Annotated in this window: 97 protein-coding genes, 3 tRNA genes and 1 pseudogene (1 of these 101 only partly in view); 56 read left to right on the forward strand and 45 right to left on the reverse strand. The window is 72.0% G+C overall.

From position 1 onward, the window contains the following. The 4 genes from ACFVSL_RS07675 to ACFVSL_RS07690 form a co-directional block, all read right to left on the reverse strand. Nucleotides 1-183, reverse strand: partial view of a phosphate ABC transporter substrate-binding protein PstS gene (locus ACFVSL_RS07675; protein WP_386939892.1) — the beginning only. 912 nt of this gene lie to the left of the window's left edge; 183 of the gene's 1,095 nt are visible here — the first part of the coding sequence; it begins with the start codon at nt 181-183; the stop codon falls past the left edge of the window. A gap of 152 nt (nt 184-335) precedes the next feature. Continuing rightward, a complete protein-coding gene (locus ACFVSL_RS07680; RefSeq protein WP_386939894.1) occupies nt 336-1,271 on the reverse strand; it encodes an NUDIX domain-containing protein in 936 nt (311 codons plus the stop codon). Further along, nucleotides 1,268-3,475 (reverse strand): RNA degradosome polyphosphate kinase, encoded by a 2,208-nt coding sequence (locus tag ACFVSL_RS07685; protein WP_386939895.1) that lies wholly within the window; start codon nt 3,473-3,475, stop codon nt 1,268-1,270. The genes ACFVSL_RS07680 and ACFVSL_RS07685 overlap by 4 nt, the downstream gene beginning before the upstream one ends. Before the next feature lie 75 nt (nt 3,476-3,550). Next, nucleotides 3,551-4,246, reverse strand: coding sequence for a DNA-binding response regulator (locus tag ACFVSL_RS07690; protein WP_386939896.1), 696 nt, complete (start codon nt 4,244-4,246; stop codon nt 3,551-3,553). 76 nt (nt 4,247-4,322) lie between these two features. Here ACFVSL_RS07690 and ACFVSL_RS07695 point away from each other — a divergent pair, with 76 nt between their 5' ends. From ACFVSL_RS07695 to ACFVSL_RS07705, 3 genes are all read left to right on the forward strand, one after another. Then, nucleotides 4,323-4,637 (forward strand): hypothetical protein, encoded by a 315-nt coding sequence (locus ACFVSL_RS07695; RefSeq protein WP_386939898.1) that lies wholly within the window; start codon nt 4,323-4,325, stop codon nt 4,635-4,637. A 178-nt stretch (nt 4,638-4,815) separates the two neighbouring features. Next, nucleotides 4,816-5,424, forward strand: coding sequence for an FABP family protein (locus ACFVSL_RS07700; RefSeq protein WP_386939900.1), 609 nt, complete (start codon nt 4,816-4,818; stop codon nt 5,422-5,424). Continuing rightward, nucleotides 5,424-6,584 carry a YgfZ/GcvT domain-containing protein gene (locus ACFVSL_RS07705; RefSeq protein ID WP_386939901.1) on the forward strand — a complete coding sequence of 387 codons (1,161 nt, stop codon included), beginning with the start codon at nt 5,424-5,426 and terminating at the stop codon, nt 6,582-6,584. The genes ACFVSL_RS07700 and ACFVSL_RS07705 overlap by 1 nt, the downstream gene beginning before the upstream one ends. Before the next feature lie 186 nt (nt 6,585-6,770). Here the strand turns inward: ACFVSL_RS07705 and ACFVSL_RS07710 are convergent, their stop codons facing one another. Both ACFVSL_RS07710 and ACFVSL_RS07715 read right to left on the reverse strand, forming a co-directional pair. Then, the gene (locus tag ACFVSL_RS07710) at nt 6,771-12,866 is read right to left on the reverse strand and encodes a ThuA domain-containing protein (RefSeq protein WP_386939903.1); all 6,096 of its coding nucleotides are present in this window, start codon (nt 12,864-12,866) and stop codon (nt 6,771-6,773) included. A 228-nt stretch (nt 12,867-13,094) separates the two neighbouring features. Beyond that, nucleotides 13,095-13,952: a class I SAM-dependent methyltransferase gene (locus ACFVSL_RS07715; RefSeq protein ID WP_386939905.1), complete on the reverse strand. Its 858-nt coding sequence runs from the start codon at nt 13,950-13,952 to the stop codon at nt 13,095-13,097. 101 nt (nt 13,953-14,053) lie between these two features. Between ACFVSL_RS07715 and ACFVSL_RS07720 the strand changes: the two genes are divergently transcribed. Then, nucleotides 14,054-14,800: a phosphoglyceromutase gene (locus ACFVSL_RS07720; protein ID WP_386939907.1), complete on the forward strand. Its 747-nt coding sequence runs from the start codon at nt 14,054-14,056 to the stop codon at nt 14,798-14,800. Between the two features lie 94 nt (nt 14,801-14,894). Here the strand turns inward: ACFVSL_RS07720 and phoU are convergent, their stop codons facing one another. Further along, the gene (gene phoU, locus ACFVSL_RS07725) at nt 14,895-15,554 is read right to left on the reverse strand and encodes a phosphate signaling complex protein PhoU (RefSeq protein WP_386939909.1); all 660 of its coding nucleotides are present in this window, start codon (nt 15,552-15,554) and stop codon (nt 14,895-14,897) included. A gap of 184 nt (nt 15,555-15,738) precedes the next feature. On the opposite strand from phoU, the gene ACFVSL_RS07730 reads away from it, so the two are divergent. Together ACFVSL_RS07730 and ACFVSL_RS07735 are read left to right on the forward strand one after the other, a co-directional pair. Next, nucleotides 15,739-16,971, forward strand: a complete 1,233-nt coding sequence (locus tag ACFVSL_RS07730; protein ID WP_386939910.1) for a sensor histidine kinase — start codon at nt 15,739-15,741, stop codon at nt 16,969-16,971. Continuing rightward, nucleotides 16,968-17,648: a winged helix-turn-helix domain-containing protein gene (locus ACFVSL_RS07735; RefSeq protein WP_386939912.1), complete on the forward strand. Its 681-nt coding sequence runs from the start codon at nt 16,968-16,970 to the stop codon at nt 17,646-17,648. The genes ACFVSL_RS07730 and ACFVSL_RS07735 overlap by 4 nt, the downstream gene beginning before the upstream one ends. Before the next feature lie 81 nt (nt 17,649-17,729). Here the strand turns inward: ACFVSL_RS07735 and ACFVSL_RS07740 are convergent, their stop codons facing one another. Further along, complete coding sequence (locus ACFVSL_RS07740) at nt 17,730-18,206, reverse strand: hypothetical protein (protein WP_386939913.1); 477 nt, start codon at nt 18,204-18,206, stop codon at nt 17,730-17,732. A 155-nt stretch (nt 18,207-18,361) separates the two neighbouring features. Here ACFVSL_RS07740 and ACFVSL_RS07745 point away from each other — a divergent pair, with 155 nt between their 5' ends. From ACFVSL_RS07745 to rlmB, 4 genes are all read left to right on the forward strand, one after another. After that, entirely contained in the window at nt 18,362-18,844 is a 483-nt protein-coding gene (locus tag ACFVSL_RS07745) for a CarD family transcriptional regulator (protein WP_022889889.1), read from the forward strand. Between the two features lie 73 nt (nt 18,845-18,917). Then, nucleotides 18,918-20,183 (forward strand): 2-C-methyl-D-erythritol 4-phosphate cytidylyltransferase, encoded by a 1,266-nt coding sequence (gene ispD / locus ACFVSL_RS07750; RefSeq protein ID WP_386941126.1) that lies wholly within the window; start codon nt 18,918-18,920, stop codon nt 20,181-20,183. A gap of 80 nt (nt 20,184-20,263) precedes the next feature. Further along, entirely contained in the window at nt 20,264-21,688 is a 1,425-nt protein-coding gene (gene cysS, locus ACFVSL_RS07755) for a cysteine--tRNA ligase (protein ID WP_386939915.1), read from the forward strand. Continuing rightward, nucleotides 21,685-22,719, forward strand: a complete 1,035-nt coding sequence (gene rlmB / locus ACFVSL_RS07760; RefSeq protein ID WP_386939917.1) for a 23S rRNA (guanosine(2251)-2'-O)-methyltransferase RlmB — start codon at nt 21,685-21,687, stop codon at nt 22,717-22,719. The genes cysS and rlmB overlap by 4 nt, the downstream gene beginning before the upstream one ends. Before the next feature lie 54 nt (nt 22,720-22,773). On the opposite strand, the gene ACFVSL_RS07765 is transcribed toward rlmB, so the two are convergent. Continuing rightward, a complete protein-coding gene (locus tag ACFVSL_RS07765) occupies nt 22,774-24,093 on the reverse strand; it encodes a DUF4032 domain-containing protein (protein ID WP_386939918.1) in 1,320 nt (439 codons plus the stop codon). Between the two features lie 187 nt (nt 24,094-24,280). Then, entirely contained in the window at nt 24,281-25,381 is a 1,101-nt protein-coding gene (locus tag ACFVSL_RS07770) for an ABC transporter ATP-binding protein (RefSeq protein WP_386939919.1), read from the reverse strand. 283 nt (nt 25,382-25,664) lie between these two features. Between ACFVSL_RS07770 and ACFVSL_RS07775 the strand changes: the two genes are divergently transcribed. From ACFVSL_RS07775 to ACFVSL_RS07790, 4 genes are all read left to right on the forward strand, one after another. Then, nucleotides 25,665-26,597, forward strand: coding sequence for a DsbA family protein (locus ACFVSL_RS07775; protein WP_386939921.1), 933 nt, complete (start codon nt 25,665-25,667; stop codon nt 26,595-26,597). Nucleotides 26,598-26,688: 91 nt separating this feature from the next. Further along, nucleotides 26,689-26,761, forward strand: a tRNA-Thr gene (locus ACFVSL_RS07780). Between the two features lie 73 nt (nt 26,762-26,834). After that, complete coding sequence (locus ACFVSL_RS07785) at nt 26,835-27,158, forward strand: hypothetical protein (protein ID WP_386939923.1); 324 nt, start codon at nt 26,835-26,837, stop codon at nt 27,156-27,158. Between the two features lie 247 nt (nt 27,159-27,405). Beyond that, on the forward strand, nt 27,406-27,786 hold the full coding sequence (locus ACFVSL_RS07790) for a hypothetical protein (RefSeq protein WP_386939925.1): 381 nt from the start codon (nt 27,406-27,408) through the stop codon (nt 27,784-27,786). A 595-nt stretch (nt 27,787-28,381) separates the two neighbouring features. Here ACFVSL_RS07790 and ACFVSL_RS07795 read toward each other — a convergent pair. Next, the gene (locus ACFVSL_RS07795) at nt 28,382-28,510 is read right to left on the reverse strand and encodes a hypothetical protein (protein ID WP_386939927.1); all 129 of its coding nucleotides are present in this window, start codon (nt 28,508-28,510) and stop codon (nt 28,382-28,384) included. A gap of 1,320 nt (nt 28,511-29,830) precedes the next feature. Between ACFVSL_RS07795 and ACFVSL_RS07800 the strand changes: the two genes are divergently transcribed. Next, a complete protein-coding gene (locus tag ACFVSL_RS07800; protein ID WP_386939928.1) occupies nt 29,831-30,385 on the forward strand; it encodes an ABC transporter substrate-binding protein in 555 nt (184 codons plus the stop codon). 114 nt (nt 30,386-30,499) lie between these two features. Continuing rightward, a complete protein-coding gene (locus ACFVSL_RS07805; protein WP_386939929.1) occupies nt 30,500-30,658 on the forward strand; it encodes a hypothetical protein in 159 nt (52 codons plus the stop codon). Nucleotides 30,659-30,671: 13 nt separating this feature from the next. Here the strand turns inward: ACFVSL_RS07805 and ACFVSL_RS07810 are convergent, their stop codons facing one another. Beyond that, nucleotides 30,672-30,950: a hypothetical protein gene (locus ACFVSL_RS07810; protein WP_386939931.1), complete on the reverse strand. Its 279-nt coding sequence runs from the start codon at nt 30,948-30,950 to the stop codon at nt 30,672-30,674. A gap of 301 nt (nt 30,951-31,251) precedes the next feature. Between ACFVSL_RS07810 and ACFVSL_RS07815 the strand changes: the two genes are divergently transcribed. Then, complete coding sequence (locus ACFVSL_RS07815; RefSeq protein ID WP_386939932.1) at nt 31,252-32,328, forward strand: DMT family transporter; 1,077 nt, start codon at nt 31,252-31,254, stop codon at nt 32,326-32,328. On the opposite strand, the gene ACFVSL_RS07820 is transcribed toward ACFVSL_RS07815, so the two are convergent. Beyond that, nucleotides 32,312-32,860 (reverse strand): nitroreductase family protein, encoded by a 549-nt coding sequence (locus ACFVSL_RS07820; protein ID WP_386939934.1) that lies wholly within the window; start codon nt 32,858-32,860, stop codon nt 32,312-32,314. The genes ACFVSL_RS07815 and ACFVSL_RS07820 overlap by 17 nt on opposite strands. Before the next feature lies 1 nt (nt 32,861). Then, nucleotides 32,862-33,263, reverse strand: a complete 402-nt coding sequence (msrB, locus tag ACFVSL_RS07825; protein ID WP_386939936.1) for a peptide-methionine (R)-S-oxide reductase MsrB — start codon at nt 33,261-33,263, stop codon at nt 32,862-32,864. 202 nt (nt 33,264-33,465) lie between these two features. Between msrB and ACFVSL_RS07830 the strand changes: the two genes are divergently transcribed. The 5 genes from ACFVSL_RS07830 to groL all read left to right on the forward strand — a co-directional run bounded on the left by ACFVSL_RS07830 (nt 33,466) and on the right by groL (nt 37,674). Continuing rightward, a complete protein-coding gene (locus ACFVSL_RS07830) occupies nt 33,466-33,762 on the forward strand; it encodes a DUF3263 domain-containing protein (RefSeq protein ID WP_386939938.1) in 297 nt (98 codons plus the stop codon). A gap of 27 nt (nt 33,763-33,789) precedes the next feature. Continuing rightward, on the forward strand, nt 33,790-34,335 hold the full coding sequence (locus tag ACFVSL_RS07835) for a LytR C-terminal domain-containing protein (protein WP_386939940.1): 546 nt from the start codon (nt 33,790-33,792) through the stop codon (nt 34,333-34,335). 204 nt (nt 34,336-34,539) lie between these two features. Further along, on the forward strand, nt 34,540-34,743 hold the full coding sequence (locus ACFVSL_RS07840) for a cold-shock protein (protein WP_022889901.1): 204 nt from the start codon (nt 34,540-34,542) through the stop codon (nt 34,741-34,743). A 103-nt stretch (nt 34,744-34,846) separates the two neighbouring features. Continuing rightward, nucleotides 34,847-35,902, forward strand: a complete 1,056-nt coding sequence (locus ACFVSL_RS07845; RefSeq protein WP_386939941.1) for a DUF3048 domain-containing protein — start codon at nt 34,847-34,849, stop codon at nt 35,900-35,902. 152 nt (nt 35,903-36,054) lie between these two features. Beyond that, nucleotides 36,055-37,674 carry a chaperonin GroEL gene (gene groL, locus ACFVSL_RS07850; RefSeq protein ID WP_376944517.1) on the forward strand — a complete coding sequence of 540 codons (1,620 nt, stop codon included), beginning with the start codon at nt 36,055-36,057 and terminating at the stop codon, nt 37,672-37,674. A gap of 77 nt (nt 37,675-37,751) precedes the next feature. Here the strand turns inward: groL and ACFVSL_RS07855 are convergent, their stop codons facing one another. From ACFVSL_RS07855 to ACFVSL_RS07870, 4 genes are all read right to left on the reverse strand, one after another. Beyond that, nucleotides 37,752-38,042, reverse strand: coding sequence for a WXG100 family type VII secretion target (locus ACFVSL_RS07855; RefSeq protein ID WP_386939942.1), 291 nt, complete (start codon nt 38,040-38,042; stop codon nt 37,752-37,754). Between the two features lie 137 nt (nt 38,043-38,179). Next, the gene (locus ACFVSL_RS07860) at nt 38,180-40,036 is read right to left on the reverse strand and encodes an ATP-binding protein (protein WP_386939944.1); all 1,857 of its coding nucleotides are present in this window, start codon (nt 40,034-40,036) and stop codon (nt 38,180-38,182) included. A 31-nt stretch (nt 40,037-40,067) separates the two neighbouring features. Continuing rightward, nucleotides 40,068-40,763: a response regulator transcription factor gene (locus tag ACFVSL_RS07865; protein WP_022889907.1), complete on the reverse strand. Its 696-nt coding sequence runs from the start codon at nt 40,761-40,763 to the stop codon at nt 40,068-40,070. Between the two features lie 56 nt (nt 40,764-40,819). Next, the gene (locus ACFVSL_RS07870) at nt 40,820-41,494 is read right to left on the reverse strand and encodes a helix-turn-helix transcriptional regulator (protein ID WP_386939946.1); all 675 of its coding nucleotides are present in this window, start codon (nt 41,492-41,494) and stop codon (nt 40,820-40,822) included. Nucleotides 41,495-41,584: 90 nt separating this feature from the next. Between ACFVSL_RS07870 and folE the strand changes: the two genes are divergently transcribed. The 4 genes from folE to ACFVSL_RS07890 are packed head-to-tail and all read left to right on the forward strand — an operon-like array spanning nt 41,585 to nt 45,144. Then, nucleotides 41,585-42,220: a GTP cyclohydrolase I FolE gene (gene folE / locus ACFVSL_RS07875; RefSeq protein WP_386939948.1), complete on the forward strand. Its 636-nt coding sequence runs from the start codon at nt 41,585-41,587 to the stop codon at nt 42,218-42,220. A 1-nt stretch (nt 42,221) separates the two neighbouring features. After that, entirely contained in the window at nt 42,222-43,466 is a 1,245-nt protein-coding gene (locus ACFVSL_RS07880) for an NAD(P)/FAD-dependent oxidoreductase (protein ID WP_386939950.1), read from the forward strand. Beyond that, nucleotides 43,463-44,389 (forward strand): dihydropteroate synthase, encoded by a 927-nt coding sequence (folP, locus tag ACFVSL_RS07885; RefSeq protein WP_386939952.1) that lies wholly within the window; start codon nt 43,463-43,465, stop codon nt 44,387-44,389. Before ACFVSL_RS07880 ends, folP begins: the two co-directional genes overlap by 4 nt. Then, entirely contained in the window at nt 44,386-45,144 is a 759-nt protein-coding gene (locus ACFVSL_RS07890) for a pyrimidine reductase family protein (protein WP_386939954.1), read from the forward strand. The genes folP and ACFVSL_RS07890 overlap by 4 nt, the downstream gene beginning before the upstream one ends. A gap of 24 nt (nt 45,145-45,168) precedes the next feature. On the opposite strand, the gene ACFVSL_RS07895 is transcribed toward ACFVSL_RS07890, so the two are convergent. The 3 genes from ACFVSL_RS07895 to ACFVSL_RS07905 form a co-directional block, all read right to left on the reverse strand. Continuing rightward, the gene (locus ACFVSL_RS07895; protein ID WP_386939956.1) at nt 45,169-46,815 is read right to left on the reverse strand and encodes a DNA repair helicase XPB; all 1,647 of its coding nucleotides are present in this window, start codon (nt 46,813-46,815) and stop codon (nt 45,169-45,171) included. A 263-nt stretch (nt 46,816-47,078) separates the two neighbouring features. Continuing rightward, nucleotides 47,079-48,944, reverse strand: a complete 1,866-nt coding sequence (locus ACFVSL_RS07900) for a helicase-associated domain-containing protein (RefSeq protein ID WP_386939958.1) — start codon at nt 48,942-48,944, stop codon at nt 47,079-47,081. A gap of 8 nt (nt 48,945-48,952) precedes the next feature. After that, nucleotides 48,953-49,225, reverse strand: a complete 273-nt coding sequence (locus tag ACFVSL_RS07905) for a multidrug ABC transporter ATPase (RefSeq protein ID WP_386939960.1) — start codon at nt 49,223-49,225, stop codon at nt 48,953-48,955. 112 nt (nt 49,226-49,337) lie between these two features. Here ACFVSL_RS07905 and ACFVSL_RS07910 point away from each other — a divergent pair, with 112 nt between their 5' ends. Both ACFVSL_RS07910 and ACFVSL_RS07915 read left to right on the forward strand, forming a co-directional pair. Then, entirely contained in the window at nt 49,338-49,718 is a 381-nt protein-coding gene (locus ACFVSL_RS07910; RefSeq protein WP_386939962.1) for a cold-shock protein, read from the forward strand. Further along, nucleotides 49,711-50,574 carry a DUF3027 domain-containing protein gene (locus tag ACFVSL_RS07915; RefSeq protein ID WP_386939964.1) on the forward strand — a complete coding sequence of 288 codons (864 nt, stop codon included), beginning with the start codon at nt 49,711-49,713 and terminating at the stop codon, nt 50,572-50,574. Before ACFVSL_RS07910 ends, ACFVSL_RS07915 begins: the two co-directional genes overlap by 8 nt. A gap of 7 nt (nt 50,575-50,581) precedes the next feature. On the opposite strand, the gene ACFVSL_RS07920 is transcribed toward ACFVSL_RS07915, so the two are convergent. Together ACFVSL_RS07920 and serC are read right to left on the reverse strand one after the other, a co-directional pair. Then, the gene (locus tag ACFVSL_RS07920; protein ID WP_386939966.1) at nt 50,582-50,857 is read right to left on the reverse strand and encodes a DUF2530 domain-containing protein; all 276 of its coding nucleotides are present in this window, start codon (nt 50,855-50,857) and stop codon (nt 50,582-50,584) included. Nucleotides 50,858-50,861: 4 nt separating this feature from the next. Then, the gene (gene serC / locus ACFVSL_RS07925) at nt 50,862-51,977 is read right to left on the reverse strand and encodes a phosphoserine transaminase (protein WP_386939968.1); all 1,116 of its coding nucleotides are present in this window, start codon (nt 51,975-51,977) and stop codon (nt 50,862-50,864) included. 72 nt (nt 51,978-52,049) lie between these two features. Here serC and ACFVSL_RS07930 point away from each other — a divergent pair, with 72 nt between their 5' ends. The 4 genes from ACFVSL_RS07930 (at nt 52,050) to ACFVSL_RS07945 (ending at nt 55,621) form a co-directional block, all read left to right on the forward strand. Continuing rightward, entirely contained in the window at nt 52,050-52,742 is a 693-nt protein-coding gene (locus ACFVSL_RS07930) for an iron dependent repressor, metal binding and dimerization domain protein (RefSeq protein ID WP_386939970.1), read from the forward strand. Between the two features lie 231 nt (nt 52,743-52,973). Beyond that, nucleotides 52,974-53,837 carry a C40 family peptidase gene (locus ACFVSL_RS07935; protein WP_386939972.1) on the forward strand — a complete coding sequence of 288 codons (864 nt, stop codon included), beginning with the start codon at nt 52,974-52,976 and terminating at the stop codon, nt 53,835-53,837. A gap of 364 nt (nt 53,838-54,201) precedes the next feature. After that, complete coding sequence (locus ACFVSL_RS07940; RefSeq protein ID WP_386939974.1) at nt 54,202-54,699, forward strand: HNH endonuclease; 498 nt, start codon at nt 54,202-54,204, stop codon at nt 54,697-54,699. 205 nt (nt 54,700-54,904) lie between these two features. Beyond that, complete coding sequence (locus ACFVSL_RS07945) at nt 54,905-55,621, forward strand: CHAP domain-containing protein (RefSeq protein WP_386939976.1); 717 nt, start codon at nt 54,905-54,907, stop codon at nt 55,619-55,621. A 112-nt stretch (nt 55,622-55,733) separates the two neighbouring features. Here the strand turns inward: ACFVSL_RS07945 and ACFVSL_RS07950 are convergent, their stop codons facing one another. Next, nucleotides 55,734-56,774 carry a lactonase family protein gene (locus tag ACFVSL_RS07950; protein WP_386939978.1) on the reverse strand — a complete coding sequence of 347 codons (1,041 nt, stop codon included), beginning with the start codon at nt 56,772-56,774 and terminating at the stop codon, nt 55,734-55,736. Between the two features lie 91 nt (nt 56,775-56,865). Here ACFVSL_RS07950 and ACFVSL_RS07955 point away from each other — a divergent pair. Then, a tRNA-Arg gene (locus tag ACFVSL_RS07955) sits at nt 56,866-56,937 on the forward strand. Between the two features lie 352 nt (nt 56,938-57,289). Here the strand turns inward: ACFVSL_RS07955 and ACFVSL_RS07960 are convergent. From ACFVSL_RS07960 to ACFVSL_RS07970, 3 genes are all read right to left on the reverse strand, one after another. Further along, nucleotides 57,290-60,718: an SNF2-related protein gene (locus ACFVSL_RS07960; RefSeq protein ID WP_386939980.1), complete on the reverse strand. Its 3,429-nt coding sequence runs from the start codon at nt 60,716-60,718 to the stop codon at nt 57,290-57,292. A gap of 90 nt (nt 60,719-60,808) precedes the next feature. Continuing rightward, the gene (locus tag ACFVSL_RS07965; RefSeq protein WP_386939982.1) at nt 60,809-61,072 is read right to left on the reverse strand and encodes a hypothetical protein; all 264 of its coding nucleotides are present in this window, start codon (nt 61,070-61,072) and stop codon (nt 60,809-60,811) included. After that, the gene (locus ACFVSL_RS07970) at nt 61,069-61,233 is read right to left on the reverse strand and encodes a hypothetical protein (RefSeq protein ID WP_386939984.1); all 165 of its coding nucleotides are present in this window, start codon (nt 61,231-61,233) and stop codon (nt 61,069-61,071) included. The genes ACFVSL_RS07965 and ACFVSL_RS07970 overlap by 4 nt, the downstream gene beginning before the upstream one ends. A gap of 140 nt (nt 61,234-61,373) precedes the next feature. On the opposite strand from ACFVSL_RS07970, the gene ACFVSL_RS07975 reads away from it, so the two are divergent. Further along, nucleotides 61,374-62,441 carry an ATP-dependent DNA ligase gene (locus ACFVSL_RS07975; RefSeq protein ID WP_386939986.1) on the forward strand — a complete coding sequence of 356 codons (1,068 nt, stop codon included), beginning with the start codon at nt 61,374-61,376 and terminating at the stop codon, nt 62,439-62,441. A gap of 11 nt (nt 62,442-62,452) precedes the next feature. Here ACFVSL_RS07975 and ACFVSL_RS07980 read toward each other — a convergent pair whose 3' ends face one another. Beyond that, nucleotides 62,453-62,968: an Lrp/AsnC family transcriptional regulator gene (locus tag ACFVSL_RS07980; protein WP_386939987.1), complete on the reverse strand. Its 516-nt coding sequence runs from the start codon at nt 62,966-62,968 to the stop codon at nt 62,453-62,455. 161 nt (nt 62,969-63,129) lie between these two features. Between ACFVSL_RS07980 and ald the strand changes: the two genes are divergently transcribed. Beyond that, complete coding sequence (ald, locus tag ACFVSL_RS07985) at nt 63,130-64,227, forward strand: alanine dehydrogenase (RefSeq protein ID WP_386939989.1); 1,098 nt, start codon at nt 63,130-63,132, stop codon at nt 64,225-64,227. Between the two features lie 246 nt (nt 64,228-64,473). Here ald and ACFVSL_RS07990 read toward each other — a convergent pair whose 3' ends face one another. The 3 genes from ACFVSL_RS07990 to ACFVSL_RS08000 form a co-directional block, all read right to left on the reverse strand. Next, nucleotides 64,474-64,833, reverse strand: a complete 360-nt coding sequence (locus ACFVSL_RS07990) for a metal-sensitive transcriptional regulator (RefSeq protein WP_386939991.1) — start codon at nt 64,831-64,833, stop codon at nt 64,474-64,476. After that, nucleotides 64,830-65,138: a rhodanese-like domain-containing protein gene (locus ACFVSL_RS07995; RefSeq protein WP_386939993.1), complete on the reverse strand. Its 309-nt coding sequence runs from the start codon at nt 65,136-65,138 to the stop codon at nt 64,830-64,832. Before ACFVSL_RS07995 ends, ACFVSL_RS07990 begins: the two co-directional genes overlap by 4 nt. Before the next feature lie 74 nt (nt 65,139-65,212). Continuing rightward, entirely contained in the window at nt 65,213-66,919 is a 1,707-nt protein-coding gene (locus ACFVSL_RS08000; RefSeq protein ID WP_386939995.1) for an FAD-dependent oxidoreductase, read from the reverse strand. A gap of 95 nt (nt 66,920-67,014) precedes the next feature. On the opposite strand from ACFVSL_RS08000, the gene ACFVSL_RS08005 reads away from it, so the two are divergent. Together ACFVSL_RS08005 and ACFVSL_RS08010 are read left to right on the forward strand one after the other, a co-directional pair. After that, nucleotides 67,015-70,785 (forward strand): AAA family ATPase, encoded by a 3,771-nt coding sequence (locus ACFVSL_RS08005; RefSeq protein ID WP_386939996.1) that lies wholly within the window; start codon nt 67,015-67,017, stop codon nt 70,783-70,785. Continuing rightward, nucleotides 70,782-71,027: a hypothetical protein gene (locus tag ACFVSL_RS08010; RefSeq protein WP_386939998.1), complete on the forward strand. Its 246-nt coding sequence runs from the start codon at nt 70,782-70,784 to the stop codon at nt 71,025-71,027. The genes ACFVSL_RS08005 and ACFVSL_RS08010 overlap by 4 nt, the downstream gene beginning before the upstream one ends. A gap of 96 nt (nt 71,028-71,123) precedes the next feature. Here ACFVSL_RS08010 and mscL read toward each other — a convergent pair whose 3' ends face one another. The 3 genes from mscL to ACFVSL_RS08025 form a co-directional block, all read right to left on the reverse strand. Beyond that, on the reverse strand, nt 71,124-71,534 hold the full coding sequence (mscL, locus tag ACFVSL_RS08015; protein ID WP_386939999.1) for a large conductance mechanosensitive channel protein MscL: 411 nt from the start codon (nt 71,532-71,534) through the stop codon (nt 71,124-71,126). Nucleotides 71,535-71,612: 78 nt separating this feature from the next. Next, a complete protein-coding gene (locus ACFVSL_RS08020) occupies nt 71,613-71,939 on the reverse strand; it encodes an FmdB family zinc ribbon protein (RefSeq protein WP_386940001.1) in 327 nt (108 codons plus the stop codon). Between the two features lie 34 nt (nt 71,940-71,973). Then, nucleotides 71,974-72,552: a 5-formyltetrahydrofolate cyclo-ligase gene (locus ACFVSL_RS08025; RefSeq protein WP_386940003.1), complete on the reverse strand. Its 579-nt coding sequence runs from the start codon at nt 72,550-72,552 to the stop codon at nt 71,974-71,976. A gap of 82 nt (nt 72,553-72,634) precedes the next feature. On the opposite strand from ACFVSL_RS08025, the gene galU reads away from it, so the two are divergent. The 10 genes from galU to ACFVSL_RS08075 all read left to right on the forward strand — a co-directional run bounded on the left by galU (nt 72,635) and on the right by ACFVSL_RS08075 (nt 81,112). After that, nucleotides 72,635-73,534, forward strand: coding sequence for a UTP--glucose-1-phosphate uridylyltransferase GalU (gene galU / locus ACFVSL_RS08030; protein ID WP_386940005.1), 900 nt, complete (start codon nt 72,635-72,637; stop codon nt 73,532-73,534). Between the two features lie 2 nt (nt 73,535-73,536). After that, nucleotides 73,537-74,199, forward strand: a complete 663-nt coding sequence (locus tag ACFVSL_RS08035; protein WP_386940007.1) for a GNAT family N-acetyltransferase — start codon at nt 73,537-73,539, stop codon at nt 74,197-74,199. Nucleotides 74,200-74,252: 53 nt separating this feature from the next. Beyond that, the gene (locus ACFVSL_RS08040) at nt 74,253-75,257 is read left to right on the forward strand and encodes a hypothetical protein (RefSeq protein ID WP_386940009.1); all 1,005 of its coding nucleotides are present in this window, start codon (nt 74,253-74,255) and stop codon (nt 75,255-75,257) included. Nucleotides 75,258-75,309: 52 nt separating this feature from the next. Beyond that, a tRNA-Ala gene (locus ACFVSL_RS08045) sits at nt 75,310-75,382 on the forward strand. 165 nt (nt 75,383-75,547) lie between these two features. Continuing rightward, nucleotides 75,548-75,877 (forward strand): hypothetical protein, encoded by a 330-nt coding sequence (locus tag ACFVSL_RS08050; protein ID WP_386940011.1) that lies wholly within the window; start codon nt 75,548-75,550, stop codon nt 75,875-75,877. Nucleotides 75,878-75,879: 2 nt separating this feature from the next. Continuing rightward, entirely contained in the window at nt 75,880-77,232 is a 1,353-nt protein-coding gene (locus ACFVSL_RS08055) for a hypothetical protein (RefSeq protein ID WP_386940013.1), read from the forward strand. A 29-nt stretch (nt 77,233-77,261) separates the two neighbouring features. Continuing rightward, on the forward strand, nt 77,262-77,828 hold the full coding sequence (locus ACFVSL_RS08060) for a hypothetical protein (protein ID WP_386940015.1): 567 nt from the start codon (nt 77,262-77,264) through the stop codon (nt 77,826-77,828). Continuing rightward, nucleotides 77,825-78,427, forward strand: a complete 603-nt coding sequence (locus ACFVSL_RS08065; protein ID WP_386940017.1) for a hypothetical protein — start codon at nt 77,825-77,827, stop codon at nt 78,425-78,427. Before ACFVSL_RS08060 ends, ACFVSL_RS08065 begins: the two co-directional genes overlap by 4 nt. Beyond that, on the forward strand, nt 78,400-79,584 hold the full coding sequence (locus tag ACFVSL_RS08070) for a hypothetical protein (RefSeq protein ID WP_386940019.1): 1,185 nt from the start codon (nt 78,400-78,402) through the stop codon (nt 79,582-79,584). The genes ACFVSL_RS08065 and ACFVSL_RS08070 overlap by 28 nt, the downstream gene beginning before the upstream one ends. A gap of 28 nt (nt 79,585-79,612) precedes the next feature. Continuing rightward, nucleotides 79,613-81,112: an MFS transporter gene (locus ACFVSL_RS08075; RefSeq protein ID WP_386940021.1), complete on the forward strand. Its 1,500-nt coding sequence runs from the start codon at nt 79,613-79,615 to the stop codon at nt 81,110-81,112. A 32-nt stretch (nt 81,113-81,144) separates the two neighbouring features. Here ACFVSL_RS08075 and ACFVSL_RS08080 read toward each other — a convergent pair whose 3' ends face one another. Together ACFVSL_RS08080 and ACFVSL_RS08085 are read right to left on the reverse strand one after the other, a co-directional pair. Then, entirely contained in the window at nt 81,145-81,822 is a 678-nt protein-coding gene (locus tag ACFVSL_RS08080) for a DNA alkylation repair protein (RefSeq protein WP_386940023.1), read from the reverse strand. Between the two features lie 62 nt (nt 81,823-81,884). Then, nucleotides 81,885-82,538 carry an NADPH-dependent F420 reductase gene (locus ACFVSL_RS08085; protein WP_386940025.1) on the reverse strand — a complete coding sequence of 218 codons (654 nt, stop codon included), beginning with the start codon at nt 82,536-82,538 and terminating at the stop codon, nt 81,885-81,887. Between the two features lie 189 nt (nt 82,539-82,727). Here ACFVSL_RS08085 and ACFVSL_RS08090 point away from each other — a divergent pair, with 189 nt between their 5' ends. After that, entirely contained in the window at nt 82,728-83,855 is a 1,128-nt protein-coding gene (locus tag ACFVSL_RS08090; RefSeq protein WP_386940027.1) for an LLM class flavin-dependent oxidoreductase, read from the forward strand. Between the two features lie 15 nt (nt 83,856-83,870). Here ACFVSL_RS08090 and ACFVSL_RS08095 read toward each other — a convergent pair whose 3' ends face one another. From ACFVSL_RS08095 to ACFVSL_RS08130, 8 genes are all read right to left on the reverse strand, one after another. Then, nucleotides 83,871-85,058, reverse strand: a complete 1,188-nt coding sequence (locus ACFVSL_RS08095; protein WP_386940029.1) for a cation:proton antiporter — start codon at nt 85,056-85,058, stop codon at nt 83,871-83,873. Nucleotides 85,059-85,071: 13 nt separating this feature from the next. Further along, nucleotides 85,072-85,566 carry a cation:proton antiporter regulatory subunit gene (locus ACFVSL_RS08100; RefSeq protein ID WP_386940031.1) on the reverse strand — a complete coding sequence of 165 codons (495 nt, stop codon included), beginning with the start codon at nt 85,564-85,566 and terminating at the stop codon, nt 85,072-85,074. 77 nt (nt 85,567-85,643) lie between these two features. Next, entirely contained in the window at nt 85,644-86,522 is an 879-nt protein-coding gene (locus ACFVSL_RS08105; RefSeq protein WP_386940032.1) for a metal-dependent hydrolase, read from the reverse strand. A gap of 11 nt (nt 86,523-86,533) precedes the next feature. Continuing rightward, the gene (locus ACFVSL_RS08110) at nt 86,534-86,707 is read right to left on the reverse strand and encodes a hypothetical protein (protein ID WP_386940034.1); all 174 of its coding nucleotides are present in this window, start codon (nt 86,705-86,707) and stop codon (nt 86,534-86,536) included. 92 nt (nt 86,708-86,799) lie between these two features. Continuing rightward, nucleotides 86,800-88,005 (reverse strand): acyl-CoA dehydrogenase family protein, encoded by a 1,206-nt coding sequence (locus ACFVSL_RS08115; protein ID WP_386940036.1) that lies wholly within the window; start codon nt 88,003-88,005, stop codon nt 86,800-86,802. A 9-nt stretch (nt 88,006-88,014) separates the two neighbouring features. Next, nucleotides 88,015-88,995 (reverse strand): DUF4349 domain-containing protein, encoded by a 981-nt coding sequence (locus ACFVSL_RS08120; RefSeq protein WP_386940038.1) that lies wholly within the window; start codon nt 88,993-88,995, stop codon nt 88,015-88,017. Nucleotides 88,996-89,133: 138 nt separating this feature from the next. Continuing rightward, nucleotides 89,134-89,967 carry an aldo/keto reductase gene (locus ACFVSL_RS08125; RefSeq protein ID WP_386940039.1) on the reverse strand — a complete coding sequence of 278 codons (834 nt, stop codon included), beginning with the start codon at nt 89,965-89,967 and terminating at the stop codon, nt 89,134-89,136. 10 nt (nt 89,968-89,977) lie between these two features. Further along, the gene (locus tag ACFVSL_RS08130) at nt 89,978-91,186 is read right to left on the reverse strand and encodes an MFS transporter (RefSeq protein ID WP_386940041.1); all 1,209 of its coding nucleotides are present in this window, start codon (nt 91,184-91,186) and stop codon (nt 89,978-89,980) included. Between the two features lie 254 nt (nt 91,187-91,440). Here ACFVSL_RS08130 and ACFVSL_RS08135 point away from each other — a divergent pair, with 254 nt between their 5' ends. From ACFVSL_RS08135 to pnuC, 5 genes are all read left to right on the forward strand, one after another. Continuing rightward, nucleotides 91,441-92,343, forward strand: a complete 903-nt coding sequence (locus ACFVSL_RS08135) for an ABC transporter substrate-binding protein (RefSeq protein ID WP_386940042.1) — start codon at nt 91,441-91,443, stop codon at nt 92,341-92,343. A 29-nt stretch (nt 92,344-92,372) separates the two neighbouring features. Further along, nucleotides 92,373-93,374: an amino acid ABC transporter permease gene (locus tag ACFVSL_RS08140; RefSeq protein ID WP_386941127.1), complete on the forward strand. Its 1,002-nt coding sequence runs from the start codon at nt 92,373-92,375 to the stop codon at nt 93,372-93,374. Continuing rightward, entirely contained in the window at nt 93,371-94,147 is a 777-nt protein-coding gene (locus ACFVSL_RS08145) for an amino acid ABC transporter ATP-binding protein (protein WP_386940043.1), read from the forward strand. Before ACFVSL_RS08140 ends, ACFVSL_RS08145 begins: the two co-directional genes overlap by 4 nt. A gap of 73 nt (nt 94,148-94,220) precedes the next feature. Next, a complete protein-coding gene (locus ACFVSL_RS08150) occupies nt 94,221-94,685 on the forward strand; it encodes a DUF3054 domain-containing protein (RefSeq protein WP_386940045.1) in 465 nt (154 codons plus the stop codon). After that, nucleotides 94,682-95,353, forward strand: coding sequence for a nicotinamide riboside transporter PnuC (gene pnuC, locus ACFVSL_RS08155; RefSeq protein WP_386940046.1), 672 nt, complete (start codon nt 94,682-94,684; stop codon nt 95,351-95,353). The genes ACFVSL_RS08150 and pnuC overlap by 4 nt, the downstream gene beginning before the upstream one ends. A gap of 25 nt (nt 95,354-95,378) precedes the next feature. Here the strand turns inward: pnuC and ACFVSL_RS08160 are convergent, their stop codons facing one another. Beyond that, nucleotides 95,379-95,717: a hypothetical protein gene (locus ACFVSL_RS08160; protein WP_386940047.1), complete on the reverse strand. Its 339-nt coding sequence runs from the start codon at nt 95,715-95,717 to the stop codon at nt 95,379-95,381. 191 nt (nt 95,718-95,908) lie between these two features. Between ACFVSL_RS08160 and ACFVSL_RS08165 the strand changes: the two genes are divergently transcribed. The 3 genes and pseudogenes from ACFVSL_RS08165 to ACFVSL_RS08175 all read left to right on the forward strand — a co-directional run. Next, complete coding sequence (locus tag ACFVSL_RS08165; RefSeq protein WP_386940049.1) at nt 95,909-96,553, forward strand: RBBP9/YdeN family alpha/beta hydrolase; 645 nt, start codon at nt 95,909-95,911, stop codon at nt 96,551-96,553. Nucleotides 96,554-96,591: 38 nt separating this feature from the next. Next, the gene (locus ACFVSL_RS08170) at nt 96,592-98,169 is read left to right on the forward strand and encodes a methyltransferase (RefSeq protein WP_386940051.1); all 1,578 of its coding nucleotides are present in this window, start codon (nt 96,592-96,594) and stop codon (nt 98,167-98,169) included. Nucleotides 98,170-98,291: 122 nt separating this feature from the next. Then, a pseudogene (locus ACFVSL_RS08175) lies at nt 98,292-99,656 on the forward strand (hypothetical protein); the annotation flags it as partial.

Raw genomic sequence — 99,656 nt, forward strand, 5'->3', positions numbered from 1 at the left:
GGCGATCCAGGACTGCTGTGCCGCGTCCTGCGACGAGGCGCCTGCGCCGACGAGGTTGCCGGCGAGGGTCGAGGTCGACTCCTCGGGAGCGGCGGCGCCGCCCTCGTTCGAGGCGCAGGAGCTGAGCGCGAGCGCCGCGGTGACGGCGATGACTGCGGGCACGCCGAAACGCTTGAGGTTCACGTGATTTCCCTTCCGGGGATCGTTTGCAGGAGTTGTGGGCCGGTGCCGGCCCGCCTGCGACGCTAACGAGCGCGCCTTACGAGCATCCGCCACCTCGGTAAACGGGAGGTGAACGGATCTTGGCGCGCAGAAACCGCCGGAAGAGCGCGCTTTCAGGCGCGCGGAGCGTGCGTCTCGATCGAGATGATGCCCGAGCCCTGGTTGGTCGCGGAGAGATGCACGACGCTGAACGCACCCGGCTCGAGCTCGGCTGCGTCGCCGACGTAGGAGCCGATCGGCGTCCCGGTCGCGAGCGCGAGCTCCCTGAAGATGTCGGGCAGCACGGGGCCGTGGCTGCAGATCACGGCCGACCGCCCAGCGCGCACGCGCTTGCCGACGACCCGGCGCACCTCCGCCTCGCCCTCGTGCCAGGCGTCCTCGCTGATGCCGGCGTCGCGCCGGACCTCCATCCCGGTGGCGGCGGCGAGCGGCGTGACCGTCGTGACGCAGCGCACCGCGGGGCTCGACACGATGCGCCTCGGCGCCCACGCGGTGAGCGTGTCGACGAGCGCCGCCGCCTGCTCGACGCCGCGTTCGGACAGCGGGCGCGAGGCATCCGGCCCCTCGAAGCCCTTGCGGCCGACCGCCTTGCCGTGACGGAGCACGGTGAGGCTGAAGGTGCGGGTCACGCCCTGTTCGACGAGCGCCATGAAGTTGTCGAGGATCTCGACGTCGGGCTGGTAGCTGAGATACCCGCGGGCGCGCTTCGGCGTCACCCACTCGAGCGCCGCGACCTCGGCGTTGGGCTTGAACGTCGAGCGCTGCACCGCCTTGTCGCTCACCTCCGCGGCCCAGTAGTGCACGATCTTCTCGCGACCGCTCGGCAGCGGGTAGCGCGAGACGCCGAGCGGCACGCCGAGGGCGACCTCGAGCCCGGTCTCCTCGGCGATCTCGCGCACCGCCGTCTGCGGCAGCGACTCGCCGGGGTCGACCTTGCCCTTCGGGATGGTGACGTCGCCGTAGACCGTGCGGTGGATCACGAGCACGTGCAGCTTGCCGTCGATGTGGCGCCAGCAGACGGCGCCCGCCGCGTAGACGGCCGTCGTCACCGGCGCTGCCCCGATCGCGGGCGCTGGGCGGATCTGGTGCGGCGGGCGACCTCGGCCATGAGCACGTTCTGGAGGTCGGCGAGCGGCTGCCCCGACTCGTCGGTCGAGTGGCGGGTCCAGACGCCCTCGCCGTCGAGGTGCCACGAGCTCGTCGACTCGTCCATCGCGCGGTCGAAGAGCCCCTGCACCTCGGCGAGGTGCTGCGGGTCGGCGAGGCGCACGAGGGCCTCGACCCGGCGGTCGAGGTTGCGGTGCATCATGTCGGCCGAGCCGATGTAGATCTGCGGGTCGCCGTCGTTCTCGAAGCAGAACAGCCGCGAGTGCTCGAGGTAGCGGCCGAGGATCGAGCGCACCCGGATGTTCTCGCTGAGCCCGGGCAGGCCGGGTCGCAGGCTGCAGATGCCGCGCACCCACACCTCGACCGGGACGCCGGCGTTCGAGGCGCGGTAGAGGGCGTCGATGATGGCCTCGTCGACCATCGAGTTGACCTTGATGCGGATGCCGCTGGGTCGCCCGGCCTCCGCGTTGCGGATCTCGGTCGCGATGAGCTTCAGGAGCCCCTTGCGGAGGTGGAGGGGAGCGACGAGGAGCCGCTTGAACTTCTTCTCGATCGCGTAGCCCGAGAGCTCGTTGAACAGCCGGGTCAGGTCCTTGCCGACCTGGTCGTCGGCCGTGAGCAGGCCGAGGTCCTCGTAGATGCGGCTCGTCTTCGGGTTGTAGTTGCCCGTGCCGATGTGGCTGTAGTGCCGCAGCACGCCCTTCTCCTGGCGGATCACGAGCGCGAGCTTGCAGTGGGTCTTCAGCCCCACCAGGCCGTACACGACGTGCACGCCGGCCTTCTCGAGCTTGCGCGCCCAGGTGATGTTCGCCTGCTCGTCGAAGCGGGCCTTGATCTCGACGAGGGCGAGCACCTGCTTGCCCGACTCGGCGGCGTCGATGAGCGCCTCGACGATCGGGCTGTCGCCCGAGGTGCGGTAGAGGGTCTGCTTGATGGCCAGCACGTCGGGGTCGGCCGCCGCCTGCTCGAGGAACGCCTGCACGCTCGTCGCGAACGACTCGTAGGGGTGGTGCAGCAGCACGTCCTGGCGGGAGACCGCCTTGAACACGTCGGCGCGGAGGTTCGACTCGGTCGGCTGCAACTGCACGGCCGTCGTCGGCACATGGATCGGGTAGTGCAGCTCGGGCCGGTCGAGTCGCGACAGGTCGAAGAGTCCGCCGAGGTCGAGCGGCGCCGGCAGGCGGTACACCTCCTGCTCGGTGACATCCAGCTCGCGGACGAGGAGGCCGAGCGTCACCTCGTCCATGTCGTCGGTGACCTCGAGGCGGATCGGCGGGCCGAAGCGACGCCGCAGCAGCTCTTTCTCGAGGGCCTTGATGAGGTTCTCGGTCTCGTCCTCCTCGATCTCGACGTCCTCGTTGCGGGTGACGCGGAACACGTGGTGCTCGACGATCTCCATGCCGGGGAAGAGGTCGCCGAGGTGATTGGCGATGAGCTCCTCGAGGGTGAGGTACCTGGCGTCCTCGATCGACTCGTCGGGGTCGACCCGCACGAAGCGCGGCAGCATCTGCGGCACCTTCACGCGGGCGAACTCCTGCCGGCCGGTGCGGCTGTTGCGCACGCGCACCGACAGGTTCAGCGAGAGCCCCGAGATGTAGGGGAACGGGTGCGCCGGGTCGACCGCGAGCGGCATGAGCACCGGGAAGATCTGCTTGGAGAACACGTCGTGCAGGTGCTCGCGCTCGTCGTCGCCGAGCTCGGCCCACGAGGCGATGCGGATGCCGGCCTCGGCGAGGGCCGGCTTCACGAGGGTCTGGTACGCGGCGGCGTGGCGCTCCTGCAGCTCGTGCGCCTTCTTCGAGATGTCGCTCAGCACGTCGGCCGGGGCGCGGCCGATGTTGGTGGGCACCGCGAGCCCCGTGACGATGCGGCGCTTGAGGCCCGCGACCCTGACCATGAAGAACTCGTCGAGGTTCGACGCGAAGATCGCGAGGAAGTTGGCGCGCTCGAGCACCGGGAGGGTCTCGTCCTCGGCGAGCTCGAGCACCCGCTGGTTGAATGCGAGCCAGCTGAGCTCGCGGTCGAGGTAGCGCTCGGACGGCAGCTCGGGGGCGCCCTCGGTGTCGAAGGGTTCGAAGTCGTCGTCGAAGTCGCTCGCAGTCCGGTCGGAGGTGCGGTCGTCCTCGAGGATGCTGTCGGGGCACATCCACACATCATGGCACGCGCCCCGAAACGCGCCGATGAGAGCCGGGTTAACGGGCGGTGACGTGGAGTGCGTCCGTCAACGGGCGGTGACGGGGGCCGCACCAGCGCCCTCGTCGTCCTCGTGGACGTTGAAGCGGTAGCCGACGTTGCGCACGGTGCCGATGAGCGACTCGAGGTCGCCGAGCTTCGCGCGCAGCCGCCGCACGTGCACGTCGACCGTGCGGGTGCCGCCGAAGTAGTCGTAGCCCCACACCTCGCTGAGCAGCTGCTCGCGGGTGAACACCCGTGACGGGTGCGCCGCGAGGAAGCGCAGCAGCTCGAACTCCTTGTACGTGAGGTCGAGCGGCTTGCCGTGCACCTTCGCCGAGTAGCTCGCCTCGTCGATGACGACCCCCGAGGTCTGGATGCGCTCGCTCGGCTGCGAGGTCTGCGCCCGCCCGATCGCGAGCCTGACGCGGGCGTCGATCTCGGCCGGACCGGCGGCCTCGAGCACGACGTCGTCGACGCCCCAGTCGGGGGTGACCGCGGCGAGGCCGCCCTCGGTGACGACGAGCACGAGCGGCGCCGAGAGCCCCGTGGTCTTCAGGATCTGGGCGAGCGCCTTGGCGCCGGCCAGGTTGGTGCGCGCGTCGAGCAGCACGAGGTCGGCGTCGGGCGCCCGGACCAGTTGCTCGGGCGACGCCGGGATCACCCTGACCCGATGGGTCAGCAGTGCGAGCGCCGGGAGAACGTCGTCGTTGGCCGTCGGCGTCAAGATCAGCAGCTGCGCCACGCCACACCCTCCAGTAGTAAGGTGCGGTCAATACTACGGGACGGCCGCCGCCGTCCCGCGACACGAACGGGGAGACATGGTCGAGCAGTCCGGGACGCGCTTCGGGTGGGCGAGCGTGATGCTCATCTGGGCGGTCGCGATCGCGGGGTGCGCGATCGTCGGCGGCCTCGCGCTCGCGGGGCAGAGCGACTGGTTCGGGGATGACTCGTGGCTCGGCCTCTACGGGGCGCTCGGCGTCGTGCTCGCCGCCGCCGTGATCGGCACCCTCGTCGTGCAGCTGGCCACCAGGCGCCCCGAGGGCTTCGTCGGGCGCGTCTCGGCGTCGATCGGCGGCGCCGTCGTCGTGGTCGCGCTCGCCGCGCTGCTGCTCGCCCCGTTCGCGGCGGCCTGACGCGGGGCCCGAGCCGCGCGGGCAGCGGATAGACTCGCAGTATGTCTGAGCTGCTCGCCCTCGAACTCCTCTTCATCGGCCTGCTCGGCCTCGCGAGCCTCGCGATCGCGTGGGTCAGCGGGGTCGTGGTCTACAAGCTCTTCAAGGGTCAGCGCTAGGCGCTGGTGAAGACGTGGCGATGATCGAGCTGCCCGTCGACCTCCCGGCCGAGCTCGTCCCGCTCTCCTGGCTCCTCGGCGTCTGGGAGGGCTCGGGGGTGATCGACTACGCGGTCGGCGACGAATCGGTCACGCGCGAGTTCGGGCAGCGGCTGAGCTTCAGCCACGACGGGCTGCCCCACCTGAACTACACGTCGTACACCTGGCTGTTCCCCGCCGAGGAGGGCGGCGACCCCACTCCGCTCGCGACCGAGACCGGCTACTGGCGCCTCGCCCGCGAGCAGGGCGACGGCGACCCGGGTCCCGCGCTGCTGCCCGCGGTCGGCGAACCGCGATTCCCCGACGCCGAGGCGGTCGAGGCGCTGCGCAACGACGACGGCGGCTTCGACCTCGAGGTGTCGATCGTGCACCCCGGCGGGGTGAGCGAGCTCTACCTCGGCCAGGTGAAGGGGCCGCGCATCGACCTCGCGACCGACGCCGTCATGCGCGCGGCCGGCGCGAAGCCGTACTCGGCGGCCACCCGGCTCTACGGGCTCGTCGAAGGCCACCTGCTCTGGGCCTGGGACATCGCCGCCCTCGGACAGGACCTCCGCACCCACGCCTCGGCGCGCCTCGGCAAGGTCGACTGATGACCGGATCGCCGTTCCTGGTGCTCGACGGCGCGGTGCCGTCGGAGTCGTCGCCGTCGGTGGCCGGCCACTACGGCAACCCGATGGTCGAGCAGCGCCTGCTCGAGCGCGGCGAGGCGATCGTCGACCTCTCCGACCGCGGCGTCGTCACCGTGACCGGGCCCGACCGGCTGAGCTGGCTGCACTCCATGGCGAGCCAGTCGTTCGACCGCCTCGCGCCCGGTGAGGGCATCGAGGCGCTGCTCCTCGACGCGGCCGGGCACATCGAGCACGCCGTGCACGCGGTCGACGACGGCGAGACCGTCTGGCTCGTCGTCGAGGGCGACGAGGCCGCGCCGCTCGCGGCCTGGCTCGACCGCATGCGGTTCATGCTGCGGGTCGAGGTCGCCGACCGCACGGCCGAGTCGGCCGTCCTCGCGGCGATGTCGACGGCGGCGCTCGACGCGGCCGTCGCCGCGTACGCGCCCGCCGGGGTCGCGCTCGACTGGGTCGACCCGTGGGCGACCGGGCCCCGGCCCGGCGGACACCAGTACGCCGACGCGGCCGGCCACCCGGCATCCGCCTGGCGTCTCGTCGAGCGCATCGTGCCGCGACCGGCCCTCGCCGACGCCGCCGGGGCGGTCTCCGCCGGCCGCGTCGCCGTCGCCGGAGCGCTCGCGCTCGACGCACTGCGCATCGCCGCCTGGCGCCCGCGCCTCGCGAGCGAGGTCGACGAGAAGACGATCCCGCACGAGCTCGACTGGCTGCGCAGCGCCGTCGACCTCGGCAAGGGCTGCTACAAGGGCCAGGAGACGGTCGCGAAGGTGCTGAACCTCGGACGGCCGCCGCGCCGGCTCGTGCTGCTGCACCTCGACGGCAGCGACACCGTGCTTCCCGCTCCCGGCGACGAGGTCGTCGGCGAGAAGGTGCGCCCCGAACCCGCCGACGGCGAGGCGCCCGAGCGCAGGGTCGTGGGGCGCGTGACGTCGAGCGCGATGCACCACGAGCTCGGGCCGATCGCGCTCGCCGTGGTGAAGCGCGCCGTACCGGCCGAGCTGCCGCTGATCGTGCTGAGCCACGGCATCGACATCGCCGCAGCGCAGGTCGAGATCGTGCCGGCGGGGGCCGGCGCCGCCGTCGAGGTGCCGCGCCTGCCGCGTCTCGGCGTTCGCAAGCCCTAGCCCGGCCGCGCGAGCCCGGGCGGCCGAGGACGGGCCAGCCCGTCGCCGCCGTCCGCTCCCGGTCCGTCGCGCCCGCGTGCGGGGCCTCGGCGCGGCCGGCGCAGGCCGCGGAGCATCCCCGCCGTACCTGCCCCGAGCGCGACGAAGCCCCGGAGCCGAGGGCCCCGGGGCATCGTCTGCCGACCGCTACTTGCAGTTCAGCTTCGCGAAGTTGACCTTGATCTCCTTCACGTGCTCGCGCTCGCCGTCGTGGTGGCGGACCGCGACCGTGATGCTGCCCTTCTTGAGCTTGGCCGTACCCGTGTCGAACAGGTGGTACACGGCCGAGCCCGAGGCCACATCGGCGATCTCGTGCGCGCCCCACGGGGTCGTGATGACGACCTCGGAGGCCACGTTGCCGGTGTTCGCGGCGTACACCGCGAGGTGAGCCGAGCCGGCGACGCACTGGGGCGCCGCGCTCGCCGTGACTCCGAGCTCGACGGGCAGCGGCTCGTCGATCGTGATCTCGGCGGTCTGGGCCTCCTCGGCGTTGCCCGCGACGTCGGTCGAGCGGTACTCGACCGTGTGCGCGCCCGCGCCCGTCACCGTGACCGGCTCGGCGTAGGCGACCCAGTCGCCGCCGTCGACCCGGACCTCGGTGCCGGCGACGCCCGAGGTGTCGTCGACCCCGGCGAGGGTGAACACCGCGCCGCGGACGATCTCCTCGACCGTGGCGGTCGTGACCGGCGCGACGGTGTCGAGCCGGACGCTCGCCGAGCGCTCCTCCTCGACGTTGCCCGCCTCGTCGGTCGAGCGGTAGCGCACCGTGGTCTCGCCCTCGTCGGTCACCTCGACCGGCTCGGTGTACGCGGCCCACGCGCCGTCGCCGATGGCGTACTCGGTCGACGCCACGCCGGTGCCGTCGCCGTCGCCCGCCTCGAGCGAGAAGCTCGGAGCGGTCGTGTACCAGCCCTCGGCGCCGTCGGGCTCGGCCGGGCTCCAGGCGAGCTCGGTCGTCGGCGCCGTGACGTCGACCTGCGGCACCTCGAGGTCGAACGAGTCGAACTCGACGACGACCGGTTCCTCCTGCTGCGGGCCGATGGCCATGAGGCCGATGCCCCGCAGCGGGCGGTCGAAGGCGATCGCCGCGCCGATCGACGTCCAGTTGACGCCGCCGTCGCTCACCTCGGCCGTGTAGCTCGACCCCGACTTCGTCACGCGCAGGTACCAGTACCCGCTCTCGGACGAGTTCGCGATGTCGAGGTTGCGGTTGCCGATCCCCGTCGCATCCTTCTCGCCTGCGAGCTCGGCCCTGAGGTCGAGCGCGCTGCCCGGGTTGTTGTAGGCGACGACGTCGGCCTTGACGTAGTTGTCGTCGTCGGCCCACATCAGCAGGCCGGCGAGCTGCCAGCGGTGCTTCAGGGGGGCCTTGAACTTCGTCGACGCCACCCAGTCGCCCTCGGGCGCCTTCGTGAGGATGAAGTTCCGCGGCGAGATCGGGTTGCTGCCGTTGATGTCGCCCGGCTGCGTCTCGATCTTCAGGTGGCCGTCGGCGACCTCGAGGTGGTTCGAGTCGTAGCGCACGCTCTGCGCCCAGCGGCAGCCGTCGAGCGACGTGCCGTCGAACGCATCGCTCGGCGCCACCGCCGCGCTCGCGCCGGAGTCGGGGCTGACGCGCAGCCAGTCGACCTTCGCGACCGTCGGGGTGCTGCCCAGGTCGCCCGCCGCCATCACGCCGAGGCGCGAGTTCGGCTTCTGCGAGAGCTGGCCGGCCAGTGCCGTCCAGTTCGTGCCGTCGGCCGAGTAGGCGCCCTTCAGCACGCTCCCGTCGCTCGTGAGCTTCAGGTGGATCGTGCTCGGGAAGTCGGCGGGAAGCGCCGGTGCCGCGGCGGTCGTGCGGGAGCCCGCCGTCTCGCTCTGGAACTCGATGAAGCGCCCGCCGCTCTGGTTGCGCACGAAGGCGAGCTTGTTGTACTCGTCGTCGCTGCCGTGGAGCACGAGGCCCGCCCACTGCCAGTGCGAGGTGTGCGCCAGGTCGATCTTCGTCGTCGCCTCCCACGCCCCGGCGGGGGTGGGCTTGCCGATGAAGCTGACCGGACCGGTCGACGCCTCGTTGATGTCGCCCGCCGTCACCGGGAGCGTCACCGCACCACCCGACTGCGTGACCGGCACCGCGCCGGAGCGGACCGTCCACGACGGTGCGAGCGCCGGGGCGTCGAACTCGTCGGAGAACGGTGCGCCGGTGCACATGAGCGGCTCGAGCGGCTTCTCGGGCTCGGGGCCCTTCGGGTCCGTGTCGATCGCGAACTCCGAGAAGTCGACGGCGCCCGCCGTGCCCGAGTGCGCGACCATGAACATGCCGACGTCCTGCGTGCCGGCGGCGTCCGCGAGGGTCACCGCACCGCCCACCTGCGTCCAGCTCGTGCCGTTCTTCGAGAAGTAGGCCGTGTACTCGGTACCCGAGCGCTTGAGCTTCACCCAGGTGGGGTAGCTCGTGGTGCCGCCGGCGACCGAGGTGTTGAGCTGGCCGTTGCCGTCGGGGTCCGCGAGGAACTCGACGCCGTTGCTCGGACGGATGCCGACCATCGCGTAGCCGGGCGAGCTGCCGGGCTGCGTGAGGTCGTTGCGCACGATGATGCCTGCCTTGGCCGACCCGTTCGTGTTCTGCTGGGCGTCGACCTTGACGACGGCCTCCCAGTCCTCGTCGCCGCCCGCCGGAGCGTACAGCGTCGAGTACTCGTCGGTGCCCTGCCAGGTGTTGTCGCCCGCACCGGTGATGCGGAACTTGCCCGAGCCGATGCGCTCGAAGAGCCCGTCGGCGTTCGTGAAGGGCACGAGGTCGCCGAACAGCTCGCCGACCTGCGAGAGCACGATGCGCGAGGTCTTCGACTTGCCCGCCGCGTTCGTCGCGACCGCGGTGAGCTCGTAGAGCCCCTCCTCGGGCGACGCCCACTCGGCCGTGTACGGCGCGTCGGTGTCGGTGCCGATCGACTCGCCGTCGACGAAGAACTCGACCGACTCGACCGAGCCGTCGGCGTTCAGCTCGTCGTTCGCCGCCGCTTCGACCGTGACGTCCTGCCCGGATTCGAGCTGCACGCCCTGCTCGGGCGAGGTGATCGCGACCTCGGGAGCCGCGGTCGGGGACGAGCCCCGGCCGATCGCCTCGAGGAAGTTCAGCTTCACCTCCCCGCCGCGGAACACGAGCACGAGGTTCATCGAGTCGCCCGAGAACGCGCTCACGTCCAGCGTGACATCCGCGAACCGGGTCGAACCGGTGGCCGGGACCGCTGCGGTCGCGAGCAGCTCGCCGTCGGCGGCGCCCTTGCGCAGCTCGATGCTCGAGCCCTCGGCGACCGCGGAGACCCGCAGCGCGAGACGGTCGATGCGGTGGAAGCTCACCGGGTCGTAGTTCACCCAGTCGCCGTCGCGTGCGACGACCATGCGGTCGCCCTCGGCGCCGCCGACGTCGCGGCTCGCGACGACCGAGACGCCGGGCGAGGAGGTGTCGAAGAACTCGGCCTGCTTCACCTTCGGGAACACGAGCGTCGTCGCCGAGCCCGTGAGGGGGTTCGCGCCGCCCTCGCCGCCGTGGTCGGTGTACCTGGCGTCGATCGCGAAGAAGATGTCCTCGTCGGGGGCGTGGCCGCCGAGGCTCGTCGGCGTGGTGCCGGTGAGCCCGCTGAGCGGCGTGAGCGGGTGCGCGTGGTCGTCGTGGCCGAGCGCCGGCTGGATGATGACCTCCGAGCCGTCGACCGTGCCGTCCTCGGGGTCGCTCACCTGGGAGGCCCAGTTGAGGTCGTCGCCGAAGTCGAAGAACGCGCCGTCCGGCGGCAGCGAGATGCCGACGCTCGGGCGGGTGTTGCCGACGGTGATCGGCGCGGTGGTCGTGCCGGTCTTGCCGTCGGGGTCGGTGACCGTCAGGCGGGCGTCGTAGACGCCGTCGGCCGCGTAGCTGTGGGTCGCCTGCGGGGTCGTCGCGTCCGTCGTGCCGTCGCCGTCGAAGTCCCACGCGTACTGGAGCGCGGCGTTCTCGGGGTCGGACGAACCCGAGCCGTCGAAGGCCACCGCGAGCGGAGCCTGGCCCGAGTCGCGGTCGATCGAGATCTTCGCGATCGGCGAGCGGGAGCCCTGGATGTAGTCGATCCGGTGCAGGCCCGAGTTCGGGTTGTCACGCCCGAAGCCGCCGCCCCAGTCGAGCACGTAGAGCGAGCCGTCGGGGCCGAAGCGCGAGTCGATCGGGGCGAGGAACTGCTCCTGCGGGAGGAACGCGTTCACCTTCTCGATCTGGTCGCCGGGGGCCGCGTCGCCGTCCGCGAGCTGGATGGAGTACATCTTGTTGCGCGCCCACTCGTAGAAGAAGGGCTTGCCGTCGTACGACGCCGGGAACTTCGTGTCGCTCACGAGCTCGGGGTCGTAGTCGTACACCGGGCCGCCCATCGGCGCGAGGCCGCCGCCCTGGGGGATGATGCCGGGCACCGAGGAGCGCTTGTAGCCGTAGGCCAGGTCGGCGCCGCGGGCTGCGGGGAGCTCGGTCAGGCCGGTGTTGCGGGGCGAGTCGTTGATCGGCGCGTCGCAGTCGAAGAAGTCGCCGACCGTGACGGGGCTCGTCGTGTAGTCGACGTCGCGGAACGGCTCGTTCTGGCCCATGCAGAGCGGCCAGCCGTAGTTGCCGGGGCTCGTGATGTAGTTCCACTCCGCGATGCCGGCGGGGCCGCGCGTCGTCGGGGCGTCCGTGCCGTTGTCGGGGGAGTAGTCGGCGAGGCTGATCGCACCGGTCGACTGGTCGACCGAGAAGCGGAAGGGGTTCCGGAAGCCCATGGCGTAGATCTCGGGCAGCGTCTTGTCATCCGCGTCGTCGGCCTCGGGGAACAGGTTCCCCTCGGGGATCGTGTAGCCGGGGCCGTCGGCCTTCGGCGTGATGCGCAGCAGCTTGCCGCGGAGGTCGTTCGTGTTCGCCGACGTCTCGCGGGCGTCGTGGAACGTGCCGGGCCGCGTCGAGAGCGGGGCGTAGCCGCCGGAGGGCTCGGAGTGCGGGTTCACGTCGTCGCCGACGCCGAGGTACAGGTTGCCCTGCGCGTCGAAGTCGAGTCCGCCGCCGGTGTGGCCGGGCTCGTCGGGCAGGCGCCGCGCGGGCACCTCGATGATGAGCTCCTCGGTCGCCGGGTCGATGACGCCGTTCTCCATGGTGAAGCGGGAGACGCGGCTGAAGAAGCTCGACGGGTCGGAGTTGTCGGGTGCGTCGGGGGAGCGGTACAGGTAGACCTGCCCGTTCTCGGTGAAGTCGGGGTCGAGGGCGATGCCGAGCAGGCCGTCCTCGCCGCCCGAGTACACGTCGAGCTCCAGGGCGGTCGTGACGGCGTTCGTCGCCGGATCCCAGACCCGCACCTGGCCGCGCACGAGCTCGGTGTAGAACACGCGGCCGTCCTCGGCGATGTCCATCGCGAAGGGCGCGGAGGTGTTCTCGTCGAGGGCGACCTTCTCGAAGTTGCTCCAGACGGTGCCGCCGCAGTCGCCGGCCTCGACGCCCGCGGCGTACTTCACGCCGCCGACGATGTGCTCCATGAGGTCGGGCTCCTCGAAGTGGGAGCCGAAGTGGCCCATCGCCGTCACCCAGGCGCGCCCGCCGTCGTACGGCTTGCACCACGAGATCGGGTGGTCGTAGCCCATGGCGTTGCTGCCCGGGGTGTAGGTCGACTCGTCCATCGAGGCGAGCACGTGCGCGGTGCCGCGGACGTTGTTCGAGAAGTTGTACCACTCGTCGGAGCGGTTCCAGCGGTCGGCCTCGAAGTGCTCGGTCGAGGGGTGCGTGTGGTCCTCGATGCGCACCGTGCCGGGCTGGCCCGGGTCGGTGCCCGTGGCGGCGTGGCCCGGCATGAGCGAGCCGACGAGCTCGTCCCACCAGGCGTAGTTGCCGCGCATGTCGGTGGCGTTGTGGATCGCGACGATGCCGCCGCCCGCCTGCTGGTAGCGCTCGAGCGCGGCCTTCTGGTCGGCGTTCCACGGGTCGCCCGAGGTCTGGAACATGATGACGGCGTCGTACTCGGCGAGCGCCTGGTCGTTGAAGACCGTGGAGTCCTCGGTGTGGGTGACCACCATGTCCTCGGCTTCGAGGGCCGCCGTGATCAGGGGCGTGCCCTTGTCGATCGCGTCGGTGTGCCGATACTGCGTGGTCTTGGTGAAGATCAGCACATGGGCGCCGTCATGCGCCTGCGCTGGTGTCGCGGTCGCGACGATGGCGCCGGCCGCGAGGATCGATGCCACCGCACCGGCGAGCAGCCGGGAGATGGCGGGGGGCAACTTCAACAGCATGAGACCTCCATTGGTTTCCAATGCTGGACACGTCTGAGATCACGACCGTGTGCGCGTCCGGTCCCGAACCTAGGGGAGACTTTTGCCGTTGGTCAAGCAAAAGATGTGACAACATCGACTTCTTAATGATCAGGACTGTTGAGTAATGTCTCCGCCTGCGCAGAATTCGGTGCTGCGGCCAAGGGCGGGCCGAGCGCGTCGGCCGGGCCGAGCGCCGGGCGATCAGGGAAGCGGAGCGACGGCCGACCAGGGCAGCGTGAGCTCCCCGAGGCGCGCGCGCCGAGGGCCCCCGATGATCGGCCAGCCCTCGTGACGCAGCGTCGCGACCGTCGCGATCCACCGCTGCGACGGCCCGTAGACGGCCATCGCCGCGTGCGTGCGCCAGGCCAGGTCGAGGTCGGCGAGCAGCCGGTGGATCCGTTCGCCGGGCACGTTGCGGTGGATGAGCGCCTTCGGCAGGCGCTCGGCGACGATCGAGGGCAGCTCGAGGCCCGAGCGGCGCAGGCTCACGGTGAAGGTCCGAGGCCCGGATGCCCCGAGCCCGACCCAGCTCGACACCCGGCCGAGTTCGTCGCAGGTGCCCTCGACGAGCAGCCCTCCGGGTGCGAGCCGGGAGCGCATGAGGGCCCACGCGTCGCCGACCTCGGCCTCGTCGTACTGGCGCAGCACGTTGAACGCCCGGATCACCGCCGGGCGGCGACCGGCGCCGACCGGCACCTCGAAGCCGCCGATCGCGAAGTCGACCCCGAGCGCTGCGCCGAAGTGGGTCTCACCGGCCCGCACCGCGGCCAGCTGCTCGCGCGCGACGCGCACGCGCTCGGGCTCGATCTCGAGGCCGAGTACCTCGACGTCGGGGCGCACCTGGGAGAGCCGCGAGGCGAGCTCGAGCGTCGTCACCCCGCTCGCGCCGTAGCCGAGGTCGACCACGAACGGGTCGTGCGCGTGCAGCAGCGCGGGGTGCGCGGCGATCCACCGGTCGACGCGACGCAGCCGGTTCGTGTTCGTGGTGCCGCGGGTGACGTTGCCCACGCGCTGTCCGGGCCGGAGGCGCCGGGGGTGGGGCGAGGCGTCCGGGGGCATGTCCCAAGTCTGGCAGCCCGGCGGTCGCGTTCGCGGCAGGCCGGGGGTCATCGGGCTTCACGCGGGCGGGGCCGAGGATGCCTCGCCGCTAGGCTGGTGGCATGCCTCACACCCTCGTGCTGCTCCGTCACGGCAACAGCGAATGGAACCAGAAGAACCTGTTCACCGGCTGGGTCGACGTCCGGCTCTCCGAGCTCGGCCGTACCGAGGCCGCCCGCGCGGGCGAGCTGCTCGCCGAGTCGGGGCTCCTGCCCGACGTGCTGCACACCTCGGTGCTGACCCGTGCGATCCAGACGGCGAACATCGCCCTCGAGGTCGCCGACCGCGCGTGGATCGACGTGCGTCGCAGCTGGCGCCTCAACGAGCGTCACTACGGCGCGCTGCAGGGGCTCGACAAGGCCGAGACGCTCGAGAAGTACGGCCCCGAGCAGTTCCAGCTGTGGCGCCGCTCGTTCGACGTGCCCCCGCCCGTGCTCGCCGACGACGCCGAGTGGTCGCAGGTCGGCGACCCGCGCTACGCCGGTCTCGCCGATGACGAGCTGCCCCGCACCGAGTGCCTGAAGGACGTCATCGCCCGCATGCTGCCGTACTGGCAGTCCGACATCGTCCCCGACCTCGCCGCGGGCAAGACGGTCCTCGTGACCGCGCACGGCAACTCGCTCCGGGCGCTCGTGAAGCACCTCGACGGCATCGGCGACGACGACATCGCCGAGCTCAACATCCCGACCGGCATCCCGCTCGTGTACGAGCTCGACGACGAGTTCCGCCCCGTCAAGCCGGGCGAGTACCTCGACCCCGAGGCGGCGGCGGCCGGCGCGGCGGCGGTGGCGGCGCAGGGCAAGAAGTAGCGCACGCACGACGCAGCGCACGCACGAAGAAGGGCGGATGCCGGTCGGCATCCGCCCTTCGTCGTACCCGTCGCGGCTCGCGACGGTGAGGCGCTCAGAGCGCGGACTTCTCGGGGTCCCAGTCGCCGGTCGCCAGGTACTGCACCTTCTTCGCGATCGAGACCGCGTGGTCGGCGAAGCGCTCGTGGTAGCGGCTCGCGAGGGTCGCGTCGACGGTGTCGACCGCCTCGCCCTTCCACTTCTCGCCGAGCACCTTGTCGAACACCGAGAGGTGCAGGGCGTCGACCTTGTCGTCCTCGTTGCGGATCTCCTCGGCGAGGTGCACGTCCTCGGTGCGGAGGAGCTCGACGAGCTTGCGGGCGATCTCGACGTCGAGCCGGCCCATCTCCGAGAAGGTCGGGCGCAGCGACTTCGGCACGACCTTGTCGGGGAAGCGGTAGCGGGCCAGCTGCGAGATGTGGGTCGACATGTCGCCCATGCGCTCGAGCGAGGCGCTGATGCGCAGCGCGCTGACCACGATGCGGAGGTCGCGGGCGACGGGCTGCTGCTTGGCGAGGATCGTGATCGCGAGCTCGTCGAGCTCGACGGCGGCCTGGTCGATCTTGTCGTCGTCGGCGATCACCTCCTCGGCGAGGCTCACGTCGGAATCGTTGAACGCCCGGGTCGCCTTGTCGATCGAAACGGCGACGAGGTCGGCGATCTCGACGAGTCGCTCCTGCACCTCGGCCAGCTCCTGCTGGAACACCTCACGCATGCTCGAATTTCCTTTGGCTCTCATCGTCCGCGCACAGCACGAACCCTCCGGGACGACCCGGCTCCGGGCCATCCTCCCGGCTGGAGGTGAACAACAGGTGCCGGGACGCTGAACACTCCCTAACGTAGCGCCGCACAGCGGGAAGACGGCGTTCGGGCGGTTGCCGCGTCGTTAGTCTGGTGCCATGGACTCCACCTGGGCAGTGCTCACCGCGCTCGCCTTCGGCGTCTTCCTCGGCGCCGCATTCATGGTCGTGCTGCACGTCGCGGAGCGGCGCGGCTCGAGCGCGGCGCGGGTCGTCGCGCCGACGATCCCCGACGGGGTCGACCAGGTGCTCGAGGTGCTCGAGTCCGCGGGCGTCGTGCTCGATCCGTCGAACAACGTGCTGCGCGCCTCGCCCGGCGCGCTCTCGATGGGGCTCGTGCGCCAGCAGGCGCTCGTGCACCCCGAGCTGCTCGAGCTCGTCGCCTCGGTGCGGCGCACGGGCGACCCCGTCGCCGACGAGCTGACGGTCGCCCGCTCGCCGCACGGCGACTCGCCGCTGCGCCTGCGGGTGCGCGTCGCGCGGCTGGGCACCCGCTTCGTGCTCCTCCTCGCGGAGGACCGCACCGAGTCGCACCGCCTCGACGAGGTGCGGCGCGACTTCGTCGCGAACATCAGCCACGAGCTGAAGACGCCGATCGCGAGCGTCAGCCTCCTCGCCGAGGCCCTCGACCAGGCGGCCGACGAGCCCGACCAGGTGCGCCGCTTCGCCGGCCGGCTCTCGGTCGAGGCGAGCCGGCTGGCGCACATCACGAGCGAGGTCATCGAGCTGTCGCGGCTGCAGGCGCGCGACGCGCTGCGGCCCGACGTGCTCGTCGACGTCGACGAGATCGTCGCAGCGGCCGTCGACCAGAACCGGGTGGTCGCCGGCGGCAAGCGCGTCGACATCGCCGTCAAGGCGGGCACGGGGGCGCAGGTCTACGGCGACCGTGCGCTCATGGTCGTCGCGGTGCACAACCTCGTGGCGAACGCCATCGCGTACTCGAACGAGGGCGGCCGGGTCGGCGTCGGCGTGAGGGTCGAGGGCGACGAGGTCGAGATCGCGGTCACCGACCAGGGCATCGGCATCGAGAGCGACGACCTCGATCGCGTCTTCGAGCGCTTCTACCGGGTCGACCAGGCCCGCTCGCGCAACACCGGCGGCTCGGGGCTCGGGCTCAGCATCGTGAAGCACACGGTGCAGAACCACGGCGGCGACGTACGCGTCTGGTCGCAGCCGGGCCGCGGCTCGACCTTCATGATCAAGCTCCCGCTCGCCGAGACGCCCATCGTCGCGGACTTGGCTGCCGACGACGCCGACGGGGCCGCTGCGGCCCGGCCCGGCGCACGACCCGCTGCGAAGCTCGCAGCATCCCAGCAAGGAGACCGTACGTGACCCGCATCCTGCTCGTCGAAGACGAGATCGCCCTCTCCGACCCGCTGAGCTTCCTGCTCGAACGCGAGGGCTACGAGATCGAGGTCGCCGCCGACGGCCCGTCGGCGATCGCCGCGTTCGATGGCGACGGCGCCGACCTGGTGCTGCTCGACCTCATGCTGCCGGGGCTCCCGGGCACGGAGGTCTGCCGTGAGATCCGCACGCGCTCGACGGTGCCGATCATCATGCTCACGGCGAAGGACTCCGAGATCGACATCGTCGTGGGGCTCGAGCTCGGGGCCGACGACTACGTCACGAAGCCGTACAAGACGCGCGAGCTGCTCGCCCGAATCCGGGCGGTGCTGCGCCGTCGCACCGAGATCGAGGACTTCGACGAGGCCGTGCTCGAGGGCGGGCGCGTCAAGATGGACGTCGACCGGCACACGGTCGAGGTCGACGGCGCCCCCGTGCCCATGCCGCTGAAGGAATTCGAGCTGCTCGAGCTGCTCATGCGCAACCCGGGACGCGTGCTCACCCGCGGTCAGCTGATCGACCGGGTGTGGGGCTCCGACTACTTCGGCGACACCAAGACGCTCGACGTGCACATCAAGCGCATCCGCTCGAAGATCGAGGTCGCGCCGTCCGAGCCGGTCCAGCTCGTCACGGTGCGCGGCCTCGGCTACCGCTTCGAGGCCTGAGGCCGGCGCCCGCGGGGCGAAGACAAGCGAAGAGCGGATGCCGCGTGGCATCCGCTCTTCGTCGTGTTCAGGGGTTCGCGCTCAGGGAACGAGCGACTCGTACTCGGGCAGGCGCCCGTCGAGCACGGGGACCTGCTTCTCGACGCCCTCGGAGGAGCCGACGTGGAAGTAGATCGGCAGGAGCGATCCGGGCTCGGTGTCGATGCCCTCGAGGACGATCGGCTCGACCTCGTCGATGCCCTCGACCGCGTCGGTGCCGAAGGCGACGGTCGCGCCGGCGTCGACCGGGATGCTCACGGTGTCGCCGCCGTCGACCTGCACGTCGAGGTCGACGTCGTCTTCGCCCGTGTTCACGATCGTCAGGACGAGCGTGCCGTCGACGCCGTCGTCGCTCACGACCAGGATGTTGCGGAGGTCGAGGTCGCCGACGTTCGCGGAGACGCCGTCGCTCGCGTCGTAGTGCTCGGTCGTCGCCTGGTAGGTGAGCATCGAGCACCCGCTCGCACCGAGTGCGACGCCGAGGGCCAGAGCAGCGGATGCGGCGAGACGCGCCTTCACAGAACCTCCAAGTGCGAAACTGCGCGCACGAACCAGGCGGCACGTGCGATCGAATCCGAGCATATCCTACGCGGAGCGGCCCGCGAGAAGGGGAGGCGAACCTTAGCATGATCGGGAATGTGATATCCTGAAAGTTGCCGAAAGGACTATCATTCATGCTTTTTGAGGTTGGCGAAACCGTCGTTTACCCCCACCACGGTGCCGCAACGATCACCGAGGTCAAGAAACGCATCATCAAGGGTGAAGAGAAGCTCTACCTCAAGCTGAACGTCACGCAGGGAGACCTCGTCATCGAGGTGCCCGCCGAGAACGTCGACCTCGTCGGCGTCCGCGACGTCATCGGCAAAGAGGGCCTCGACAAGGTCTTCGAGGTGCTGCGCGCCCCCTTCACCGAGGAGCCGACCAACTGGTCGCGCCGATACAAGGCGAACCTCGAGAAGCTCGCCTCGGGTGATGTCATCAAGGTCTCGGAGGTCGTGCGCGACCTCTGGCGCCGCGACCAGGACCGCGGCCTCTCGGCCGGCGAGAAGCGCATGCTCGCGAAGGCACGTCAGATCCTGATCTCCGAGCTCGCCCTGGCCGAGAAGACCGACGAAGAGGCGGCCTCGACCGTGCTCGACGAGGTGCTCGCCTCCTAGCGGGTCCGCTCGATCCTTCGACGAACGGCGGGTGCGTGCGCACCCGCCGTTCGCCGTCTCCGGCGTCGCGATCGTGCGGCGACGCCTCGGTCGCGACGCCCGGGACTACGCTCGAAGCGTGAGTTCTGCGATCGCCGTCATCGTCGTCGCCGCGGGAAGCGGCACCCGTCTCGGTCACGCCGAGCCGAAGGCCTTCGTGCCGCTCGGCGGCGGCACGGTGCTCGCCGAGGCGGTCTCGGGCGTGCTCGCGATGCGTCAGGCGCCGCACCTCGTGCTCGTCGTGCCGGGCGACCGCGTCGAGACCGCACGCGAGCGGTTCGCCGCGGAGGCGGCGTCGGCAGGCGCCTCCCTCGACGTCGTCGCCGGGGGAGCGACCCGGCAGGAGTCCGTCGCCGCGGGCCTCGCGGTGCTCCCGGCATCCGTCCAGACGGTGCTCGTGCACGACGCCGCGCGTGCGCTCACGCCCGCCCTGCTCTTCGACGAGGTCGCGGCCGCCGTGCAGGCGCGGCGGCACGGCATCGTCCCCGCGCTCGACGTCGTCGACACCGTGAAGCGCGTCGCCGACGACGGGCGCGTGATCGAGACCGTCGACCGCTCGAGCCTGCGCGCCGTGCAGACCCCGCAGGGCTTCCCGCGCGCATCGCTCGACCACGCCTACGCCACCGCGCGAGGCGAGTTCACCGACGACGCGGCGCTCGTGGCCGCCGCGGGACTCGTCGTCGAGACGGTGCCGGGCGACGTCCGCGCGTTCAAGATCACCGTTCCCGCCGACCTCCGCCGCGCCGAGCAGCTCGTCGCCGAGCGGCGCGACGCCGCGGCGGGCGCCGGCCCGGCCGACGGCAGGGCCGCCGAGGCGGCGCGCCCGGCACTGCCCAGGATCGGCACGGGCACCGACGTGCACGCCTTCGCCGACGACGACTCGCCCCTGTGGCTCGCGGGCCTCCACTGGCCCGGCGAGCGCGGGCTCTCCGGGCACTCCGACGGCGATGCGGCAGCGCACGCCGTGTGCGACGCGCTGCTCGCCGCGGCCGGGCTCGGCGACGTGGGCTCGATCTTCGGCACCGCCGACGCGCGGTTCGCCGGAGCCCACGGCGAGGTGTTCCTGGCCGAGACGCGGCGTCTCGTCGAGGCATCCGGCTACGTCATCGGCAACGTCACCGTGCAGATCGTCGGCAACCGGCCGAAGCTCGCCCCTCGACGGGGCGAGGCGGAGGCACTGCTCTCGCGCGTCCTCGGCGCCCCGGTCAGCGTCGCCGCGACGACGAGCGACGCGCTCGGCTTCACCGGTCGCGGGGAGGGCGTCGCGGCCGTCGCCACCGCGTTCATCGTCCCGGCCTGAGGCGCGGGGGCGACTCCCGCCGTTGCGGCGCGGGGCGCCGCGACGCGGGCACCGAGGGGCCGCGCCGGTAAGCTTTGCAGGTGACCGTGCGACTCTACGACTCGAAGGCCCAGGCGCTGCGCGACTTCGTGCCCCTCCGGGAGGGGCGCGTCGGCATGTACGTCTGCGGGCCGACGGTGCAGTCGAGCCCGCACATCGGGCACCTCCGAAGCGCGCTCGTCTACGACATCATGCGGCGCTGGTTCGCCTACCGCGGCAACGACGTCGTCTTCGTGCGCAACGTCACCGACATCGACGACAAGATCCTGCAGGTCGCCGTCGACGAGGGCGCGAGTGACACGTGGTGGGCGCTCGCCTACCGGGTGGAGCTCGAGTTCACCGCCGCGTACAACTCGCTCGGCATCCTCGCGCCGAGCTACGAGCCCCGCGCGACGGCCAGCGTGCAGCAGATGCAGGAGCTCATCGCGCGCCTCATCGAGCGCGGCCACGCCTACCCGGCGCCCGACGACTCCGGCGATGTCTACTTCGACACCGCGAGCTGGCCCGCCTACGGCGAGCTCACCCGCCAGTCGCGCGACAAGATGGAGGCCGCGGCCGACGCCGACCCCCGCGGCAAGCGCGACCCCCGCGACTTCGCCCTGTGGAAGGGGCGCAAGCCGAGCGAGCCCGAGTCGGCGACCTGGCGCTCGCCGTGGGGCGACGGCCGGCCCGGCTGGCACATCGAGTGCTCGGCCATGGCCGCCCGCTACCTCGGCGCCGAGTTCGACCTGCACGGCGGCGGGCTCGACCTCCGCTTCCCGCACCACGAGAACGAGCTGGCCCAGTCGACCGCGGCCGGCGACGGCTTCGCGCGCTACTGGGTGCACAACGGCCTCGTGAACATCGGCGGCCAGAAGATGTCGAAGTCGCTCGGCAACTCGGTCTTCGCCGCCGAGCTCTTCGCCCTCGCGAGCCCGCTCGCGGTGCGATACCTGCTCGGCCAGGCGCACTACCGCTCGACCCTCGACTACGCGCCGGCCTCGCTGCTCGAGGCCGAGGCGGCCGTCGATCGCATCCGCGTCTTCCTCGAGCGCGTCGAGCGGCGACTCGCGGGCACCCGCTTCGCGGGCGTCGGCGCCCCCGTCGTGCCCGAGGCGTTCGAGGCCGCGATGGACGACGACCTCGGCGTGCCGCAGGCGCTCGCGGTGCTGCACGACACCGTGCGCGCGGGCAACCAGGCCCTCGACGCCGAAGAGCTGCACGAGGCGGCGACCGCGCACGGGCAGGTCGTCGCGATGGTGCAGGTGCTCGGCATCGACCCCCGCGACCCCCACTGGTCGGCGGCCGAGCAGGGTCCCGCCGCCGCGGCGCTCGACGTGCTCGTCCGTCGCCTCATCGACGACCGGCAGGCCGCGCGCGAGTCGAAGGACTACGCCGCTGCCGACCGCATCCGCGCCGAGCTCACGGCCGCGGGAATCACCATCGAAGACAGTCAGACCGGCACGCATTGGAGTTTGGGATCATGAAGGGCAGCAGCGGCAAGTCGCGCGCCGGAGCCGTGCGGAAGGCGAAGAACAAGCAGGTCGGCTCGGGCGGCCAGGGCCGCCAGGCCCTCGAGGGCAAGGGGCCGACCCCCAAGGCTGAGGACCGCGCCTGGCACCCCGCAGGCAAGCGCAAGGCGGCGCAGGAGCGCTACGCCGCGGCCGGTGGCAAGGGCCGGCCCGGCGGCAAGGTGGCCGGCGGCGGCCGTGGCTCGAGCGCGCCCCGCGGCGCCTCGGGGGCGGCACGACGCTCGAAGTCGGGCGACGAGTCCGAGATCGTGACGGGCCGCAACTCGGTCGTCGAGGCGCTGCGCACGCGCATCCCCGCGACGACGCTGTACATCGCGGCCCGCATCGAGATGGACGACCGCGTCAAGGAGGCGGTGAAGATCGCCACCAACCGCGGCATCCCCATCCTCGAGGTCATGAAGCCCGAGCTCGACCGCCTCGCCGGCGAGGGCGGGGTGCACCAGGGACTGGCGCTCAAGGTGCCGCCCTACGAGTATGCGCACCCGATGGAGCTCCTCGACGAGGTCGTCGCCCGCGACGAGACGCCGCTCCTCGTCGCCCTCGACGGCATCACCGACCCCCGCAACCTCGGCGCGATCCTGCGTTCGACGGGCGCGTTCGGCGGGCAGGGCGTCATCGTGCCCCAGCGTCGTTCCGTCGGCGTGAACTCGGCCGCGTGGAAGACCTCGGCCGGCGCCGCCGCGCGCGTGCCGGTCGCGATGGCCGCGAACCTCACCCAGACGCTCAAGGGCCTGAAGGAGCGGGGCGTGTTCGTGCTCGGCCTCGACGGCGAGGGCGACGTGTCGCTGCCGGGCCTGAGCTGGGCCGACCGCCCGATCGTGATCGTCGTGGGCAGCGAGGGCAAGGGCCTCTCGCGGCTCGTCGCCGAGACCTGCGACGCCATCGTGTCGATCCCGATCAGCGCGACGACCGAGTCGCTCAACGCGGGCATCGCCGCCTCGGTCACGCTCTACGAGATCTCGAAGCTCCGCGCCGCAGGGGAGTAGCCGCGGCGGGCCGCGTCAGCGCGAGGCATCCGGGCGGATGCCTCGCGACCGCGCTCAGACCTTGAGGCGCCAGTCGTCCTCGTCGTCGGGGTCGATCGCGCGCATCGCCGCCGTCTCGGTCGGAACGACCTCGATCGCGGCGGTGAGCGACCCCGTCGGCGGGTCGATCATGGTCGCCTCGTCGCGCCGGTGGCGCAGCACGGTGTTGATGTACGAGGTCACCGCCTCGGCGAGCGGGATGTCGTGCCCGGCCTGCTGCGCCATGAACCAGCGGTGCTCGAGCAGCTGGTGGAACACCTCGGCCGGCTCGAGCTTGCCCCGCAGCTCGCGTGGGATGGCACGCACAACGGGTTCGAACACGCGCATGAGCCACTCGTGCGCCACCATCTCCTCGTCGAGGTCGCCCTTGCCGTAGGCGGCCCGGTACGAGTCGAGGTCGTTGAGGAGGCGCCGGGCCTGGTTCTCGCCGGCGTCGAGGCCGGTGAGCCGCAGCAGCCGGCGCTGGTGGTGCCCCGCGTCGACGACCTTGGGCTGGATCCGCACGGTCGTGCCCGAGGCATCCGTCTTGATGGCGAGCTCCTCGATGTCGAAGCCGAGTTCGTTGAGCCGGTTGACGCGCTCGTTGATGCGCCAGCGCTCGGCGGAGGAGAACGACTCGGATCCCGTGAGCTCGGTCCAGAGGCTGCGGTACGCCTCGACGATGCCGTTCGAGATGCGCACGGGGTCGAGCTCGTCGGCCACCTTGCCGCCGGCCTCGAGGTCGAGGAGCTCGCCCGCGATGTTCACCCGGGCGATCTCGAGGTCGTTCTCGCGCTGCCCGTTCGAGAGGCCGCCCTCGTAGAGCTTGCCCGTCTCGGCGTCGACGAGGTACGCGGCGAACGCGCCCGCGTCGCGGCGGAAGAGCGTGTTCGAGAGCGACACGTCGCCCCAGAAGAAGCCGACGATGTGGAGGCGGACGAGCAGCACCGCGAGCGCGTCGACCAGGCGGGTCGCCGTGTCGGGGCGCAGCGTCTGGGAGAAGAGGGCGCGATACGGCAGCGAGAAGCGCAGGTGCCGGGTGACGAGCACCGGCTTCAGCTCCTCGCCCTCGTCGTCGCTGCGGTTCGTGATGACCGCGACGGGCTCGACGCACGGGATCTCGAGGCGCTGCAGGGTGCGCAGCATCTCGTACTCGCCCTTCGCCATCTCGGCGGTCGTCTCCTTGATCGCCACGACGTGGCCGCCGAGGTGGGCGAAGCGCACGAGGTGGCGGGAGATGCCCTTCGGGAGGGCGGCGATCGCGTCGCTCGGCCACGACTCGAGCGGGAGGTTCCACGGAAGGTCGAGGAGGGCCGGGTCCGCCATGGCGGAGGTGATCGAGAGGGAACCGCTCATGGGTCGATCCTTCCAGTGAGTCGCCGTTTCAGGAATTCGCCCGCACCTCAGGACGGAATCGCGGGGATCGTCCTGACGGGCGGCTCATCTCCTGAAACGAACGGGATGCCGCGGGTCCGGCCCCGGGAGACGACGATGCCGGCCGGGCGAACCGCCCGACCGGCATCGATCGTCATGAGGCGCGAGGTCAGCTGACGACGGCCTTGTTGCCGAGGCGGTCGCCCGACTCGGCGTCGAAGAGGTGCACGTGGTTCGGCGTCGCGGTGAGGTACACCTTGTCGCCGGCGTTCGGGTGCGCGCGGCCGTCGACGCGGGCGACGATGTCGGTGCGCTTGCCCTCGACGACCGAGTGGCCGTAGAGGTAGCCGTCGGCGCCGAGCTCCTCGACGAGGTCGACGTCGACCTCGAGGCCCTCGCCCGGGGTCGACGACACGACGATGTCCTCGGGGCGGACGCCGATGGTGGCGACCGTGCCCGTGGCCTCGGCGAGGACGTCGCGGTCGACCGGCACGACGGCCGAGCCGAACTTGACGCCCGACTCGACGAGGTCGGCGTGGAACAGGTTCATCGCGGGCGAGCCGATGAAACCGGCGACGAAGACGTTCTGCGGCTTCTCGTAGAGGTCGCGCGGGGTGCCGACCTGCTGGAGCAGGCCGTCCTTCAGCACGGCGATGCGGTCGCCCATGGTGAGCGCCTCGGTCTGGTCGTGCGTGACGTAGACGGTCGTGACGCCGAGGCGGCGCTGGAGCGACGCGATCTGGGTGCGGGTCTGCACGCGGAGCTTCGCGTCGAGGTTCGAGAGCGGCTCGTCCATGAGGAAGACCTGGGGCTGGCGCACGATGGCACGGCCCATGGCGACGCGCTGGCGCTGACCGCCCGAGAGCGCCTTCGGCTTGCGCGACAGGTAGGGCTCGAGGTCGAGGAGCTTGGCGGCCTCGAGGACGCGCGCGGCGCGCTCCTCCTTGCCGACACCGGCGATCTTGAGCGCGAAGCCCATGTTCTCGGCGACCGTCATGTGCGGGTACAGCGCGTAGTTCTGGAAGACCATCGCGATGTCGCGGTCCTTCGGGGGCACGTCGGTGACGTTGCGGTCGCCGATGAAGATGTTGCCGTCGTTGACCTCTTCGAGGCCCGCGAGCATGCGGAGCGACGTGGACTTGCCGCAACCCGACGGGCCGACGAGCACGAGGAACTCGCCGTCGGCGATCTCGAGGTCGAGCTGGTCGACCGCGGGGCGGGTGCCGCCCGGGTACAGGCGGGTGGCCTTGTCGAACGTGACTGACGCCATGGTTCTTTCTCTCCTTCACCGGCAGGTACGTGCCGGACGATCCGTAGTGAATGGAAGCGCGTCGACATCGACGCCTCCTCAGTATCGCACGCGCGACGGGCGCGCCCGACCACGGGGGCGGATGCCCCGGCGCCCGCCCCGAGGCATCCTCGCAGCTGCGACCCGGCGCGCGCGGAGAGCGCGTTCAGTGCCCGTTTGGGTGATTCACAGCCATCCTCCCTACTATCGTCATTGCGTGCGCCTGCACTCGCGCGCGCCCACACAGCGACCGGAGTGACCATCGATGAGCAACGGCGGATCGAACCAGCCACGCCCCACCCGTAACGAGCAGCGCGAAGCCGCGCGCGAGAAGGCCAGGGAGCTGCGCGAAGCGCAGAAGAAGCGGGAGCGCCGCAACAAGTTCCTGCTCATCGGCGGCGTGACCGTCGCCGTCGTGCTCGTGATCGGGCTGGTCATCGGCGTCGTCGTGCAGAACATGAAGCCCGCGGGCCCCGGCCCGGCCAACATGGCGAGCAACGGCATCCTCCTCACCGGGGTCGACGGCGTCATGACGCCCGTCGAGACGAAGTCGCTGCCCGCCGACGCCGACCCGATCCCGACCGAGCAGGACGACAGCGGCACGGTCGCGAACATCGTCGTCTACGTCGACTACCTGTGCCCCTTCTGCGGCCAGTTCGAGACGACGAACGGCGAGGCGATCCGCACGATGGTCGAGCAGGGCGCGGCGACGCTCGAGACGCACCCCCTCGCGATCCTCACGAACAAGTCGGCGGGCACGCAGTACTCGCTGCGTGCGGCGAACGCCGCGGCGTGCGTGGCCGACACCTCGCCCGAGGCCTTCTTCGACTTCAACGCGCTGCTCTTCGCGAACCAGCCCGAGGAGGGCACGACCGGCCTCACGAACGACGAGCTCAAGGGCTTCGTGAAGGAGTCCGGCGCCTCCTCGGTCGGCACGATCGAGAGCTGCATCGACTCCAAGGAGTTCCACGGCTGGGTCAACAACGCCACCGAGCGCGCGCTCACCCAGCCCGTGCCGAACTCCGACCTCGAGTCGATCAAGGGCACCCCGACCGTGCTCGTGAACGGCAAGCAGTACGTGGGCTCGCTCACCGACCCGGCCGAGTTCCAGTCGTTCGTGCTGCAGGCCACCGGCGAGGCGTTCTCGGAGTCGACCTCCACCCCGTCGCCGACCCCGACCCCGTCGCCCGCGTCGTAGCGGAACGATCCCGACGAGGGCCCGGCGTTCGCGCCGGGCCCTCGTCGTCGGTGCAGCGCGGGTAGGATGACCCAGCGAGGCATCCCTCACTGCCGGCTTGGCGCAATTGGTAGCGCACCGCTCTTGTAAAGCGGTGGTTACGGGTTCGAGTCCCGTAGCCGGCTCGACTCAGAGGCGAGTGATATCGGCGCTTCTGGGGTCTCGTCATGACCAGAGCGGGCCCTTATGCTCGCCCGCATGGACGACGACAAACAGAACCCATGGGGCCTCGCGCTCGGCATCTTCCGCTCTACCGGCCTAGTTCTAGCTTTCATCTTCTTTGCGCTGTCGCAGACCATGGAATCGTTGGTCACACCAGGCCAGTCGGCAAGCCAGCTCGACATCGCCAGCTGGTTCGCGATGTCCGGCGTGACTGCGCTTGTGGGATTCATGATTGTGGGTGCAGTCGAGTGGAGGGCACAGCAGCAGACAAGGCCGGAGGGAGACGCAGAGTCCGACGGGCCCGGGCATCGTTCGATCCACGAAAACCCGGGCCCAGTCCCTGAGCAGGCTGGCCGTTAGCCCCTCTGGGAGATCCAAGCCGTGGAGCTGTGGACCGGGGCCTTCGGCCAGCCTGCAGTCGGTGCCGCCCCCGCCGCCCGACAAGACAATCCTCTCCGCACAGGCGCACGTTCCGCACCCCCTTGACTTCTCAGGCACTTCCGGTGCGCCCGAGGTGGGGGTTTCAAGCACAGTTGCGCCCCCTCGGGGTGCTCCGATTGTCCTGCCGCTCCCGCACGAGGAGCGTTCCGGGCGTATGGTCTGAGCTATGGGCACGCTCTATTACGGCGATTCCCAGACGCCGATCGGCATCGAGGACCGGACGCTCTCGCATCTCAAGGTCGCGCTCATCACGAAGCTGCGTCGCGGGGAGAGCTTCACGCTCTCGTGGCAGCATCCCGATGATCAGCCGCGCGGTCGCTCGACGATCTGGCTGCACCCCGCGATTCCGCTCCGGTTCGTGTTCGACGAGCCCGAACGTCCCGAGCTGAACACGAAATGGATCAACGACCTGATGCGTTCAGCCAACTCGACGGGCGGGGTGCAGCTCACCCCCGAGGAGCTCGACACCTCGCCGATTGCGACGTCGCCCGATCAGCCCGTCGCCGTCGGCGCCGACGTGCAGGAAATCGCCAAGCCATCCCCGTAGCTGGGAGCGGGCTGACCCGCCCGATGGCGGGAAGTTCGCCGCCTATGGGGTCGCGGTCGAACCGGGCCAGCCCGCAGCCGGGAACCTGAGACCACCCCGGCTGCGACGAGTTCACTTTGCCGCCGCCGAACGCGCTGGTACGGCCGAGGAGAGCAGTGGGCCAAGTGCGTTGCTCGCTCGTCTGGGGTACGCAACCGATTCCGGGTAGCGTGCGGGTATGCCTGCACCTCGGACGATCCACGCTGAATGGTTCAAGGACCAGGAGACCGGCGCGCGGATCGCCGTCTCGTGTGACTGCCCGAAGGGCAAGGACCACGCCTACAGTGGTCCGATCCCCGGTTACCGCCCGAGTGAGAAGCAACGCTAGAGCGCGCCGGCATCCTCAACGAACACAGCCCGGAACGTGTGCCGACGATCGCCGGCCTTCCTCGGGACGGGTCCAGGCGCTGCGTTCATGTACCGCGCGCCCAGACCCTTTCCCCAAGATCCCGGATGGGTGTCTCACTTCCATCCAGGGTGTCGTCCCTGTGACACATCTCTATCTCACACGTCAGACGCCGGCGTCGCCAGGCGTTGACAGTTCACGTGCGTAGGGCTAGAGGAGCAACGACGGCAGGCCGACGATGATCAGGACCGCGCACGCGAATGCGATGACCAATAGCGATGCCTGGTCGTCGGTGATGTACTCCTGCTGTTCTCGCTCGAGCTCTTCGTTCACCTTCATCGGGTTTCAACTCCTTCGCCGGGACAATCGCCCGGTGGGGTTCCACCGTCTCGTGTGCGCAGCCACGGCGTCGAGCCCTTGACAAGGACAGGCTGGCCCGCCCTGCCAGGAAACAGTGGCCATCGATCCGATCGATGACTACCCGAGGCCAGCCTGTCTGCCGAGCTCACAGGATGGGTCACTCGACGCGGCAATCTCACACCACAGCCGCCGCGGCGTCAAGGCGAGTACAGAGAAGCGAGCTGGCCCGCCCGGGTAAGCCGGTCGCCGCGAAGGTTGGGACGGCAGCCGGCGACGGGTCAGCCCGCAGCCTCAGAAAGAGCAGTATGGACAGACTGGCCGCCGAACCCGCCCTGGGAGGCACCGCAGCCGTAACCGCTACGGTCAGGTCGCGTACCAGCCTGCCGCCGGGATGCCCCCGCTACCCGACAAACCAAGCAAACCGCATCACCATCCGTTCCGCATCCCCTTGACAACCGGGGTCAGTGGTGGGCTTCTCGAATCAGACAGCGGCGCACACCCTCTTCGTTCCCTCGAGTGGAGCACCGGCCCGTTGCGCAACGGTCCCCGAACCTCAGTTGATCGCCCGAGGCGAATGGGTACAGTTCGACGGCGAACGCCGCATCGCGATCATCCGCGAGATCAGAGCAGACACCCTGCCGCAGCCGCTGCTCCGCGCCGACACCTGGGCGCCTGTCGAGGCCGATCGGGATTTCCTCGGCCATTTCCCGGCCGACGGCTGCGCCTCGCCGCAAAGATGGTCTGGGAGATGTTCCAGGCTGCACTCGCAGCCTGGAAAGCGGAGCCTGACGTGCCGCCGGGTGAAGAACCGAGGTGGCATCCGATCATGGCCGCGATCGAGGGATCGGCCGGCGTCTGGCGGGTGATCGACTCGCTCCAGCAGGAATACGGGCGCATCCGTCTCGTGCGCTTCGACAGTGAACCTCGATACCGGGCTGAGTTCCGCGGCGGGCTTCTCGGTTACGGCGCGAGGCTCCGGAGCTCGTGTGAGCGCTGCTGCAGGCCCACATACCTTTCGCCGCACAGGGTGGGCGGATCGGTTCGGAACTCGAGGCCGACTCGAACCGACGTGTGCCGGGCGGGAGAACGGCCTCGTCGCGAGCCCTGAAGCGAAACCGGAGAGATGCCTTCGAGATCAGCGACCGCGGGAAGCGTCAAGCCTGTTCCGGCGACCGCTGCGTCGACCTAACCTGTGCGGACCCGAGAGATCCATGACACGCCGGGACGCGGCGCCACGAGCGCCACCTCCCACTCGGAGCGCCGCACCCGAGCGACGCCGAACCGAAAGGAATGCGCATCATGATGAAGAAGCTCCTTGCAGGGCTGGGCGGAATGTCCTTGGCCCTTGCCATGGCGGTTGGCACCATTGGACCCGCCCAAGCGGCACCTCCGCCCACCGCGAACGCACGACAGCTCGCCACCGTGCAGCCCGCGGCGATCACACAGGATGTGACCGACGCTGCTGGCAACGTTCTCGGCACGTTCACCGGTACGTTCACGCCGACCGACTTCACCTCGCAGCGTGGCACTCTGACAGTTGAAGGTCTCATCAATGGAACGCTCACTGACGCCGCCGGTACCGTTCTGGCGACCGTCACCAATCAGCTCACGAGCACGGAGGTACTCGGCGCCGCGGCCGCACAGGCCTGCGACATCCTGAACCTCGACCTCGGACCGCTGCACCTCGACATCCTCGGACTCGTGGTCGACCTCAGCGACGTCCAGCTCGACATCACCGCTCAAGAAGGCCCGGGCAACTTGCTCGGCAACCTGCTTTGCGCTGTCGCCGGCCTGCTGGATCGCGGCGGTAGCGGCGGACTCGGCAACCTGCTGAACCGACTGCTCGGCCTCTGAGGCCACCTTCGGACCGCGGGCGGGTGATCGTTCGGGATCGCCCGCCCGCACCATGCTCTCGCCCACCCCGGCAAGCCCCTGCCTCGTCTGCCTCGACGTGAGTAACGTCAAAGAATGAAGATCGCGGTCATCGCAACGAACCTCATGACCGGGGTCGCGATCGTCATCGACGTCGAGGCCGACGACGAAACCGCTGCCCTCATAGCAGGTCACGCGCAACTCCCCGCCGGCTGGCGGGTACTCAACGTCTGCGCGGGTCGCGACGCTGCGTGAGTCGCGACGCTGCTCAGCCAGAGTTCGGGCTCTGTCCGTGAAGACGAACGAGCGGTGCGGTCCTGGGCTCATCGCCACCGTTGTCCGCGCTCTCCACGAACACTTCATACGGTCGGGCGTGTGCGTTGTCTTCCGCCCAATCCAGAACCTCCTCGACGGAACGGCACCCCGTCAGATACCAGGCGTCCAGATTCCAACCCAAGCCGGTGGGCTGCACCCAGTAGTTCACCCGGTAGACCGGATCGGCGACCTCCTCCGCATGCTCACTACGAGTAGTGCTGTGAACTTCCATCCACCTATCCTGCGCGCCTGAAGTCGGCATCACGAGGGGGTTGCACGTACCTCCGTGAGCAGTACGGCGCGGCGCCGAGGTAGCGGGGGCGGTGAGGGCCGGATGCACACGCGATCCTCGATACCCTGATGGGGCGGTAGTCACCGCTCACTCTCCGCTCTGCGCGGGAATCCGAAGGGATTCGCGGAACGCGCGTGGCGGCAAACAGCTTGGAAATGCCAGATCGAGGGCGGTATTGGGAACATCAGGGAACGCGCATCCGACAAGCGGTGGTGACGGGTTCGAGTCCCGCAGCCGGTTCTTGACCGAAGACATCTCCGACGCATCGTCGAACGTCGAATCGCCGAGCCACCTCCACCGCCACGCGCACGCCCATCCCCACGTCGAGCGCACCCGGATGCCGCTCTGGATCGCCGTCGTCCTCGCGATCGTGTTCGGGGCGGGCACGGCGCTCCAGTCGCGCATCAACGGCCAGCTCGCCGCCGAGCTCGACGACCCGTACACGGCGGCGGCGATCTCCTTCGGCACGGGCCTCGTCATCCTCGCGGTGGCGCTCGCGGTGTGGCGGCCCGGCCGCGAAGGCGTCGGGCGGGTCCTCGCCGGCCTCCGCGCCGGGCGCCTCGCGTGGTGGATGGTGCTCGGCGGGCTCGCCGGCGCCTGGTTCGTCGTCACCCAGGGCCTCTCGGCGGGCGTGCTCGGCGTCGCCATGTTCACGGTCGCGATCGTCGCGGGCCAGACCATCGGCGGCATCGTCTTCGACCTCATCGGCCTCGGCCCGGGCGGCCGGCGCCCGCTGACCCCGATGCGGGTGCTCGGCGCACTGCTTGCGCTCGTCGCGATCGGCTGGGCGGTGTCGGCGCAGCTCGCGCACGACGTGCCGCTCCTCGTGATGCTGTTCCCGTTCGTCGCGGGCCTCGGCGTCGGCTGGCAGCAGGCCGTCAACGGGCGGGTGAAGGCCGAGGCCGGCAGCGCGCTCACGGCCGCGTTCGGCAACTTCCTCGTCGGCACCGTCGCACTCGTGGTCGTCATGCTGGGTCACGCCGCCATCGCCGGATGGCCCGAGCGCCTGCCGACGGAGCCATGGCTCTACCTCGGCGGCGCGATCGGCTGCATCTTCATCGCCGGGCAGGCGCTCGTCGTCCGCGTCATCGGCGTGCTGCTGCTCGCCCTGTGCGGCGTCGCCGGCCAGCTCGCGGGCGCGCTCGCGCTCGACCTGCTGCTGCCGACCGGCCGCCCGGTCGACGGCGCGACGATCGGCGGCACCGTGCTCGCGGTCGTCGCGGTCGCCGTCGCGTCCATCCGGTGGTCGCGCCACCGGCACCGCGCGGCCGAGCCCGACGCCGACGGCGGCGACGCCGCGGTCACCCGATCGAGCTGAACCGCGGCGCCGGCCGGTCCGACGAGCGGCCGGGGCGCCCGCCCTCGGGCCGGCCGCCGACGTAGAGCCAGCCGAGCAGCTGCTCGCCCGGTGCGAGCCCGTGCATCTCGGCGACGAGCGGATGCCGGGTGAACGGGCCGGTGCGCCACATGACGCCCCAGCCCGCCTCGTCGAGGAGCAGGCTCAGCAGGTGCCCGACGCCCGCCGCGGCGACCAGCTGCTCCCACTCGGGCGCCTTCGGGTGGAACCGCGGCGAGAGCACGAGCGCGAGCACCAGCGGCGCGCGCAGCGGCTTCGCCGCGAGCTTCTCGGCCGCGGCGCCGTCGAAGCCCGACGCGGCCGCGAGGGCCGCGCCGAGCCGCTCGCGGGCGGCGCCCCGAAGGGCGATCGTGCGCCAGGGGCGGAGCGCCGCGTGGTCGGCGACCCGCTCGGCGACGCCGAGGAGCTCGAGCAGCTCGGCGTCGTCCGGCGAGTCATCCGTCACCTTGGGCGCCGAACGCCGGGCGAGCGCCGCCTCGCGAACCGAACCCACTTCAGGACTCGGGCGTGAAGCCGAGGGCGAGCGAGTTCATGCAGTACCGGTCGCCCGTGGGCGTGCCGAAGCCGTCGGGGAAGACGTGGCCGAGGTGCGAACCGCAGTTCGCGCAGCGGACCTCGGTGCGCACCATGCCGAGGGTGCGGTCCTCGATGAGCTCGACCGCCTCGGGCCGCACCGACTCGTAGAAGCTCGGCCATCCGCAGCCCGAGTCGAACTTCGTGCCGCTCTTGAACAGCTCGGCCTTGCACGCCGCGCAGTTGTAGACGCCGGCGCGCTCCTCGTCGAGCAGCTCGCCCGTCCAGGGGCGCTCGGTCGCGGCCTCGCGGAGCACCGAGTACTGCTCGTCGCCCAGCTCGGCTCGCCACTCGGCATCGCTCTTGTTCACGGGGTAGGACATGGGGTGCTCCTCTCGGGGGTCGACGGGTTCAATCGTCGCAGCTCGGCCGCGGGCATTCGCACGGCCGCAACGGATGCAACGCCGCACGGCGGCCGTCTGTTCCGGCCGACGGTACACGCCGGGACCACTCGGCGCACTCTCGGCGGGCGTTCCCTAGGATGTGCTGCAAGGCGGTGCGTCGACCGCCCGACGGGAGGAACGGATGAGCGCAGAGCCTCTGCCGGACCGGCCCGACTCGGTCGGCCTCGACGACCGTCAGCGTCGCGTGCTCGCCTTCGAGGCCCGTGCCTGGCAGCAGCCGGCCCGCAAGGCCGAGGCGATCCGCGACGAGTTCGGCATCTCCGCCGCCCGCTACTATCGGATTCTCGGCGAGCTCATCGATTCGCCGGCGGCGCTCCGCCACGATCCGATGCTCGTCAAGCGACTGCAGCGGATGCGATCGGCGCGCCGGGCGGCGCGCTCCAGCCGTTCGATTCCCCTCGGCCGACCGCTCGACTGAGCCCGGCCCCGACCCGATCTGGATCCCATGGCGCAGAAGTTCCCTCGCGATCGATTCGACACGATCCCGCACGGCATCGACCGCGTCGGCGCCCACCGTGCGCCCGCCCGGCGCGGTGCGCGATGGATCCGGTTCGGCTGGGCCGCGCTCGCGACCGTCGTGCTCGCCGGCGTCGGCATCGCGGGGGTCATGGTCTTCAACGACCGGCTGAACGCCGCGAGCGGACCGGATCCGGCCGCGACGCCGACGCCCACGGCGACCGCGGAGCCCACGATCTCGCCCGAGGTGAAGGTGACGGTGCTCAACGGGACCGGCACAGCCGGGCTCGCGGCGAAGGCCGCGGAGACGCTCAAGGCGGGCGGGGTCCCCGTGGATGCGACGGCCAACGCGAGCGAGAACGACCTCACCGAGACGGTCGTCTACTTCGCCACGCCCGACCTCGAGGGCGCCGCGCGCGGCGTCGCGACGCTGCTGCCCGAGGCCGACGTGCGCCTCTCGGAGACCTTCGCGGCGACGGGCACCCCGCTCGTGCTCGTGCTCGGTTCCGACTACGCGGAGGCCACGGCCGGCTGAGCCGGCCGAATCGTTGCCATTCTGCGACCATTCGTGACGTGCACCCCCTTGCGTCCGAGCGGCGCGATGTGACTATCTGGAGTTGGTCGCCCGGGCCCGCGTGCACGTCCGGTACCTCAGGTGCCTCGTTCGCCCGCGTCGAGGGCGACCCGGTACAGGCGACAGGCACGTGCTGATCCACACACCGCAACATGGGAGCAACGCATGGCGAACGGAACCGTCAAGTGGTTCAACGCTGAAAAGGGATACGGGTTCATCACCGTGGACGGCGACGGGCAGGACGTCTTCGTCCACTACTCCGCCATCGACATGGCCGGGTACAAGGTGCTCGAAGAGGGCCAGCAGGTCGTGTTCGAGGTCGGCACGGGATCGAAGGGGCCGCAGGCCGAAGCCGTTCGTCCCGCCTGAGCGCACGCGTATTCCGAACGCGCCGTCGTCCCTCCGACGGCGCGTTCGGCGTGTCGGCGCAGTTCGCGGTCGGTCGATTCCCGAGCGTCACTAGCATGTGGCTATGGTCACGGGGGGCCGAGGGGCCTTGCGACGGCGGGGGACGCCCCTCGTCGTCGTCGCGGTGGCGGCGCTGCTCCTCGTCGGCTGCCAGCAGGGCCCTCCCGAGCCGGTCCCGACGCCCGAGCCGACCGCCGAGCCGCGCCCGGTCGGCAGTTCGCAGCCGATCGCCGTGGCGTTCTCCCCGCTGCGGGGCACGCCGACCGACCCGGCGGCGCCGAGGCATCCTTCGCTCGCCGCCAAGATCGACAATCACGACGACGCGCGGCCGCAGATCGCGCTGAACCGCACGGACCTCGTCTACGAGGAGCTCGTGGAGGGCGGGCTCACCCGCTACCTCGCGGTCTGGCACTCCGACCTCCCGCCGACGATCGGGCCGGTGCGATCCATCCGGCCGATGGACCCCGACATCGCCTCGCCGCTCGGCGGCGTGATCGCCTACTCGGGCGGGCAGGACCAGTTCGTCGCGATGATGATGGCGACGCCGCTCGTCAACGTCGTCTTCGATCTCGACGAGACGGGCCTGTACTCGCGCGCCGACGAGCGTCCCGGTCCGCACGACGTGATCCTCGACGCCGCCGAGACCATGGCGCGCAACTCTGCGCTCGCGCCGCCGCCCGTGCAGTTCGACTACGGCACCGCCGATCCGCTCGCCGCCCCCGAGCTCGCCGCCGCGCCGACCTCCCGCATCGCGCTGGTCTTCTCGGAGGCGCGCGCACCGACGTGGGACTGGGACGCGGGCTCCTCGTCGTGGCTGCGCTCGCAGGAGGGGGTCGCGGACGTCGAGGAGGGCGGAGCGCGGGTGCGGGCGACGAACGTCGTGACGCTCGAGGTCGGCATCGACTGGCGCTACGGCGAGGTGCCGAAGACCGTGCTCATCGGCTCGGGCGAGGCCTGGGTGTCGGTCGCCGGACGCACCGCGCACGGCACGTGGACGAAGGACGCGGCGGGCTCGCCCATCACCCTCGCGGCCGACGACGGCTCGCCGCTGCGGCTGGCGCCGGGCAACACCTGGATCGAGCTCGTGCCCGCGGGCGGCACCGCCTCGTTCACCCCCTGACGACGGCCGCGCTGTTCGCGCTGGGCGTCGCCGAGGGCGCCGGGCTCGCTTGCACTCGTGGCGGTCGAGTGCCAGAATCGTCTTAGCACTCACGTGATTTGAGTGCTAATCACGAATCTTTGAAGACGTCCGAGAAGGGGCGAGAAACACACATGGCAAAGATCATTGCTTTCGATGAGGAGGCCCGCCGCGGCCTCGAGCGTGGCCTGAACACGCTCGCCGACGCCGTCAAGGTGACCCTCGGCCCGCGCGGTCGCAACGTCGTGCTCGAGAAGAAGTGGGGCGCCCCCACGATCACGAACGACGGCGTCTCGATCGCCAAGGAGATCGAGCTCGACGACCCGTACGAGAAGATCGGCGCCGAGCTCGTCAAGGAGGTCGCCAAGAAGACCGACGACGTCGCCGGCGACGGCACCACGACCTCGGTCGTCCTCGCCCAGGCGCTCGTCCGCGAGGGCCTCCGCAACGTCGCCGCAGGCGCCGACCCCATCTCGCTCAAGCGCGGCATCGAGAAGGCCGTGCAGGCCGTCGAGGCCGAGCTCCTCGCGAACGCGAAGGACGTCGAGACGAAGGAAGAGATCGCCGCCACGGCGTCGATCTCGGCCGCCGACGAGCAGATCGGTGCGCTCATCGCCGAGGCGATCGACAAGGTCGGCAAGGAGGGCGTCGTCACCGTCGAGGAGTCGAACACCTTCGGCACCGAGCTCGAGCTGACCGAGGGCATGCGCTTCGACAAGGGCTACCTGTCGGCGTACTTCGTCACCGACCCCGAGCGCCAGGAGGCGGTCTTCGAGGACCCCTACATCCTGATCGTCAACAGCAAGGTCTCGAACATCAAGGACCTGCTGCCCATCGTCGACAAGGTGATCCAGACCGGCAAGCAGCTGCTCATCATCGCCGAGGACGTCGACGGCGAGGCGCTCGCGACCCTGATCGTCAACAAGATCCGCGGCATCTTCAAGTCGGTCGCCGTCAAGGCCCCCGGCTTCGGCGACCGTCGCAAGGCGCAGCTCCAGGACATCGCGATCCTCACCGGCGGCCAGGTCATCTCCGAGGAGGTCGGCCTCAAGCTCGAGAACGTCACCCTCGACCTGCTCGGCCAGGCCCGCAAGGTCATCATCACCAAGGACGAGACGACCATCGTCGAGGGTGCCGGTGACGAGGAGGCCATCGCCGGCCGCGTCGCGCAGATCCGCAAGGAGATCGACAACACCGACTCCGACTACGACCGCGAGAAGCTCCAGGAGCGCCTCGCCAAGCTCGCCGGCGGCGTCGCCGTCATCAAGGCGGGCGCGGCCACCGAGGTCGAGCTCAAGGAGCGCAAGCACCGCATCGAGGACGCCGTGCGCAACGCGAAGGCCGCCGTCGAGGAGGGCATCGTCGCCGGTGGTGGCGTCGCGCTCATCCAGGCCGGCAAGACCGCCTTCGAGAAGCTCGAGGTCTCGGGCGACGAGGCGACCGGTGCGAACATCGTCCGCGTCGCAATCGACGCGCCGCTGAAGCAGATCGCCCTCAACGCCGGCCTCGAGCCGGGCGTCGTGGTCGACCGCGTGCGCAACCTCCCGGTCGGCCAGGGCCTCAACGCCGCGACCGGCGAGTACGTCGACATGCTCGCTGCCGGCATCAACGACCCGGTGAAGGTCACCCGCTCGGCGCTGCTCAACGCGGCATCGATCGCCGGTCTCTTCCTCACCACCGAGGCCGTCGTCGCCGACAAGCCCGAGAAGAACCCGGTCCCGGCCGGCGACCCCACGGGTGGCATGGACTTCTAAGCAGTCCGCGACACACGAATCGCGCGAAGGGCGCCTCCTCAGGGAGGCGCCCTTCGTCGTGCCGGGGCGCAGGCGACTCAGCGCAGGAACAGCCGTGCGTTCGCCTGCTCGGCGTCGGCGTACTGCGTCGCGGCGATGCCGAGCGCGCGGCTCAGGCCGACGAGGCTCTGCTCGACCTGGAGCTGCGTCGCGCGCCAGTCGGAGACCGCGCCCTGGAAGGCGCTCGAGGCCTGGCCTGACCAGGACGACTGCAGGCCCGTGAGCTGCGACAGGAGCGCCTGCACGTCGGCCTGGATGCGGCTGATCGTGCCCTGCGCGGTCTGGGTGGCTGCGGCGACCTGTTCGGCGTCGACGTGGTAGCTGGTCATGGGCGTCCCTTCGTTCGGTGTGCCCACACGCTATTCGGCGGCGGCCGCCCCGAGACGGGAGGCCGAGGTCGGGCGTGCGACCGCTCCGCCCGCGGTGCTTGGGGAGGAGGAGAGCGACGGGAGGGGCGCGGCCAGTCTCAGCTCTCGGCGATGGGCTGCGGCGCCGCCGACGACCCCGCGAGCGGCAGCATGACCCGGAACGTGGCCCCGCCGCCGGGCGTCTCGACCACGTCGACCGCGCCGTTGTGGGCCGCCACGATCGAGGAGACGATCGCGAGCCCGAGCCCAGAGCCGCCCGTCTCGCGCGTGCGCGACGTGTCGGCCCGCCAGAAGCGCTGGAAGATCTTCTCGCGGATCTGCGGCGGGATGCCCTCGCCGTGGTCGACGACCTCGACCACCGCGCGCTCGGCGACGTCGTCGACCGACACCCGGATCTCGAGCGGGCTGCCGTCGTTCGTGAAGCGGATCGCGTTGCCCATCAGGTTCGTGATGACCTGGCGGATCTTGTTCTCCTCGGCGAGCACCACGGCGCGGCGCACCGGCTTCGGCGACGTCTCGGCGGCGTGGACGGCCGCGGCCTGCGCGGCCGCGTCGGCCGCGGTGCGCTCCGCGGCCTTCGCCGCGGCGTCGGCGCGCGCGGACTGCGCCGCGTTCTGCCGGCTCGCGCGCCGTGCCGCCTGCGCCGCCGCCGTCGCCGCACGGCGTGCGGCCTGCGCCTCCTTGCGGGCGAGTGCGGCGGGGGAGGGCTCGCTTCGGGGCTGCCGGCCGCGCAGGCGGGCCAGCGTCGCCCCGGCGAACGAGATGGGGCCGGTCGCCGCGCGGGCGGCGGGGTCGAGCTCGACCTCGAGCTCGGGAGCGTCGGCCGCGGCATCGGGGTCGCCGAGCTCCTCGGGCGCGATCACCGTGACCGTGCGGTCGGGGTGGGCCGCCATCGTGTCGAGCGCCGCGTCGCGGGCGAGCGGCACGAGGTCGACCTCGCCGAGCTCGAGCGGCTTGGCCTCGTCGAGCCGGGCCAGGGCGAGGAGGTCCTCGACGAGGCCGCCCATGCGGATGGCCTCCTTCTCGATCCGGTCCATCGCCTGCGCGACCTCGTCGGGCGACTGGAGGGCGCCCATGCGGTAGAGCTCGGCGTACCCGCGCACCGAGACGAGCGGGGTGCGCAGCTCGTGCGAGGCGTCGCCGACGAATCGGCGCATCTGGTCGATCGTGCGCGCGCGGTCGCGGAAGGCGCGGTCGATCCGGTTGAGCATCGTGTTGAGCGAGCGGTTGAGCCGGCCCACCTCGGTGTTCGGGGTCGCGCCGCCGAGGCGCTGGCTGAAGTCGCCGTCGGCGATCGCGGCGGCCGTGCGCTCGACCTCGCGGAGCGGCCCGAAGGTGCTCGTCACGAGCATGCGTGTGAGGAGGGCGCCCACGAGCACCACGCCGAGGCCGAAGCCGAGGAAGATCGTGAGGTAGACGGCGAGCAGGCGCTCGGTCTCCTTCGAGGAGATCGCGATCACGATCGGCACCAGGGTGCCGTGCGAGTCGGCGGTCATCAACGCCGAGACGGCGCGGAAGGTGGGTTCGCCGTCGGCGTCGTCGAGCGGGAAGGCGGCGTAGTGCCCGCTGTTGCGGGCGGTCACCTGCGCCTGCGTGAGCGTCTTCGGGATGTCGGGCCACTCCGCGGCGGGCTTGTCCTCCCAGTTGCTGCGCTTGTACTCGCCGCTCGAGGTGTAGATCGCGACGAAGACGTCGTCCTCGGGGGTGAAGTCGAGCTGGTTGAGGTTCGTCTGGGCCCGCGGCTTGTCGCTGTCGATGTCGAAGTACCGCTCCATGCTGCCCGAGGCGATCGCCTCGAGCTTCGACTCCAGCTGGTCCTCGACGTACGAGCGCAGCATCGCGGCCGTGCCGATGCCGGAGACGAGCAGCCCGAGCGTCAGCATCAGCACCGTCACCCCGGTGATCTTGGTGCGGAGCGAGATGCGGTTCCACCGCTCGAACAACGTCTGATTCATGGCGGGCCGAGTCTAGGCGGCGGAACCTGAGTCAGGGCTTGGAGGAGGACTTGAGCATGTACCCGAACCCTCGCTTGGTCTGGATGAGGGGTTCGGCCGAGTGCTGGTCGAGCTTGCGACGCAGGTACGAGATGTAGCTCTCGACGATGCCGGCGTCGCCGTTGAAGTCGTACTCCCACACGTGGTCGAGGATCTGCGCCTTCGACAGCACGCGGTTCGGGTTCAGCATGAGGTAGCGCAGGAGCTTGAACTCGGTCGGGGAGAGCTCGACGGGCACGTCGCCGACGAGCACCTCGTGGGTGTCCTGATCCATCGTGAGCTCGCCGGTGCGGATGACCGCGTCCTCCTCGGCGTGCATGGTGCGGCGCAGGATCGCCTTGATGCGTGCGACGATCTCGTCGAGCGAGAACGGCTTGGTGACGTAGTCGTCGCCGCCGACCGTGAGGCCGGTGATCTTGTCCTCCGTGTCGTCCTTCGCGGTGAGGAAGAGGATCGGCGCCGTGTAGCCCGCCGAACGCAGGCGCTTGGTGACGCCGAAGCCGTTCATGTCGGGCAGCATCACGTCGAGGATGATGAGGTCGGGCTCCTCCTCGAGCACGGCCGAGATGGTCTGCGCGCCGTTGCCGACGGCGCGCACCGCGAAGCCGGCGAAGCGCAGGCTGGTGGTGAGGAGGTCGCGGATGTTGGGCTCGTCGTCGACGATGAGAATGCGAGGTCCGTCGCTCATGTCTCGATTCTCTTGACGTTCGCTGAATCTTGGCTGTGAGTCGTGTGGATGGCGGGTCACCGCGGGGTGGGGACGACCCGGATGCAGCACCCCCCGGCGCCGGGATCGAGGAGCACCCGGGCGGGGTCGGTGCCGGTCGAGCGGGCCATGCCGCAGACGAGCGCGTGGTTCAGATCGCAGACGACGGCCGCGTTCTCGAGGGCGAGCCGGTGGAACGGGCAGGTGCCGAGCGTCACCCCCGCGTCGCCGTCGTCGTGCGGTTCGAAGCCCGCGTCGGCGAGCGCGGTGCCGAGGTCGGCGGATGCCCCGGCGAGGCCCCGCCCGGCCCGTTCAGCGGCCTCGTGCAGCGCGTCGCGCACCGGCACGCCGTCGTCGACGGCGCGCCCGATGGCCTCGGCCATGACCCGCCCGCCGAGCTCGTAGAGCCGCGACGGCAGGCTCAGGGCGACCTCGCCGTCGGCGCGGCGGTAGAGCTTCGCCGGCCGCCCCGCGCCGGGGCCGGTGCGGCCGGTGAGCCGGCGGGATTCGGTCGTGAGCAGTCCGGCGTCGACCAGGCGATCGAGGTGGAAGGCCGCCGTGCTGCGCGGCAGGTCGAGCGCCTCGGCGACGTGGTCGCGCCCGACGGCCTCGCGGCTGCGGGCGACCACCCGGTAGACCCGGCGTCGTGCCGGGTCGGCGAGGGCGCCGACCGCGAGGATCGCGTCGGGGTCGCCGTTCGCTGCGGTGCCCATGATCGGATCATATCTCTAAATGCAGCGAACATTGACAAAAGAATTTCGCGGGCCTAGCCTCGGCAGCAGAGGGCCAGCCCGGAGGGAAGCATGACGTCGAGCGAATACGCAGCCGCGGCCGAGGTGCCGAGACTCCACGCCGTGACCGCCGCCGAGGCGGAGCACGCCGTCGACCGCGAGGCGGCCGCCGACGCGGTGCGGGCGCTGCTCGTCGCGCTCGGCCGCGACGTCGAGAGCGAGCATCTCGCCGAGACCCCGCGGCGCGTCGCCGACGCCTACATCGAGATGCTGACGCCCCGCCCGTTCACGCCGACGACCTTCCCGGGCGAAGGCTACGGCGAGCTCGTCGTCGTCCGCGACATCCCGTTCGACTCGCTCTGCGAGCACCACCTGCTGCCCTTCCGCGGCGTCGCCCACGTCGGCTACGTGCCCGGCGGCCGCATCATCGGGCTCTCGAAGCTCGCCCGCGTCGTCGAGCAGTACGCCCGCGACCTGCAGGTGCAGGAGCGGCTGACCGTGCAGATCGCCGACCGCCTCGTCGAGGTGCTCGATCCCGAGGGCGCGGGCGTGGTGATCGAGGCCGAGCACCTCTGCATGTCGCTGCGCGGCGTGCAGGTGCCCGGCACCCGCACCATCACGAGCTCGCTCGCGGGCGTCGTGCGCGACGACGACCGCGTCCGCCGCGAGTTCCTGGACCGCTGCGGCATCGGCAGGACGGAGCAGTGAGATGAACGAGGAACGACTGGTGATCGTCGGCGGCGGGCTCGCCGGAGCCCGGGCCGCGGAGGGCGCGAGGCAGGCGGGGCACGTCGGCCCCGTCACGATCGTCGCCGGCGAGGACGCGATGCCGTACATCAGGCCGCCCCTCTCGAAGGAGTTCCTGACGGGGGCCGCCGAGCGCGACGTCGTCGACGTGCACCCGGTCGAGTGGTACGCCGACGAGCACGTCGAGGTGCTGCGCGGGGTGCGCGCGACCGAGCTCGACCCGGCGGCGCACCGGCTCGGTCTCGCCGACGGCCGCACGCTCGACTACGCGCGCCTGCTCCTCGCGACCGGGGCGAGCGCGCGGCACTGGCGCGCGCCCGGGGGCGAGCTCGAGGGGGTGCACGTGCTGCGCTCCTTCGCCGACTCCGTCGCCCTCCGCGACGCGCTCTCGGCCGGCGGGCGGCGCATGGTCGCCATCGGCGCGGGCTGGATCGGGCTCGAGGCCGCCGCCGCCGCGCGCGGGTACGGCGACGAGGTCACCGTCGTGGCACCCGAGGCGGTACCGCTCGCCGCGGCCGTGGGCACGGCCGTCGGGGGCGTGTTCGCCGAGCTGCATCGGGCGCACGGCGTCGATCTCCGCATGTCGACCGGGGTCGCGGGCATCCGCGGCGCGGAGGGCCGCGCGACGGGCGTCGAGCTCGACACGGGCGAGACCGTGCCGGCCGCCCTCGTGCTCGTCGGCATCGGCGCCGTCCCCGAGACGGGCCTCGCCGACGCGGCCGGGCTCGAGGTGCGCAACGGCATCGTCGTGGATGCCTCGTTCCGCACCAGCGCCGACGACGTCTACGCCGTCGGCGACGTCGCGAGCGTCTACCACCCCGTCCTCGAGACCCACCTGCGCACCGAGCACTGGGCCAACGCCGAGAACGCGGGGCGGGCCGCCGGCCGCGCACTCGCGGGGGAGACGCTCGAGTACGCCGAGATCCCGTACTTCTACACCGACCAGTACGATCTCGGCATGGAGTACTCGGGCTACGGCACCCTGGCCGACGGGGTCGATCCCGTGTTCCGCGGAGACCGCGAGGGTCGCGAGTTCATCGCCTTCTGGCAGCGCGAGGGGCGCGTCGTCGCCGGCATGAACGTCAACGTGTGGGACGTGAACGACGCGGTGCAGTCGCTCATCCGCTCGGGCGCGAGGCTCGACCCCGCACGTCTCGCCGACCCGGCGGTGCCCCTCGACGCGCTCGTCGCCGAGGCATCCGCGTGACCGCAGCGCCGCCCGTCGCGTGGGCCGACCCGAACCTCGCCGAGCCGGTGCGCCGCATCGCGGGGCGGGAGGTCGACTTCCGCACCTCGATCGCGATCATGGCGGTCGTGAACCGCACGCCCGACTCCTTCTACGACCGGGGCGCGACCTTCGGGCTCGACGCGGCCGTCGACGCCGCGCGCCGCGCGATCGACGACGGCGCGGCGTGGATCGACATCGGGGGCGCGAAGTTCGGCCCGGGGCCCGCGATCCCGGTCGCCGAGGAGATCGACCGGGTCGTGCCCGTCGTCGCCGCGCTCGCCGGGTCGGGCGCCGCCCTCTCGGTCGACACCTTCCACGCCGACGTCGCCGCCGCCGCGATCGCCGCCGGAGCGCACGTCATCAACGACACGACCGGCGTGCACGACCCCGCGCTCGCCGAGGTCGTCGCCGACTCCGAGGCGACGCTCGTCATCACGCACAGCCGGGCGGAGCCCCGGCAGTGGTACCCGAAGCCGCAGTACGACGACGTCGTCGGCGACATCTCGGCGTTCCTCGAGCAGCGCACCGCGCTCGCGGTCTCGCGCGGCGTGCCCGAGTCGCGCATCGTGCTCGACCCCGGCCACGACCTCAACAAGAACACCATGCAGACGCTCGAGCTGACCCGGCGGTTCGCCGAGTTCACGAGGCTCGGCTTCCCCCTCGTCGCCGCCGTCTCGAATAAGGACTTCATCGGCGAGAGCCTCGACCGTGCCCGCGGCGAACGACTCGCGGGCTCGATCGCGGCGGCCGTCTTCTGCGCGGCGCAGGGTGCGCGCATCCTGCGCATGCACAACGTCGCAGAATCGGTCGACGCCGCGCGCATGGTCGAGGCGATCATGGGATGGCGCGAGCCCGCGTACCTCAAGCACAACATGGTCGACGGCCCGAACGAGGAGCCGTGACCACGGCCGGGGGCGGGGCATCCCCCGACGCCGGCGAACCGGCCGGCGAGGTCGACCGCGCACGCCTGCTCGCCGCCTACGCACTGCCCGACCGGGCGACCCCGCGCGTCCGCATGAACTTCGTGATGAGCGCCGACGGCGCGGTCACGCTCGGCGGCCGCAGCGGCGGGCTCGGCGACGACGCCGACCGGCTCGCGATGGAGGTGCTGCGCACCCTCGCCGACGTCGTGCTGGTCGGAGCCGGCACGGTTCGCGCCGAGGGCTACGGCGGCCTGGGCCTCGGCGAGGCCGGCGTCGCGTGGCGGCGCGAGCACGGGCTGGCCGACCAGCCCCGCGTCGCCGTCGTCTCCTCCGCGCTCGACCTCGACCCCGGGCACCCGTTCTTCGCCGACGCGGTCCTGCGCCCGATCGTCGTCACCCACGCGGCATCCGACCCGGGGCACCGTGCCGCGCTCGCCGAGGTCGCCGACGTCCTCGTCTGCGGCGCGACCGCCGTCGACGTGCTCGCGATGCGCGACGCGCTCGCGGCGGCGGGCCTCCCGCAGGTCCTCTGCGAGGGCGGCCCCCACCTGTTCGCCTCGCTCGTCGAGGCCGACGCCGTCGACGAGCTGTGCCTCAGCCTCAGCCCGCTGCTCGTCTCGGGCGACGCCGGCCGGATCACCGCGGGCGGGCACGAGCACGCGCGTCGCATGCGGCTCGTGCACGCGATCCAGGCCGGCGACCTGCTGCTCCTCCGCTACGCGCGCGAGCGCTGAGCGGGCCGCGCGCCCGAGGCCGGCTCAGGCCGCCGGGTCGAGGGTGTGCGCGTCGAGAATCGTGTACGAGTAGCCCTGCTCGGCGAGGAACCGCTGCCGGTTCTGCGCGAAGTCCTGGTCGACGGTGTCGCGCGAGACGAGCGTGTAGAAGTTGGCGCTGAGCCCCGACTCCTTGGGCCGCAGCAGCCGGCCGAGTCGCTGCGCCTCCTCCTGCCGCGAGCCGAACGAGCCCGAGACCTGGATCGCCACGGTCGCCTCGGGCAGGTCGACCGAGAAGTTCGCGACCTTCGACACCACCAGCACCGGTGTCGTGCCGTCGCGGAACTCCTGGAAGAGCCGCTCCCGTTCGTCGACCGGCGTCGAGCCGGTGAGCTGCGGGGCGCCGAGCTCCTCCGCGAGCTCGTCGATCTGGTCGAGGTACTGGCCGATCACGAGGATGCGCTCACCCGCGTGGCGGGCGACCAGCTCCTTCACGACGCCGAGCTTCGCCGGCGCCGTCGCCGCGAGCCGGTAGCGCTCGTCGTCGGCGGATGCCGCGTACGCGAGCCGCTCGGACTGCGGCAGGTCGATGCGCACCTCGAAGCAGGCGGCGGGGGAGATGAAGCCCTGCGCCTCGATCTCCTTCCACGGGGCGTCGAATCGCTTGGGGCCGATGAGCGAGAACACGTCGCCCTCGCGGCCGTCCTCGCGCACGAGGGTCGCGGTGAGGCCGAGGCGCCGGCGCGCCTGCAGCTCGGCGGTGAGCTTGAACACGGGCGCGGGCAGCAGGTGCACCTCGTCGTAGACCACGAGGCCCCAGTCGAGGGCGTCGAGCAGGGCGAGGTGGGCGTACTCGCCCTTCCGCTTCGCGGTGAGGATCTGGTACGTCGCGATCGTGACGGGCTTGACCTCCTTCACCTGCCCCGAGTACTCGCCGATCTCGTCGGGGGTGAGGCTCGTGCGCTTCAGCAGCTCGTCGCGCCACTGCCTGGCGCTCACGGTGTTGGTGACGAGGATGAGGGTCGTCGTCTTCGCGGTCGCCATCGCGCCCGCGCCGACGAGGGTCTTGCCCGCGCCGCAGGGCAGCACGACGACGCCCGATCCGCCCTCGAAGAAGTTGTCGACCGCCTTCTGCTGGTAGTCGCGCAGGTGCCAGCCCGATTCGTCGAGCTCGATCTCGTGCGGCGTGCCGGGCGTGTAGCCCGCGAGGTCCTCGGCGGGCCAGCCGAGCTTCACGAGCTCCTGCTTGAGCTGCCCCCTGGCCCACGGCTCGACGAGGAAGCTCGTGTCCCCCACGCGCTCGCCGATGAGCGGAGCGATCTTGCGGGCGCCCACGACCTCGGTGAGCACGGCCACGTCGTCGCCGTGCAGCCGGAGCTCGCCTCCGTCGGTGCGGTCGATCACGAGCCGGCCGTAGCGGCCGACCGTCTCGCGCATGTCGACGGCGACCGTCTGCGGCACCGGGAACTTCGCGTAGCGCTCGAGTGTGCCGAGCATGTCCTCGGCGTCGTGGCCCGCCGCGCGGGCGTTCCAGAGGCCGAGCCGGGTGATCCGGTACGTGTGCACGTGTTCGGGGGCGCGCTCGAGCTCGGCGAACACCGCGAGGTCGTGCCTGGCGTCTTCGGCGAGCGGGTGCGCGACCTCGAGCAGCACGGTGCGGTCGCTCTGCACGATGAGGGGGCCGTCTGACATAACCGTCGAGTCTACGCCCGCTCGGTGGGAGGGCCGCCGGGCGGGGCGCCCCGGGCGCGTCGGCGGGAGGGACATCGGGGGAGCGGCGCCGCCCCAGGGGCCTCGTCGACGAGACGGTGGGCCGGGGCCGGGGCCGGGGCCGAGGCCGGGGCAGGCGCGGGGCCGGGGCCGGAGCCGGGGCCGGGGCCGAGGCCGGGGCAGGCGCGGGGCCGGAGCCGGAGCCGGGGCCGGGCGACGGGCCGCCGGCCCTCGACGGGCTCCGCTCAGACGTCGGCGGGCGCTGGGGCGACCGCCGCGATCGCCGACAGCGGCAGGGTGCGCTCGATGTCGGCCTTGCGGTCTCGCGCGCGGAGCCGGCCGTTCGCGACGCTCGCCGGCGCGAGCAGGTAGTCGGCGGTGTCGCCGCCCGGCATCCGCACGGTCACCGTCAGCGTCTCCTTCGAGCGGGCGGCGGCTTCGAGCTGACGGGCGAGCCAGGCCCGCTCGGCGTCGTCGCCGGTCTGCTCCTCCGCCATGCGCTCGAGCATCGCCGCGATCGGGTCGGTCGCCGGTGCCGCGACCGGGGCGGGCGCGAGACGGTGCCGTTGCAGGCGGACGATCTCGCCTGCCGCGTCCTCGGCGGCGACCGGGTACTTGGCGTCGGAGAGCGCCCAGAAGACGACGTCGGGTGCGAACCGCGAGAGCAGCCGGTGCGTGCCGGTCTGGCGCAGGGCGAGCGAGGAGAGCGACTGGTCGACCGCGAGCGTGCGGATGAGCTGCTCGTCGTCGGAGCGGATCGACGCCCGCGCCGGCGCATCGGACTCGGCCGCGCTCGACACGCGCACGGCGCCGAAGCGCTCGGCGGCCTCGGCGACGAGATAGGCGAGCGGCTGCGGGATGCCGGTGAGCGAGATCCCGCCGAGGAACTCGAGGATGGAGTCGGCGGTCTCGCCCGCGGCGAGGCCGCGATTCACGGATGCCGCGCTCACGCGGTAGGTCGAGGCGAGGTCGCGGCCCTCGACGTCGGCGACGCCGCGGAGCCGCCCGTCGAGTGCGGGCTCGAGCGGGCCGGGCGCGACGATCGAGAGATCGTGCTGGAGGTAGACGCGGTCGACCTGGGCCGGGAAGTGGGCGGCGACGAGGTCGGCCGCGCGCTCGAGCTCGCCGCCGAGCACGAGCCGCCCCGCCTCGACCGGCTCGCCCGACACCGCGAGGCCGAGGGCCTCGGCCTCGCCGAAGAGCCGCTCGAGGCCGTCGTCGAGCCAGGCGCCGCCCGCCGGGTACAGCCACCGTACGTCGTCGCGCAGCGCGGTCGCCGTCAACGGATCGTTGCGACGGGCGACGAGGCGACGGAGCGTCTCGGGGATGCGGTCGCGCCAGCACTCGGCGAGCCGCAGCCACCGGCCGCGCGCGGACTCGAGCGACCACGCCGCACCCAGGTCGGACTCGAGCCAGAAGGCGCCGTCGCGCACGACCAGCCCGGCCTCGTCGGCGCGGTGGAAGAGGCGGGGGAGCGCGTCGAGCTCGGTGCCGCTCGCCTCGGCGAGCCGCTTCGAGTCGGGCAGTGCGAGGCCGCCCTTCGCGAGCTCGCGGGCCGGCTGCGCCCCCAGCGCGGCGAGCAGCTCGGCCGTCGCCGTCACGGTCGCGTACGCGCCCTCCGACGAACGCCGCTCGAGCAGGCTCCGGTCGACGGAGTCGCTCGGCACGAGCACCGGGGGAGCCGGGGCGGCGAGGTCGCCGGCGGTCGGCAGGTCGACGCCGAGCCGCGGTACCAGCCGGGCGGCGACGGCGCCGGGCACGTGGACCCGCGAGTCGCCGGCGACCACGAGGAGGGAGCGGGAGAGGTCGTCGATCAGCTCCCCGGTCGCATCGACCCGGGTGCTCGTCGCGCCCAGCCCCGTGAGCTCGCCCCGCACCGCCTCGACCGTGCTGCCGCCGGTGCCGTCGGCGAGCGCGGCCGCGACGGCGAGCACCGCGAGGTGCCGGCGGTCGAGGCGGCCGATCGCCTGGTCGAGCGAGTCGGGCGCGAGGAGCGCCTCGGCGAGGTCGAAGAGGTCGTGCACGCCGGTGGTCTCGAACTCGCGCGTCCGCAGTGCTGCGGCGAGATCGTCTCGCGTCAGCTCGCGGAGTCGTGCGGCGAGTTCGAGCATCGTCTCCGCTAGCTCGATCCGGCTCGGGACTCGCGGGATCGGCGCACGCTGTTGATGATGAGCAGCACGATGAGGAGCACGAACGCGATCGGCAGGCCGAACAGCGGGAGGATCGTGACGACGGGCCAGATGCCCGAGCCCATCTCCTGACGGGAGACTCCCGAGAAGGTGCCGATCATGACGGCGAAGAAGCAGACGATCGAGAGCCCGACGATCGACGCGAACATCACCGCGAGGATGCGCTCAGCGCGATGCTCGGAGATAGGGCCGGAATCGCTCACCCGTCAAGAATAGGGCACGGAGGCCTCGCTACGGGGGACGTGACTCTAGACTGGAGGCAGAACGGCGCGTTGATTTCGGCGCGCCGTGAGACGTATAAGCGAGGTTTCCACGATGCCCACCGGCAAGGTCAAGTTCTACGACGAGGACAAGGGTTTCGGCTTCATCAGCGGCGATGACGGCCAGGAGGTCTTCCTCCATGCATCAGCCCTCCCCGCCGGCGCGACCGTGCGTGCGGGCAGCAGGCTCGAGTTCGGCGTCGCCGAGGGCAAGCGCGGCGCGCAGGCGCTCTCGGTGCGCGTCATCGACACGCCGGTGAGCCTCACCAAGATCCATCGCAAGCCGGCCGACGACATGGCGATCATCGTCGAGGACGTCGTGAAGGTGCTCGACGGCATCGGCGCAGACCTGCGTCGTGGCCGCTACCCCGAGAAGTCGAAGGCGCGCACCGTCGCCGCGGTGCTGCGGAAGGTGGCTGACGATCTGGATGCCTGAGACGCCCGACATCCAGCACCCGGTCGCCGCCGAGTCGGCGACCGGGGCCGACGCCGCCCGAGCGGCGGGAACGGTCGAACCCTCGCTCGAGCAGGACGGGGCCGACGACACGGCGGACGCGGTCGTCGAGACGGACGCGGTCGTCGAGACGGCGCCTCCCGTCGCCGACGAGGTGCTGCTCGCGTCGGTCGACCTCGCCCGGCGAGCGCTGCTCGAGGTGACGGCGCCCGAGACGGTCGGCTCGGTCATCGGTCACACGGTCGAGGGCGAGCACGTGCTCAGCCTGCTCTTCGCCTCGGACCTCGCGGGCTACCCCGGCTGGCGGTGGAGCGTGACGATCGCGCGCGTCGACGACGCGGAGCCGACCGTGCTCGAGACCGAGCTGATGCCCGGCGAGCAGGCCCTGCTCGCGCCCGAGTGGGTGCCGTGGTCGGAGCGGCTCGCCGAGTACCGCGCGGCCCAGCAGGCGGCCGCCGAGCTCGCCGCCGCCTCGGCCGAGGGCGACGAGTTCGAGGACGAGCACGACGACTCCGGCGAGGAGGACTCCGACGAGGACGAGTCCGACGAGGACGAGTCGGACGACGACGGGATCTCGCACGACGACGTCTTCGACGGGATCGACATCGACGCGCTCGACGTGGATGAGACGCAGGTCGAGGACGACTCGGACGACGACGACGACTCGGACGACGAAGACGACTCGGACGACGACGACGAGGACGACGACGACTCGGACGTCGACGAGGACGACGACGAAGACGACTCGGACGACGAGGACGACGAGGACGACTCGGACGACGACGAGGACGACTCGGACGACGACGAGGACGACGACGAGGCGACGCCCACGGCGTGACCCGGGCTCAGGCCGAGAGGCCGGATCCGTCGTCGCGCGGCCGACTGGCGCGACGACGGATCACCTGCACCACGACGATCCCGACGATCCCGAGTGCCACCCCGACGATCGCGGCCACGAGGAACCAGCCGAGGCCCGCGGCCTCGAGCGGTGCGCGGAACAGCAGGCAGACGGCGGCCACCACGAGCCATCCGATCGTGCCGGCGACGAGCGCCTTGCGCGCGTCGGCCCGCGCGGGCGCCGGATCGGGGCGGCGCTCCTCCTCGCTGAGCCAGAGGCGCACCCGGTCAGCCGATCCGCTCGAGGACGTGGTCGATCGAGGCGATGAGCTTGCGGACGTCGTCGGGCTCGATGGCCGTGAAGGTCGCGATGCGCAGCTGGTTGCGGCCGAGCTTGCGGTACGGCTCGGTGTCGACGACGCCGTTCTCGCGCAGCACCTTCGAGATCGCCGAGGCGTCGACCGACTCGTCGAAGTCGATCGTCACGACGACCTGCGAGCGGTCGGCGGGATCGGCGACGAACGGGGTCGCGACGCTCGAGGCCTCGGCCCAGTCGTACAGCAGCCCGGAGGACTCGCGGGTGCGCGCATCGGCCCACGCGAGGCCGCCCGAGGCGTTGATCCAGTCGATCTGGTTCTCCATGAGGAGCAGGGTCGCGAGCGCCGGCGTGTTGAGCGTCTGGTCGAGGCGCGAGTTGTCGACGGCGTTCTTCAGCGAGAGGAACTCGGGGATGTACCGGTCCGATGCGGCGACGCGCTCGACGCGCTCGATCGCGGCGGGCGACATGAGGGCGAACCACAGGCCGCCGTCGGCCGCGAAGTTCTTCTGCGGTGCGAAGTAGTAGACGTCGAACTCGCCGGCGTCGACGGCGGCGCCGCCCGCGGCGCTCGTCGCATCGATCACGGTGAGTGCGCCGGGGTCGCCCGCGACGCGCTCGACGGGCGCCTGCACGCCGGTCGAGGTCTCGTTCTGCGGCCAGGCGTAGACGTCGAAGCCGGCTGCGGCCTCGACGCGCGCGCTCGTGCCGGGTGCTGCCGTGCGCACCTCGGGGGACTCGAGCCAGGGGGCGCCGGCCGCCTTGGCGAACTTCGCACCGAACTCGCCGAACGAGGCGAGCTGCGCGCGTCGCTCGATGAGCGAGACGGCGGCCGAGTCCCAGAAGGCGGTCGAGCCGCCGTTGCCGAGCACGACCTCGTAGCCGTCGGGGAGCGAGAACAGCTCGGCCAGCCCGGTGCGGACCCGGCCGACGAGGTTCTTCACGGGCGCCTGGCGGTGCGAGGTGCCGAGGAGGGCCGGGCCGACCTCCGCCAGGTGGGCGAGCTGCTCGGGGCGGACCTTCGAGGGCCCGCATCCGAAGCGTCCGTCGGCGGGCAGCAGGTCAGCGGGGATCACGAGGCTCGGCATGCGACGAGTCTAGCGAGACGGTGGTGGCCGCTAGGCTTGATGACGGGCTGCGACGAAACGGGAGGATACCGCGTGACCGATCTGATCGATACGACCGAGATGTACCTGCGCACGATCCTCGACCTCGAAGAGGAGAACATCGTGCCGCTGCGCGCGCGCATCTCCGAGCGTCTCGGTCACTCCGGCCCGACCGTCTCGCAGACCGTCGCCCGCATGGAGCGCGACGGCCTCGTCGTCGTCTCGGGCGACCGCCACCTCGAACTCACGCCCGAGGGCCGCAGCAAGGCCGTGCACGTCATGCGCAAGCACCGCCTCGCCGAGCGCCTGCTCGCCGACGTCATCGGCCTCGAGTGGGAGTACGTCCACGACGAGGCCTGCCGCTGGGAGCACGTCATGAGCGAGCAGGTCGAGCGCCGACTCATCGAGATCCTGGGCGGCCCGAAGGAGTCGCCGTACGGCAACCCCATCCCGGGCCTCGAAGAGCTCGGGCTGCCGCCCGCCGACCCCTTCATGGCCGGCGTGGTGAACGTCGTCGACGCGGTCGCCGACCGCGAGGAGCCCGTGCGCGGCACCGTGCGCCGGCTCGGCGAGCCCGTGCAGTTCGACCCCGAGCTCCTCGGCCAGCTCAAGCAGGCCGGCGTGATGCCCGGCGCGCTCGCGAGCTTCAGCCGTGCGGGCGGTTACGTGCTCGTCGAGGTCGACGGGGCCGAAGGCGGCATCGAGCTGCCGACCGAAGTCGCGGGGCACCTGTTCATCAGCGTCTGAATCGGCCGTCGCCGCCGCGCGATTCCGCCGATCTCCGCCGCGCCGTGATCGAAATGTGACATTCGGGCCCTCCTCGCGTACCCTCGTACGAGTCCACCGGCACGAAGCCAGCCGGAGGGCCCGGGGTCGAGACGCTCCCAGCGCTCACCGCTCGACCCGGTACCCGTGAGGCGCCCTGCGCGCATCAGGTGAGACGACATGCAGATGGCGTGGGGCGACGGAGGTTACATCTTGGCTCGACTCTCCCGGCGCCGTCCCACCAGGACCCGCGCTCGCGGGGCCGCGACGAAGGCGATCATCGCCTCGAAGGCCCCCGGTTCCCCCACCACCCCCCAATCCCAGGATCTCGCGAAGGCCGTCGCCGCGACGCCGCTGCCGTCGACGAGGCGCCTCCGCCGAGGCGGACTGGCCAACATCCTCGTGATGACCGCTGCAGCCGGCATCGTCGGCACGCTCGCGATCCCGGCGTACGCCATCGCCCCGGGCAGCGTCGGTCCCCAGTTCGGCGAGACCGACGCGACCCGGCTGTCGAAGGCGCAGGCGCAGACCGTCGAGGTCACCGACGACGTGATCGCGGCGCCCGTGGCCGACGACGGCTACGCGGCCGTCTCCGGCGAGGAGATCCGTGCTGCGGCCGAAGCCGCCGCAGCCGCCGAGGCGGCCCGCATCGCCGCGGAGAACGCGATGACCTCGTACGCGGCGTCCTACGACGGCCCGTCGGTCGGCGACTTCCTCGCGAACCCGCCGTACCCGAGCTTCGATCTCGCGAGCGTGTACAGCGTCGCCACCCAGTACATCGGCACGCCCTACGTCTACGGCGGCGCGACGCCGGCCGGCTTCGACTGCTCGGGCTTCGTCATGTACGTCTACGCGCAGTTCGGCGTCAGCATGCCCCACTCCTCCGCCGGGCAGGGCGCCATGGGCACCGTCATCTCCGAGGCCGACGCGCAGCCGGGCGACCTCGTCATCATGGACGGCCACGACGGCTTCTACGCCGGCGACGGCATGATCCTGCACGCTCCCTACGAGGGGGCGTCGGTGCGCGTCCAGCCCATCTGGACGAGCGACTACTCGATCGTGCGCATCGGCATCTGAACGTGAACACCGCGTGTCCTGCACGCGACGAACGGCGCGCCGGGAGTTCCCGGGGCGCCGTTCGTGCTCTAGCCTGAAACCCTGACGATCCGAGATACCGGGCAGGTGAAGCCGATGGTGAAGGCGCACAGCATCCATTCCACGGGTGCGCGCGCGCAATTCCACCAACGGCGCAGCAGTCAGCCGAGTACCATCCGCGCGAACGCGCCGACGGGCACTGTCTTCACGACGGTGCCCGTTTTTCGTTCTCCGGGTGCTTCCGGCGCCGCCTCCTCCCGCAGTTCGGCCCCCGCCCGGGGCGCCGTCGGGCCGTCGGATCCTGCACGCGGCTGGAAGCCATCCAGCCCCGATCGGAAGGCCCCCCATGCGCACACTCGTGCTCAACGCCGGATATGAACCGCTCGCCGTCGTCTCCTTCAAACGGGCGCTCCTGCTCGTGATGAACCAGAAGGCGACCGTCATCCTCCGCGAGGAGGGCAATCCGGTGTGCGCGGCGAGCGGCAGCTGGGACAGGCCCAGCGTCATCCTCCTGACCCGGTACGTGCGAGCGCCCCGATCGCACCAGGTGCCGGTGAGCCGTCGGGGCGTGCTGCGCCGCGACGACCACCGCTGCGCGTACTGCGGGCGATCCGCCGCCACGATCGACCACGTGCTGCCGCGCTCCCGCGGCGGGCGCGACACGTGGGAGAACCTCGTCGCGTGCTGCCTCAGGTGCAACAACACGAAGAGCGACCGGACGCCGGCCGAGATGGGCTGGGAGCTGCGCTTCACGCCGAAGATGCCGAACGGCCGCAGCTGGGCCGTCCGCGGCGTCGAGCGGCCGCTGCCGCAGTGGAGTGAGTACCTCGCGACCGCCGCCTGAGTGCCGCTCCGGGCCCGTTCCGCCGCTCGTCGACGCCGACCCGCGCCGACCGCGCCGGTGCCCGGGAGCGTCGTCGTGACAAACGAGGCGGGCGTGCCCTAGGGTAGGTCGGGTGCGGACCGCCCCCCGAGATCCTGAGCATGGTCGTCGTCGACGCCCAGAGCCGGTAGCTTCGACCTCGCGCGCACCGCGACGCAACGGCCCGATGCGAGTGCTTTCGACCGTCCTCGTCGTCCCCGCGATCGTCGGCACCGTCGCCCTCCCGGCCTACGCCATCATCCCGGGCGGCAGCGAGTTCGGGGCATCCGGCGACTTCAGCCTGAGCGTCGCCGAGGCGCAGGACGTCTCGGTGGGCGCGCTCGCGAGCGGCGCGCCGATCGTCTCCGACGGGTACGCGGTGACGACCAAGGCCTCGATCGAAGAGGCGCGACTCGCGGCCGAAGAGGCCGAGCGGGCGCAGTGGGCCTCCGAGCTCGCCTCTCGCGGCGGCGGCAGCTACGCCCTCTACACCGTCCGCGCCGAGGGCGACGACTACCCCTGGTGGGACCAGCTGCCCGACGACTACGGCGGCGGGCTCTCGCCGCTCCGCTACTACTACCGCGAGTGCGTCGACTTCGTCGCCTGGCGGCTCAACCGCGACGCCGGCGTGACCAGCGCCCCGTGGAAGTGGGACTGGTCGAACCTCGCGTCGGGCAGTGCCTACGCGTGGGCCGACGAGTGGGTGAACCACGGCTGGCCGACCTCGAGCACCCCGGTCGTCGGTGCGGTGGCGTGGTTCCCGTACAACCACGTGGCCTACGTGCAGTCGATCAACAGCGACGGCTCCGTGAACATCGAAGAGTACAACCAGAACTCCGACCACTCGTACCACCAGCGCACGATCCCCGCGGGCGACGCGCTGTACCTGTACCCGCCGGCCTGATCCGACGCGTCGAGCGCCGGCGCCCGAGCGGCTCCGGAGAGCCTCCGGGATCCGACGGACGCCGGGATCCGGTGGACGCCTGGCTCCGGCGAGCCGCGGGGTTCCGCGATCCCTAGGGCACCCGGGCGAGACACGCCGGCGCAGGCGTCTCGACCGTGTCGACGACCTCCAGCGGCACGCCCGTCTCGTCGAGCGCGATGATCGCGATCGAGTCGGAGGCCTGGTCGGCGACGAGGGCGAAGCGCTCGTCGTGGCTCAGCTCGAGGTCGCGCGGGTGCCGCCCGCCCGTCGGCACGGTGCCGACGAGCTCGAGCGTGCGCGCCTCGACGTCGAGGCGCAGGCCGCGCAGCGCGTCGGCATCGCGGTCGCCGATGAGCACGATGCCGCCGCGGGTGAGCCGGATGGCCGAGCAGCCGAGTCCGCGCGGCTCGGTGTCGGGTCCGATCGGGAACCAGGCGAGTTCGCGGCCCTCGACGAGGTCGATCAGGCTCGCCGTCCGGTCGAGCTCGTTCGCCGTGACCGCGAGGTCGCCCGAGACGACGAGGTGGCGCGGGCCGGCACCCGGGTGGATCACGATGTCGGCGCCGTCGTCGGTCTCGAGCGACTCGGGCAGGCGGCCGAGGCCGATGACGCGCACGCGGTCGGCGCCGAGGTCGGGAACGAGCAGCCGATCGCGATCGTGGTCGAGCACCGCCTGGTGCGGGTGAGACCCTGCCTGCCGCTCGACGTTCGGGCCGGAGCCCGAGAACTCGGCCTCGAGCACGACGTCGGCCGAGGCGTCGGGCGCGAGCGGGTGCACGGTGACCCGATGCCCCGAGTAGTTCGCGGCGAAGGCGATCTCGCCCGACTCGGTGAACGCCAGGTGGCACGGGTCGCCGCTCGTGACGCCGACGCGGCTGAACGGGGCGAGCCCGTCGCCCTCGAAGGTCCAGCTCGAGATGCGGCCGTCGGCGAGCTCGTGCACGACGCCGAGCACGCCGGCCGCCGCCGAGACCGCGAGGAACATGGGGTTCGGCCCGACGTCGATCGGCTCGCCGAGCCTCGCGAGGCCGTCGGCGTCGAGATCGAGCGAGCGGATGCCGCGGGCGGGCGAGCCCAGCGCGCCGAGCGTCGACGCACCGACCCAGAATCTCGTCGTGCCCGTCTCGATCATGCCGACTCCGTCCTCGCGGCCGGGCCGCGCGTCCATGCGCACCGTGCGCCGCCGATCACGCTACCCGAGAGCCGATAGACTCGTACGACCGGCCTCTGTAGCTCAATGGAAGAGCGACTCCGTCCTAAGGAGCAGGTTGGGGGTTCGAGTCCCTCCAGGGGCACCGTCGAGGTGCACGCCTCGCGTCGTCCGGTTCCGACCGATTCGGGACGTTCGGCGCGTGTCTCCCCCCGAACGGGGGGATCCGCGGTGCTAGTCTCGAAGGACTTCGCAGCGACGGCGGCGACGATGTTTCGGGTACATCGCCTCCTTCCTACCGTTGCAGCGGAGAGCGACGGGGAAGGGATCCGGGGGGCAACAACCCCTTCCTCGCCTTGCGACGCGTGTGCCATCGGGCGTGCGCCATCGTCGGGTTCGCGACCTACCCGCGTGGTCCGGTGATGGCCGGGCCGGCGATTCCCCCTCGCCGGCCCGGCGGTCCCGATCGTCTCCGGGGCGTTCGCGCGCCGGCGCGGCTACCCGCCGATCAGTCCGCGCAGGTCGTCTGCCGTGAGCGATTCGCTGAACAGCTCGTCGTCGTCCATGAGCGACGACACGAGCGCCGCCTTCCTGGCCTTGAGCGCCATCACCTTCTCCTCGATCGTGCCCTCCGCGACCATGCGGTAGACCATGACGGTCTTCGACTGGCCGATGCGGTGCGCGCGGTCGACGGCCTGCGCCTCGCTCGCGGGGTTCCACCACGGGTCGAGGAGGAAGACGTAGTCGGCCTCGGTGAGGTTGAGGCCGAACCCGCCCGCCTTGAGGCTGATCAGGAACACGGGTGCGTCACCGGTGCGGAAGCGGTCGATGACCTCGCTGCGGCGCCGGGTCGCCCCGTCGAGGTAGGCGTACGGCACCCCGGCCGCGTCGAGCCGCGCGGCCGCCAGCTCGAGGAACGAGGTGAACTGGCTGAACACGAGCGCGCGGTGCCCTTCGGCGATCACCTCGTCGAGCTGGTCGAACAGCGCGTCGAGCTTGGCCGAGGGCACGTCCGCGTACTGCTCCGAGTCGATGAGCGCCGCGTGCAGGCTCAGCATCCGGAGGAGCGTGAGCGAGCGGAACACCGTGAAGCGGTTGCGGTCGAGGTCGTCGATGAGCCCGAGGAGCTTCTGGCGTTCGCGCTGCAGGAAGGTGTCGTAGATGCGGCGGTGCGCAGGGTCGAGCGCGACCTGGAGCACCTGCTCCTGCTTCTCGGGCAGCTCGGGAGCCACGAGCTCCTTCGTGCGACGGAGCACCAGCGGGCGGATGCGACGTCGGAGCGCCGCGAGGCGGTCGCCGTTGTGGTCGATCTCGATGGGTCGGCGGTAGCGTTCGGCGAAGGCGCGGCCCGACGGGAAGAGGCCGGGCGCGACGATGCGGAGCAGCGCCCACAGCTCCATGAGGTTGTTCTCGACGGGGGTGCCGGTCACGGCGAGCCGGAACGGCGCGCGGATGTCGCGGGCGGCCTGGTTCGCCTTCGAGTTGCCGTTCTTCACGAACTGGGCCTCGTCGAGCACGAGCCCCGCCCAGTCGAGCTCGGCGAAGGCCTCGGCGTCGAGGCGCAGGATCGCGTAGCTCGTGACGACGAGGTCGGCCCCGGCGATCGCGTCCTCGAGGCGTCGGCGGCTCGCCGCCTGCGTCGTCGTCACGGTCGCGACGCGGAGGCCGGGTGCGAACCGCGCCGCCTCGCGCTCCCAGTTCGACACCACCGAGGTCGGTGCGACGACGAGGAACGGCGGGGCCGAGGCATCCGGCCGGCCCTTCGCGTGGGTGATCAGCGCGAGCGTCTGGGCCGTCTTGCCGAGCCCCATGTCGTCGGCGAGGATGCCGCCGAGGCCGTGCCGGTGGAGGAACGCGAGCCAGCGGAAGCCCTCCAGCTGGTAGGGCCGCAGCTCGACCGCGAAGCCCTCGGGCTGCGGGATCGGCTCGATGCCGTCGGGGGCGTTGAGTCCCGCGACGGTCTCCCGCCAGGAGACGGCGGCCTCCGACTCGTCGGCGAGGTCCTCGAACTCGGCCCAGAGGCTCGTCTGCGTGCGGTGGATCGGCAGTTCGCCGCCCTCCCACTCGTCGAGCGTGCCCGCCTCCTCGAGGAGCTCGCGGAGCGGCGCGAACACCGGCTGGTCGAGCGAGAGGTAGCTGCCGTCGATGAGGAGGAGCTTCTTCCGCCCGTGCGACAGCGCGCTGAACAGCGGGCCGAACGGCACCTTCTTGCCCTCGACGGTGACGACCACGCCGAGGTCGAACCAGTCGGTGCGCTCGCTCTCGACGGTCGTGACCGTGAGCTTCGGGGCCTCGGTGAGCTCGCGGTACTCGGGCGCCTCGCCGACGACGTCGACCCGCACCCGTTCGAGCTCCTCGAGGCGCGGCTGCACCCGGGTCGAGAACTCGGCGGCGTCGACGCCGCGCAGCACGACGACGGGCCTGAGGCTCGCGGATGCCTCGGCGCCCCGCTCGCGCCGGTCGCGAGCGCCGGGCGACCGGGGCGAGCGGAGGAGGGCACCGGCCGTCGGCTCGCCGGCGATCTGCTCGACGGCGAGCTCGGCCGGGCGCCGCTCGCGGACGGGGTCGTGGAACTCGGCGTCGGCGGCGTCGAACGGGAGGCGGCGCCCGCCGTCCGTCTCCCACTCCCAGCCGAGACGCAGCAGGTGGCCAAGCTCGTGGGTCACCGTGGCGACGAGGGTCGCGGGCGGGAGGGCCGGCAGCTCGACCGCGGGGTCGTCGTTCGTGATGCGCACGGCGCGCGCGAGCCGCGGGTACTCCTCGCGGGCGAAGTCGCCGATCTCGGCCGCGGGCACGACGATCGGCTCGGTGCGGCGCACGACGGCCCGCGCCGCCGGGGTCAGCGGGGCCGCGAGCGGGGCGAGGCCGATGCGGCCCGCGGCGAAGTCGAAGGCGTAGACCCCGTGGTCGCCGATGAGGCGCGCTCGTGCGCTCGGGTGCCGCTCCTCGTCGATCGCGACGGTCGGCACGAGTTCGAGGCCCGCAGGGGCCGGGGGAGAGGCGGTCTCGGGGTCGGCGACCGGCTGGGCGTCGGGCTGGGCGTCGGCGTCGACCTCGCTCGCGCGCGCCTCGAGGCTGATCTCCGCGGCGTCGCCGATCACGATCTCGGTCTGCGCGGTCGACCCGACGAGGGCGATGCCGAGCGCGGGGGCCTGCTCGAGGAGCGCCCACAGCGTGGCGCTCTCGTACTCGTCGAGCGAGATCCAGGCCGAGCCGTACTCGGCGAACGCCGAGTGGCGTGCGCCCTTCAGCATGGAGAACTCCCCGAACCAGCGCGCCTGACGGGGGTCGAAGCCGCCTGCGCCGCCCTGGAATCCGACGTTCTGCCAGGTCAGGTTCGCCTTGATCCAGCCGCCACGGGCGCCGCGCGTCACCGGGCGCACCGCGAGACGGTCGACCGAGGCCTCGGTCATCGCCGGCTCGTCGCGCGCCGTCTGCCGCGGGCCGCCCCCGCGTCGCGCGATGCGCTCGCGGAGCTCGAACTGCAGCGCCAGCGGCTGGCGCGGTGCGGTGTCGCCGCCGTCGCGCCCGATGGTGCCGGTCAGCGCCTCGAGCTCCGCGCGCCAGCCGCGACCGGCGGCGTCCTCGATCTCGTCGGCCGGTGCGGCGGCCTGCTGCCGGTGACGCTCCGCCGACGCGAGCAGGACGGCTGCGACGTGCTTGCAGTTGCGCCCCACCGGGCAGCTGCAGGTGCCGGACAGGATGGTGGTCCGGCCGGGGATGCCCAGGTCGAGCCGGACGTTCACCCGGTACGACTCGGCCGAGCTGCCCCGCACGACGGCCCCGAGCCGGAAGCCAGCCGGCTCCCAGACGAGCTCCTCGACGGCGCCGGAGCGTTCGACGGTGCGTCCGCGACTGAGACTCAGCGGGCCCACGAGGCGGGCGATGGCGAGTTCCTCGACGGGCGGGAATGAGTCGGAGGGCATCCCTCTATCGTCGCATCCGCAGGCGCCCCTGCGCGCCTCCGTCGTCGTCAGGGACCGGGGGCCTGCCATCCGCGTGCGCGGCCCCCGTGCTCAGCTCCAGTCGACGGCGTGCATCCAGCCCGCGATGTAGGCGCGCTCGTTCTCGTCGAGGCGCACGGGCGTGCGCGGCACCCCCGCGTCGGCCTCGCAGAGCTCGAGGATGCGCCGCACCACGACCGTGCGGAGCGGAGCATCGAGGTTCTCGAGGATCTCGCGGCGGAGCGGCCCCTCGAGCATGGGCCACCAGAGGCCGATCGGCGGCAGCGCGGTCCCGCCGTGCTGCGCGGGCGGGGGGCGATCGATGGTCGAGCTCATTGCGCCTCCTCCTCGGAGGTGCGGCCGGTCTCGGGATCGCGGACGACGACGCGCTCGTCGGCGTCGGCGTCCTCCTCGGCCCGCTGGTGCTGCTCCGCTGCCCGGAGCGCCGCGTCCTGCTCGTCCTGCTCGCCGGGATCGTCGGATCGTTCGTCGCTCATGGGTGCTCCTCGCGCCGCCGGCTGCATGGTCCGGCTCCGGCGAATTCGACGTTACGCGCGGCGGGCGCACCGGCGCGAGGGATTGACCGGCCCGCGCCCCGGTGCTACCGCCGCGGCGCACGGAGGTGCAGGATGGTCGGATGGACCTCCCGGTGATGCCGCCAGTCCCGCCCATGCTCGCCAAGTCGGTGAAGGAGATCCCCGACACCGGCCACGTCGAGCCCAAGTGGGACGGGTTCCGCACGATCGTGTTCAAGGACGGCGACGAGATCGAGCTCGGCAGCCGCAACGAGCGGCCCATGACCCGCTACTTCCCCGAGCTCGTCGACGCCCTCCGCGAGAACCTGCCGTCGCGGTGCGTCGTCGACGGCGAGATCGTCATCGCGACCGACGGGCGGCTCGACTTCGAGGCGCTGCAGCAGCGGATCCACCCGGCCGAGAGCCGCGTGCGGATGCTCGCCGAGCGCACGCCGGCCTCGTTCGTCGGCTTCGACCTGCTCGCCGAGGGCTCCGACGACCTCATGCCGCGACCGTTCGCCGAGCGGCGCGCGCGTCTCGTCGACGCGCTCGCCGGGGCATCCGACCCGATCTTCACGACCCCCGCGACGAGCGACCCGGCCGTCGCGCGCGACTGGTTCACCCGGTTCGAGGGAGCGGGCCTCGACGGCGTCGTCGCGAAGCCGCTCGACGGGGCCTACCTGCCCGACAAGCGCGCGATGTTCAAGATCAAGCACGAGCGCACGGCCGACTGCGTCGTCGCCGGGTACCGGTGGCACAAGTCGGGCGACGTCGTGGGCTCCCTGCTGCTCGGCCTCTACGCCGACGACGGCAGGCTGCAGCACGTCGGCGTCGTGGCCGCGTTCCCGATGGCCAGGCGGGCGAGCCTCGTCGCCGAGCTCGAGCCGCTCGTCGCCGCGGACCTCGCCGAGCACCCGTGGGGCGGCTGGGCCGAGGAGTCGGCGCAGCAGGGCGGCCGCATGCCCGGGGCCGTGAGTCGATGGAACGCCGGCAAGAACCTCTCGTTCGTGCCCCTCCGCCCCGAGCTCGTCGTCGAGGTCGCGTACGACCACATGGAGGGCGACCGGTTCCGCCACACGGCGCAGTTCCGGCGGTTCCGCCCCGATCGGACGCCGGAGAGCTGCACCTACGCGCAGCTCGAGGCACCCGACGGGCTCGACCTCGCCGAGATCCTGCCGCTGCGCGGCTGAGGAGCCCTTCGTCAGAGCACGGTGCGGAGCCCCGCCGGCATCGCCGTGTGGTGCTCGAACACGAGGTTCGTCTCGGTGAGCGCGACGGCGGGGTTCGCGGAGAGGTTCTTGAGCACGAACTGGCGGACGTGGTCGCTGTCGCGCACGCGGACGTGGATGAGGAAGTCCTCGGAGCCGCCGAGGAAGAAGAGCTGCGCGACCTCGGGCTGGGTGCGGAGCTCGTCGGAGATCTGCTCCATCAGGTGACGGGCGCCGGGGCGGATGCGCACGCTCACGAGCGCCTGCAGGTGGTAGCCGAGCGCGGCCGGTGAGATCTCGGCGGTGTAGCGCACGATGACGCCGCGCTCGCGGAGGGAGCGGACCCGGGCGAGGCAGGTCGACGGCGAGACGCCGACGGCGCGCGCGAGATCGACGTTGGGGATGCGCGCGTTCTCGTGCAGGAGGGCGATGATCTGCCGGTCGATCGCGTCGAGCACCACGGGCGCGGGCTCGACGCCCGGAGCGCTGATCTGCGGTGCATCCGCCATCGGAACCCTCGCTTTCGCATGAATGAATCAGATTGGATGATTCTACCGAATCTTCCACGGTTGTTCTTTCAGAACGACGAACAAGCGGCGATGATGTTCGCATCCACCCACATTCCATTCGGTCGACCCGCGCGGTCGACCGGGAGCTATTCGGAGCAATCATGCGTATCGGCGTGCCCGCTGAGATCAAGAACAACGAATTCCGCGTCGCGATGAACCCCGCCGGCGTGCACGCGCTCACGCAGCGCGGTCACTCGGTCGTCATCGAGGCGGGCGCCGGTCTCGGCGCCGGCTACACCGACGCCGAGTACGTCGAGGCGGGCGCCGGCATCGTCGCCACCGCCGCCGAGGCGTGGTCCGCCGAGCTCGTGCTGAAGGTCAAGGAGCCCGTCGCGAGCGAGTACGGGTACCTCCGCGACGACCTGACGCTCTTCACCTACCTCCACCTCGCGGCCGACCTGCCGCTCACGCAGGCCATCCTCGACTCGGGCGTCACCGCGATCGCGTACGAGACCGTGCAGCTCGCCGACCGCTCGCTGCCGCTGCTCACCCCCATGAGCGAGGTCGCCGGGCGTCTCGCCCCGCAGGTCGGCGCCGCTGAGCTCCACGCCTCGAAGGGCGGCCGCGGCGTGCTGCTCGCGGGCGTCCCCGGCACGGCACCCGCCAACGTCGTCGTCATCGGCGGCGGCGTCGCCGGCGAGCAGGCGGCGGCGACCGCGCTCGGCCTCGGCGCCGACGTGACCGTCTTCGACATCTCGCTGCCGAAGCTGCGCGAGATCGACGGCCGCTACCACGGCCGCATCAAGACGATGGCGTCCTCCTCGTACGAGATCGCCCGCGCGCTGAAGACCGCGGACCTCGTCGTCGGCGCCGTCCTCATCCCCGGCGCCGCCGCTCCCAAGGTCGTCACCGACGAGATGGTCGCCTCGATGAAGCCGGGCGCCGTGCTCGTCGACATCGCCATCGACCAGGGCGGCTGCTTCGAGGGCTCGCGCCCGACGACGCACGCCGAGCCGACCTTCAAGGTGCACGACGCGATCTACTACTGCGTCGCGAACATGCCCGGCGCGGTTCCCGCGACCTCCGCCCCCGCGCTCATCAACGCGACCCTCCCCTACGCGCTGAAGATCGCCGACCTCGGCTGGGAGGCCGCGCTCGACGGCGATGCCGCGCTCGCGAAGGGCCTCAACGCCACGGCCGGCAAGCTGACCTACGAGCCCGTCGCCGCGGCGCACGGCCTCGAGTACACGGCCCGCTGATCCCGACGCGGGGCGCGCACGTCGCGCCCCGCCGAGACGTCACCCCTCGCAGCCGATCGACCGCCACTGCACAGGCGGTCGCGAGGGGTGCGGAACCGTCGTGCGGGGCGTGCTCCCGCTGCTCCGCACGACCGGATGCCCCGCCCACGACTCGTGGGCGGGGCATCCGTCATTCTGCGCAGCGCTCGCGCCGTGACCCGGCCGCGTCGAGACCCGCGCGACCGCACCGGGCCGGCTCGGCTCGGCTCAGGCGAGGCTGAGGAAGAGCCGTTCGAGCTCCTCGACGTCGGGCTTCGCCGCGGCGCCGGACGCCGGGGCCGCACCGGGCTCGGCGCCCGTCGACGACTGCTCGTCGGCGAGGCACTCGCGCAGCGCCGAGGAGATGATCGCGAAGCCGGCGCGGTCGAGGGCGCTCGAGACCGCAGCGAGCCGGGTGACCACGGTGCGGCAGTCGGCGCCCGACTCGACCGCCTCGATGACGGCGCCGAGCTGGCCGCGGGCCCGCTTCAGCCGGTTGGCGATGCGACGCTGCTCGGCCAGGCGGTCGGCGTCGGCGCCCTCGTCGCCGATCGCGTCGATCGCGAGGTCCTCGACGGGCGCGCTCATCCTGCGCCGCCCATCTCGACCGGGAGCCCGGCGCGGTACCACTGCAGGATGCCGCCGTCGACGTTCACCGCGTCGACGCCCTGCTGCTCGAGGTAGGCCACGGCCTGCGCGCTGCGGCCGCCGACGTGGCACATGACGAAGACGGTGCGGTCGCGCGGCACCTCGTCGAGCCGGGCGACGAGCTCGCCGAGCGGGATGTGGTGGGCGCCGTCGATGCGCGCCTGGGCGAGCTCCTCGGCTTCGCGGACGTCGATGATGTACGCGTCGTCGGTCGCGTGCACCTCGGTGGGGGAGAGTGACTGCATCGGATGCCTCGCTTCTTTCTTCCGGTCGTTCGGAGGTGGTCGTGTCGGGCTCGGAGTGGTGGGATGCGGCGGCCTCAGGCGGCCGCCTCGAGGCGGTCGGGCCCCGCGGAGGCGAGCTCGCGGGCACGCATGCCGTCGCGCCAGGTCAGGAATCCGCCGTCGAGGTTGACGACGTCGTGCCCGAGCGCGGCGAGCAGGCGCGCCGCGGTGTGGGCGCCCTGGCCGACCCGGCAGTGCACGACGATGCGGCGCCCGGCGTACTCGGCGTGGGCCTCGCGCAGCCGCTCGACGGGCACCCACCGGGCCCCGGGGATGGCCCCCTCGGCGAGCTGGGCCTCCGCGCGGACGTCGAGGAGCGCCGCGCCCGCCGCGAGCTCCGCGTCGAGCTCGTGCCACTGGATCACCCGGTCCGTGCCCGCCGCGAGGTTCTCGGCGATGTAGCCCAGCTGGTTGACCGGGTCCTTCGCCTGGCCGAACTGCGGGGCGTAGGCGAGCTCGAGCTCGGCGAGCGAGGAGGCGGTCATGCCGGCGCCCATCGCCGTGGCGAGCACGTCGATGCGCTTGTCGACGCCGTCGGTGCCGACGGCCTGGGCCCCGAGGATCAGGTCGCTCGCGGCGTCGACGACGAGCTTCAGCGACATCGGCGACGCGCCCGGGTAGTAGCCGGCGTGCGACAGCGGGTGGGAGTGCACGACGCGCACGGCCCGTCCGCGTGCGCGGGCGGTGCGCTCGGTCCAGCCGACGTTCGCGACCGCGAGGCCGGCGACGTCGATGATCGCGGTGCCGAGCGCGGGACGTGCGGCGACCGGGCGCCCGGCGATCGCGTCGGCCGCCGCCCGTCCGTGACGGTTGGCGAGGCCTGCGAGCGGCACGAGCCGCGGTCCGCCGTCGACGGCGTCGCGCTGCTCGACGGCGTCGCCGACGGCGAAGATCGCGGGGTCGCTCGTGCGATGCGACCCGTCGACGACGATGCCGCCGCTCGGTCCGACGGCGAGGCCGGCCTCGGCGGCGAGGCCGGTCTCGGGGACGACGCCCATCGCCGCGACGACGAGGTCGGCGGCGAGGCGGGTGCCGTCGTCGAGTCGCACGTGGTCTGCGGCGACGTGCTGCACGGTGCGGCCGAGCCGCAGGGCGACGCCGTGCGCGGCGAGGTGGTCGGCGACGGGGGCCGCCATCTCCTCGTCGAGCGCGCCGAGCAGCTGCCCGCCGCGCTGGACGAGCGTGGTCGTGAGCCCGCGCCGGGCGAGGTTGTCGGCCATCTCGATGCCGATGTACCCGCCGCCGATCACGACGGCGTTCCCCGCGGGGGCGTCGTCGAGGCGGTCCATGATGCGGTCGAGGTCGTCGAGCGTGCGCAGCGTGTGCAGCGGCGCGCCGGCCGCGACGTCGGCGGGGCGACGCGGCGCCGCGCCCGGCGCGAGCACGAGCTCGTCGTAGTGCAGCGACTCGACCCGGCCGCTCGCGAGGTCCCGCACGGCGACGGTGCGTTCGGCGCGGTCGATCGCGATCGCCTCGTGGCGCACGCGCACGTCGAGCCGGAACCGCTCGGCGAGGCGCTCGGGCGTCTGCAGCGAGAGGGCGTCGCGCTCGGCGATGACGCCGGACACGTGATACGGAAGACCGCAGTTCGCGAAGGAGACCGCGGAGCTGCGCTCGACGACGATGATCTCGCGCGCTTCGTCGAGGCGGCGCAGGCGCGTGGCCGCGGACATGCCTCCGGCGACCCCGCCGATGACGACGGTGACGCGCGGCGAACGGGGGGCGGGGCTGTTCGGGAGCATTCGACGACGCTAGCACAATACCCTGGGGGTATCGAATGAGCGCTCGATGCGGCGATGCTCCGAGGAATTCGCGTGTTTCGCCTTAGGGTGTCGGTGTGCAGCGGCTCGATCGGAACGACGACGCCGAGGACGAGATCCTCGGCGAGGAGGCCGATGCCGCAGCCGACGACCTCACCCCGGACGACATGCAACAGGACATCACGAGCCCCGACGGCGTCAGCCTGGGCGACCCCGAACTCATCGCCGGCAACGTCGCCGAGCCGAGCTGGCGCCGCTGGAGCGCCGAGCTCGCCTCGGTCGGCGGTCGCTCGCCGCTCGTGCGGTTCGTCGACACGCCGCGCACCCGCATCGAGCTCTCGACCACGCATCCCGGCGGGCTGCCGCAGTTCATCACCGGCAAGTCGACGCTGCTCTCGAGCCTCATCCGCGACGAGCTCGCGCTCCGCAACGCCAGGCTCGCCGCCGCGGAGATCACCCAGAAGGGCATCGAGCTGCGGAGCGTCCGCGGCATCGAGTCGGTCCACCTCGCGATCGGCCTGGCCTCGTGGCGCAACGGGGGCGAGGAGTTCCTCGCGCCCGTGCTCCTGCGTCCGCTCGCCATCCGCCGCTACGGCCGCGACTTCGAGCTCAAGCTCAAGGGCCAGCCGTTCCTGAACCCCGCGCTCGCCCGTGAGCTCCGCGAGCAGTTCCAGATCACCCTCGACGCCGAGGCGTTCGTCGCGCTCGCGATCACGAACGGGGCGTTCAAGCCGCAGCCGGTCATCGACCGCCTGCGCGGCCTCACCAGTCACCTCCCGTGGTTCCAGGTCGCTCCGCGACTCGTCGTCTCCTCCTTCGCCGAGGTCGGCCCCGAGATGGCGGCGGATGCCTCGCGGCTCGAGCACCCCGTGATCGACGCCCTCGCGGGCAACCCGGCGGCCAAGGCGTCGGTCGCCGCCGCCCGCGACGAGCCGGTCCGCCCCGTCTCGCAGGACGAGCGGCCGCCCTCGACCGACACGCTGCTCCTCGACGCCGATCCCGAGCAGGAGCAGGTGATCGCCGAGATCGAGGCGGGCTCCTCGGTCGTGGTGAAGACCCTGCCCGGCACCGGCGGGACGCAGACGGTGGTCAACGCCATCGGCGCCCTCGTCGCGAAGGACAAGCGGGTGCTCGTCGTCGGCTCGCGACGCGCGAGCCTCGACGGCATCGCCCACCGGCTCGGCCAGATCGGCCTCGGCGGCGCCGCCGTCACCACGGCCGGCCTCCGCCGCGAGCTCATCCAGTCGATCTCCCGCAACGAGAAGGCCGAGCGGCCCCGCGTGGCCGACGTCGACGACGCGCTCGTGCGGCTGCGCAAGGTGCTGCTCGACTACCGCACCGCGCTCACTCGGCGCGACCCCGAGCTCGAGGTCTCGGTGCTCGACGCCCTCGGCGAGCTCGCCCGGCTCGCGCTCCTGCCGATGCCGCCCTCGACGACCGCGAGGCTCGACCACGCCGCACTCGTCGCCCTCTCGAGCGGGCGCGGCGACGTCGCCCGCGAGCTCGCCCGCGCCGCCGAGCTCGGCGAGTTCCGGTACGGACCCGGCGACTCGCCCTGGTACGGCGCGGCGTTCTCGAGCTCGGCCGAGGCGACGAACGCCCACGAGCTCGCCAAGCGCCTGAGCTCGCTCGAGGTGCCGCGGCTCCTCGAGCGGGGTCGCGCGCTCATCGCCCAGACCCGGCTCCGCGAGTTCGAGTCGATCGCCGAGCTCGGCGTCTTCCTGCGGCTCCTCCTCGACGTGCGCGAGACGCTCGACCGGTTCCAGCCGTCGGTCTACGACCGGCCGCTCGGCGAGCTGATCACCGCGACGGCGCCCCGGCGCGAGTCGCCGGGCATGTCGGGCGCCAACCGGCGCCGGCTGCGCAGGCACGCCCTCGAGTACGTGCGCCCCGGGGTGCACGTCACCGACCTCAACGCGGCGCTTCGCGGCATCCAGCAGCAGCGCACCCTGTGGCAGCGCTATTCGGATGCCGGTGCGATCCCCGGCGTGCCGGTCGGGCTCGACGACGTGCACGTCGCGTTCCAGCACGTCGCGACCGACCTCGCCACCCTCGACGTGCCGCTCGACATCGTCGGCACCCCGCGCCAGCTCGCCGCCCGCCCGATCCGCGAGCTCGTCGCGACCCTCGCCGGGCTCGCCGCCGACTCCGAGGTGCTCGCGAACCTGCAGGAGCGCACCGCGATCCTCGGGCGCCTGCGCGACCTCGGCCTCGACCCGCTGCTCCTCGACCTTGCGCGGCGCCACGTGCCCGAGCCCGCGGTCGCGGGCGAGCTCGAGCTCGCCTGGTGGCAGTCGGTGCTCGAGCAGGTGCTCGCGAGCGAGAAGGCGCTGCTCGGCGCGAACACGACGGTGCTGGACCGCCTCGAGGGCGACTTCCGGCTCGTCGACGAGGCGCACGCCTCGGCCGCGGGTCCGCTGCTGGCGTGGCGGCTCGCCGAGAACTGGAAGGTCGCGCTCGTCGACCACCCCGAGCAGGCCGGGACCCTCAAGCGGATGCTCCGCGGCGACCGGGTCCGCGTGAGCGCCCTGCAGACCGAGGTCCCCGACCTCTTCCGCGTGCTCGCGCCCGTGTGGCTCGCCTCGCCCTACGAGGTCGCCGCGATCGACGACCGGATCCCGTTCGACACGGTGCTCCTCGTCGACGCCGGCGCCACGACGATCGCCGAGAACCTCGGCGCCATCCGCCGGGCCAGGCAGGTCGTCGCCTTCGGCGACCCGGTGACCCAGACGCCGACCCTCTTCGAGACGGGCATCGACGACGGCGACCAGCCGGCCGAGGCCGACCACGGCGTCGACGCCCTGCACGCCGACTCGGCGCTCGCGCGCCTCGGCGAGCTGCTGCCGACGCTCACCCTCACCCGCAGCTACCGTGCGGGCGGCGAAGACCTCGCCGAGCTCGTCAACCGCCGCTTCTACGCGGGGCGGATCGTGTCGATGCCGTGGGCCGGCAGCTTCCTCGGGCACGGCAGCCTCGGCCTCCACTACGTCTCGGGCAACGGGCTGCCCGACGCCGTGACCGGCACGGTCGAGTCGATCGACTCCGAGGTCGCCAAGGTCGTCGAGCTCGTCATGGAGCACGCCGTGAAGCGGCCCCGCGAGTCGCTCATGGTGATCACGGCGAGCACCCGCCACGCCGCGCGCGTGCACCAGGCCGTGCTCGCCGCGTTCGCCAAGCGCACCGACCTCAGCGCCTTCATCCTGAAGGACCGCGCCGAGCCCTTCACCGTGCTCACCCTCGAGCAGGCCGTCGCGCAGAGCCGCGACCGCGTGATCTTCTCCATCGGCTACGGCCGCACGCCGCACGGGCGACTGCTCTCGAACTTCGGCTCGCTCGGCGAGCCCGGCGGCGACCGGCTGCTCGCCGTCGGCATGACCCGCGCACGGCGGTCGATGGACCTCGTCTCGGCGTTCCGGCCCGAGGACATCGACGAGTCGCGCCAGAGCCACGGCGTGCTGGCCCTCGCCAACGTGCTCACGCAGACCGAGGAGCGCGCGGCCGATCGCGGCGAGGCGAACCCGCCGGGGCCGATGCTGCGCGACCTCGGCGCGCGGCTCGAGCGGCGCGGCATCCGCGTGAGCGTCGGCCACCGCGGGCGGCTCGCGCTCGCGGCGGCGCACGCGGGCAAGGCCGTGGTCGTCGAGACCGACGACGCCTTCGCGGGCCAGAGCCTGCGCGAGTCGCTGCGGCTCCGCCCCGACGTGCTGCGCCGCCTCGGCTGGCACTACCTGCGGGTGCACAGCTTCGAACTCTTCGGCAACCCCGATGCCGTCGCGGCGCGCGTCGCCGCGCTCCTCGGGAAGCCCGACCCCGCGGCCGAGGGCGACGAGCCGCCGCGCGCACCGTGAGCGACGAACCCGAGCCGACGACGCCGAAGCCGCCCCGTCAGCGCGTCGAACGCGCGCCGGGTCGGGCGCGACGGGCGCGGCTCACGCCCGCACCCGGATCCGATCCCTCGCCCGAGGCCCCCGTCGAGCGCGAGGCGCCGCGCGCCGATCCCGGCACCGCACCCGGCGGCCCGCCGCGCCCGCCGTCGCCCGACGACGAACGGCTGACCCGCGATCGTCCGCCGCACTGGCAGCGCGACTGAACGCTCGAGCGCACGACCGGACGCCGGAACAGGATGAGCCGGTCGGCACCGCCCTCCGGGCGACGGCCGACCGGCTCATCCTGTCGGAGCGGATCGCTACGGCTCGGTGTGACGCCCCGCCGGGGCGCCGCCGGCCGCCGGCCCCTGCTCGGCGAGCAGGTCCCGGATCTGCGCCAGCACCGTGAGCTCGGTCTCGGGCTCCTCGGGGTCGGGCTGCCCGGCCTTGCGCTTGGCCTCGGCGCGCTCCTTGAAGTGGTTCATCGGCATGACGAAGACGAAGTAGACCACGGCCGCGACGGCGAGGAACGAGATGATCGCGCCGATGATCGCGCCGAACCGGAAGTCGGCGTCGCCGATGGTGACGACGAGCGCCTCGTCGAGGCTCTCGGCCTTGAACAGGAGCCCGATCAGCGGGTTGATGAGGTTCGCGACGATCGAGTTCACCACCGCGGTGAACGCCGCGCCGATGACGACGGCGACGGCGAGGTCGATGACGTTGCCGCGCATGATGAATTCCTTGAAGCCCTTGATCACGCTTCTTCTCCCTCGGGTCGCTTGTGAGACGGGCACCACGCTAGCCGAACGTCAGGAGGAGGCGGTGGAGCTGCTCCCGGCGCTTCCGCCACTCGTGGAGGAGGCCGACTTGGACGAGCCGGAGCCCGAGCCGGAGCCCGAGCCGGAGCCGGAGCCCGAGCCGGCCGAGCCGGCCGAGCCGCCCGTCGACGACCCGCCGCCCGCACGCGAGTCGGTGCGGTAGAAGCCCGAGCCGTTGAACGTGACGCCGATCGTGTTGAAGAGCTTGCGCAGCTTGCCGCCGCAGACCTCGCACACCGTCAGGGTGTCGTCGGTGAACGCCTGGTGGATGTCGAAGGCGTTGTCGCACTCGGTGCAGCGGTAGGAATAGGTGGGCATGGAACTCTCCGGTCGTGGAGACCGGCCGATCCGGTCAGAAGGCGATGATGCGGGTGGGGGTCACGACGCCGTTCACCGGCTGGTCGTGCACCTCGCGCGGCACGTGCTCGACGAACTCGCTGTCGAAGACCACGGCGTACACCGGAGGACATTTTCCCATCGAACCGAGGGTCTTGTCGAAATAGCCCCGGCCCCAGCCGAGCCGCATGCCGCTCGCGTCGATCGCCGCGGCGGGGATGACGATGAGGTCGACGTCGTTGATCGCCATCGGGCCGAGGAGCTCGCCGACGGCCTCGGGCGTGCCGTGGAGCCCGACCGTCTCGCTCGCCTCCTCGCCGACGGTCCAGTCGAGCAGGCCGTCCTCCCGGGTGATCGGGAAGAGCACGCGGATGCCCCGGGCCTCGGCCCAGTTCACGAAGGGCCGCGTGTCGGGCTCGGACGGCATCGACAGGTAGCACGAGATCGACTCCGCCTCCGTCGACCCGATGAGCTCCTCGAGCCGGGCGGTGAAGCCCTCGGTCGCGAGCTCGCGCTCGTGCGCCGGCATGTTCTGGCGGCGTTCGCGGAGCTCGGCGCGCAGGATGCGCTTCTGGACGTCCGGATCCTCGGGCATGGCACACATCCTAGGCCGAGGCCCCGGTGAGCGGGCCGCCCCGGGGCCGGTCGGCGGGGCCCGAACGGCTACGCTGGAGCCCATGACTCAACGGATCACGAAGGCGGTCATTCCTGCGGCGGGGTTGGGGACGCGGTTCCTGCCGGCGACGAAGGCGATGCCGAAGGAGATGCTGCCGGTGGTCGACAAGCCGGCGATCCAGTACGTGGTCGAGGAGGCGGTGAATGCCGGCCTGACGGATGTGTTGATGATCACGGGTCGGAACAAGAACGCGTTGGAGAATCACTTCGACCGGGTGGCCGAGTTGGAGGCGACCCTGGAGCGCAAGGGCGATACGGCCAAGCTCGAGAAGGTGAACGAGTCGACCGAGCTGGCCGACATGCATTACGTGCGTCAGGGCGACCCGTTGGGGCTCGGGCATGCGGTGCATCGGGCGCACATGCATGTGGGGGATGAGCCGTTCGCGGTGCTGCTGGGTGATGACATCATCGACGCGCGGGACGAGTTGCTGACGCGGATGCTGGACGAGCAGGTCCGGCGGGATGCGTCGATCGTGGCGTTGCTGGAGGTGGATCCGGATCAGATCCACTTGTACGGGGCGGCGCAGGTGGAGGCGACGGACGATCCCGACGTGGTGCGGATCACGGGTCTGGTGGAGAAGCCGGCGAAGGAGGTCGCGCCGTCGAACTATGCGGTGATCGGCCGGTACGTGCTGAAGCCGCAGGTGTTCGACGTGCTGGAGGACACGGCGCCGGGCAAGGGCGGTGAGATCCAGTTGACCGACGCGTTGATGACGATGGCGGAGGACGTGGAGGGCACGGGCGGGGTGTACGGGGTCGTGTTCCGTGGTCGCCGGTACGACACGGGCGACAAGCTGGACTACATCAAGGCCGTGATCCAGCTCGCGGTCGATCGCGACGACCTCGGCGCGGAGCTGAAGAGCTGGCTCGTCGACTACACCGCACGCCTCGAAGCCGACTGAAGATGGCCGCGGTCGCCCTGCCCACGCTCCGTGACGGCGAGGTCACGCTCCGGCCCATCCGCGTCCGCGATGCGAAGGCGCTCGAACGGGTGCTCCTCGCCAACCGCGGCTGGCTCCGCCAGTGGGAGGCGACCTACCCGGGCGGCGGCTCGTTCATCGACGCACGCGCGTCGATCCGCAATCTCCTCGCGCACGCGCGAAGCGGGCACGGGCTGCCGTTCGTGATCGAGGTCGACGGGCAGCTCGTCGGCCAGCTGAACGTCTCCTCGATCAGCTACGGCTCGCTGTCGTCGGCGACGATCGGGTACTGGGTCTCCGAGGAGGTCGCGGGCCGCGGCATCACCCCCACGGCGGTCGCGCTCGCGACGGACTACTGCTTCGGCGTCCTGCGACTGCACCGCATGGAGATCTGCATCCGGCCCGAGAACGGCCCGTCGCTGCGCGTCGTCGAGAAGCTCGGCTTCCGCTACGAAGGGCTCCGTCGCCGGTTCATCCACATCGACGGGCACTGGTGCGACCACTTCTCCTTCGCCCTCGTCAGCGAGGAGGTGCCCCGCGGGGTGCTCCGCAGGTGGCGCGAAGGGCGGGTGCCGGGCGATGCGGCGCGCGTGTCCGCGGGCGACCTGGCGGCGAGCGAACGACCACTTCCCCTGACAGATCGCTGAACACGCCCGAGTCCAGTCGGAGCAGGGGCGCCGGGTGACTTAATGTTGTCGCCATGGATGTGATCGGCGGGGGGGTCCTGGTGGCGGTGGCCGCCGCCCTGTGGATCGCGTACCTGCTGCCGAACTGGCTGCGCCGCCGGCAGTACCTCGCGACCGAGCGCAACGCGGTCCGCCTCCAGCAGACGCTCCGCATCCTGGCCGAGACCGCCGAGACGCCCGAGCCGGTCGTCGTCGAGGCGACGGCCCGCGAGGTCGCCACCCAGCAGCGCATCCTGCACGAGCACGAGGAGGCCGCCCGACTCGCCGCCCAGGCGGCCGAGCAGATCGCGATCGCCGAGCGGCGCGAGGCCGAGGAGATCGCGGATGCCGCGCGCGCACGCGCCGAGGCCGCGCTGGCCGCACGCGCTCCCGTCACCGAGCCGATCGCGCTGCCGACGACCCCGACCGGGGTCGCGGGGCGCTCCGCACGCCTCGCGCTGCGCCGCAGGCGCGCCCTCTGCTCGCTCACCGCGTTCGCGGCGCTCCTCACCGTCATCGGCGGCCTCGTGGCCGCAGCCTTCGGCGCGCCGCTGCTCATCGCCGGCGTCGCGGGGCTCGTGCTCCTCGCCGCCGTCGGCGGCCTCCTGGCGCTGGCGCGGGTGCGCCCGCAGCGACCGACGACGAGCGTCGCCGCCCCCGAGCGCACCGCCGTCGAGTTCGAGCCGATCGAGCTGCCCGACACGCCCGTCGAACCCGCCGGGTGGACGCCGCAGCCGCTTCCGCGTCCGCTGCACCTCTCGCGCGGCACCATCGCCGCGACGGCGATGGCGTCGATCGAGGCCGCCGCGGAGCTCAAGCGCGCCGAGTCCGAGGCCGCCCTCGCCCGCCGCGCCGAGCGGCTCGCGCCGCCCGTGCCGTCGATCAGCCCCGCGGCATCCGCGCCGGCCGCGGAGACGCGCCGGCCCGCCGAGCCCGCGCCCGCGGCGAACCCGTACGCGCGCATGGGCATCGTCGACGACTCGCGACCGGGCTTCGACGACCTCGACGCGGTGCTGCGCCGCCGGCGGGCGGCGGGCTGACCCGCAGGTGGTCAGAGCCACCCCCTGAAGGGTGATAGGCTCGTTCTCGCTCGGGCCCATGGCGCAGTTGGTAGCGCGTCTCGTTCGCAATGAGAAGGTCGGGGGTTCGAATCCCCCTGGGTCCACCGAGTCGAAGGGCTCCCGCACTGCGGGAGCCCTTCGTGCATCTCCGGCCCGTCGTCGGCGCCGTTCGCGACATGGTGAGTTCTCCCCATTCCGACGGTGCGCCGACGCCTCTAGTCTGAAGCGAGCCCGAGGGTTGGGCCTGTGGACCTGCGAGAAGGAGTGGTATGAGTGCCGACGTCGAGATCCCGTACGAGGTGCTCAACGAGCTCAACGGTTCGTTGAAGCAGATCATCGTCGAGTTCGATCGCGCCGGGTCGCGGTCGAACTCTCTCGAGTCCGACATCGGCCGCCCGCTCGGGCGCGGCGGGTTGCGCGCGCAGGTCGACAAGTTCGAGGGCGCGTGGAACGACAAGCGCGAGACCCTCAAGCAGGACATCGCCGAGCTCCAGAAGCACGTCGAGGACGTCGGCCAGGGCTGGAAGGACTGGGACAGCGAGGCTGCGGCGTCGCTGTCGCTCGACCACGAGACCGACAACCACCCCAAGGAGGCCTGACCATGGACGGTTCGCCCAAGGGTCGCGAGATCCGCAAGATCTCCGGCGACGGCGCGGCGATCGCCACGCGCGGCGGCGACATGCAGTCGCTCGGCGTGCAGATGCGCGAGTCGGCCGCACTGCTGAGGTCCATCGTCGACGGGGCGAAGGGCAAGGGCTACTCGATCGACAGCCTGAAGGAGACGGCGGGCGAGGTGCACGCCGACCTCGCGAAGGCGGGCGAGCGCTACGAGCCGAGCGGCAAGGTCATCCGCGAGTACGGCGAGGTGCTCGTGGAAGTCCAGCCGACGATCGACACGATCGTCGAGAACTGCGTCGAGCTCTGGGCGAAGTACCAGTCCGCGAGCGGTGCCTACGGCGACGCGGGCCGCCGGATCCCGCCGACCGACGAGACCGCCGCCGAGGCCGCCCTGCGCGAGCAGGGGCTCGACGACCTGCGGGGCGACCGCGATGCGGCGTACGAGCTGTGGGAGCTCGAGGCCGCGAAGTACGACCTGCCGTACGAGACGTGGGACAAGGCGTACGACGACGCCCTCACCGGCCTGGAGGACGCGAACGAGCGCGGCGTCTCCGACAGCTTCTGGGACAACGCGCTCCCGGCGATCGAGGTGATCCTCACCGTGCTCACCTTCGTGGGCGTCGCCCTCGCGATCGCCGCGATCGTGATCGGCGGTCCCTTCATCCTGCTCGCGGCGGCGCTCGTCGGCATCGCCGCGCTCGCCCTGACCGTCTGGAAGGTCGCGGCCGGGCGCGGCGGCTGGCAGGACATCCTGATCGCCGCGATCGGCGTGTTCCCGTTCGGCCGATTGGCCAAGCTCGGCACCCTCTTCAAGGGCGCGGGCACCTTCGCGTCGCGTCTCGGCACCTTCGCGAAGGGATTCGGCAGCGACCTCGTGGGCATCTCGGCGTTCCGCGAGTTGCGCGCACTGCGCGGGCTCCAGGGCTTCCTGCGCGGGCCGGTCACCAACTCGGCGGGCAACCTGACGCAGAGCCGTGGCATCCTCGACCAGATCGCCACGGTGCGCAACGCGGTCGACGGCATCTCGTACCGGGGCCTCGCCGGCTGGTCGCGCATCACCGGCGGCTCGGCAGCGCCGATCTCGAACGTCCTCACCGACGTCTTCGCCGGCGCGGGGCCCGCGGTCACCAACCGCGTCAACGGGGCGCTCGCGGGCACGGTGCTCGACGGCGCGCAGCACGGCAACGGCGCGCTCGACATCGCGCTCAACGTCATCGACAGCGTTCCCAAGCCGGGTTACGGCGCCTACAACGACATCGACGGCATGATCGGCGACGCCGGCGACGCCGCCGATGTCGATCGCTGGTCGGGCGAGCTGGCCCGGTCCGCCCGGTGACGGGCGCGGGGCATCCCTATGCTGGAACGGTGCTGACCTACTCGCTCGACTACGAAAGCAAGTGGTGGCTGCCGGTGCCGGCGGCGTTCCCGACACCCGAGGGCCAAGAGCTCGATGAGTGGGCGCGCGCCACCGCGGCCTCCTCGAACATCTCGGCGGCGTGGATCGACTCGCCCCTCACCTCCCAGTTGCCCGAGCTGCTCGCGGCGCAGGTCTACGGCCTCGACCCGGGTCGTTCGGCGGCGCTGTGGTACTGCCCGTACGGTCTGCCGGCGGCCGGGGTCGCTCAGCTGTTCATCTCCGAGCGCGCCGAAGACGACCTGCTGAGCCCCGCCGACGAGATCGCGGCGCTTCCGAGCTTCGTCGCGGTGCGCCCGCTCGAGGTGCGCGCCGCCGGCCTCGGCCCCGGCGTGGGCTACTCGCGCATCGTCGGCGACGAGGAGGGCGGCCCGACGGTCGCCGAGCTCGGCTACGTCTTCGCCCCGCCGGGGGCCCGCGTGGCGATCATCGCGCGCAGCGGCGACGCCGAATCGATCGGGCTGATGGCACCCGAGCTGTGGGCACTCGTCGACTCGATCGTCCTGGAGCGCGCATGAGCCCCGTCACGCCGGCCGTCCCGGACTTCCGCATGCTCTTCCCGCCGGGCTGGGTGCGGCACGACCCGTCGACGGAGTCCGAGCGCGAGCTCCTCGACCAGATGCGGGCGAAGATGCGGGCGTACGCGCGTCCCGACCTCGAGTTCGAGCTCACCATGACCGTCAAGTCCGCGTTCCGCGAGCTGCGCGAGCGCTCGGGCATCGCGATCTACCTGCCGACCGGCGCCGAGGGCACCGCGCTCGTGCCCATGTCGATCACGGCGACGCGCTTCACGGAGCCGAGCGGTGCGTCGCTCGACGGCCGCGTCACCGACCTGTTCCGGAACCACGAGGCCGACTTCCTCGGCGACGATCGCACGATCGTGCGCTGGCGCCGCACGATCGACAGGCTCGAGGGGCTCGAGGGCGCGGTCAACGAACAGGTGAACTACCTCGTCCCGATCCCCGGCACGTCTCGCCGTGAGGCCGTGCTCATCTCGACCGCCGTGCTGCGCGACGGCACCGAGCCCGTCGACGAGGCGCTGCTCGAGTCGTGCCTCGTCCTGAGCGACGCGATCGTGAGCACGTTCGCGTGGGCACCGGTCGGGCGGACGCCGTGATCGACCTGCAGCGGTGGGCGAAGCAGACGCCCGGCGGGCGCGACCCGTACGACGTGCTGGTCGAGCTCGACGCGATCCAGCGCGACGCCGCGCCGGCCGCCGGTCGGGCCGGGCGCGGGGGTCGCGCGTCGGCGACGGACACGTCGGCCGCCGTCGCCGAAGACCGACGCACCGCGCTCGACGTGCTCGTGCGTCGCGGCGTGCTCACGGCGCAGGCCGCCGATGCCGCCGCCGCGGCGCCCGTCGGAGAGTCCGCCGCGACGGCGTCGCGCCCGCGCGGGCGCGCGCGCCCGACGGCCCTGCCGACCCGCATCGTCGAGGACCGGCCGGCCGATCCGGGTGCGGTCGTCGGGGTCGCGCTCGTCGCGCTCGCTCCCGTCTCGGTCGTCGTCGCCGTGCTCGTCGGCCTCGACCGTGTCGTCGGCGACGCGGCCTCGACGGCACTGCTGCTCGCCGGGGTGCTCGTGCTCGCGGTCAGCGGAGGGCGCGGCCTGCCGAACGCACCCCGGCGCATCGGGCGGCTGAGCCCGGTGGCGCTGCGCTGGGTCGCAGCCCTCGGAGCCCTCTCACCGGTCCTCGTGTTCGGCGTGGCGGTCGCCGATCCGAGCGCCGCCTCGGAGTACGTCGGCTGGTTCTACGGCGTGCAGTGGATGATGGTGCTCGCCCTCGTGGCGTTCTCCGAGATCGCGCGCACACAAGACTGGCGCGCGCGGGGCGGCCGCTCGGCCGACGCCCGGATCGAGCGCGGCGAGCCGGTGCGGGTCGACGTCGGGGCCTTCGTCGGCGTCGGGCTCGTGATCGTCGCGCCGCTCGTGGCGGCGGCGAGCCTGTTCACCGCGCTGCCGCCGGTGCCGGGCGCCTGGAGCGCGACGGCGGTGCTCGTCGCCGGCGCGATCGTGCTCGGGGCGAGCGCCGGTCGCGCCGATTCGCTCGCCCCGTCGCGTCGCGGGAGGCTGAGCTCCCGTGCGCTCGTCTGGATCGTCGTGGCGGCCGCCGTCACTCCCGTCGTCCAGTTCGCGGTGATCCTCGCGAATCTCGACGGGCCGGCCGCCGCGATGCGCATCTGCCTCAGCGTGCAGACCGTCGTCGTGATCGCGATGATCCTCCTGCCGATGATCGCTCGCCGGCAGGAGCGCGGCGGACCGCTGCGCGACTGAGCCGTCGCCCGGGCATAGGCTGGAACGGATGTCTGTGCCTCCCGTCACCCGCTCCATCCCGCTCTCCGAGCAGCACCGCTGGCGCGCGTTCTGGGTGTGCGTCGCCGTCGCGGCACTCACGATCCTCGACCTCTCGAAGGTGAACGTCGGCCTGCCGGCCATCGAGGACGCATTCGACGCGGGGTCGACCGAGCTGCAGCTCATCGTCGCCGGGTACGTGCTGACGTTCGGCCTCACGCTCGTGCCGGCCGGGCGCATCGGCGACCAGCGCTCGCGCAAGACGCTGTTCGTCATCGGCCTGAGCCTGTTCACGCTCACGAGCCTCGTCGCGGCCCTCGCGCCGAACGCGACCGTCCTGCTCATCGCCCGGCTGCTTCAGGGCGTCGCGGCCGGCATCCAGATGCCGCAGGTGCTCGGCATCATCCAGGAGCTCTTCCACGGCAAGGAGCGCGGCAAGGCCTTCGGGCTCTTCGGCGCGACGATCGGACTCGCGACCGCGTTCGGGCCGACGCTCGGCGGGCTCATGATCGCGATCGGCGGCCCTGAAGACGGCTGGCGCGGCATCTTCTGGATCAACGTCCCGCTCGCGCTCGCCGCCATCGCGCTGGCGATCTGGCTGCTGCCGCAGACGCGGCACCCCTCCGACAAGCCGCTCTCGCTCGACCCCGTCGGCCTCACCCTGTTCGCGATCACGGTGCTCTCGCTGATGTGGCCGTTCCTCTTCACGACCGGCTCGCCCGACGACGATCCGGCGCGATGGTGGGTGCTCGTCGTCTTCGTGTTCGCCGCGACGGCGTTCATCGCGTGGGAGCGCCACTACGCCGCCTCCGGCCGGCATCCGCTCGTGCCGCTCAACCTCTTCGCCGTGAGCTCCTTCCGCAACGGCACCTCGCTCGCGGCCGTCTACTTCGCGGCCATGCCGTCGATGTTCCTCCTGACGACGCTCTACCTGCAGCACGGTCTCGGCCTCGCGGCGGTCTTCGCGGGCATGGTCGGCATCGGCTTCGCGCTCATGAGCGCAGTGGGCTCCTGGGTCGGCGGCAACCTCGTCAACCGCATCGGCCGGCCGCTCGTGGTCTGGGGGCTCGTGCTGCTGCTCGTCGGCATCGGCCTGCTCGTGCTCCTCGCGATCGTGACGCCGCCCGAGGTCACGCCGTGGGCGATGGCCGGCGCGATGGTGATCGGCGGCGCGGGCGGCGGACTCGTCGTCTCGCCGAACCAGACGCTCACGCTCATGGACATCCCGGTGAAGCAGGGCGGGCTCGCGGGCTCGGTCGGCCAGCTCGGGCAGCGCATCGGCACCGCGATCGGCACGGCGGTGACGCTCTCCCTCTTCTACTCGACCATCTTCCGCGAGTCCGAGGGCGAGCCCGACCTCGTCGTCTACCACGACGCGTACGCAGTCGGGATGCTTGCGGTCGCGGTGTTCGTCGCGATCGCCTTCGCGATCGGCATCGCCGACCTCGGGGCGCGCCGGCGGGAACGGCACCCGATCGGCGGCGACGAGGCATCCGGCACCGCCGACTGACCGCGCTCGGCTGAGCGCGTCACGCGCTGCGCTCAGCGGAGCGCGAGCACGCGCGTCCGCTCCTCCTTCGGCAGGTGCTCGATCGCGGCCCGGAGCGCGACGCGGGGCATCGTCGCCGCGCGGCGCTCGACGATCTCGACGAGGCGCGCCCCGTCGAGATCGCCGGCGGTGCGCAGCACCCAGCCGACGGCCTTCTGGACGAACGGCGCCTCGTCGAGCGCGAGGCGATCGGCGAGGGCGAAGGCGTCGTCGGCCTGCCCGCGCTTCAGGAAGGCGAATGTCGCGACGAGCGCGGTGCGGCGTTCGGGCCAGAAGCCGGATGCCGCGAGGCGGTCGAGCGGCGCGCGGTCGCGTTCGAGGAGGTGGACGCCGATGACGTCGCGAGCGGCGAGGTCGACGAGGTCCCACTGGTCGATCCGGTCGTGGCGACGGAGATAGAGCTCGTAGAGCTCGGTGCGCCGGGCCTCGTCGCTCGCGCGGTGCGCAGCAGACTTGCCCATGATGCTGCAGGCGAGGGCGCGCACCTCGTGCGTCGGCTGCTCGAGCAGGGTCTCGAGCTGATCGGCCGGGAGGTCGATCGCCGACTTCGCGAGGTCGAAGACGGCGCCCATGCGCACGCCGATGAACGGCGCGGACGGGTCGTCGGGGAAGTACCGCCGGTACTTCACCCGCTCGTCGTCGCTCGCCAGCTCCTCGAGCCGCTCGATCAACCCCGCAGCATCCACCCTGAGCCCCCTTCGCGGCAGCCGTCGGGACCAGCGTAGGGGGTCGGTCAGGCGGCGAGGTGGGCGACGGGCGTGAGGAGCGCGGCGAGCTCGGCGGCGGACAGCTCGCGGCCGAAGGCCGGGTGGCCGGGCTCGAGGGCGACGCCGTGCGCGAGCGCGCCGCCGTCGACGGGGTCGAAGCCGATCGCGTCGATGAGCGCGGCGACCTCGGCGCGCGCCTCGTCGTCGTCGCCGACGACCGCGAGCGCGCGGCGCAGCGGGTCTCCGGCAGGGAGGCTGTCGTCCTCCATCTCGTGGTAGCCGAGATGGTTCAGCGACTTCACCACGCGGGCGCTCGGATTCCGGGCGGCGTTCTGCTCGCTCGTCGTGCGTGGGTCGGCGTCGACCTCGGCGATGTTGCCGTCGACCGGGGGCCAGTAGTTCATGGCGTCGACGACGATGCGGCCGTCGAACGCGGGCCACGGCACGGTGCCCGCCTTGCCGAAGGGCACGGCCACGATGATGATGCGCGCTTCGGCGACGAGCACCTCGGGCGCGACCACCTCGGCACCGGGGGCGACGACGCCGACGAGGAGCTCGAGCGCGGTCTGCCGGGGCGAGCCCGACATCAGTACGCGGTAGCCGGCGTCGACGAGCAGCCTGGCGAGCGCGGTGCCCACCTTGCCCGCTCCGAAGATGCCGATCACCGGACGTTCCGTCACCGTTCCATGCTCCCATTCCCGACGCGCGATCACGAGATGGATGCGTCGACATGGAAGTCAACGTCGGCCGTGCGGTGCGCATTCCCGCCCGGGTGCTGGTCGGCGGGGCGAGCGGGGAATAGTCTCGTGGCGTCACGGGTTTCGCCAAGAAGCATGCATACGCATGCAGACGCGGAGAGAAGGGCCGGCATGACCGAGCGCTACGAATTCGGACTCGACACCTTCGGGGATGTCACGGCGGCCCCCGACGGCTCGACGCTGTCGCACGCCCAGGTGCTGCGCAACGTCGTCGACGAGGCGGTGCTCGCCGACCGCCTCGGCCTCGACTTCTTCGGCATCGGCGAGCACCACCGGCACGAGTTCGCCGTGTCCGCACCCGAGGTCGTGCTCGGCGCGATCGCCGGGCGCACCGAACGCATCCACCTCGGCTCCGCCGTGACGGTGCTGAGCTCCGACGACCCCGTGCGGGTCTTCCAGCGCTTCGCGACCCTCGACGGCCTCTCCGGAGGGCGTGCGGAGGTCATCCTCGGTCGCGGTTCGTTCATCGAGTCCTTTCCGCTCTTCGGCTTCGAGCTGAGCCAGTACCAGGAGCTCTTCGAGGAGAAGCTCGGCCTCTTCGCCGCCCTGCTCGAGCAGGAGCCGGTGACGTGGAGCGGCGCGCTGCGCCCGCCGCTCGAGAACCAGCTGGTCTACCCGCCCGTCGAGCACGGGCACCTGAAGACCTGGGTCGGCGTCGGCGGCAGCCCCGAGTCGGTCGTGCGCGCCGCCCACTACGGCCTGCCCCTCGTGCTCGCGATCATCGGCGGCAGCCCGGCCCGGTTCGCACCGCTCGCCGAGCTGTACCGCAAGGCGCTCGCGCAGTTCGGCAAGCCGGTGCAGCCGGTGGCCATCCACTCGCCCGGCTTCATCGCCGACACCGACGAGGCGGCGCTCGACACGCTGTGGCCCCACTACCAGGTGATCATCGACCGCATCGGGCGCGAGCGCGGCTGGGGCGCCGTGACCCGCGAGCACTTCGAGGCCGAGGCCTCGGAGCACGGCGCGCTCTACGCGGGCTCGCCCGAGACCGTCGCCCGCAAGATCGCCGCCGCCATGCGCACCATCGGCGCGGAACGCTTCGACCTCAAGTACTCGAACGGCACGCTGCCCCACGAGGCGATGATGGGCAGCATCGAGCGCTATGGCAGCGAGGTCGTGCCGCGCGTGCGCGAACTGCTCGCCGAGGCCGACGCCGCCGATGCCGAGCCCGACGCGGCCGCCGCGCTCGCTCGGGCCGACCGCGCCGACGCCGTGGCGAACGCCGAGCCGGGGGAGTAGCCGGGTCGTCGGCCGTCAGGCCGACAGCCGTGCGCGCTGCTGTCGGGCGCGCACGGCGGCGCGGAACCACGGGGCATCCGGCAGCCGGGCCAGGAAGGTGCCCGCGATGATCGTGATGAGCACGTAGGCCGTCGCGAGCGGGGCGATCGCCGGTTCGACGCCGGCGCTCACCGCGAGCCCGGCGATGACGATCGAGAACTCGCCGCGGGGGGCCAGCGAGAAGCCCGCGCGCCACTGGCCGAGCGTGCCGACCCCCGCGCGCCTCGCGGCGTAGGCGCCCGTCATCAGCTTCGTCACGATCGTGATCGCCGCGAGCAGGAGGGCGGGCAGCAGCATCGACAGGAGCGCTGACGAGTCGGTCGTGAGTCCGAAGAAGACGAAGAACGTCGCCGCGAACAGGTCGCGCAGCGGGGTCAGCACCTGGCTGGCGTTCGCCGCCACCCGGCCCGAGAGGGCGATGCCGACGAGGAACGCACCGACCGCGGCCGACACCGAGACCTCCTGCGCGAGGCCGGCGACGAGCATCGTGAGCCCGAGCACGCCGAGCAGCAGCGGCTCGGCGTGGTCGGCCGGGAAGAGCCGGGACACGAGGTGCCCGTGCCGGAGCGCGATGTAGAGGATCACCGTGACGACCGCGACGGCGATCGCGACCGCGATGGCGCCCTGCCAGAGGCTCACGCCGACGACGATCGCCGAGAGCACCGGCAGGTAGAACGCCATCGCCAGGTCTTCGATGACGAGCACGCCGAGGATGGCCGGGGTCTCGCGGTTCGAGAGGCGCCCGAGGTCGCGGAGGAGCTTCGCGATCACGCCCGACGACGAGACCCAGGTGACGCCCGCGAGCGCCACCGCGGCGACCGGTCCCCAGCCGAGGAGGAGCGCGAGTGCGGCTCCGGGCAGCGCGTTCAGCAGCCCGTCGACGATGCCCGGCTTGCGCGCCGACTTCAGGCTGTCGAAGAGCTCGCTCGCCGTGTACTCGAGCCCGAGGAGTGCGAGCAGCAGGATGACGCCGATCTCGGAGCCCGTCTGCAGGAACTCGATGCTCGCGTCGAACGGGATGAACCCGCCGTCGCCGAACGCGAGGCCGAGCAGGAGGTAGAAGGGGATCGGCGACAGGCCGATCAGGAGCGCGAGGCGCCCCAGCAGGCTCATGCCGAGAAGCAGCGCGCCGACTTCGATGAGGAGGAGCGTCGTCTCATGCATACCGGGCCCGGCGTCAGTCGGGTCCGTTGGCGAGCAGACGCGAGACGCCGTCGAGCCCCTCGCGGGTGCCGACGACGACGATGACGTCGCCCGCGCGCAGGGACTCGGAGGGCGTCGGAGAGGGGATCACGCCGCCGTCGCGCACGATCGCCACGATCGACGCGTGCGTGCGGGTGCGGGCCTTCGTGTCGCCCAGCGTGGCGTTGAGGTAGGGGGAGTCGGTGGGCAGCGCGATCTGCTCGGTGTAGAGGCCCGCCGTCTCGTCGGAGAGGCTCGTCAGCCGGCTCAGCATCACGGAGGCGCCGAGCACGTCGGCGAGCGCCGCGGCCTCGTCGTCGTTCAGTGCGACGGAGTCGCGGCACGCGTCGGGGTCGTCGATGTCGAAGACGCCGAGGTCGCGCTCGCCGTCGCGATGCGAGACCACGCTGATGCGGCGCCCGGCTTCGGTCACGAGGTCGTGACGCACGCCGATCCCAGGCAGATCGACCTTCTCGATGCGAATACCCACGTCGGTAATCGTAACCCCGTTCGGCGGTGCTTCGGCCGCGCGGCGCCGGTGCGCTGGATGCCCGGTGCGGCTGCGCGTCAGGCGCCGGTGCGCGTGCGCATCTCGAGCACCGGCGTGCCTGCGTCGTCGACGAGCTCGAGGGCGACCGAGACGGCGCCGAGCTCGGCCAGCGAGCCCACGTGGGTGCCGCCGCAGGCGATCGTCGCCGTGCCGCCGGGCAGCTCGGCGACCCAGCGCCTGCGGTCGGTGAGCCCCTCGCCGTCGCGGTCGATGCGCACGGGGGAGCCCGCCGCGACCCACTCGCCGACCGTGGCCGTGACGGCCTCGCCGAGGGCGTCGAGCTCGTCGGCGAGGCCGGCGACGTCGAATCCGGCGCGGCGCAACGACTTGTTCAGCCGGTACCGGTCGAGCGAGCCGTGCGGCTCGATCGTGCTCGAGGCGATCGCGATGCCGTCGAAGTCGGGGCGACCGAGCGCGTCGGTGCGCGCCGGCTTGGACCAGCGGCCCTCGAGCGCGAGGTTCAGTGCGAGGGATGCCGCGTGGCAGGCCGTGTGCCCGGCGGAGAGGGCTCGGCGCATCGTGGCCTCCGCCGCGATCTCGACGTCGTCGCCCTCGGCGATCGCCGAGCCCGCGTCGACGAGGTGCGCGACGAGGAACGCCCAGCCCTCGGTGCCCTTGCGCACCGGGACGTCGGCGCCGAGGTGCAGCGTCTCGCCGTCGCTCGCGGCGACGACCGCGTCGCGCACGGGCAGGGCCGCGCCGTCGGAGAGGACGGTGATGGTGCCCTCGTCGGCGGGCTGGTCGGGCCAGGCGGCGTCGACCGGGTGGAAGCCCGTGACGTCGGTGACGACGGCGAGCAGCCCGTCACCGGCTGGCTCGACGTGGAGCACCGTCGCGCGCTCGACGAGGGCGCCTGCGGGATAGGTGACGCGGGTGTCGTGCGCCGGAAGCGTCATTCGCGGCGCGCTCAGTCGTCGGCGCGGCCGAGGACGTGGAACGGGATCGCGAGGGCGAGCGAGACGGCGAGGATGCCGGAGAAGAAGGTCGCGGCCTGGAAGCCCGCCACCTCGGGAGCGATGCTCATGACCCACATGCCGAAGACGAAGAGTCCCAGGGCGATGATGGTGGCGACGACGTTCACAACGACCTCCAGTGTGCGCTGGCGACGTTCGCCGCCTGCCCCAGTCTAGCCAGCCGGGCGACGGTGCCCCGAGCGCCCGGCGCCGTGCGCGCTCACTCGGGCAGGGGCCCGAGCCACGCGTTGGCCACCGTCGCGTGCGCGGACTCGTCGTCGGACGGGTGGAAGACGCCCGCGAGCACGTCGCGGTAGAGCCGGCCGAGCTCGGATCCGGAGAAGTAGCTGGACCCGCCCGCCACCCTGACCGCCTGGTCGACGACGTGCTTCGCGGTCTCGGTCGCCCGCACCTTCACCCCGACGAGCTTCGGGAACCAGGCGGCGCCGTGGTCGACGAGCCCGTCGAGGTCGCGCGCGACGGACTCGAGTTGGGGCGGCACCGCGTCGTACGCGAGCGCCGCGTCGGCGATGCGCCAGCGGATGTCGGGGTCGTGCGCGAGCGGCCGGCCGTCGTGCTTCATCGAGGTGCGCCGGTGCGCCGCGGCGACGGCGAGCTCGAGGGCGCGGGCGCCGATGCCGGTGTAGACCGAGGCGAGCAGCAGCTCGAAGTTCGCGAAGATGCCGAAGACGAGCGGGTCGGCGTTCGGACCGGGGTCGAGGCGGCGGACGATGCGGTCGGCCGGGGCGTACGCGCCGTCCAGCACCGTCGTCCGGCTCTGGCTGGCGCGCATGCCCATCGTGTCCCAGTCGTCGAGGACCCTGACGTCGGGATCCTCGCGGTCGATGAAGCCGTAGACGAGCTTCGGGGCGTCGGGGGAGGTGCGGTCGAGCCCCATCGTGCCGAGCCGCGTCCACGCCGGCGAGAGCGAGGTGAAGATCTTGCGCCCCGAATAGCGGTAGCCGCCGTCGGGCTGGGGGTCGGCCGTCGAGCGCGAGCCGAACAGCATGAGGTCGTTGCCGGCCTCGCTGATGCCGAAGCCGAAGATCTCGCCCGCACCCGCCTCGCGCAGCACGAACTCGAGCGTGTCGTCGCCGCGGTCGCGGAGCACCTTCGCCACGCCCGTCCACACGAGGTGCATGTTCACCGCGAGCGCCGTCGCGGGGGCGGCGCCCGCGAGCCGCTGCTGGGACCGCACGACGTCGAGCGTCGACCAGCCGAGTCCGCCGAACTCGGCCGGCACCAGCGCCGTCAGGTAGCCGGCCGCGCGCAGCTCGGCGAGGTCGTCGTCGAAGAAGGCGTTGTCGCGGTCGGACTCGGCGGCCCTCGTCCTGAACCGTTCGAGGAGCTCGTCGCCGAGCAGCGTCTCGGGCGTCGGGGACGTCGTCGTGGATCCGGGCGTCGGGTTCTCGGTCGTCGCGCTCACGTCGCCAGACTACGCCCGGCGATCGTCCTCGGGGGAGGGCGCCGGAGCGGCGGGCGCCGGGGCGGTCGGCGTCGCCGGCGCGGCCGGCGCGGCGGGCGCCGGTGGCGCTGCAGGCGTCGAAGCGACCGCGCCTCCGGCCCGGCGGCGACCGCGGGTCGCGAGCACGACCACGAGCACGACGATCGCCGCGAGCACGAGCAGCACCGCGATCCACGGCAGGAGCACGCCGACGGCGACGCCGAGGGCCGAGGCGAACCCGACGAGCGCCGTCCAGCCGGCCGCGAGCCCGCTCCAGAAGTCGTCGGGCGCGGTGTCGGGCGCCGTCTCGACGGTGATCAGCTCGACCGTCAGCGTCGAGTAGTCGACCTGGTCGGCGAGCCAGTCGCGCTGCTGAGTGAGGCTGTCGAGCTCGGCCTGGCGGGTGGTCAGCTCCGACTCGATCGCGATGAGGTCGCTGATCGACACCGCCTCGGCGAGGAGCTGCTCGAGACGGTCGACGGAGGCGCCGAGCGCCTCGATCCGTGCGTCGAGGTCCTTCCGCTCCGCGGTGACATCCGACTCGTTCATCGTGACCCCGTTGACGTCGCCGTACTCGCGGAGCTCATCGACGACCGCGTCGAGCTCGTCGGCCGGCACCCGGAGCACGAGCTCGGCCCGCGGCGAGAGCGAACCCGAGCCCGGCTGCTCGCTGCGGCTCTCGACGCGCCCGCCGGCATCGGCGGTCAGGTCGGCGGCGTCCTCCGCGGCGGCGAGGGGATCCTCGACGGTGATCGACATCCGTCCGGTCGTGACGACGCTCTGGGTCGCCGTCGCGCCGTCGCCGTCGGGGTTCGCCTCCTCGGCAGGCTGCTCGGCTCCGCCGCCCTCCGCGGGCATCGGCATCGCGGGTTCGGGGACGCCCGAACTCTCGCTGCCCGAACCCATCGAGCACCCGGCGAAGAGCAGAACGGTGAGCGCGGATGCCGCGGCCACGGGAGCGAGTCGTCTCATGCGGTCAGGCTACGACCGGCGCCGGAGGCGATGTCTGGATGCCCGCTGGGAGTCGGGTCACGATCGGATTTCGGCCGTGATCAGGCCGTGACCGTGCCGTGACCGTGCCGTGACCGTGCCGTGACCGAGTGGCTGCGTTCAGTCGTCGTCGGGGTCGCGCCCGGTGCGCTCGCCGCTCTCGAGGGCGGCGATCTCGGCGAGGTCGCCGAGGCGCAGCTCGAAGTCGAAGACGTCGAGGTTCTCGCGGATCCGCTCGGGCGAGGACGCCTTCGGGATGACGACGTTGCCGAGCTGCACGTGCCAGCGCAGCACGATCTGCGCGGGCGTGCGGCCGTGCCGCGCGGCGAGCTCGCCGAGCACCGGGTCGTCGAGCACCCGCCCGCGTGCGAGCGGCGACCAGGCCTCGGTCAGGATGCCGTGGGCGAGGTCGAACGCGCGCAGCCCGGCCTGCGGCAGCCACGGGTGCAGCTCCACCTGGTTGACGACGGGGGCGACGCCCGTCTCGCCGATGATGCGCTCGAGGTGGTGGGCGTGGAAGTTCGCGACGCCGATGGAGCGTACGCGCCCCTCCTCCTGCAGCCGTACGAACGCGCGCCACGTGTCGACGTAGCGGTCGGTCGACGGCACCGGCCAGTGGATGAGGATGAGGTCCAGCTGCTCGAGCCCCAGCCGCGACATCGACGCGTCGAACGCGTGCAGCGCCTCGTCGTAGCCGTTGTCGTCCTTCCACACCTTGCTCGTGACGAAGAGCTCGTCGCGGGGCACCGGCGACGCGCGCACCGCCTCGCCGACCTCGCGCTCGTTGCCGTAGAAGGCGGCGGTGTCGAGGTGCCGGTACCCGGCCTCGATCGCCTCGAGGCTGAGCCGCGCGGCGTCGGCGGCCGGCACCTTGTAGAGGCCGTAGCCGAGCTGCGGGATCACCGCGCCGTCGGAGAGCGGCAGCAGCGGTGCGGGGTCGAGGTTTCGTGTCATCTGCCCGTCTCTAACTCGGTTGCAGCGGCACCGGTTCGGTGTCGGGGATGGGGCTCGCGTCGCGGCCGCGGAGGTCGGGATGCCATCGCCGGGCGAGGGCCGGCACGAGGAAGCCGAGGAAGGCGAGGCCGGTCGCGGCCCAGAACGCGCCCTGGGCGCCGTAGCCGTCGATGAGGAAGCCGGCGAGCGCCGAGCCGAGCGCCGCGCCGATGAGCTGGCCCGTGCCGACCCAGCCGTACGCCTCGGCGGTGTCGGAGAACTTCACGCTCGCCGAGACGATGGCGAAGAGCACGGCGAGCGCCGGGGCGATGCCGATGCCGGCGATGAACAGGGTGATCGAGAGCCACCAGAAGTCCATGACGAACGCCGCGAGCGCCGTGCCCGCGAACACGATGAACATGCGGCGGGCCGTCGACCACGGGCCGATCGGCACGTGGCCCAGGAAGAGCCCGCCCGCGAGCGAGCCGATCGAGAAGATCGCGAGCACGATGCCGGCCTCGGCGCCGTCGTGCCCGAACACCGCGACCACCCCGGCCTCGATCGCGGCGCAGGCGCCGATGAGGAGGAATCCGACGACCGTCGCGAGGAGCACCGGCGGGCGGGTCAGCACGACGCCGAGCTTGCGCTTCGAGCGCGGGATCCGCACGCGGCCGAGCTCGGGCGAGGAGATGAACCAGGCGCCCCCGACGACCATCATGAATGCGGCCAGCAGGATGCCCCAGACCGTGCCGATCTGCGTGGAGACGAAGGTCGTCACGACGGGGCCGACCACCCAGATGATCTCCTGCGCGGACGCGTCGAGCGAGAACAGGGGCGTGAGCTGGCGCGAGTTCACCATCTTGGGGTAGATGGTGCGCACCGCGGGCTGCACCGGCGGCGTCGCGAGCCCCGCGATGAATCCGACCGCCATGTAGAGGGGCACGGTCAGCGGCAGCACCCCGATCGCCACCACGCCCGTCACGCACACGACGAGCGTGATGATGAGCACGGGGCGCATGCCGAAGCGCCCCATCAGCCGGCTCGTGAACGGGCCGGCGATGGCCTGCCCGATCGACGTCGCCGCGAGCACGAGGCCGGCCGCGCCGTACGAGCCGGTCTGCTGCTCGACGTGCAGGAGGAAGGCGAGCGACAGCATCCCGAACGGGAAGCGCGCCGTCAGCTGGGCGGCGATGATGCGTGCGACGCCCGAGGTCTTCAGCAGTTCGGAGTAGCTTCCCACGGTGCGCCAAGCCTATCGATCGTCCGCCGCGCCGCGCTGAGGCGTGCGATGGTGCGGCGGCACGCGCTGAAAGTACGGAATCTTGCGTCTCACCAGCGCAGAACGCGCGTTTCCAATCGCCGCCGAATCGTGATCCGCAGAGATGCATGCGTGCCCCTCGCGTTGGTCTAGGCTCTCTCCGTACGGCGACGGAGCCCTGCGATTGCGCTCAGCCGTCCTGTCCCAAATGATCGCGTGACGACAGAGGTACCAAAATGAACATCCGCCGACTTCTCCTGCCGGTCGCCGTCGCATCCGCTGCGGCCCTGCTCTTCACGGGTTGCGTCAACAACTCCGAGAGCGAGGGCGGCTCCACCGGAGGCGACGCCCCTGCGACCTCCATCACGGCCGACGACGCCGCGGTCGCCCTGCTGCCCGCCGAGGTCAAGGACTCGGGCGTGCTGCGCATCGGCACCGACGCCGAGTACCCGCCGAACGAGTACAAGGACGACGCGGGCAACCCCACCGGCTGGGGCGTGACGCTCGCCGAGGCGGTCTCCGCGAAGCTCGGCCTCGAGCCCGAGTGGGAGATCCTGAGCTTCGACAGCATCATCCCCCGCATCCAGGAGGGCGCGCTCGACATGGGCTCCTCGTCGTTCACCGACACGGTCGAGCGCCAGGCGTCGGTCGACTTCGTCGACTTCCTGAACGCGGGCAGCCTGTGGGCCGCTCCCGCAGGCAGCGACATCACCCCCGACGACGCGTGCGGCAAGACCGTCGCCGTGCAGTCGGGCACCATCCAGCACACCGACGAGCTGCCCGCCCGCAGCCAGGAGTGCGTCGACGCGGGCAAGCCCGCCATCGAGATCCTGCCGTTCGAGGGCCAGCCCGAGGTGACCAACGCCGTCGTCAACGGCAAGGCCGACGCCTTCTCGGCCGACCTGCCCGTCACCGGCGACGCGGTCGCGAAGCTCGACGGCCAGCTCGAGGCCGTCGGCGAGATGTTCGACGCCGCGCCCTACGGCTTCGCCACCCAGAAGGGCGGCGAGATGACGAAGGCCGTGCAGGCCGCGCTCCAGTCGCTCATCGACGACGGCACCTACCTCGAGATCCTGACGGCCGCGGGCATCGAGTCGGGGGCCGTCGACGAGGCGGTCATCAACGGCGCCACCAACTGATCCGGGAATCGACCGCAGTCATGTCCGACATGCAGTCCCGGCCGGCGGGGTCGGAGACCTCGCCGGCCGGCACCGGAAGCGACACGCCGCCCGAGGCGATCAAGGCCATCAAGCTGCGCCACCCGTGGCGCATCGTCCTCGCCGTCGTGCTCGTCCTGCTCGTCGTCCTCTTCGTGGTCGACGCAGCCGTCAACCGGCCGGTGTACAACTGGCCCGAGGTCGGCAAGTACCTCTTCGACACGCGCGTCGTCGAAGCCGCCGGGTACACCCTCCAGCTCACCGTGTACTCGATGGTCATCGCGATCGTCCTGGGCATCGTGCTCGCCGTCATGCGACTCTCGCCGAACCCCGTCGTCAAGTCGGTGGCGTGGGTCTACCTCTGGCTGTTCCGCGGCACCCCGGTGTACGTGCAGCTCGTGTTCTGGGGTCTCGTCGGCGTCATCTACAAGTCGATCGACGTCGGCATCCCGGGCAACGAGCCGTGGATCTCGATCGTCACGAGCGACCTGCTGAGCTACTTCGCCCTCGCGATCATCGGCCTCGCGCTGAACGAGGCCGCCTACATGGCGGAGATCGTGCGCGCCGGCCTGCTCGCCGTCGACCGCGGCCAGGAGGAGGCGGCCACCGCGCTCGGCCTCGGCTGGTGGCACACGATGAGCCGCGTCATCCTGCCGCAGGCGATGCGCGTGATCATCCCGCCGACGGGCAACGAGGTCATCTCGATGCTGAAGACGACCTCGCTCGTCATCGCGGTGCCGTTCACGCTCGAGCTGTTCACCCGCACGCAGGACATCGCGGCCAAGACCTACCAGCCCGTGCCGATGCTCATCGTCGCCTCGATCTGGTACCTCGCCATCACCTCGGTGCTCATGGTCGGCCAGTACTACCTCGAGAAGCACTACGCGAAGGGCGTCGACCAGCGCCCCGCCCCGCAGAAGCCGACGGTCGAGACCAGCGCGGTCGCCGCCGTCGAACCCGGCGAGCTGCCGGGCGTCATCCCGCCCTCGAACCGTCCAGGAGGTGGCGCATGAACGCCGCGGAGACCCCCATGGTGAAGGCGGAGGCGGTGTCGAAGGCGTACGGCTCGAACACCGTGCTGCGGTCGATCTCGCTCGAGGTGAAGCGCGGGGAGGTGCTGTGCCTCGTCGGGCCGTCGGGCTCGGGCAAGTCGACGTTCCTGCGCTGCATCAACCACCTCGAGACCGTGAGCGCGGGTCGCCTGTCGGTCGACGGTCAGCTCGTGGGCTATCGCCAGCACGGCGACAAGATCTACGAGCTGCACCCGAAGGACGCCGCGAAGCAGCGTCGCGACATCGGCATGGTGTTCCAGCGCTTCAACCTCTTCCCGCACATGACGGCGGTCGAGAACGTGATGCTCGCGCCGACGCTGCTGAAGAAGCAGCTGTCGAAGGCGCAGCTGAAGGCGCGCGCGCTCGAACTGCTCGCCCGCGTCGGCCTCGCCGAGCGCAGCGACTACTACCCGTCGCAGCTGTCGGGCGGCCAGCAGCAGCGCGTCGCGATCGCCAGGGCGCTCGCGATGGAGCCCAAGCTGATGCTCTTCGACGAGCCCACGTCGGCGCTCGACCCCGAGCTCGTCGGCGAGGTGCTCGAGGTCATGAAGGAGCTCGCGAAGAGCGGCATGACGATGATCGTCGTGACGCACGAGATGGGCTTCGCGCGCGAGGTCGCGGACACGCTCGTCTTCATGGACGGCGGCGTGGTCGTCGAGTCGGGCGACCCGCGCGAGGTGCTCTCGAACCCGCAGCACCAGCGCACCCGCGCCTTCCTCTCGAAGGTGCTCTGACTCCGAGTCGCACTCGGACGAGCCCGGTGGGGCAGGCGATCGCGCCGGCCCCGCCGGGCTCTACGATTGAGGGGTGAATCGCCAGAGCGCCCCGCAGCCGGCGGGCTCGTCCGCCTCGGCCCGTCCGACCGCCTCGGGCGCCGTCGCCGCGTTCCTCGTCGACGCCGTGCTCGTCCTGCTCTTCGTCGTCATCGGGCGCCGCAGCCACGCGGAGGGCGTCGACCTCGCCGGCATCTGGCAGACGGGGTGGCCGTTCCTCGCGGCGCTCGCCGTCGGCTGGCTCGTCTCGCTCGCCTGGCGCCGGCCGCTCGCGCTCTGGCCCACCGGCGTCGTGGTGTGGGTCGTGACCGTCGCGGGCGGCATGGCCCTCCGCGCAGCCTCGGGTCAGGGAACCGACCCGGCGTTCATCGTCGTCGCGACGGTGACGCTCGCGGTCCTCCTCCTCGGCTGGCGCGCGATCGAGGGGTTCCGGGCCCGTCGGCGGGCCGCCCGCGCGGCGGCGGAGGCCGAGGCGAACGGCACGTCGGCCGCACCGTGAACCCGATCGAGTGGCTCTTCGACGCCCAGCTCGTCATCGGCGACCAGGTGATCCTCTGGCGCGAGATCGTCGGCAACCTGTTCGGTCTCGCGAGCGCGCTCGGCGGGCTGCGGCGCAAGGTGTGGGCGTGGCCGGTCGGCATCATCGGCAACGCGCTGCTCTTCACCGTCTTCCTCGGCGCGGTCTTCGACACCCCCAACCCGGTCAACCTGCTGGGCCAGGCGGCGCGTCAGGTGATGTTCATCTGCGTCTCGATCTACGGCTGGGTGCAGTGGTCCAGGCACCGCAATGCGGCGGTGGGCGCATCGGCGGTCGACCCGCGATGGGCGAGCGGGCGCGAGCGGTTGCTGCTCGTCGCGCTCCTCGTCGGCGGCACCCTGGTGCTGACCCCGATCTTCCGCGCGCTCGGCTCGTTCGAACCGGTGTGGGCCGACGCCTGGATCTTCATGGGCTCGCTCCTCGCGACCTGGGGCATGGCGAAGGGCTGGACGGAGTTCTGGCTCATCTGGGTGGCCGTGGACATCGTCGGCGTGCCCCTGCTCGTCTCGGCGGGGTACTACGCCTCGGCGCTGATGTACGTGTTCTACGGCGCGTTCACGCTGCTCGGCTTCTTCACGTGGATGCGCGTGCAACGGCGCCGCGCAGAATCGCTCGCCGACCCGGCCTGAGCGACGCGACGCCACGCCGGGGCGCTCACCAGCCGGCGGGCACGCGGTCGAGCACCGACCACACGGCGGTGCTCAGTTCGGGATGCTCCAGCGCGATGCCGCGCAGGAGGTCGAACTCGAAGCGGGCGGCCTCGCCCTGTCGTGCGGCGGGGTGGTAGGCCCGCGAGCGGGCAGGACCCCACTCCTCCGACCGCAGGCGGTCCTCGCGGAGGGTCGCGACGACCTGCTCGTCGACCGAGGGGAGCTCGGGCAGGAACTCCCACGGGTCTTCGCCGAGCCGGCAGCGCAGTTCGATGAGCGCGGCGAGCTCGTCGCGTGCGTCCTGGCGCAGGCGTTCGAGTGCCGGTGCCGGTGACTCTGCCATTGTGCGCCCTCCCCTCGCTGCCACGATCGTACGCCTACGCTACGCGCACCGTGTGACGCTCGGGTTACGGGGCGCAATCCGGGATGTCGCGCAGATGACGCGTGTATGACGCGCTCCGTGCGCGCAGGTGTCGTCGCGGGTTTGAATGGGCGTCGTGGGCGAATCGCGCCCGCGGCGGACGGAGGGATGCCATGGCCGAGGTGCTCATCCTGCACGGCTGGCAGAATCGCCGGCCCGAGGGGCATTGGCAGCGCTGGCTCGCCGCCGAGCTGCGCGGGCTCGGCCACGAGGTGCGGTATCCGCAGCTGCCCGAACCCGATGCGCCGCTCAGGGCCGACTGGCTCGCGGCGCTCGAGGCGGAGCTGCGCGGCACCGACCCCGAGCAGCTCACGGTCGTCGCGCACAGCCTCGGCTGCCTGCTCTGGGTCGCGCACGCGACGGCGCGCGCCGCCGCCGGACAGGACGTGCCCACCGCGCGGCGCGTGGTGCTGGTCGCACCGCCGTCGGACGCGGTGCTGGCCACGATTCCCGAGATCGCGTCGTTCGCTGCCACGAGGCCGGCCGCGTCCGCCGCTGGCGAGGGCGACCCGGCCGTCGCCGCGGCCGAGGTCGGACCCGGGCTGCGCGCCGCGCTCGCCGCGGCGAGCCTCGAGCCGCCCGTGGTGGTGGCAGGCGACGACGACGAGTACTCGCCGGTGGAGGCCGACGGACTCGCGGCCCGGTTCGGGCTCGAGCGGATCGTCGTCGAGGGCGGCGGGCATCTCACGATCGACGACGGCTTCGGACCCTTCCCGCTGCTCCTCGAGCTCCTCCAGGCGGCGCCCGCCGCCCGCTGACCGCCGCGCCCACCGGCGGGCTGCGCTTGAATGGTCGGGTGGATCCCGCACGCAGCACCGAACTCCTGGCCCGCCTCGCCGACGACCTCCGGCGTGCCGGGTACACCGTCGACGCCCTCGAGCGGCTCTGGGGCGCGGAGGCGGCCGAGGCCCTGCACCGCGGCGAGCGCGTGCCGGCCCGGCGGGTGCTCGACGCCCGCAGGGGCGAGCACGGGGCATCCGCACCGCTCGCCGCGCTCGCCGAGCTGTTCGTGCTCGGGCTCCCGGTGCCCGTCGCCGAGGTCGCGGAGGCGCTCTCGACGCTCGGCGTCGACGGCGCCGCCGAGCTCGGCCTCGTGCGCGAGTCGGGCGGTCGCGTCTCCGCGGCCCTCGACCTGCGCCCCTACGCCTTCGTCGACGAACGCGGTGCGGTCGAATGGTGGATCCTCTCGGACCTCGGCGAGCTCGCCCTCGGGCACGCCCTCGGCGAGCACCACGTGCTCGGCGTCGGCGGCGCCTCGACGACGCTCTCGGGCCTCATGCTGCCGACGCCCGCCCGACGGGTCCTCGACCTCGGCACCGGCTGCGGGATCCAGGCGATGCACGCGTCGCGGTTCGCCGACGAGGTCGTCGCGACCGACATCTCCGAGCGCGCCCTCGTGCTCGCCGGGCTGAATCTCCGGCTGAACGGCATCGAGGGCGTCGAGCTGCGCCTCGGCAGCCTCTTCGACCCCGTCGCGGGGGAGCGCTTCGATCGCATCGTGTCGAACCCGCCGTTCGTGATCACGCCGCGCACCGAGGGCGTGCCCGAGTACGACTACCGCGACGGGGGAATGGTCGGCGACGCGCTCGTCGAGGCCGTGGTGCGAGGTGCGGCCGAGCACCTCGAACCGGGCGGCGTCGCACAGCTGCTCGCGAACTGGGAGTACCGAGGCGACGCCGACGGGCTCGAACGCGCCGCCGCATGGGCGGACGGCCTCGATCACTGGTTCGTCGAGCGCGAGGTCCAGGCCGTCGCCGAGTACGCCGAGACGTGGATCCGCGACGGCGGCACCCGGCAGGGCACGCCCGAGTTCGATCGTCTGTACGACGCCTGGCTCGACGATTTCGAGGCCCGTGGCGTCGATCACGTCGGGTTCGGCTACGTGCTGCTGCGCCGGTCGGACGACGGGGGCGCCTCGTCGGCGACCCCGACGTCCGGGTCGACGCCGCTCGCGCGCGTCGAGCGCCGGCACGGGGCGATCGGGTCGAATCCGGCCGGTCTCGGCGGCCATCTGGCGCGGTCGCTCGCCGCCCACGACCTGCTGGCCCACCTCGACGAGGGGGCCCTGCGGGCGCTCATGCTCACCGTCGCCGCCGACGTCACCGAGGAGCGTCACCACTGGCCCGGTGCCGAGCAGCCCACCGTCATCCTGCTGCGCCAGGGCGGCGGCTTCGGCCGGGCGGTCGATGCGGGCACCGCGCTCGCCGCGTTCGTGGGGGCGGCCGACGGCGAGCTGCCCGCCGGCGTGATCTCGGATGCGATCGCGCACCTCCTCGAGGTCGATCCCGCCGAGCTGTGGGCCGAGCTCGCACCGCAGCTGCGCGAACTCGTTGTGGGCGGGCTGCTCGTGCCGGTCGTCGACGAGGTCGCCTGATCCTCCCGATCGAGCGGAGAACGTCCTCCGCTTGTGTGAGAATGAGCCGACCCGGCCCGAGCTGACCGCTCTCCTCGCGACCGTGCCGGGCCGGTCGCGGCCTGCATGCTGGGAGGCATCGCGTGAATGCTCAGGTGTCGGCGCGTCCGCGCGCCGCGATCGTCATCGGCGCGGTGATCGCGCTCGTGCTCTCCGCCATCGGGTTCTCGGCGCAACCCGCCGGCGCCGAGACGCTCGTCGACGAGTCGACGATCTCGGGGACGCTCACGGGTGTTCCGGCCGGCGGAGCGAACGTCATCGCGCTGCAACAGGATGCGACGGGCGCATGGTCGTCGGCTGCGTACGTGCACGTCGACGCCGACGGCCCGTACGCCCTCGAGGGCCTCGCCGCCGGCAGCTATGCGCTGCAGTTCAACACCGGGACCTACCCCGACCAGTACTGGAAGCTCCAGCGCACGGTCGACACGTCGACGCCGATCGAGCTCGCTGCGAGCACCGCGCTCACGGGCTTCGACGCCGACGTCTCGGCGGCCCTGTGGATGCCCGACCTGGCCGTGAGCTACCCGCGCGTCGTCGGGACGCCGGTGCAGGTCACCGCGAGCTGGCAGATCCAGCCCGACACCGTCGCGTACCAGTGGTACGCGAACGAGGCGGCGATCGCGGGCGCGACGGCGGCGAGGTTCACGCCGACGGCCGACGTGCTCGGCAAGCAGCTCAGCGTCCGGGTCGAGGGTCGCAAGGCCGGCTACGTGCCGACGTGGGACACCGCCGTCATCGGCACGGTGGACAAGGGCACGCTCGCGCCGGGCACGGCGCTCGTCACCGGGACCGGGGTCGTCGGCGCGACGCTGACCGCCTCGTCCGGATCGTGGCCGACGGGCACGCAGTTCGCGTACCAGTGGTCCACCTCGTCGGGCGACATCGCCGGCGCGACCGGCAAGACCCTCGCCCTGACGTCGGCCCAGCAGGGCCGCCTCGTCTCCGTGCTGGTCACGGCCACCCTGCCCGGCTACCACCCGAGCACCGCCCGGAGCGCCGGCATCCTCGTGCAGGCCGACGGGTACGCGGCGGCCACGCCGACGATCTCGGGCACGGCGGCGGTCGGGTCGATCCTGACGGCGAAGACCGGCACGTGGACGACGGGCACCGCCTTCACGTACCAGTGGTACGCGTCGGGTGCGGCGATCACGGGTGCGACGGCGCCGACCTTCACGCTCACGGGAGCGCAGGCGGGCAAGACCGTCACCGTGCTCATCACGGGCAAGGTCGGCGGCAACACCCGCGCGGTCAAGTCGTCGGCGGCGACGGCGAAGGTCGCGACGACCGCGACGCCGACGATCTCGGGCACGGCGGCGGTCGGGTCGATCCTGACGGCGAAGACCGGCACGTGGACGACGGGCACCGCGTTCACCTACCAGTGGTACGCGTCGGGCACTGCGATCACGGGTGCGACGGCGTCGACCTTCACGCTCACGAGCGCGCAGGCC

This window comes from Agromyces sp. NPDC058064 (genome assembly GCF_042885275.1).
Lineage (GTDB): Bacteria > Actinomycetota > Actinomycetes > Actinomycetales > Microbacteriaceae > Agromyces.

Excerpts from the sequence above, each read along its gene's own strand:
- ACFVSL_RS07685 (WP_386939895.1), bottom strand. The coding sequence starts at position 3,475 with ATGTGCCCCGACAGCATCCTCGAGGACGACCGCACCTCCGACCGGACT.
- ACFVSL_RS07695 (WP_386939898.1), top strand. The coding sequence starts at position 4,323 with ATGGTCGAGCAGTCCGGGACGCGCTTCGGGTGGGCGAGCGTGATGCTC.
- ACFVSL_RS07700 (WP_386939900.1), top strand. The coding sequence starts at position 4,816 with ATGATCGAGCTGCCCGTCGACCTCCCGGCCGAGCTCGTCCCGCTCTCC.
- ACFVSL_RS07705 (WP_386939901.1), top strand. The coding sequence starts at position 5,424 with ATGACCGGATCGCCGTTCCTGGTGCTCGACGGCGCGGTGCCGTCGGAG.
- ACFVSL_RS07715 (WP_386939905.1), bottom strand. The coding sequence starts at position 13,952 with ATGCCCCCGGACGCCTCGCCCCACCCCCGGCGCCTCCGGCCCGGACAG.
- ACFVSL_RS07720 (WP_386939907.1), top strand. The coding sequence starts at position 14,054 with ATGCCTCACACCCTCGTGCTGCTCCGTCACGGCAACAGCGAATGGAAC.
- phoU (WP_386939909.1), bottom strand. The coding sequence starts at position 15,554 with ATGCGTGAGGTGTTCCAGCAGGAGCTGGCCGAGGTGCAGGAGCGACTC.
- ACFVSL_RS07730 (WP_386939910.1), top strand. The coding sequence starts at position 15,739 with ATGGACTCCACCTGGGCAGTGCTCACCGCGCTCGCCTTCGGCGTCTTC.
- ACFVSL_RS07745 (WP_022889889.1), top strand. The coding sequence starts at position 18,362 with ATGCTTTTTGAGGTTGGCGAAACCGTCGTTTACCCCCACCACGGTGCC.
- rlmB (WP_386939917.1), top strand. The coding sequence starts at position 21,685 with ATGAAGGGCAGCAGCGGCAAGTCGCGCGCCGGAGCCGTGCGGAAGGCG.
- ACFVSL_RS07765 (WP_386939918.1), bottom strand. The coding sequence starts at position 24,093 with ATGAGCGGTTCCCTCTCGATCACCTCCGCCATGGCGGACCCGGCCCTC.
- ACFVSL_RS07770 (WP_386939919.1), bottom strand. The coding sequence starts at position 25,381 with ATGGCGTCAGTCACGTTCGACAAGGCCACCCGCCTGTACCCGGGCGGC.
- ACFVSL_RS07775 (WP_386939921.1), top strand. The coding sequence starts at position 25,665 with ATGAGCAACGGCGGATCGAACCAGCCACGCCCCACCCGTAACGAGCAG.
- ACFVSL_RS07785 (WP_386939923.1), top strand. The coding sequence starts at position 26,835 with ATGGACGACGACAAACAGAACCCATGGGGCCTCGCGCTCGGCATCTTC.
- ACFVSL_RS07790 (WP_386939925.1), top strand. The coding sequence starts at position 27,406 with ATGGGCACGCTCTATTACGGCGATTCCCAGACGCCGATCGGCATCGAG.
- ACFVSL_RS07795 (WP_386939927.1), bottom strand. The coding sequence starts at position 28,510 with ATGAAGGTGAACGAAGAGCTCGAGCGAGAACAGCAGGAGTACATCACC.
- ACFVSL_RS07800 (WP_386939928.1), top strand. The coding sequence starts at position 29,831 with ATGATGAAGAAGCTCCTTGCAGGGCTGGGCGGAATGTCCTTGGCCCTT.
- ACFVSL_RS07805 (WP_386939929.1), top strand. The coding sequence starts at position 30,500 with ATGAAGATCGCGGTCATCGCAACGAACCTCATGACCGGGGTCGCGATC.
- ACFVSL_RS07810 (WP_386939931.1), bottom strand. The coding sequence starts at position 30,950 with ATGGAAGTTCACAGCACTACTCGTAGTGAGCATGCGGAGGAGGTCGCC.
- msrB (WP_386939936.1), bottom strand. The coding sequence starts at position 33,263 with ATGTCCTACCCCGTGAACAAGAGCGATGCCGAGTGGCGAGCCGAGCTG.
- ACFVSL_RS07830 (WP_386939938.1), top strand. The coding sequence starts at position 33,466 with ATGAGCGCAGAGCCTCTGCCGGACCGGCCCGACTCGGTCGGCCTCGAC.
- ACFVSL_RS07835 (WP_386939940.1), top strand. The coding sequence starts at position 33,790 with ATGGCGCAGAAGTTCCCTCGCGATCGATTCGACACGATCCCGCACGGC.
- ACFVSL_RS07840 (WP_022889901.1), top strand. The coding sequence starts at position 34,540 with ATGGCGAACGGAACCGTCAAGTGGTTCAACGCTGAAAAGGGATACGGG.
- ACFVSL_RS07845 (WP_386939941.1), top strand. The coding sequence starts at position 34,847 with ATGGTCACGGGGGGCCGAGGGGCCTTGCGACGGCGGGGGACGCCCCTC.
- groL (WP_376944517.1), top strand. The coding sequence starts at position 36,055 with ATGGCAAAGATCATTGCTTTCGATGAGGAGGCCCGCCGCGGCCTCGAG.
- ACFVSL_RS07855 (WP_386939942.1), bottom strand. The coding sequence starts at position 38,042 with ATGACCAGCTACCACGTCGACGCCGAACAGGTCGCCGCAGCCACCCAG.
- ACFVSL_RS07860 (WP_386939944.1), bottom strand. The coding sequence starts at position 40,036 with ATGAATCAGACGTTGTTCGAGCGGTGGAACCGCATCTCGCTCCGCACC.
- ACFVSL_RS07865 (WP_022889907.1), bottom strand. The coding sequence starts at position 40,763 with ATGAGCGACGGACCTCGCATTCTCATCGTCGACGACGAGCCCAACATC.
- ACFVSL_RS07870 (WP_386939946.1), bottom strand. The coding sequence starts at position 41,494 with ATGGGCACCGCAGCGAACGGCGACCCCGACGCGATCCTCGCGGTCGGC.
- folE (WP_386939948.1), top strand. The coding sequence starts at position 41,585 with ATGACGTCGAGCGAATACGCAGCCGCGGCCGAGGTGCCGAGACTCCAC.
- ACFVSL_RS07880 (WP_386939950.1), top strand. The coding sequence starts at position 42,222 with ATGAACGAGGAACGACTGGTGATCGTCGGCGGCGGGCTCGCCGGAGCC.
- ACFVSL_RS07895 (WP_386939956.1), bottom strand. The coding sequence starts at position 46,815 with ATGTCAGACGGCCCCCTCATCGTGCAGAGCGACCGCACCGTGCTGCTC.
- ACFVSL_RS07900 (WP_386939958.1), bottom strand. The coding sequence starts at position 48,944 with ATGCTCGAACTCGCCGCACGACTCCGCGAGCTGACGCGAGACGATCTC.
- ACFVSL_RS07910 (WP_386939962.1), top strand. The coding sequence starts at position 49,338 with ATGCCCACCGGCAAGGTCAAGTTCTACGACGAGGACAAGGGTTTCGGC.
- ACFVSL_RS07915 (WP_386939964.1), top strand. The coding sequence starts at position 49,711 with ATGCCTGAGACGCCCGACATCCAGCACCCGGTCGCCGCCGAGTCGGCG.
- serC (WP_386939968.1), bottom strand. The coding sequence starts at position 51,977 with ATGCCGAGCCTCGTGATCCCCGCTGACCTGCTGCCCGCCGACGGACGC.
- ACFVSL_RS07940 (WP_386939974.1), top strand. The coding sequence starts at position 54,202 with ATGCGCACACTCGTGCTCAACGCCGGATATGAACCGCTCGCCGTCGTC.
- ACFVSL_RS07945 (WP_386939976.1), top strand. The coding sequence starts at position 54,905 with ATGCGAGTGCTTTCGACCGTCCTCGTCGTCCCCGCGATCGTCGGCACC.
- ACFVSL_RS07950 (WP_386939978.1), bottom strand. The coding sequence starts at position 56,774 with ATGATCGAGACGGGCACGACGAGATTCTGGGTCGGTGCGTCGACGCTC.
- ACFVSL_RS07960 (WP_386939980.1), bottom strand. The coding sequence starts at position 60,718 with ATGCCCTCCGACTCATTCCCGCCCGTCGAGGAACTCGCCATCGCCCGC.
- ACFVSL_RS07965 (WP_386939982.1), bottom strand. The coding sequence starts at position 61,072 with ATGAGCTCGACCATCGATCGCCCCCCGCCCGCGCAGCACGGCGGGACC.
- ACFVSL_RS07970 (WP_386939984.1), bottom strand. The coding sequence starts at position 61,233 with ATGAGCGACGAACGATCCGACGATCCCGGCGAGCAGGACGAGCAGGAC.
- ACFVSL_RS07975 (WP_386939986.1), top strand. The coding sequence starts at position 61,374 with ATGGACCTCCCGGTGATGCCGCCAGTCCCGCCCATGCTCGCCAAGTCG.
- ACFVSL_RS07980 (WP_386939987.1), bottom strand. The coding sequence starts at position 62,968 with ATGGCGGATGCACCGCAGATCAGCGCTCCGGGCGTCGAGCCCGCGCCC.
- ald (WP_386939989.1), top strand. The coding sequence starts at position 63,130 with ATGCGTATCGGCGTGCCCGCTGAGATCAAGAACAACGAATTCCGCGTC.
- ACFVSL_RS07990 (WP_386939991.1), bottom strand. The coding sequence starts at position 64,833 with ATGAGCGCGCCCGTCGAGGACCTCGCGATCGACGCGATCGGCGACGAG.
- ACFVSL_RS07995 (WP_386939993.1), bottom strand. The coding sequence starts at position 65,138 with ATGCAGTCACTCTCCCCCACCGAGGTGCACGCGACCGACGACGCGTAC.
- ACFVSL_RS08000 (WP_386939995.1), bottom strand. The coding sequence starts at position 66,919 with ATGCTCCCGAACAGCCCCGCCCCCCGTTCGCCGCGCGTCACCGTCGTC.
- mscL (WP_386939999.1), bottom strand. The coding sequence starts at position 71,534 with ATGCGCGGCAACGTCATCGACCTCGCCGTCGCCGTCGTCATCGGCGCG.
- ACFVSL_RS08020 (WP_386940001.1), bottom strand. The coding sequence starts at position 71,939 with ATGCCCACCTATTCCTACCGCTGCACCGAGTGCGACAACGCCTTCGAC.
- ACFVSL_RS08025 (WP_386940003.1), bottom strand. The coding sequence starts at position 72,552 with ATGCCCGAGGATCCGGACGTCCAGAAGCGCATCCTGCGCGCCGAGCTC.
- galU (WP_386940005.1), top strand. The coding sequence starts at position 72,635 with ATGACTCAACGGATCACGAAGGCGGTCATTCCTGCGGCGGGGTTGGGG.
- ACFVSL_RS08035 (WP_386940007.1), top strand. The coding sequence starts at position 73,537 with ATGGCCGCGGTCGCCCTGCCCACGCTCCGTGACGGCGAGGTCACGCTC.
- ACFVSL_RS08040 (WP_386940009.1), top strand. The coding sequence starts at position 74,253 with ATGGATGTGATCGGCGGGGGGGTCCTGGTGGCGGTGGCCGCCGCCCTG.
- ACFVSL_RS08050 (WP_386940011.1), top strand. The coding sequence starts at position 75,548 with ATGAGTGCCGACGTCGAGATCCCGTACGAGGTGCTCAACGAGCTCAAC.
- ACFVSL_RS08055 (WP_386940013.1), top strand. The coding sequence starts at position 75,880 with ATGGACGGTTCGCCCAAGGGTCGCGAGATCCGCAAGATCTCCGGCGAC.
- ACFVSL_RS08065 (WP_386940017.1), top strand. The coding sequence starts at position 77,825 with ATGAGCCCCGTCACGCCGGCCGTCCCGGACTTCCGCATGCTCTTCCCG.
- ACFVSL_RS08075 (WP_386940021.1), top strand. The coding sequence starts at position 79,613 with ATGTCTGTGCCTCCCGTCACCCGCTCCATCCCGCTCTCCGAGCAGCAC.
- ACFVSL_RS08090 (WP_386940027.1), top strand. The coding sequence starts at position 82,728 with ATGACCGAGCGCTACGAATTCGGACTCGACACCTTCGGGGATGTCACG.
- ACFVSL_RS08095 (WP_386940029.1), bottom strand. The coding sequence starts at position 85,058 with ATGCATGAGACGACGCTCCTCCTCATCGAAGTCGGCGCGCTGCTTCTC.
- ACFVSL_RS08105 (WP_386940032.1), bottom strand. The coding sequence starts at position 86,522 with ATGACGCTTCCGGCGCACGACACCCGCGTCACCTATCCCGCAGGCGCC.
- ACFVSL_RS08120 (WP_386940038.1), bottom strand. The coding sequence starts at position 88,995 with ATGAGACGACTCGCTCCCGTGGCCGCGGCATCCGCGCTCACCGTTCTG.
- ACFVSL_RS08125 (WP_386940039.1), bottom strand. The coding sequence starts at position 89,967 with ATGACACGAAACCTCGACCCCGCACCGCTGCTGCCGCTCTCCGACGGC.
- ACFVSL_RS08135 (WP_386940042.1), top strand. The coding sequence starts at position 91,441 with ATGAACATCCGCCGACTTCTCCTGCCGGTCGCCGTCGCATCCGCTGCG.
- ACFVSL_RS08140 (WP_386941127.1), top strand. The coding sequence starts at position 92,373 with ATGCAGTCCCGGCCGGCGGGGTCGGAGACCTCGCCGGCCGGCACCGGA.
- ACFVSL_RS08145 (WP_386940043.1), top strand. The coding sequence starts at position 93,371 with ATGAACGCCGCGGAGACCCCCATGGTGAAGGCGGAGGCGGTGTCGAAG.
- ACFVSL_RS08160 (WP_386940047.1), bottom strand. The coding sequence starts at position 95,717 with ATGGCAGAGTCACCGGCACCGGCACTCGAACGCCTGCGCCAGGACGCA.
- ACFVSL_RS08165 (WP_386940049.1), top strand. The coding sequence starts at position 95,909 with ATGGCCGAGGTGCTCATCCTGCACGGCTGGCAGAATCGCCGGCCCGAG.